This window comes from Parabacteroides sp. PH5-46 (genome assembly GCF_029892785.1).
In the GTDB taxonomy this organism is placed as follows: domain Bacteria; phylum Bacteroidota; class Bacteroidia; order Bacteroidales; family Tannerellaceae; genus DFXE01.
On the sequence record NZ_JARXXA010000011.1, the window covers coordinates 57,672 to 148,157 of the forward strand.

A 90,486-nucleotide genomic window follows, 5' to 3' on the forward strand; every position below is an offset into this window, starting at 1 on the left:
ATAGCTATCTAACCATTTAAGCGTACCGTAAAGAATAGCGCACGATACAACAATGGCTAGCAATATCATCATTACAAACGGATTCTTTATCATTTTTATCAAAAAGTCCTTCATCTTCCGTTATGTGTTATAGGTGCTTCAAAAGTAGAAAAAAAACCTCAAATAGCAGCTATGCATGTACATATAAAGCTATAAAACAAAGAAAGTAAAGGCTTTTTATGAAACCTTTACTTTCTTCATTAAAACAATAGCTAATCTATTATCCGTTGTATTCGTCGGAAACAGTTAGTTTTGCTCTTCCTTTAGAACGACGTGATGCCAATACTCTGCGGCCGTTTGCTGTAGCCATTCTGGAACGGAAGCCATGCTTGTTTTTTCTTTTCCTGTTAGAAGGTTGAAATGTTCTCTTCATTTTATTATATTGTTATATTATTTATTTTTGTGCTTCGGGCTGCAAAGTTAAATCCTTTTTTTTAATAAACAAACAGATAGAAAGAAATTTAAAACAACAAAAGCAAGATGAAGAAGTTAATACATTCTGATCCTGAGATCATCGAGTCTGTAATCCGCGCATGTAGTGTTTGTTTTGTAGGCATGGCCGACACTGATGGAACGCCTTATGTTTTACCCATGAGTTTTGGATACCGGGATGGAGTAGTCTATCTGCATTCCTCCCAAGAGGGGCGAAGCATCTCTATTCTGGAGCGTAACCCACGGGTATGTATCACTTTTTGCACGGATCCGCAACTTACATTTCAACACCCCGAAGTAGCTTGCAGCTACAGTGTGCGTTCCAGAAGTGTAATAGGCTGGGGTATCGTTACCTATGAGGAGGATCCCGAAAAGAAGAGAGACGCTTTAAAAGTCTTAATGCGCCAGTACGCCGACCAAAACTTTCATTACAATGATCCAGCCGTCCGCAACGTAAAAATATGGGTGGTTCCCCTAACTGAAATGACTTGTAAGGAATTTGGCGTGCAATCGGGACGTTGATTTATTTGCCTGCCAGTGAAGATGCCTGAACGCAAAAGTTTTAACCTGCTTTCAGCTTATTTCTTTCTTTCAAGCATCTTTTCTACTTTTTGTAGCCTACATTCTAAATCATAATACAGATCTGAAGAATACAGACTTTTCTGATGCGTTTTACGTGTTTTTAATATTTTGTTTATAAATGCTATTTCTTTATTCAGTTGATTATCTTTTCGATAAAGGATAACTATACGCAGAATACTTTTCTCATAATCACCTGACATCAAAACCTCTTTATGTTCTTGCCCAAATTGGATACAAGCTTCATGTGCTTTAATAGCTTCCGGAATCTTTCCTTCTTCTTTCTCCAGAATCATGGCCTTTTTGAACATAGGAGTGAGTGTTTTAAGAGCTTCCTGGCGTTTTTCTTCTTCTACACGACGTCTTTCGGCTGGGAACTTCTGATAAGCAATCATATGTTTTATCATTTCTGATTTCAACATATCTTCACTCATCTCATTTGGATTTGATGTATAACCTTTTTCTTTCCTTAATACTTCTATTTCTTTGGATAGCCTAAGGTTCTTCATTTCTAAATCTTTGCACTTGGCGTTTGCTTCTTTTAAAAGCTTCTTCAGAGTTTTTACTTCTTCTTCCATAATTTTCATATTGTTAGGTTGATTAACCCAAAGATACGATATTATTTTCAATAAATAGCGGGAAAATTACAATTTTTGGCTCAGAAAATAAGGCAAACAAAAAAGCAGTCACTTTGATGTAACTGCTTGATAGCAAGAGAGCCGAAAGCCGGACTCGAACCGGCGACCTATTCATTACGAATGAATTGCTCTACCAACTGAGCTATTTCGGCATATCTGATAGTAGGTCTTTCAGGAAATCATCCAGTTCGGCGTCCAGGTCTTTTAAGAGGGGATCGTCCAAGCGGAAGGTGTCGTCGTCAATAAAAAGGAGTTCTTCTATTACGGAGAAATCATCGTCGACAAGGCTGACTGAAAAAGGCTTCAGAAAGCGTGAATGTTCAAACATGTTCTTTGTTGTAAGGATGGTTAGTACCGCCTTTACAACAGAGGCTGTCTTTTTATTGAATACTTCCGGCTTGTCGTTGTTGTTTACCCAGTCAAAGATAACGACCTTGCCCAGCATGTTTTCTTCTTCGTCAAAGATTTGCAGCTCACCATTCTCGGCATCCACCTGAACGAATAAATCGCTGATAAGACCAGCCGACTCGTTTTTCGTCAGTTCTTTGATGACTGAAGTAAACGTGTTTTCAATTACGGACTGAACTTTTGAGTTATTTGCACTCATAATCGTTTATCTCCTTATAAAAGTCTGGCAAAAGTAATAATAATTTATAAATAAACGGAAGATTATTCTCCAAATTGCAATGTTAGCTTTTTATCCAGACGTATGCGTTCTATCAAAGCAGCTTTGTAGACTCCCTGGTATTGGGTGTATTTATCTTCACTTCCGGCATTCTTATCGTATAGATCGTAAGCCTGAGTGGCCCATTCCAAGGCCTTTCTCAGATCATTGTTCATTTCATAGGCCAATGCTAGATTGGATGCGGACTTGGCTTTGCTTTTCCAGCCTGATGCCTTTTCGTTGATCGCCATCCATCTTTCGATAGCTTCATCCCATTTGCTGCTGGCCATTCGCGTGGCGGCTTCTTTCCACTTGGAGCTTACACCTGTATAGTACCATCGGTTTTCTCGGTTCCAGTGTGGGACGAACATGCGATAGAGCTTTTCGCCGACATGGATAGCTGCTGTGCGCAACGCTTCGTCGGGTGAGGGTAGGTATAGGTGATCCAAGATTTTCAGCTGATCGGCTTCTTCAGCCCAGAAAATACTGTCGGACACCAGTACACTAGCCAATGGGTTTTCCCTTGAAGGAAGATAACTCCGGACAATACCATTCATTTTAACATCTATTACGCCCAGGTAAAAGCCTCCTCCAACGTTTGATATGACTTTTTTCATGTCAAACAATAATCTGTCGAAGGAGATGATGGCGTCGGCTCCGGTTTCTTCGCAAAGGTCAATCACTTCCTTTTGAGAAAGTTTCTGATCTTCCAGGAAACTGTTGTCTGTGCGGGTGTTTTCGTTAAAGAGGCGCACGTCATAAAAGAAGTCTGTTTCTGCTATTTGTTTACCCAAAGCTTTACAGGCATCAAACAAGGCACTGTCGGCATACGCCTTACAGGTGTCTTGTAATACGCCCATTAATCTGTATTCATAACCGCTTTCGGGTGGTTGTGGTACTGCGTTGTTGACAATCAAAATCGTTCTGGCATCACTTGGATAGGTGATTTCAGACGGATTAAACGTTTCAATGCCAATGAAACGCATCTGACTGCAAGCTGTGAACAAACATAGTATGAACAGGCAAACAATACTTCTCATGCTGTTTATTTTACTTCTTCAAAGTAGCAATCGCTTCTTCCAGGCTTTTGATTTTGCTTTCGGCATCCGCTTGTTTCTTTTGTTCCATTTCTATTACCTTGGCGGGTGCTTTACTTACAAAACTTTCGTTGCCCAGCTTCTTCATTACGGCTGCAAGGAAGCCTTTCTGGTAGTTTAGTTCTTCGCTCAACTTTTTCAGTTCTTCTTCCACATTTATTTTGTTTCCGAGCGGAACAGCGTATTCTGTTGTGCGAACCAGAAACGAAACAGCTCCCGAAGCCTTTTCTTCTACATTGCTTACGTTTGCTAAGTTACACATTTTTATGATAACCGGATTAAACAAATCGTTATGTGTACCTAATATTTGCAAATCCAGCGAATCTTTGTTTGGGATGTTCTTTTGCAGGCGGATGGTACGGATACCTCCGATGATTTCTTTTACCATTTCAAAAGCGTTGAGGTATTCATTGTCTACCGGCTGAGATTGAGGCATTAATGAAACCATGATGCTTTCTCCTTCCTTCCGGTTATCCAGCGCTTGCCAGAGCTCTTCGGTGATGAAAGGCATAAAGGGATGCAACAATCTCAGCAGAGCATCAAAGAATCCCAAGGTGGTTTGGTAGGTCGCTTTGTCTATCGGTTGGCCGAAAGCCGGCTTGATCAGTTCCAGATACCAGGACGAAAATTCATCCCAGAAGAGCTTGTATACCAGCATTAAGGCTTCGTTCAGACGATACTTGTTGTACAGGTCGTCCATCTCGGCAACTGTTTTGTCAAGTTGCAAGCGGAACCATTTCACGGCAATAGCCGATGCTTCTGGTTGAGGGATGTTATCTGCTACTTCCCAGCCTTTTACCAAGCGGAAGGCATTCCATATCTTATTGTTGAAGTTTCTTCCCTGTTCGCATAAGGATTCGTCAAACGGCAGGTCGTTACCGGCAGGAGAGGTGAGTAGCATACCCATACGTACTCCGTCGGCTCCGTATTTGTTCATCAGCTCGATAGGGTCGGGTGAGTTGCCCAATGACTTAGACATCTTGCGGCCCAGCTTGTCGCGCACAATACCTGTGAAGTAGACATTGCGGAAGCATTCTTCCTGGCGGTATTCATATCCCGACATGATCATACGGGCTACCCAGAAGAAGATAATCTCGGGAGCTGTTACCAGGTCGTTGGTTGGGTAGTAGTAGTTAATCTCCTCATTGTCGGGATGGTTGATGCCATCAAATACGGAGATAGGCCATAACCAGGATGAGAACCAGGTGTCGAGGCAGTCCTCGTCTTGGCGCAAATCACTGAATTGCAGATTGGGGTTGCCTGTCTTTTCGCGGGCAAGCTGCAAAGCCTCTTCTTCTGTTTCGCCTACCACGAAGCCACCTTCCGGCAGATAGTAAGCCGGAATCTGATGTCCCCACCATAGTTGGCGACTGATGTTCCAGTCTTTGATATTCTCCATCCAGTGGCGATACATATTCTTGAATTTGGCCGGATGGAATTTGATGGTATCATTCTCTACTGCATCCAGAGCGGGCTTTGCCAGATTTTCCATCTTCAGGAACCATTGCATGGATAGCTTCGGTTCAATAGGTACGTCTGTTCGTTCGGAGTATCCTACGCTATTGGTGTAGGCTTCTGTCTTTTCCATTAACCCCAGCTCTTCCAGATCTTTTTCTATCTGTTTGCGAACAACAAAACGATCCATTCCTTCGTATTGAAGCCCATACTGGTTCAATGTGCCGTTGTCGTTGAAGATGTCAATCGCTTCCAGATTGTGCTTCTCGCCCAGCATATAGTCGTTTACGTCATGAGCAGGAGTCACTTTCAGGAATCCTGTACCGAATTCCGTATCTACATATTCGTCTTCGATAACAGGAACTACCCGGTTGGCTATCGGTACAATCAGCTTTTTCCCTTTAAAGGCTGCTGTTTTGGGGTCGTTGGGGTGGATACAAACGGCTACGTCTCCGAAGATTGTCTCCGGACGGGTCGTAGCTATTACGGCATATCCGTTTTCGCCCTCTACCTTATATTTTACATAATATAGCTTGCCATGCTCTTCCTTGTGCATTACTTCCTCGTCGGATATAGCGGTTTTTGCTGCCGGATCCCAGTTTACCATGCGGATTCCGCGATAGATAAGTCCCTTTTTATAAAGGTCGCAGAATACTTTTATCACACTTTTTGAACGAGCCTCGTCCATGGTAAAGCAAGTACGGTCCCAGTCGCATGAAGCTCCCAGCTTTTTTAGTTGCTCAAGGATGATACCTCCATGTTTGTGAGTCCATTCCCAGGCATGCTCCAGGAACTGTTCACGGGTAAGATCCTTCTTGCCAATTCCTTCTGCAGCCAGCTTGGCTACTACCTTTGCTTCCGTAGCGATGGAGGCATGGTCGGTTCCCGGCACCCAGCAAGCATTCTTTCCCTGCATACGGGCGCGGCGCACCAAGATATCCTGAATGGTATTGTTAAGCATGTGTCCCATGTGCAGTACGCCGGTGACGTTTGGCGGAGGAATGACGATTGTATACGGTTCACGGTCGTCAGGAACTGAACTGAAAAAACCATTTGCCAACCAATACTGGTACCATTTTTCCTCTACTTCTGCAGGGTTGTACTTACTTGCAATTTCCATAATTTCTTAAGCTTATCGTATCACTATATTATTTAATCCCACAAACAAGGCCAAGTTGTCAGCCTCATATTATGGAGTGACAAAAGTAAGAAAAAACTGCGGATTAGTATTGAAATGGTTGATAATCGTTTATAATTCCCATACACCCAATCTCTAGTCTTGTTTTTTCTTTTCTCTTGAAAATGTCATTTTGATGTTAAAATACCTTATATTTGTGTTGTTTTTGAGAAAATCGCTACTTCTAGCTAACACGTAGATTGAGAAAAAACCTTGAAATTGCAGAATTTCAAACAAAAATTAACCAAAACGAATTTGAATTTAACCAATATTTGGTTAAATCGGTTCCTTTTCCTCATTTTATCCAAGTGATTTTACTAAATGATCCAAGTGATTTAGCCAATTCATCCAAGTAAAATTGCCAAACCACCTTAATGATTTCTTTGTATATTTCGGCCAGGTCAAAAATATCTGTCCGAAAGATATAAATCGAAGCTTTTATTAACTAAAAACACGACTAAAACACCTATGTTTTTCAAAATATCAAAAAGTTTGTGATAAAAGTGGTAATGTGTGGTAATGAATGAGAAATCCGTGTAAATATGTTCGGTTTTATCCTTTTGTTCTCCATTTGCTTTTAAAATGTCAAAGACAAAGTGTCAATTTGAGGGCTTATTTGCCGGCGTTCCAGTCTTAGAGCCGAAATAAGACGAGTATTGAGGGGATGAATTAACAAAATGACAATTTATGGAAAAATGGTATTTTGTTTCCATATCGGAGCATTCTCCCAATCACTAGGAAATCCCATGGCTTGCGTGTCGATTGTCGGATATTTAGTGATCAACTCTTTGATCTTATCAGTGAAAGAATTCTGTGGAGAAACGGTGAAGAGTAGATATTTAATCATGCAAATACGGATATATACTCTATTAATATCTGTCTTGGACGGGTCTATCCATGGGTGGTGGAGAGTAGTTGGAAGCGAGGGCTTTACCGCGAAATTCTTATTCCATACACGCGCATGGTGGCAACATAGATTTCTAAGGAGTGCCAAGTTTTGTGTCCAAGATTCAAAAACATTGATTGGTAAACCAAAATGTGCTGAGACTTTTTTTTAAAGAATAATTATGCAGGTTTTTGTATATTGTACTGAGACTACCTAATGGCACTATTTCTGCAACCATCCATGAGGGAGGATAAGCGTTTGAGTAGGTTTTCTGAAAATGAATAATGAAGTCCTCTTTGGTTCGTCTTATTTCGGTGTTAATAATATTTAGACTGTTGTTCAAGGCTTGTTTATTATGAAAATAGTTGATGTTCGTTATCCAAAATGCGTCATTGGTGTTGCTGTTGACAATGTTAACTAAAGCACTTCGAATAGCTACTTCTATCTTTTCAATCTCGTTGAATAAGAGTAAGCGTAGTTTGCGATCAAACCTATACATATTTAAGGCCTTTTCAAAAGTGGCATCATCCTTAAATACATGATTAACCTTAGGCTCTTTATATAGCGGTCGTAGATAAGCACTAAAACGAAAATAACCGATACTCCATAGGTAACTTTCGGCCTTAGGCTCATTGATTATACTTAATCCCCGTTTCTTTAATAGGCTTATAAGGTTTTGGGGAAGAGCACATTGTTTAGTATAGTTGTTTGGCATATATACAAAAAAAACGGCCCACCTATTTGAGCATTATAAAGAGGCTTGGCGGGCACTGTTGCTGCAAAGATAGGGATAATTCCTTTGTCTTTACTTGTTTTTGGGGAGTTTTTACATATAAACGAGAATTCTTGGCCAGTATACTTATTGTCTATCAGACTGGTATGAATCAATACCTGCCCATTTTATATGCTTGCTATTACTACTTACTTTCTCATTTTAGCAAGAAAAGAAACAAGGGGAAATAATCTTTCAGTTTTACGCGAAGGATTTTTAGTGATTGAGTGATTCGGTACTCTACTGTTTTGACTGATACATTGAGATGGTTGGCTATTTCGCTATTTGGCATCTCGTCGAAACGGCTCATTTTAAACGTTTCGCGATAGCTTTCGGGGAGTTCTTCTATGGCTTTTGCGATGCTCGTGGTTATTTCGTCGATCATATAGTAGTCGGGATCTTCGAACTGATCTTTCAATTTGTCATATAAATATGAATGTATGTTTATTCTTGATTGTTTATTGCGGGAAACATTATAGCATCTGTTTTTGACGGAGACAAAAAGATATGATTTCAGGGATTTTTCGACAACAAGGTGTTTTCGGTTTTCCCAAACATATACCATTAAATCTTGCACTAACTCCTCGGCGTCAGCATCGGATATATATTGCGAAGCATATTCACACAGTGGAGAGTAGAACAGTCCAAACATTTGATTGTATGCGTCCGTATCCCCTTGCTGTATCCTGTTTAAAAGAGCTTTGTCATTCAACATACCAGGTAGTGCATTGGTAGATATATTACAAAAATAATAAAAATAATGATATTCTCTTTAGGGGTGGGAGGAAATTGCGTGTCGTATAAGTAGAACCTCGAAAAGAATGACATTAAACAAACAAATAGACACTAAGCTGCTGTTGAAATATATTAATAAGACGGCAGATGCGAAAGAAATAGAGCAAGTAAATGCTTGGCTCGAAGAAGATAAGCTGAATGAGAATACGATTCTCCAAATGGCGAAAATATATCATCAGCAATGTACGTTAGAGCGTATCAAGCAGCGCAACTCGGATAAGGCATTACGTGTTGTTCAACAGCGTATCAGAAATAAATCCCGACGGATCTTTATACAGCGAACAACGGTTGCCGCCTCATTGCTTATTGGCCTGTTGGGAATCGGCTCATTCCTATTACAATACAGGCAGGAGGAGTCGCCAATGATTACCGTGAGCACCAATGCCGGCATGCGTTCGCAACTGACGCTTCCTGACAATACGATCGTTTACCTTAATGCAGCAAGTACGATTACATACCCTTCACGATATACCAGTAACAAACGTGAAGTGCAATTGTCGGGTGAGGCTTATTTTAAGGTTGTACATGATCCTGCCCGGCCCTTTATTGTGCATACTTCCGACGAGAGAGTAAATGTACGGGTGTTGGGTACCGAATTCACTTTGCAAGCCTATGAAAAAGATAAGCTGATACAGGCAACATTGGTGGAAGGTAGTGTGCAAGTAGGTGTTCGCGGAAAAAAGGGTTCTGTTCTAATGTTCCCTGACGATAAGGTAACTTATGATATCGAAAACGATAAGATATACCGTAGAAAGGTTAATACAACACAGGAAACAGCATGGATGAGAGGGTGTTTGATATTCAAGGATACGCCTATGCCCGAGGTCTTGAGACAACTGGCTAATTTTTATAGTGTAGAGTTTAATGTTGTAGATGAAGTTATTCATAATTACACCTTTACCGGGGCTTTTGAGAATAAACCTCTATTTCAGATTCTGGACTACATGAAAATTTCGTCGAAGATTAATTATGTGATGTCTTATCCTGAGGATCAGGATGAGCGGAAACCGACAATTAAATTAATGAAAATAAAATAAGATGCCTATGAAAAAACACTGATCAGCCAAGGAAAAACACACGCGGAATAACGCTATCCATCTTTTCGCGTAAAACACGTGAATTTATATTCTAAACTTAAATTTGATAAAATTATGGCAAAAAATAACCAACATCAACATGCTTGGGAACGTTTTTCGATTCCCAACTTGTTGAACAAAATTTCGCTATTCCTAACGTTATGCTTTCTCTCTGTAAATGTCCTATTTGCATCTGTTTCATATGCGCAAACAACAGTCCTGTCGCTTCATATTACCAATAAGCCGGTAGCTGAAGTGTTGGATGAGATAGAGCAACAATCCGAATTCCGTTTTTATTATAATGGCAAGTTAATCGATATGCAACGTAAGGTATCCGTCAACGCCAAAGATGCAGATGTGTTCAACGTTTTGAACCAGATTTTTGCAGCATCGGATATCGAGTACAAGATCGTAAATAAGGATATTATTCTTTCCGGAAAAGACGTAAAGTCAACCGTGACAAGAGTCGGACAACAGCAAATGACAATCTCAGGTGTTGTGACAGACAATACCGGCTTTACGGTTCCGGGGGTGAATGTAGTGATCAAAGACACCAGGCGAGGTGTGGTCACCGATGAGAATGGAAGATATTCCATCGACGTCCCAGACAAGGATGTAACATTGGTCTTTTCGTTTATAGGGTATGCCACAAAAGAAGTAGTTGTTGGCAATCAAACGATTATTAATGTTGTTCTCGGCGAAGATAGCCGGGAGATCGAAGAGGTAGTGGTAGTAGGCTACGGTACCATGACTCGTAAAGAGATTACCGGTTCTGTTACGAATGTAACTGCCAAGGATTTCAATCAGGGACTTCAGAAAAGTGCAGCCGATATGTTACAAGGAAAGGTTGCTGGTTTACAGATAAACAATGGCTCGGGCGATGTAACCTCAAATGCGACTATTCGTCTCCGTGGTGTTACCACTCTGCTTAATGATCAAGGACCTTTCTTTGTAATTGATAATATTCCGGGAGCCGATTTATCGACAGTTTCTCCGCAGGATATCGAATCTATTTCTGTATTGAAGGATGCTTCGGCTGCAGCTATCTATGGTTCTCGTGCCGCAGGTGGGGTTATTTTGGTAACGACTAAAAAAGGTGTTGCTTCCAAGCCTACTGTTAATTATACCGGTGCTGTAGGTATTTCCACTTTGGCTAACAAACCCGATTTATTTACAGCCAACGAATGGCGCCATTATGTGACAGAAAAAGGATATGATTCCTCATTATACGATCATGGAGGAAATACCGACTGGTTCGATGAAATCACGCGTACAGGTATTCAGCAGGATCATAGCCTTTCGGTTGCAGGAGGTGGTACCAATAATAACTACCGGGGTTCTATATCTTATATGAAACGTGACGGATTGGCACGTGACAACTGGCTGGATCGTTACAATATCAGACTTCAGTTCTCGCAATTTGCCTTGAATAATCGTCTGAAAATAGACCTTACTGCCGTTTCAACTATGAGCAATACACAACCTACATATGGCCGTAATTTTTTGCTTGCATACAATATGTCACCGGTACGTCCGGTAAAGAATGCAGACGGTACATGGCACGAATCCTATGATTATGATCAGGGAAACCCGGTTCGTAACCAAAAGGAAAACTCACGCGAATATGAAACCTTAAATGCCTATGTAACTGCTGCTGCTACTTTAACCATAATCGATGGTCTTGATACGAAACTTTTTGTTGCGAAAAGCCGTAATTCCAGCGATTATAGTGAGTATAATGGCAAAAATTCAGAAGCTGGTATCAGTAACGGAGGTTTTGCAAAACGTTCATCAGACGTCAGAAATAAAGAGCTCCTAGAGTGGACAAATACATACAACAAGCAATTCGGAAACCACAAGCTGAATGTTTTGGCAGGCTATTCGTGGGAAGAAGAAAGTGTTTCTTCACATTTTGCTCAGAATCGTACATTTATTTCCAATTATCTTGGTGCCAATGATCTCGCTTCGGGCGAAGGGTATCGTAAGGGCGATATAGGTTCGGCAAAAGAAGAAAGTCGCCTGATCTCTTTCTACGGACGTGTTAATTACAGTTATATGGGTAAGTATAATCTTACAGCTACATTACGTGAAGACGGTTCGTCAAAGTTTGGAGACAATCACAAATGGGGAACATTCCCTTCTGTATCAGCTGCATGGAATATCTCTGAAGAAGGTTTTCTTTCAGATGCTTCTTTCCTTAGTGACTTGAAATTAAGCGCCGGTTGGGGGATTATGGGTAATCAAACAGGTCTGTCTCCTTATAACTCACTCGGACTTTACGGATACGGAGGTACTTATTATGATAATGGCACATGGCATACCGGATATTCTATCAGTCAAAATCCTAACCCAGACCTTCGTTGGGAACAGACCTCTATGTTGAATATTGGTGTCGATTTCGGCGTGTTCAATAATCGTCTCAGCGGGCGTTTCGAGTGGTATAACAAAAAAACCTCGGATATGCTTTACGAATATTCCGTGCCTACCCCTCCTTACATGTATGGTACTATGATGGCAAATGTGGGTGACATGAAGAATACGGGTATTGAGCTTACGCTTAACGCTACGCCTATAATTACTTCCGATTTCTCCTGGAATATTTCACTGAATCTTGCTCACAACAAAAATGAAGTAACGAAACTCTCAAACGACATCTATACCACCGAACGTCAATTGGTCGGTAGTATTTGGTGGAGAGGCGGCGGTACCACAACGCATATCCTTGAAGTAGGAAAGCCTGTCGGACAGTTCTATGGCCTTCAATGTGCCGGCCTGGAAAACGGAGATTATAAGATTATAGATCAAGACGGCGAAGAAGGTATTTCCGAACCTGCGGATTATACGTATATCGGCAATGCACAACCATCGCTCACTTATGGTATCAATAATTCGTTTCAATACAAGAATTTCGATTTTTCATTTTTCCTGCGTGGCGTGTATGGCAACGACGTGTTGAACTTACCTCGTCTGGTATATGCACAAGGTGGATTCATGCCGGGAGCCAATGCTCTGAACGATCCCCTTACATGGGAGCTGAAGGTAACCCCCAAATATTCTGATTACTATCTGGAGAAAGGTTCCTATTTACGTCTTGATAATATGACACTTGGCTATACGTTTCCCAAACTGCTGAATGGAGTAAGGATATATGCTACTGGGCAAAACCTTTTCGTGATCACCGGTTATTCCGGCCTTGATCCCGAGTTACCTATCAGCACTGGTGAAGGATTGGCTCCGGGTGTAGAGCCACTTGATTTCTACCCTAAAGCACGAAGTTTTTCTTTTGGGCTAAGTGTTAACTTTTAATCTTTAAACTATAACGCAAATGAAAAAGTTATTATTTTATACAGCATTAGTACAGATAGCGCTTGCTTCATGTACCGATTTGGGTGAAAAGGTGTATGATAAATTACCGTACGATGAATTTGGTTCAACAGCTGAAGAGATAACATCCATCATCGGACCGTCATATAAAACATTGAAATACGTGGCATCCTACGACCAATTGTGGGGATGGGACAACCTTACGGCCGATGCACTTATCGCTCCTACGCGAATAGGTGGCGACTGGTGGGACGGTGGTGTATATATGGAACAAACCATGCATACATGGACTCCCGAAAACTGGGTAATACCTGGCTTATGGAATCCTTGCATGAAGGGTATTACGACCATAAATTCCATCATAGACCTGGTAGAGCCTAACGAACTGATGACGCCTGAATTAAAGGCGCAAACCCTTGGTGAACTCCGTGGGCTCAGGGCTTATTGGTATTACGTCTTAGTAGATTGGTTCGGTAATGTCCCCATTGTTACCGATTTTAAGGATACCAGTCTGCCGACCACTAAATCAAGAAAGGAAGTGTATGACTTTGTTGTTTCGGAGCTACTTGAAATCATTCCGGATCTTCGTAGCGATGTGTCTGATGCCAGTTATGGTAAATTTACGAAAGGAGCAGGGTATACGTTGCTTGCAAAAATGTATCTAAATGCAGAGGTCTGGACGGGTACTCCCAACTGGCAAGGTGTTGTAGATGCGTGTAACGAAGTGATGGCATTAAACTACGTCATTGAACCCGACTGGAGGACAAACTTTATTGTAAGGAACGAGGTTTCGCGTGAAGCTATTTTGTCCGTTTGTTTCAGTGATCAGGATGATTGGGATAATGGGTATAATGCCATTCATTATTACACTCTTCACTATCTTGATCCCATCGCACTTGGTTTTGCAGGAGATATGTGGAACGGTGTTAGTGCTCAGACCGCATTTGTAAATGCATTTGACGATGCCGACAGACGGAAGGAAGCTACCTTCCTTACAGGCCCCATGCTTGATCCGGCAACCGGCGAAGTATTGCAAACAGGTACTGCCGGACACCCCCTTATCCATCATGTTGAATATACGATTGTTCCCGGAACAGAGGGAGGTGGATCGTATCCGGCTGGCTGGGGTGAAGTGTTCCAGGAAGACGGAGCCCGTATTCAAAAGTGGGAATTCCAAAAAGGAATGCAGAATACATTCATGGAGAATGACATGCATATCTTCCGTTTGGCAGATGTATATTTAATGAAGGCGGAAGCGCTTGTTCGTATGGGTGGCAATATAGCTGAAGCTACCAGTCTGGTAAACATTATACGCGAACGTGCTTTTGCTGATTCTGATCATAACTTCAGTTCCGTTACACTTGCCGATATTGAAAACGAACGTCGCTTTGAACTGGCCTTCGAATTCGGTGCTCGCCAGGATATGATTCGGTTCGGAACCTTTACTCGTCCTAACCAATGGAAACCTCATGTAACGGAAGAATACCGTAAGTTGTTACCCATTCCTCTTGATGCATGGAGGGATAATAATAATTTGAAACAAAATCCGGGATATCCTCCGTTTTAATAATATTAATTAGTCATCAGAAATATGGAAAACAAAGATCATCTGTCTCCGCTTATTTCAAGGAGATCGTTTATTGGAAAGGCTGCAACTGGTGCGGCAGCCTTAACTATTCTCCCAAGCTTCACCATCTCGGGATTGGGACACGTAGCACCCAGTGATAAATTATACATAGCAAAAATAGGCTGTGGAGGTATGGGAGCTCCCGACCTCGATTCGCTCATGAGAAACCCTAAGAAAAATGCGGTAGCAGCCTTCTTGTGCGATGTAGACGACAGACAGTCTGCTGATGCCCGAAAGAAATACCCTAAAGCACCGTATTATCATGATTGGCGTGAAATGTACGACAAAGAAAGCAAAAATTTCGATGCTGTTTGTATTTCTACTCCCGATCATAACCATGCTATCCAGGCCTTTAATGCAATGCGCATGGGCAAGCATGTGTATCTGCAAAAGCCATTGTCGCACGATATCTACGAAGCGCGTATTTTAACGCAAGCCGCGAAGAAGTATAAAGTAGTGACTCAAATGGGTGATCAGGGTAATTCGTGTAATGGGATGAAAACCATGAAAGAATGGTTTGAAGCGGATTTGATCGGTGATATCACCAAAGTATACTGCTGGACTAACCGTCCGGTATGGCCGCAAGGAATCCCCTGGCCGAAGGAAAAAGCCTCTGTACCCAAGGAACTTAATTGGGATTTGTGGCTGGGAACTGCAGAACATGTAGATTATATCGAGAACTTGGTTCCTTTCAACTGGCGCGGTTGGTGGCAATTCGGAACGGGTGCTCTGGGTGATATGGGATGTCATATCATCGGGCCGCCGTTTAAGTTGTTGGAACTAGGTTATCCGACGGAAATCTCTTGCAGTGTAAGCACCGTATACGACGGTATATTTAAAGAAGCATATTATCCCGAGAGTGGGCCGGTAGCCTGTTCCATTCGATACAAATTCCCGCAGAAAAACGGAAAAGTATTGGATTTGGTATGGATGGATGGTGGCATCATGCCCGAACGTTTTGACGAAGTAGATCCGAACCTAGATCTGACTCACGCTATGGGCGACCTTGATCCGTTGGATATTGAAGGTGCTACCGTATTTGTGGGAACCAAAGGAAAAGTATCCTGTGGATGGGGTGGTTCTGACCCGCGTCTGTGGGTGAACGATGGAAGTAAAAAGCCTCTTTTTGCAAAAGATGTAAACATCCCTGAAAAGTACAAAAGAATACCGGGAGAGCATGACGGACATTATTGGTCGTGGATTGATTCGTGTATCGCCGGTTACGATAAAGCAGAAGTGGAGTCGCCTTTCGAAGGCTATGCCGGTCCGTTAACCGAAGCTGTGCTTATGGGTAACCTGATATTGAGAGGCTATAATATCCGTGAAAAAATTTCCAGAACGGATGTCGTATATGGCGAAATGGAGAATGCATATACTTATCCGGGACGAAATATTACCTATCTATGGGATGGTGAAAATATGCGGATTACCAATTTCGAAGCGGCCAACCAATTCGTAAAACGTACCTACCGTAAAGGTTGGGAAGATCTCAAATTGTAAATTATGTATCATTTTTAATTTTAAAAAATATATCGAAATGAAAAGAATAGTATGTAGTACAGTTTCTGTCTTGATATCGTTAATTATGCTGTCGTGCTCAGGTGGTACTTCATCTCAGCAGGCTACTTCAACTACTCCTTGCCCGGACAACGGAATACCCGAAGGTGGAGAATGGATTACTATGTTTGACGGTAAAACCCTCAATGGATGGCGGGGATACGGAAAGAAGGAAGTCCCTGGTGGCTGGAAAGTAGAAGACGGTATCATTACATTCAGTGCAATAAGCGCTACAAGCATGGAAGGTGCAGACCTGATTTACGACCGGAAATTCAAGAACTTTGTATTCGAAATCGAATGGAGAGTTGGCAAAGCAGGCAATAGTGGTATATTCTATACGGCGCAGGAAATAGAAGGTAAGCCTATTTATTATTCAAGCCCTGAATATCAGTTGCTAGACAATGTGAATATGCCGGACGCATGGGAAGGTGTTGGTGGAAATCGCCAGGCTGGTGCTGTGTACGACATGATTCCGCCCATTCCGCAATCTTGTAATCCTTACGATACCTGGAATAAAACAAGAATCGTAGTGTACAATATGCGCGTTATCCATTACCTGAATGATGTGCAAATTCTGGAATATCAATTGGGAACACCTGTATGGAAAGCGTTGGTAGACAAGAGTAAATTCGGTATAGCCAGTAACGATCCCGAAAAAGAACCTGCTGCTTACGAATTAATGCTCAATGCCGGAAAAGAACCGGGTTATATCGGTCTGCAAGATCATGGATACGGACTCGCATTCCGGAATATTCGTATCAAAGAATTATAAGACTAACATATTATTGATAATTAGAGCGAATATCGTCCCACAATTGTAGAACACATGTTCAACATATGTAGAACATGAATTCAACAGTTGTTGAACATAAGTTCTACAGTTGTGGGATTTAAATTTATCAACATGAAAAAGAATAATTTTATACTTCTGTTAATCTTAAGCATTTGGTTTGTTATATCCTTTGTTACCAATATCATCGGGCCCATGCTGCCTATGGTCATCTCTGATTTTCAGTTAAGCCTTACCTTAGCTTCGTTTCTTCCCTTTTCTTTCTTTCTCGCATACGGTGTTATGTCTATTCCTGCCGGGATAATTATTGAGCGGTACGGCGGAAAAGTTTCATTGTTGATAGCCTTTGGCTTTGCTTTTTGTGGAGCTTTGTTTTTTGTGTTATTTCCGACATACGGGATTGTACTTTCTTCGTTATTTATCATCGGTTTAGGGATGGCCATGTTACAGGTAGTTATACTTCCGTTGATGCGTGAAGCAGGAGGTGAAAGGAATTATGCATTTAATGCCGTTCTCGCACAAATTGTGTTCGGAGGAGCTTCTTTTGTCAGCCCTTTTGTTTTGACGGGATTATTACACCGAAATTATCCATGGAGTTCGATGTATCTGATATTCACTGTCGTATTTGCTTTAATGCTTATCATTATAGGCAGTGTAAAGTTTCCGAAAGTCGTATTAAAAGAAAATGAAAAGGCAGGTACGCTTCAAAACTACAAGGATTTGCTTAAAAACAAATATGTGATTCTCTACTTCCTGGGAATTATCTCATACGTAGGTACAGAACAGGGGATTGCTAACTGGATGAGTCAATTCCTGAATATTTATCACGGTATAAGCCCCGAAGGTATGGGTGCTACCGTTGTAGCCTGGTTTTGGGGACTTATGACTGTAGGATGCCTGTTGGGTTTGATAATCGTAAAGTTGATCGATTCGAAAATCATGTTACGCATCTTTGCCATTATAGCTATCATCAATCTTTGTGCTGCATTGTTTGCTCCTGCATCAGTGGCTGTTATAGCCTTTCCCTGTTGCGGATTTTCCATTTCTATCATGTTTTCCATTATTTTTTCACTGGCGCTTAATTCCGTTGAAAAATATCATGGGGCTTTTTCCGGAATCCTTTGTACAGGTATTTTCGGAGGTGCGCTGATGCCTTTTTTAATAGGTTGGATAGGTGATATGGTAGGCTTGCGTTTTTCCATGCTCATCCTTCTTATTACACTGGCTTATATCCTCAGCATTTCTTTTTGGGCCAAACCGCTTGTTAAAAACAAAACGATTTTATAAGTCTACTTTCCTGACAGGGAGAGGAGATATTCGTAGATGGCAACTTGTGAGCGGGTCTTTATGGGGTTGTTGTCGTGTTTGAAGTTGTTGTTGAGGTGTTCGTCGATGAAGCAGGCTTTTACGTTGTCTTTTAGTTGTATTTCGAGGATGTTGATGATTTCCTTTTTGGTTTCCGGTACTAATATCGGGAATGCGGTTTCTATGCGGCGGTTCAGGTTGCGTCTCATCCAGTCGGCAGAGGTGAGGTAGAGGTCTTCCTCTCCGTTATTGTAAAAATACCAGATACGTGCATGTTCGAGGAACATGTCTACAATGCGGGTGATACGTATGTTTTTGCTGTATGGCTGATTGGGTACGAGGCAACAGATTCCACGTACGATCAGGTCTATTTCTACGCCGTTTTCGCTGGCATGGTATAGCTCGTTGATCATGTCGCGGTCTTGCAGACCGTTCATCTTTAAAACGATACGCCCTCTGCGACCGGCCTTTGCATGTTCTATTTCGCGCCGGATCATCCGCTTTAGTTCGGGAACCATATTGAACTGAGCGACCAACAAATGGCGGAAGGTAGGAGAGGCAAACTTTCCTTCAAGGACGGCAAATACCTTGCTTATATCGGCGATGAACTCAGGGTTGGAGGTCAATAAAGCCATGTCTGAGTATGCTTTTGCTGTCTTTTCATTGAAGTTGCCGGTGCTCAGGTAGGCAAAGTCGCGGCGTTTTGTTCCATCTTCCGCATCTTTGCGCAGGATCATGGCTACTTTGGCATGTACTTTCAAGCCGGGAATGCTGTGTATGATCTGTATTCCGGCTTGCTCCATTCGTTCGGCGGTACGTAAGTTGTTTTCTTCGTCGAAGCGGGCTTTCAGTTCAACAAAAACTGTCACTTTTTTACCGTTTTGAGCAGCGCTTATCAGGGTGTTGATTACAGCTGAGTTTTCAGCTACCCGGTATTGAGTGATTTTTATTTCATTTACTTTGGGATCAAAGGCAGCTTCCATCAATAGACGTATCGGATAATCGAATGACTGGTAGGGGAAGTGTAGCATAATGTCCTTCTTTTTTACGGCCCGGAATACCGAGCCCATCTCGTCTAAGAACGGAACGCGCATCGGAACAGGTGTTTTCTGCTCCAGTTCTTTCCCTCCGGGGTTGGGTAGTTTGCTCAGATCCTGCAAGTTCAGGTAGCGGCCACCAATGACTAGGTCTTCCGTTCCTATGCCGAAGGCTTCACATACGAATGCCAGAAAGTCGTCGGGCATATCCTTGTCATACATAAAGCGGCTCAGGTCGCCAATCTTGCGCTTGTTTACTTTCTTGCGAATATTTTCAGCTATATCCGAACCTTTTACATCTTCAAGGTAGATATCGGCATCCCTTGATATCTTGATGCTGTAGCAGCTGTCTATAATGTAGCCAGGGAAGACGGTTGACAGATTGGCTCTGATTATGTCGTCGATAAACATGATGTAGTATTTTCCGTCCTGTTCCGGTAGCTCTATGAAGCGGGGAACTTTGGCAAACGGAATCTTCATCAGCGCATAATGATAGGTAGGCGTATAATCCGGGTCGTTTACGCGTTTGCTCTTTTTCATCATACGGATAATCAGGTAGAGCCTCCGGTCTCTGATAAAAGTCTTAATTTCTCCGGTCTGAATCATGACAGGAGAGAGAAAGGGGAATACTTCTTCGTTGAAAAAGTCTCTGACAAACTCTTCGTGGAAGGGTAGTGGCTGGCTGTCTTGATACAAGTGAATATTCCGGCGCTTCAGCTCCGGCAATATCATCTCTGAGAAGATACGATAATATTCCCTTTGCTGGCGGTTTACTTCATTGGTAATTTCCGATAGTATCCCTTCGGCATTCGTGTCTGTTTCTTCGGCGAATTTCTTTTTCATGATGATCCCCCGGTGCTCGGCTACGCGGATCTCATAAAATTCTTCCAGGTTGGACGAATATATAGCCAAGAAGCGTATCCTTTCATAAATAGGGAGACTTTCGTCCTCAGCTTCCAGCAACACGCGATAGTTGAATGATAGCCAACTGATATCGCGTTCAAAGTATCTGTACAAGTAGTCTGTCATCTCTTTTTTAGCTGGGTAAATATAGGTACTTTTGCACAATAAAAGAAATCTTATGATAAAAGTCGGTCTTCTTTCGGATACGCATGGATATTGGGATGACAAGTATAATGAATACTTTGGCGCATGTGATGAAATATGGCATGCCGGGGATATAGGATCCGACATTTTAGCGGCTAAGCTGGAATTGTTAAAGCCGCTACGGGCTGTCTATGGGAATATAGACGGGCAAACACTTCGCCGCCAATACACTAAAATTGCACATTTTACTGTTGAAGGCGTATCTGTAATGATGACACATATAGGCGGATACCCTGGGCGCTATGAACCGTCTATACGGAAAGAACTTTATGATACCCGCCCTAAACTGTTCATAGCCGGACATTCACACATACTAAAAGTGCAATATGATAAGAATCTGGAATGCTTGTATATGAATCCCGGAGCAGCCGGAAAGAGCGGTTTTCACCAGGTGCGCACCTTGTTACGTTTTGCACTGGATAGTGGAAGTATTAAAGACCTGGAAGTAATAGAGCTAGGCTTTCGATAAAGGGCTTGACGTATTATTTAACTTCTCCATTATTGTTGCATACGCTTTCTGCTAACAGAATCGTATTTTGCAGATAAGGAAATTCCTTTTCAAAGTATTCACTGAAAACTCCTGCGCTTATATTGTCTTGTATTTGCTTAGGAGTCCAAAGTTTTCCGTCTGCAAATTGGCGGAGTTGTTCTTCGCTCTGAAGCCGGATCGTATACAGAGAGACTAAATGTTTTGCATTATCATTCTCGAAGGTGTAGCGGATCATCAAGCGAGGGGTGATAGACGAGTCTTTGCTTAGCTCTCCCAATGTCTCTTGTAGCGTGCTCTCTATGTTATGATGGAATAATACGTATTTGTAAAGCGGATAATCCAGTAACTCAGGAGATACATATTCGCTTTTATCTCGTCTTGTAAGGTATAGCATACCATTGTATATAACGGCTACGCGCACAATAGGATGATAGTATTTTTTTGAAGAAGAGCGACTGACAGAGCGTGCCATACTGCCAATAACCTGTCCTTTTTCACCCAGTACGGGTAGCCATACTTCTTTCTTTAGATTCCTGTTCATCATATGAGTACGTATCTGACCGTAAATGATCACCAATGCAAGGATAATCACCCCAAGATAGGTATACAGAAGTGCATCGGCCTGAGGGGATGATTCCGGAAGATGAATATACATCAAAATGACAAAAAGGTGTAATGTATATAGATTCTGTATGACTTGTGCTATAAAGTACGCTTCGTTTAATGTATGGCGCGTTTGATTGCGCGTATGCATTGGCAGAGACGATTTCTTAACTCCGGTGATTAGTCCTCGCTTGGAAAAACCAATGAATGCCAATAGTACTACCAGTAATATCTCGGCTACCAAAGGGGAATAGTCGTTTAAAAAGGATTTCAGATCAAAAAAGAAAAAGAAAGAATAGAGGATCAACGTCAGAGTCGTTGGTATAAGCAGAAACAGGTTATAATGCTCTTTTCGTAAAAGGAAAAGAGTTAAAAAGCCTATAAAACAAAGGGATATGCCTGCTGTGAAAGCTATTTTGTAAGAATAGAAAATATCCAAGAACATAGCTACCAACAGGGGAAATAACCCTAAGGCCTGATTGTTTAATATTTTCTGCATTTTATCCATATACTGTTTGCTATCTTTCTCCATATGTTAAGCGTTCCTTTAATACAACAAATTACATTGTCGAAAGTTTTATTTTTAAGCGTGTTTTTCTGCATGGTATGACGAACGCACCAAAGGGGCGCTTTCTACCATCCTGAATCCTTTTTGTAAAGCGGTTTCTTTATATTGTTCGAACTGCTGTGGTGTTATGTAAGCTGATACCGGTATATTCTTTCTCGATGGTTGCAGGTACTGGCCGATGGTTAATACCGAAACTCCGGCTGCCAGTACATCGTCCATCAGTTCGTGTACTTCCTCTTCTGTTTCTCCCAAGCCCACCATTATACCGCTCTTGGCGGTTGTTCCGCTTTGGGCAATGTGCTTCAATACAGACAGGCTTACGTCATACTTGGCTGCACTGCGGATGCCGGGAGAAATGCGCCGGACAGTTTCCATATTATGGGAGATGATTTCCGGAGAGGCCTGGATAACCAAGTCTACCAAGTCTAAGCGGCCTTGAAAATCAGGGATCAGTACTTCAATGGTTGTGTTGGGGTTTGTTTCTTTAATTGCCTGGATGGTATGAGCCCAATGGGTGGCACCCATGTCCGCTAAGTCGTCACGGTCTACGGAGGTTACTACTGCATGTTTCAATCCCATTAGCCGGATGCTTTCGGCTACTCTGGAGGGCTCCTCTGCGTCCAGTGGGAGAGGTTTGCCTGTCAGGGTATTGCAAAACCGGCACGAGCGGGTGCAGATCTCTCCGCCAATCATAAAGGTGGCTGTACCTCTGCTCCAGCATTCTCCCATATTCGGGCATTTGCCACTGGTGCATATGGTGTGGAGACAATGTGATTCTACAATACTTTTAGTTTGCGTAAAACGGTCGTTTCCGCCCAGCCGGATCTTTAACCATTCCGGCTTTCTGATATGTTCTGCCATTTATAAGTTTTTGAATAAGAAATCGGCCATCCGGGTATACAGGTGATAGCGTGTATTCCCCCCGGAAATGCTATGATTACGATCCTTGTATAGGTGCATTTCAAATTGCTTGTTAGCCTGTACCAATGCTTCGGCATATTCCATGCTTTGGGCAAAATGCACATTGTCGTCGGCTGTTCCATGTACAAGCAGTAGCTTGCCTTGCAGGTTTTTAGCCAGACGAATGGGCGACGTAGCTGCATATCCTTCGAAGTTTTCTTTCGGCGTACGCATGAAACGTTCGGTATATACGGTATCGTAATATTTCCAATCGGTAGGAGGGGCTACGGCAATACCGGCTTTGAATGCTCCGTTGCCGGTGCTCATCGCCATCAACGTAGTATAACCTCCAAAGCTCCATCCCCATATGGCGATACGGTCTTTGTCTATATAGGGTAGCTTACCTAATTCCCTTGCAGCTTCGGCCTGGTCTTTAGCTTCCAATACTCCCATCTTCAGATAAGTGCATTTGCGGAAGGCCTCTCCTCTGGCTCCGGTACCTCGCCCGTCTACGCTTACTACGATAAAGCCGTTGCTTGCCAGGTATTGCTCCCAATCCAGCGCGTAGCGGTCTACTACCTGTTGCGAATTAGGGCCGCTGTATTGAATCATCAATACCGGGTATTTCTTGTTCGGGTCGAAATTAACGGGTTTAACCATCCAGGCATTCAGTTCATAATCAGATGCCGTATGTATTTTAATAAACTCTTTAGGAGAGAAGGCGTAAGCGTTCAACTGTTCCTTCAGACGTGCATTGTCCAGTAAAGTACGTAATACCTTCCCCGATTTAGTTTCATTAACGCTAATAACCGCCGGTGTAGAAGCATTAGAGAATGTATTTACATAATAGGCAAAATTATCGCTGAAAACGGCACTGTTCGTACCCTCTGCTGCTGATAGCTTTGTCTTTTTCCCTTTGGCATCTACCATATAAACGGCACGACGCAAAGGACTTTCTTCTGCCGATTCATAAAAGGCGGTCTGTGTGGCTTGATTGTAGCCATACAGTTTTGTTACATCCCAGTTGCCGCTGGTTATCTGTCGCAGCATGACTCCTGTAGGCGAATACAGATACACATGCGCATACCCATCCTGTTCACTTACATAGGTGAAACCATCTTTACAGAAATGAATAGAGTATAACCAGTCAGAGTCAATATATGCCTGATTATTTTCTTTCAGAATCAGGCGCGAAACACCACTTTTGGGATTCACATAATACATATTGAAACCGTTCTGATGGCGATTCAGTGTCATAACAGCCAGTTGATCCGGATTCTCCGTGAAAAGGATGCGTGGTATATAGCTGTCACTTTCTACCGGTACTTTCAGTTCTTTAATATCTTTTGTCGCTACACTGTACGAATGAAGTGTCACTTTTGAGTTTGGCTCACCGGCCTTCGGATATTTAAAATTGTAATAGCTTGGATAGAGCCCATCACCATAGATTTGCATAGACATTTCGGGCACATTACTTTCGTCGAAGCGTACATAAGCCAGTACTTCGCTGTCGGGCGACCAGGCCATCAGGTTTGTAGCTCTGAATTCTTCTTCGTATACCCAATCAGTGATACCATTCAGTATTTTGTTTATCTCGCCGTCTTTTGTGACCTGTACCTCCGTGTCAAAATCAAACTTCTTGATCCAGATGTTATTATCCCTTACAAAAGCACACATTCGTCCGTCGGGAGAGAATGTAGGGATCATCAGCTTTCCTTTTTCATCCGACAACGGCTTTACGTAATTGCGGCGTACATCATAGTGAAATACATCGGCCCTGAAGGAATGACGATAGATGCGTTCCGTATCCCGCCAAACGATAATCTGGTGTCCGGTATTACATATTGCGTATCCGTCGAAATCGTCAAACGTACATTCGCGAGCTTTCTTCGTGTAGAATAATGTATCTACCGGATTACCCGTACGATATGCGTATTTGATAATCATAGTACGTTCTTTATTCATCGCCGTATAATGCTCTCCATCCGGCAGAGAACGCATCTCTCCAATCGCCGTAGTCTGGCGAAATTTACCATCTGTTATATCTTTCAGTTCAATCCGTTTACTCCCGTTCTGTGCGAAAGAACTCCCCACTACGACAAGAGAAAACAGCAAGCTAATGACCGTTTGTTTCATAAATGCAAAATTAATTGTCTTTGAAACGCAAAGTTAATATTAATCCTTTATCAGACAAGAGAGCAACCCCTGGTTCATAACCGCAAATCCAAACGATATGAATAATCCCACTTATTGTATTTATTTCCATAGAAGTGCACTCTAAATAATGCAAATACGTATATGGTTGATTATTAATCTATTAATGTGATATAAAAAACGCATGCATGCGATTTGTAAAAAGCACCCATGCGTTTTGCGAATCGCACGTATGCGTTTTCAAAAACACACGTATGCATTTTATTACCATTATTCCTTATATGTGTTTTTTGTTTGGAGATGAAAGAAAATAAGATATCTTTACGCAGATTAAAGACGAAATATCAATTACACATTAATCCATCGATTATGAAAAAAAATATTTACTTTCTTATTGTCGGAATCTTTGTTTCTCTCTTTTTTGCTGAAAATGCATATGCACAAGAAGTGCCCAAATACAGAAGATTAGATGGTGGACAATACGGACAGGTAACAGAATATTTTGGTGATGCAACGAATTCACCTTTATGGTTGAAGATGGAAATCTTTGATGGTGCAGGTTATCGTTATTTATTTGAAAATAGTCCTTATTACTCAAAAGATAATAATTACAGAGATAGTCTTAATAATAAAAATATCAGTTTTGTTGGTGTGGAAAATTCTTCCTCATATTCAGAATCTAATGATTTCTCATATACTTTTTTTATAGATACTGCTTATGTGCGTAATGGAACGGAAATGCCCCAGTATATGATTGCTGTAAGACCGGATATTATAAAGATAGGAAATACTCAATTAGTTCGAGCGATGTGGATGTTTAATTCGCAAGATTCGATAGATGCAGGAAATAAAGATTATGAAACAAAGCTCTCTTACTTTTCTGAAAAACAAACTCGTATGGCTTTCGTTGACGGTGTTCACTTGGGAGACACGTTTTATGTGATTAGGTCCAATAGTCCGGTATATGCTTTAGCTGCAAAAGATATTATTCCTGAATTACTATATGAATCTATAAATGAAGACGACAAACACTATTTAGGTGAGAATATTCGTTATGGATCAAAGCAAAAAGATAATTCGATAAGTAGAAAAAGTATGGTTTTTCAATTTCGATTGTATGCGAAAGATTATAATAGAGTCTTTATGATAGAATCTACATTTGATGATGAAAAAGACGAACCGGAAATTGCTTTAAGAAAAGGTCATTTTTTAGCTCAAAAGAATCATCTGCCTATTATGACAGATAAAATAGATATGGAAACGGCGAAAATGTCTGCTGAATTGTTTGATTTTGAGCAAGGCACAGAATATAATGCTGTCGATGCAGAGAAACCTTCTGTGAGAAAAAATACCAATATATATACTCAAAATGGCGGAATTATAATTAAGAATGCAGAAGGAAAAAGAGTAATAATAAGTAATATATTAGGCCAACAAATAACAAACAGGCAAATTCTTTCAGACAACTACTTTATTCCACTTTCCCCAGGTATTGCAATCGTGTTTGTAGAAGGTGAAAGTGCAACAAAGGTTGCTGTGAAACCTTAAGAAACTCTCAGAATCCTTTTTTGGAGGAGACGGAACCAGATGTAGGAGGTGAGGCCTTTGAGCATGCTGCTGATGCTGATGGCCCACCATACGCCGGCTACACCTAATCCGGCTGCCGAGAGGAGGATGGCCAGGGGGATGCGCAGTGTGTTGAAGGTGATGCTGATGATGGCTGGTGGGACTGTGCGTCCTGAGCCGTAAAACAGTCCTTGAGTGGTGATCTCTAACATCATGAGAGGCATGGAGTAGCCGTCTATCCGGAGGAATATGCCACCGGCTCTGTAGGCTTCAGGTTCGGGGACGATCAGGGAAAATATTTCGCTACCCCAAAAGATGAATAATAAAGCGCATAATATACCCACAATAGAGGTCATAACCAATGTGGTACGGAATGCTCCGGTGATTCGTTCGTGCTTGCGGGCTGCGTAGTTCTGAGCTGTGAAAGCGCTGAGGGCTGTGCTGAAGCCTTGGGATGTATTCCAGGCGATGGCTTCTATTTGTCCGCCGGTGGTTAGTGTCATCAGTCCGAGGTGTCCTCCGTATGTAGAGGCTGTTCGTCCCATTACCAGATTGATAAAGGCAAAGATGGTGTTTAACAGGGCAGCGGGAAGTCCCAGTTGGACAATTCTTTTGGCATACCTCTTTTGTATCCTGGTGAAGAATGCAAAACCGCCCAATAGCTTATTCCTGTATTTTAATTGATAGACAAAACACCCGAATACAACCCCTTGTGATATCCAGGTAGCGCAGGCTGCTCCGTCTGTTCCCCAGCCGAATCCGAAGATGAATAAGGGATCCAGTAGCATGTTGAAGATCAAACCTAAGCCGTTGATGTAAAAAGGTATTTTGCTTAATCCGGCGGCATTGTGTATACCGGTAAAGGAGTAAGACATAAAAACAAAAGGAAAAGCCATGCAAATGATACGCAGGTACGACACAGCGTCATGCGTAATAGCAGGATCCAGCTTATACAGTTTGATAATAGGGTAGGCTAGTGTGAAAAGGATAGTACCCCAGCAAAGGGCTATGAGTAGTCCGATGGTCAGATTATGTGATGAGAAATTCCGGGCGTCTTCGTCGTTCCGGGCTCCAATGCTTTGTGCTACGCTTACTTCCGAGCCTACTTTAGTCAGTAGGGCGATAGAACTTGTCATCCAGGTAAGAATACCTACGGCTCCGATGGCAGCAACCGACTCACTGCCCAAACGACCTACCCAGGCCATGTCGGTCAGGCTATACGCCATCTGAACAAAAGAAGTTCCCATGATCGGCATGGCCAGATTAAATAGCTGTTTCCTGATCGGTCCGTTTGTTAAATCCTTTGTACCCTGCATGCTCCTTTGTTTCTAAGTCGCTGCAAAAATAGGAATATTTTTTCTAACTTTGCGGAATGATGAAGAAAGTAGAAATCCTTACCTCCCTGTTTTTTGTTGCGTTTTTAAGCTTGCTGATAGCTTGTGGTGATGATCCGTCTATAGAACCTCCTTATTCGCATATTTATTTTGAATCTACAGGCGAATCCAAACAATATACAAGTAAAGAATTAATAGCTGATGTGCTGGATTTTGCTCCCGGAGAAAGTATTCCGGTCAATTTCCCGGATGTAGATGTGACGGTAGAAGTAATCAAATATCATACGGTAGACCCGCAAGGCAAGTCTGTTATAGCATCCGGCATTATATCATATCCTTCTTCCCGTACCCCCAAAGGTGTTGTTCTGGCAGAGCATTTTACTATTTCAGCCGCAAATGAGGCACCTTCCAGACAGATGTGTATTGTTGAGACGGCTCTCTCGTTGTATGATTACCTGGTTATTGCGCCAGACTATATTGGCTTTGGCTCAACAGAATCTTTGAGGCATCCGTACCTGCATATTGAAAGTACGGCTCAGGTATCTTTGGATATGCTATTCGCTGTTCACGAGTATATGGAGATGAAGGAACAGTCGCTGCCTGGAAATCTGTATATTGCCGGCTACTCTCAAGGTGGAGCCGCAGCTTTAGCTGTGCAGAAGATGGCAGAAGAAAAGTATCCTTCTGATGTAAAGATACACTCGGTAATAGCCGGAGGAGGTGCGTATGACCTGGCTGCTATATTCGATGGTTTTGCAAAGGAAGAAACGGTTGCTTACCCTTGCTCGCTTCCTTTAACAATCATAGGAATGGATTACGGAGACGGACTGAATCTGGACTATTCCAAAGTGTTTATAGAACCTTTGCTTTCCAATTATGATGAATGGGTAAACAGCAAGAAATACAATACTGATGAGATAAATCAAAAGCTTTCGCATACGGTTCGTACATTTATTCATCCGGACTTATACAAGGAAGGTATGAATAGCGAATTCAAGAAAATATATACATCTCTGGATAAAAACAGCCTAATCAACTGGGCACCGAAAGCACCTATCTTGTTAGTGCATGGGAAGAATGATGATGTAGTACCCTACTTCTGTGCCCAAAACGCCTATGATTCCTTCCAGGCAAAAGGTAGTAAGGTGGAACTTATTTCAACCAATTCGGGCCATAAAGAAACAGCTATCACGTATTATCTCTACTTGCTGACGAGACTGATGTAGGCTTGTTAAATACTCATTATGTCGGATTCTATATAGTCACTGACAGGGGATGTCTCTTCTTCCGCGAAGGAAAGTTCCTTTGTCGAGTAATTGATTTTATAACATTTGATCAGATACTTCTTCCTGTCGTCAGATAGTGTATATGTCTTTCTGTAAAGTGGCGTATTCCATTCGCTGTATTCGGTATATTCAACCGGCTTTCCATCTTCCCAGATATATGTAAAGACTGTGTCATAAAACACTCCCTTATAAATGTGTTTCTGCCCTTCGGTTTTTAGGGTGATACTTTTCTCGGCTTTCCCTTCGTAATTGTATAATGTATTGCTTACAACGAGACCTTTCTTGTATATGCTGCGTTGGTAGATATCGTAAAAATGGTAAACGAACAGTTCGTAATCGTCAGACCTTTCCGTATTCGGGACAAGCTTGAATTCTAATAGATATTTTCCTCCGTCTATGTCGCTTACCCAAAAGCTTTGGCAGGGAACAATCTCGCATTGAATATGAAAATTATCGGGTGCATCGATGCAACGGTCGCTTTTCGGGTCGTACACACGGATGATTCGTCCTTGTTCGTCTTTTTTAAAGACATAGTGTATGTATTCGTCCTTTCTTTTTTCTGTACGGAAGACAAAAGCTACAGCTTCGTCGAAGTCATTCTCTTTATAGTCAAGTTCATCATTATTCTCTTTATCGAAGTTACGGGATAATTGGCGTGTCGTAAATCCTGTTAAGTCGCCGGAAGAATCATATTCATATCGGATAACAGAAAAACCAATACATTCGGAACACCTGGCAGCAACACCCAACGGATGGCCATCGGCAGCATGTATTTCTACCGACTCGTTCTGAGGACCGTAACCTGTTTCTCGAACGATTCGTGAACCATTAGGCCCTTCTATTGTATAGGAACGTTCATTATCCGATGCTTCCAGCTCAGCATAATCAATAGGCTCTTCGAAGTCTATTGCTGCTTCCGTTTCTTTCGAATCGGTTTGCACCGTTTGCTTGTTCTGACAAAGAGTGAAGAGGGATAAAAGCAAAAATGCAAATATCCAGAGATTCATTTTTCTCATGCGACTAAGTTTGTTATTCGGCTAAGGCTTATCGGATGAATAGCAGCTCCCGGTATTTGGGGAGTGGCCACATCTGGTTGTCCACCATTAGTTCCAGATCGTCGATGTGTTCACGGATACTATCCAGATAGGGTGCTACCGTATCATGATATGCAATGGCTCTTGTGCGCGTGTCGGTTATTCTGTTTGCTTTTTTGCGTGCTTCTACCATTTCGTCTACCATTCGTGTAACAGCGCAGATATGTCCGGCTATCTTTCGTGTCAGTCTTCGCGGTTCGGCTGAAAGTTCTTCGTATTCTGCATCTTCAAATGTTGCTTTTAGTTTGCTGATTGTTTCCAGTAAGACCGATTGGTAGCGGATTACAACGGGGATGATGTGATTAAGCGACAGGTCGCCTAGTACCCGGGCTTCAATCTGTACTTTCTTGATGTAAATTTCCCACTTTACTTCATTACGTGCTTCCAGCTCTTTTTCGCTTAATACTTTCATTTTGCCAAACATATCGATCACTTCTGGTTTCAGGTATGCGTCGTATTGCAAAGGTACACTGTTCTCGCAATCCAAGCCTCTGTGTAAGGCTTCTTCTTTCCATTCTTCGCTATAGCCGTTGCCGTCAAAGCGGATGGGCTTTGATTCTTTGATGTAGGCTTTTAATGTTTCAAAAATAGCCACTTCTTCACTTTTACCATTTGTCTTTAAGGCTTCCACATCGTGTTTGAATTGCTTGAGTTGGAAGGCTACGGCAGAGTTTAATGCCAACATAGCTGAACCGCAATTAGCCGATGAACCTAAGGCGCGAAACTCAAAGCGATTTCCGGTAAAGGCGAAAGGGGATGTGCGATTACGATCCGTATTGTCCAGTAATAGTTCCGGTATTTGTCCGAAACCGAGGGTTAGTCGCTTCTTGTCGTCTACCTCGATGGCATCGTCAATAGAGCTGTTTTCAAAACGATCCAACACTTCGGTTATTTGTTTTCCCAGAAAAGAAGATATGATAGCGGGAGGTGCTTCGTTGGCTCCTAAACGGTATGCATTAGAAGCTGAGGCAATACTTGCTTTCAGTAATGAGTTGAATTTATAAACCGCCATTAGCGTATTAACGATAAACGTAATGAAGCGCAAGTTGTCTTCTTTGTCTTTTCCGGGCGAAAAGAGGTTGATTCCTGTATCTGTACCCAGAGACCAGTTACAATGTTTACCTGATCCGTTTACTCCCATAAAGGGCTTTTCATGTAACAGGATACGGAAGTTGTGTCGGCGGGAAACCCGTCTCATGACTGACATTAGCAGCTGGTTATGATCGTTTGCCAGATTACATTCTTCGTAGATAGGCGCAAGTTCAAACTGATTGGGAGCCACTTCGTTATGACGTGTCTTTACGGGGATGCCCAGGCGGTAGCATTCGGTTTCCAGGTCTTTCATGAACTCCTGAACCCGTGAAGGGATTGCTCCGAAGTAATGATCGTCCAACTGTTGATTCTTGGCGCTTTCGTGCCCCAGAAGAGTTCGCTCTGTCAGCGATAAGTCAGGACGAGCGGAATATAAGTCTTCGTCAACCAAAAAGTACTCTTGTTCCCATCCCAGGTATGTAATTACCTTGTTTACTTCATCGCTGAAATAGCTACATACGTCTTTAGCCGCTTCATCCAGGGCTTCGATTGAGCGGATGAGTGGTGTTTTGTAGTCCAGGGCTTCGCCGGTATATGCAATAAATACAGTTGGGATACACAATGTGTCGTCCACAATAAAGGCCGGGGACGAGGGATCCCATGCCGAGTATCCTCTTGCCTCGAAGGTGTTACGCAGGCCTCCGCTTGGGAAGCTGGAAGCATCCGGCTCTTGCTGTACCAATAACTTTCCGCTGAATTCTTCAATCATGCCGCCATTGTTGTCGAGTTCAACAAAGGCATCATGCTTCTCGGCTGTTCCGTCTGTCAAAGGCTGGAACCAGTGTGTGTAATGGGTTACTCCTTTTTCCAATGCCCACATTTTCATGCCTGCAGCGATATGATTTGCAATTTCCCTGTCGATCGGAGTGCCGGAGTCAATAGCTTGTGTCAGCACTTTAAATGTCTCTTTGGAAAGATATTTCTTCATAGCTTTCCGGTTAAATACATTTTCTCCAAAATACTCTGAAACTTTCTGACTGGGGATGATGGCCTCTACGGCCTTGCGGTTAGAGGCCTTCTCTACTGCATTGAAGCGAAAAGTTGACATATGGCAGATTCTTATTAATTATCTTGCCACAAAGATAGATATTTTATGTTAGAAAATACTCCATGCAACGGTAAAGCCTGCCATTACAATAGCAACCATACTCATCAGTTTGATAAGAATATTGAGGCTGGGGCCGGATGTGTCTTTGAAGGGATCTCCTACCGTGTCACCTACAACTGTTGCTTTGTGTACTTCGCTGCCTTTTCCTCCCAGATTACCTTCTTCTACGTATTTTTTCGCATTATCCCAGGCTCCACCTGAGTTGGCCATGAAGATTGCCAATACAAATCCGGTACTTAAACCACCGATTAATAACCCAACAACGCCTGTAACGCCAAAGATGATACCCGTCAGGATAGGAGCGATTATCGCTAATAAAGAAGGAAGGATCATTTCCCTTTGAGCTCCTTTTGTGGAGATTTCTACGCAACGGGCATAATCAGGTTCGGCCTCTCCGGTCAATATTCCTTTGATTTCGCGGAACTGACGGCGAACTTCTTCTACCATACTTCCGGCAGCACGTCCTACGGCATTCATTGTCAGCCCACAGAACAGAAACGCCATCATGGAACCGATGAATATACCAACCAGCACTTTGGGGTTCATAAGTGTTACGTCGTAATAATACATAAAGTCTACAAAAGAGGCTTTGGATATCTCTATCGAGCGCCCGTCGGCAAACTCCAAAAGGGTATGTCCTAAGCGAATCAGCCCTATTTTTATTTCTTCTATGTAGGATGCCAATAACGCTAAACCAGTCAGGGCAGCTGACCCGATGGCAAAGCCTTTTCCCGTTGCAGCAGTTGTGTTGCCCAAAGAGTCCAGAGCATCGGTACGTTTACGCACTTCCGGTCCAAGTCCAGCCATTTCGGCATTACCTCCCGCATTGTCGGCAATGGGTCCGTAAGCGTCTGTTGCTAAGGTGATACCAAGGGTGGATAACATTCCTACGGCAGCGATACCTATGCCATAAAGTCCCATACCTACATTATTAAAGTCGAATCCGGAAGCAAACAAGAATGCGCAGATAATACCTACTACAACTGCCAGCACGGGTACACAAGTTGAAAGCATGCCCAGGCCAAGCCCTGAGATAATAACAGTTGCAGGCCCGGTCTTCCCGGCTTCAGAAACGCGCTGGGTAGGTTTATAGGATTGGGATGTATAGTATTCGGTAGATTGGCCGATGACGATACCTACTAATAGCCCTATGATAACGGCTCCCCCTATCCAGGCCCAGTTCTCTATGCCCAGCAGGTAAAGGATGCCAAAAGCAGAAATAGCTATCAGTATGGAGCTCAGATTTGTGCCGAAAGATAAAGCTTTTAACAGCTGTTTGATACCCGCATCTTCTTTGGTTCTTACCGTAAAGATGCCAAGGATGGACAGTAGAATACCGATTGCAGCAATCAGCATAGGTGCGACAACGGCCTTGTATTGTAGCTCTACACTTCCACTAGAGACAAAGGCTGCGGCTCCCAGAGCTGCAGTTGCCAGGATGGATCCGCAATAAGATTCGTACAGGTCGGCTCCCATACCGGCTACGTCGCCCACATTGTCGCCTACATTATCGGCAATGGTGGCCGGGTTGCGCGGATCGTCTTCCGGAATACCTGCTTCTACTTTCCCTACCAGGTCGGCTCCTACGTCGGCTGCTTTTGTGTAAATACCTCCGCCTACACGGGCAAATAGAGCCTGTGTAGAGGCTCCCATGCCGAAGGTAAGCATAGTAGTAGTTATGATTGTCAGTTTATGAGTCGGATCCATGGCTTCTACCGGGATAACAGCATTTAATATGATATACCAGAACGAGATATCCAATAGTCCCAGGCCTACTACTACCAAGCCCATAACCGCACCACTCCGGAATGCCACTTGTAGGCCTTTATTTAGTGACTTGCTGGCGGCATGTGCCGTACGGGCAGAGGCATATGTAGCTGTCTTCATGCCAAGGAATCCCGCTAGCCCGGAAAAGAAACCACCGGTTAAAAAAGCAATCGGTACCCATTCATTCTGAACATGAAACACAAAGGCCATCAGGGCAAAGAGGATAACCAATGCTAAAAATACAAGAGCAACAACCTTGTACTGCTGCTTGAGATACGACATTGCTCCGGTTCTTACGTGTTGGGCTATTTTAGCCATGAGGGGTGTTCCTTCGCTTTCTTTCATCATTTGGCGGAAGAAATAAAAGGCAAATGCTAGTGCCAGAATAGATGCTATTGGGATAAGCCAAAAGATATTTGTGATCATAGCAGTAAGATTTAATGTTAGCTTGTAAATATAATAAATATGTGATAAAAATGAAAGAAAAGGCAAACATTTTCTAAAAGAATTATGTTTTTCGCATAAAAAAATGCATCTTTGAAACGATAAATCCATCATGAGTATGAAGGTTAAGGGAAATCAGAAAAAGTATAAATTAGGATTGGCTCTTAGTGGTGGGGGTGCGAAGGGTTTTACCTATCTGGGAGTCTTTAAGTTTCTGGAAGAGTGCGAACTGATACCTGATATTATTTCCGGGACAAGTGCCGGAGCTTTGGCTGGCGTATTGTTTGCCGATGGCTATTCGTCAGACGAGATAAAAAAGATCTTTACCGGAAGGGAGTTCTCCGAATTTGCCAGTATACAGATCCCTAAGGCAGGCTTGTTCGATCATAAACGCTTCTTTAATTTCCTGGAGCAACACCTGAGAGCCAGAACATTTGAAGAACTGAAAATCCCTTTGGTCGTGGTAGCAACGGATCTGGATAGAGGCGAAAGCCGTGAGTTCCGAACAGGTTCATTGATAGAGCCGGTGGTTGCCTCCTGCAGCATTCCTATTATCTTTAATCCCGTACAGATCAATGATACATACTATGTAGACGGAGGATTGTTCCGAAACTTTCCGGTCTCCAATATCAGGGGAGAATGCGAACGGATCATTGGTGTAAACGCCAGTCCGCTGATAGCCCAGAAGTATAAACAAACGATCTGGGGGATTGCCGAGCGTTCCTATCATTATATGTTTCGTGCCAATACGTTGGAGGATAGGACTATGTGCGACATTCTGATTGAAATGAAAGATGCCGGACATTATAAAACCTTTGATCTTGAAAATGTAGATCAGATAGCCAGGATCGGATATGATGCGGCTGTTCATTCTTTTGATGCCTTCCTGCAGGAGCAAAACATGGTTAGCTTAGTTAATGCCGTTATGGCCAGGAAGGAACGTATGAAAGATAAATCAGAAAATAAAATACTTAAAAATAGTTGACATGGATAAGATGATTATTTACCAAACCTTTCCCCGGTTGTTTGGCAACACAAATGAGGTATTGGTGCGCAATGGCAATAAGGAAGAGAATGGGGTAGGGAAGTTCTCGGCTTATACCCCTCAGGTACTTGAAAAAATCAAAGAATTAGGTATAACTCATATCTGGTATACCGGTGTTATTGAACATGCAACGCAAACGGACTATTCCTCTTACGGTATCAGGACGGATCATTCGGTGATCGTAAAAGGGAAAGCCGGGTCGCCTTATGCGATTAAAGACTATTACGATATAGATCCGGATCTGGCCGATGATGTTCCTTTCCGCATGGCTGAGTTTGAAAGCCTGGTGGAGCGTACGCATCAGGCCGGCATGAAGGTAATTATCGACTTTGTGCCGAATCATGTGGCCCGGCAGTATCATTCCGACGTTAAGCCGCCCTTTGTGGAGGATCTGGGGCAGCATGATAACACCAATCATGCCTTTGATGTGAACAACAACTTTTACTACATACCAGGGCAGACCTTGGATATCTACTTCGGAGCTCAGCATGAGGACTTTGTATATGCGGAGTTCCCGGCTAAAGCAACGGGAAACAATCGTTTTGATGCACATCCCAATGCTGACGACTGGTACGAGACCGTCAAGTTGAATTATGGAGTCGACTTTCGGAACGGAGGAAGTACTCATTTTGATCCTATTCCGAATACATGGAAAAAGATGTTGGATATCCTGAAATTCTGGGCTGCTAAAGGCATTGATGGCTTCCGCTGCGATATGGCAGAGATGGTTCCTGTTGAATTTTGGAATTGGGCGATTCCTGAAGTTAAAAAGGAGTATAAGGTGTTGTTTATCGCTGAGATATATAATCCTTCAGCCTACAGAAACTTCCTTAGCAGAGGACAGTTTGATTATTTGTACGACAAAGTAGGTTTATATGATACGCTACGTGCTGTTATTCAAAAACAGGCGCCGGCCTCGAATATTACAAGAACCTGGCAGGCGGTTGAGGGTATTCAGGATCACATGCTGAACTTCCTTGAAAATCATGACGAACAGCGTATTGCGTCTGATTTCTTTGCAGGTAACCCCTTTGCCGGTTATCCCGGAATGATTGTTGCTGCTACCATTAGTACGTGTCCGGTTATGATTTATAACGGACAGGAACTGGGCGAAGCTGGAATGGATGACGAAGGTTTTAGCGGACGTGACGGACGGACTACTATCTTTGACTATTGGAGTATGACGAATGTGCGTAACTGGGTCAATCATCATAGCACTTTTAAGCAATACCAACCAACAGAAGAGCAAAAGAGGTTACGCAAACAATATGCCCGTTTGCTTTGTATGGCTCAAAAAGAAGCGGTCTTTACCCAAGGGCAGTTCTATGATCTGATGTATGTAAATATGGATAACTCCCGCTTTAATCCGGACCGACAGTTTGCTTATATGCGGAAATACAAAAATGAAGTGGCGCTTATTGTTGTGAATTTCGACGATACGGAACAAAACGTATGTGTCAATATACCACAAGCTGCCTTTGATTATCTGGAAATAGAGGACAATAAAGCTGCGAAAGTAATAAATTTGCTTATCGGTGAAGAAGCAATTAGTACATTAACTACAGCTGTTCCATACCAAATAAACCTTCCTCCCTACGGGGGGCAAATACTGAAATTTTCGTATTGAAAATTTCATGTAGCATGTAGTAAGGGGTATGTAGTTAGGAACTTACCCCTTGCTACATACCCCTTACCAGTAAACAGCTTTTCTATTATTTTATAGCATAAAGTGAGCTGATGGATTCGTCGTTACATACGCGACGGATCGCTTCGGCAAACATGTCGGCTACTGATAGTATCTTTACTTTAGCACATTTTTTAGAATAGGGGATAGAGTCGGTAAATATCATTTCGGTAAGTGCCGACTGTTCAACGCTTGTAGAGGCTGGGTCTGACATTACAGCGTGGCTGGCTATGGCGCGAACGGATTTGGCTCCGTTGGCCAACATCAGGTCGGCTGCTTTGGTGATGGTACCTGCAGTATCTACAATATCGTCAAGCAACAATACATCCAATCCTTCTACATCTCCGATGATGCGCATTTCGGCTACCTCATTGGCACGCAGGCGTGATTTATGACAGATAACCATCGGTACGCCCAGGTATTTGGAGTAGCTGCTTGCCCGCTTGGTTCCGCCTACATCGGGTGTTGCAATTATTAAGTTGTTGAGAGGCAATTCGTTTTTTATGTATTCTAGGAATACGGAAGAGGCATACAAGTGGTCAACCGGTACATCGAAGAAACCTTGTATCTGGTCGGCATGTAAATCCATAGTTATCAGCCGGTCTATACCCGCTGTGCTGAGCATGTCGGCTATAAGTTTGGCTCCGATGGAAACACGCGGCTTGTCTTTTCTGTCTTGACGAGCCCATCCGTAGTATGGAATAACAGCAATGATGGAATGCGCCGAAGCTCTTTTGGCAGCATCGATCATCAGTAATAACTCCATCAGGTTGTCGGAATTGGGAAACGTAGACTGGACAAGGAACACATCCCTTCCCCGAATAGATTCTTCGTACGACACGGAAAATTCACCGTCTGCATACTTCTGGATGTTCATTTGTCCTAATGTACAACCCAGGCTGCTGCATATTTTTTCGGCCAGATAACGGGAATTCGTCCCTGAGAATAATAGGAAAGGAGTTTGTGCGCTCATAGTTGAGAATGAATTAAACGTAAAAATTGATAAATTTGAGTGCAAAATTACAAAACTTATTTACAATAAGAAATTCCTTACCCTATATTCTTCATTCTACATTCATTATTCTTTATTCTCCTGGATGATCATTCCGCTTCCGATGCAGAGATGATGATCTTTGTCGTATACAACGCCAAACTGGCCGGGGGCTATTCCTTGTATTTTTGCGTCCGACTCGATACGGTACAAGTCTCCGATCCGGCGGATGATGCCGGGGGTGAAGTCGGGGGTATGGCGAATCTTGAATGTAATTTCTTTTTCGTCGCTGAAATCGCCCCAGATGTCTTCTGTTATGAAGTTGAACCCTTGTAGGTTGATTGTCTTTCCGTATTGTGTTTGCGGGTCGTATCCGTTGCTCACGTATACGATGTTGCGCCGGATGTCTTTTTGTATTACGAACCAGGGACCTCCGCTCAGTCCTAGGCCTTTTCGCTGGCCGATGGTGTGGAACCAATAGCCATTATGTTTCCCCAGTATTTTACCGGTTTCCAGCTCAATAATCTTTCCGGGCCGTTTCCCCAGATAGCGTTCGATGAAGTCGTTATAGTTGATCTTCCCCAGAAAGCATATTCCCTGGCTGTCTTTCCGCTGAGCACTGGGTAGTTTCTGTTCGCTAGCGATAGCCCGTACTTCGTTTTTCATCAAATGGCCGATCGGAAACATCAGTTTTTGTATCTGCAGGTTTGTGATCTGCCCCAGGAAGTCGGTCTGGTCTTTCAGTGGGTCTTTTGCCGTAGAGAGCCATGTCTTGCCGTCTATCTCCGTAGTTGTGGCATAATGACCGGTGGCTATTTTGTCGAAATCCTTTCCCCAGCGATCTTCAAAGCATCCGAATTTGATGTATTTGTTGCACATCATGTCGGGATTGGGCGTCAGGCCTCTTTTTACTGAGTCGATGGTGTAACTCACCACCTTTTCCCAGTATTCGTCGTGCAGGGATACCACTTCAAAGCGGCAGCCGTATCTTTTTGCAATATAAGAGGTGATCTCAATATCCTCTTCCGACGGGCAGTCTATATACCCGTCTTTGTCTTCCATTCCTATCTTTATATAATAGATGACAGGTTCGTATCCGGCTTCCTTCAATAAATGAACGACTACCGAACTATCCACTCCGCCTGAGACCAATGCTGCAATTTCCATTCCTTTTGTTTTGAGTTACAAAGATAATAAGTTTTGATGAGAACTCGGAAATAGCTGAATTCTTCCGTTAAAACCATCCGATAAGAGAAAAATTTCATTGGGATGAGAATCTTTTCTCACCCGCATGAGAAAAAATTCTCATCCACGTGAGAAAAAATTCTCATGCAGGTGAAACTTTTTTATGCGAGCGCAAATTTTTATTTTTTTGTTGAGGATTTTGTCGATTAATAAAGGGATGGGGAGTGAGTCGTTTATCAGTAGTATATAAAAAAGAAAAGGTTATCCATCACGGACAACCAATCTTCATTGCTAACCTTAAATCTAATACCATGAAAAACACAGTGCAAATATAAGTGAAATATGTTTTGCAACATAGCTTTTCGACATAAAAATGCGAAGCCTTAACGATGTTTAACAAAAGTATGTTATAGAACATATTTTTGTTAAAGTTTTCCGGCGGCTTTTCGGTAGCTTGTTTTGCAGATCTGAAGGGAGGCTTGAGCGTTTATTAGCTCTGTTTTAGCCTTTTGCCAGACGGTTTGTGCTTCCAGATGGTCGGCCAGAGTTTCCATGCCGCTTTCGTACATATTCTTGCTTACTTTCATGTTCTCTTCCGCTTGCTCAAGCGAATGAGCTGTTAGCGCTGTTTCTAAGTAGGCCTCGTCTAAGGCATTCATGGCTTGCGCTACCTCCAACGACATCTTCTCTTCGGCATCCATCTTCCGGAGCTTGGCGATATTTTCTTCTACCCGCGCGGCCTTTACCTTGTTATATCCTTTTCCCCACTCAAACAGGGGGATGCTGACAGATATAAGAGCCGAGAAGCCGCCTTTTTCCAATAGCTTATCTCCATTGAATTTCAGGCCGTCGTAGTAATTGTAAGAGCCCCTTACGCCTACGCTGGGGAGGAAGTCACTACGGGTTAGTTTGATCTCCTGTTGTTTGAGGTCTATCTGCTTGGACAGTAGCTCAAATTCCGGACGTAGACTGATATCGGCCGTAGGCTCACTGTTTATACTTGTCGGTTCGGGGAATGATTCGGAAACGATAACCGGACTATTCAACGGCAATCCGATGGTGTGGCATAAGTTCATGCGTGCCAGCCGGATGGCATTCTCTGCACGGCGGAGTTGCAGCTCGGCTTCATTCAGCTTTACCTGTACTTTCAATACGTCGTTCCGCTGCTTCAGGCCTACTGCCCGGGCGTTTTCTACGTTCCGTAGCAACTCCTCTACCACCTCTTTGTACTTGAGGGCCGAGAGGTGTAGTTCGCGTACTTTGATACAAGTCCAGTAGGCTTCATCGGTTTGCATAATCACTTCCGTACGAGTGAGTTCCCGGTTTGATTCAGACATTTCTTTTCCGATGGTAGACATACGGTAGGCCGCCCGTATCTTCCCTCCCATATAGAGCGGTTGTTCGGCGCTTACACCTGCTATAAAGGTGTTGTTCAGCCCTAACTCAATCGGGATATCCGGGATAAAGGATAACTCAGCCGGGAAGGTGATATCCTTCTTAAACTTGGAAGAAGAGAACAGGTAAGTGCCATTGGCAGAGAACATAGGAAGGAAATTAGCCCGATATGCCTTTACATCGTAGCCTGCCTTTTCCTGTGTTTGTTGCGCGATGGCTGATTCCTTGTTGTTCGCCAATGCCATTTCGCGGCATTGTTCCAGCGAGAGCAACTGCTGTGCCCCCAGCAGGAAGGGGAACAGGCAGCATATCAGGACTATATAGATACGTTTTGTTGACATGACTTATTCTTTATCTGATTTGACATGGATACCAAAAAATACGGCATAAAGCACGGGAATGAATAGTAGCGTAATGATTGTTCCTATCAGCAATCCACCCATGATGGTTACAGCCAGCGAGCCGAACATATCGTCTGATATCAGCGGAATCATCCCCAAAATAGTAGTGAGGGATGCCATCATAACCGGACGGAAGCGGCTGGAAGAACTGTCGAGCAAGGCCTTAACAGGCTCTACCCCCGATGATATCTGCAAGGTAATCTCGTCCATCAATACAATGCCGTTTTTAATCATCATACCTATCAAGCCCAATACCCCTACAATCGCCACAAAGCCAAAGGACTTGCCGGAGAGTAACATACCTGCCACTACACCTACGCAGATCAAAGGGATACAGCAGAAGATGATAGCCGGCTTCCGATAGTCTTTAAAGAGCATAATCAGGATGGCAATCATCAGGATAATAGCCAGTGGGAAATTCTTGAAGAGGTAGGTCGTTGCTTGGCTGCTGGCCTTGTATTCGCCCTCCCATTGCAGCGAATAACCTGCCGGAAGCGGGATGGCTTCAATCTCTTCTTTGATGCTCTGGCGCACTTTTTCAGCTCCGTTTCCAAAGGCCGTATTGCATTGTGCGCGCATGGCTCGTTGGCCGTTATACCGCACGACTACAGGGTCTTCCCATTTTAGCTTGATGCCGTTGCTGGCCTGGCTGAGGGGGACAGTACGTAGCATACTTGCCAGCAGGTCTTCTTCCGAAATACTTCCGGTGATAAGGCCTTCCAAGGTTTGTTTATCAATCTGTTGCAGCGGCGGAATCATGCTGAATATCGGTGTGTTATCTAATGATTCCACGGGATTGCCTTCTGCGTCAACCGATTTCAGGTAGATGGTTTGCCGGTGTTTTCCCTCAAAGAAAGTACCTGTCGGGATCCCTCCGGTGGCCGAAAGGACAGATAAGCCTACGTCTGAGCGGCTTAGCCCGATATTCCGGGCGATGGGCTGGTTGTAGTCTATCATCAGGACAGGCGTTTCCGGCTCCCAGTCGTTCCGTACCAGCATAGCAAGCGGACTTTCGTTCATAATGGCTTCTGCCTGAGCTGTCAACTGCTTCAATACAGCTGGGTCTGGACCACTGAACTGTACCTCTATCGGATATTTTTTGTACATCAGGTTGTAGCGCTTCAAACGCACATAAGCATCCGGATACTGCCTGCTCAGGTAGGTTTGTATCTCTTCCATCGTAGATACCAAGGCCTTAGGAGAGGTGTAGTCTACAATCAACTCGCCATACGAGAGGGAGGGATCGGCTATGCTGCGCACCAGGTTGTAACGGCTGGGCGTGCCTCCGATTGAGGTAGTTACATGCTTGATGTCGTCTCTGTTTAAGAGGTACTTTTCAATGCTAATCAGATCTTCTTTTACCTGAGTGCTGTTTACCCCTTCCGATAATTTGTATTCGATATACAACTGGTCGTAGTTCATGTCGGGGAAGAACTCCTGCGGAAGGAAGCGGTAACAGAATCCACTTATGCCTACCAGAATGACAGCCAGTATAATGGTTACGGTTTTATGCCCCAATGTCCACGACAAAACACTCCGTAAAGCTCTGTAATATTTATTATCGAAGGGGTCTTTGCCGTCTTCCGATGGCTTGGTTTTCAATAGCCTGTCCGCATCAATCGGAACCTGCGTGAGCGCCAGTATCCAACTGAGTAGTAGAGATACAGCCAGTACAATAAATAAATCACGAACATAAACCCCAGCCGTATCCGGAGACAGGAAGATCGGGAAGAAGGCCAGGATAGCGATAAACGTTGCTCCCAACAAAGGAATAGCTGTTTTTCGTCCAATAGCGGTTAGGGCTTCCCTCCTGTCTTTTCCCCGCTTTAAATCAACTAATATCCCGTCTGTAATCACGATGGCATTATCAACCAACATCCCCATCGCCAGAATAAAAGCAGCCAGGGATACGCGCTGCAAGGTACCATCGAATATATTCAGCACAAAAAACGAACCGAATACAATGATAACCAAGCTGAAGCCCAATATAAGCCCGCTTTTGAAGCCCATCGTGAAGATCAATACCAAAACAACAATAAAGACAGACTCTACTAGGTTGATTAAGAATGTATTCAAGGCCGAATTTACCCGCTCCGGCTGATAGAATACTTTATGAAACTCAATCCCTGCCGGGATGCGTGTCTCCTTTAATGTCTCCAGTTTGGCATCCACTAATTTGCCCAGTTTGGTGACATCTGTTCCGCTTTGAGCGGCAATGGAAATACCGAAGGCCTGTTGCCCGTCGTAGCGCATCTCGTTCCGTACCGGCTCTTCATACCCTAAGGAGACCCGGGCAATGTCTTTCAGGCGTAACTGATCTTCTTCATGCCCCTGTAGAAGCAGGTTTTCAATGTCTTCTACGTTTCTGTATTTGTCATTTACGGATACACGGATACGCTTCAAGCCACTCTCGTAATAGCCGGAATAGATGGTTTGGTTTTGCCCGTTCAGGGTAGAAAGCACCTCTGCCGGATGCACCCCTAAGTTAGCCAGGCGGTCTTGTAGCAGTTCGATGTTGATGCAATCGCTCTTTTTTCCGTAAATATCAACTTGCGATATGCCTTTAATATCTTGTATTTCACGTTTTACCATCTCGGCATAATCCCCCAGTTCTTTATCGGAAAAGCCGTCTGTCGTTATGGCATAGAACATCCCGTACACATCCCCGAAGTTGTCTATTACCTGTGAGGTACCTGCTCCGTCGGGCAGGCTGCTCTGTACGTCGTTTACTTTTCGCCGGAGCATGTCCCAGTTTTGCTCTACTTCCCCGTCAGGAACAGTAGTCACGAGCTCTACGGTAATCATCGAAACATCGTTCATGGAGCGGCTTTGGATGTTGTCCACATTGGACATGGAGCGGATATTCTTCTCCAATAAATCAGTTACTTCCAGCTCTACCTGGTGTGCCGAAGCACCCGGATAGGTGGTAACTACCATGGCCTGCTTTACCTTTATCTCCGGGTCTTCTAGCTTGCTCATATCGCCGAAAGCCAGCATCCCGCCTATCAGCATGACGGTAATGAGGAAATAAATCAACTTTTTGTTATTCAGCGCCCAACTGCTTATATCCATCATAATAAGCCTCCTATATTGGTAGATGAAACAGCCGGAAGAAGTTCTACACTTTGTCCCTCTTTCAGTGAGTTAGCCCCTGCTGTAACGATAATCTCTCCTGCATTTAAGCCTTCGGAGATCACGACTGTTCCGTTTGTTTTTACCTCCAATGGCTTAACAATCCGGGCAGATACGCTTTGTTTCTCTTTATTGTACACCCAAACAGCCGAGTGCTCATTATCGCCAAATAAAGCAGATAAAGGAATGACTGTCAGCATCGATTCCTTCTCTTTGTAGTTGAGCGTTACGGTAGCTGTCATACCCGCCGTGGGGAAGGATTGCCCCGAAATCTCTTTTAGTCGCAGACGCATGGTGTAGAGCTGGTTCATGTTGGCTTTCTGCGTAATACCAATCAGCTCCAGCGGGAAAGAAACCTCCGGGAAAATGTCTACAGCGCAGGTATATTCATTAAACTCCTGTCTACGCATATATTCGGAAGAAGGAATGTTTATTTCAACTTCCGGAGAGCCTGTATTAATCATGGATATAACCGGGTATCCGGCGCTGATTGTCTCTTCGGCATCAAAGAGGCGCTTCTGTATATAGCCGTTGAAGGGAGCATACAGGCGGGTGTCCTGTAGCGCATTCTTATGCGCATTGTACTTAGCCGTGATCTGCTGTAGCCCGTAGACTGCCTTTTCATAGTCATTAGGCGCTATGCTTTGTTTCTGATAAAGGTCTATGATCCGTTCGGCTTCGCCTTTTATCTGTTTATACTCCGCTTCAGTAGCCGATAGTTGTATCTCATAATCCCTAGGATCTATCTCCGCCAGTAATTGTCCCTTTCTGACGTATGTACCCGCCTCTACTGGTACACGCAAAAGCGTTCCGCTCACCCGGAAAGCCAGGTTTACATCGGCTGCAGCCTTTATTTTGCCGGGGAAGGAAACCGATAGTTCCTGCCCGTATACTCTTACTGTGTCGGTTTTTACTGTAACGATTGTTTCCGGTTGTGTTTTTCCGGATGAACAAGCAGTGTAAAGGAGGGGAAGTATGCCCAATAACCCTATTAAAATCTTTTTCATATTCATAATTGCATGTTATGGATTCAAATTGAAGACTTTGCAAAAATAAAGAGAAAAGGTAGGCCTTAGCTGTTCGTTTTGTTGTCAAAAATGTTCTAAACAGGAAAAAGCCTTTTGAATCGGTATATTTTTTCAGGAAATAATGTTTAATTTTGGAAAAATAGCATGAGAAAAGATGTTACTTGAAAAGAAAAATACAGCCGGTATTGACTCTATTTCTATCGTAGATACACGTGATACGGCTTTTGACAGCTTCACGATAGAAGGCTGGGAAATAGATGTATTGGGGATGGAAACCGTTCCCAAACTGGTAGATGCGGCAGGTTTATGTGTCTGCTTGCAGGGAGATGCTGAAATCGCCTTGGATGGCAGGAGCTATCATTTTAAAAAGGGTGACCTATGTGTGCTGTTGCCTCATACAATCCTGCAAATCAGTCGAAAAAGTAAAGATTTTAAGGGTTATACATTGGCCGGTACTTCAGAGTTTGTTCACAATATAAACATCCCTTCTTCTACGGCTATTTATCTGTATATTAAAGAAAATCCCTGTATCTCGCTAAGCCGTGACGAACAGCAGATGCTCCTTTCGCTTTGCGACATGATAAAAGAGAAAGACATGAGAAAGGGGCATTTGTTCCGGTATGAAATTACAGAAATGCTACTACTCACATTATGTTATGAGATTGTAGCGATCTATCAGAAGGGGAAGCCATTGGAACGACAGTCTTACTCAAGGAAAAGTACATTGTTTATCCGTTTTCAACACCTGATCGCTTCGCACTACCATACGCATCGCAATGTAGAGTTCTATGCTGAGCAGCTATTCATCACGCCACGCTACCTGTCTGCTATAACAAAAGACATATCAGGCATGACAGCCGCAGAGTGCATCATCCGGGTGGTAATCATCAATGCCCGCCTGCTATTGAGCACAACGAAGCTAACCATCCAGCAGATCTCCGACCAACTAAACTTCCCCAACCCCTCCTTCTTCAGCCAATATTTCAAAAAAAATACCGGAATGACTCCAAAGGAGTTCCGGGATCAGTATTGATCAGCTTTTTCTTTCATCCGTTTGGCGCGTTTTTCGCTGTCGGGGTGAGAGGAAAACATTTTTTGTACGGTTGAGGCTTTTTCGCCGCTGCTTAAGCTCACCAGTTTGCTTAAGGCATTAGCCATGCCGTAAGGGTCGAAATTATTATTCACACAGAATTGGAGTGCATAATCATCGGCAGCATATTCTTGTTTTTGTGAGAATTGTGCATCACCGAACGCATCGGCCAACTCGCCTAATTGAGACTCGGTTAGTGATTGGGCTACACTGCCGGTTGCGGCAACTACATTCTTAGCCGCTGAACGTAAATAGGCATTTTTCATGGCGTCTTTCACGTCTGTACTGGCGATATGTCCGATCTCATGTCCTATAACGGCCATCACTTCAGAGTCATCCATTAATTCCATCAGGCCTCCACACACGCGGATACTTCCGTCTCCACTGGCAAAGGCATTTACATCTGTCACATAATACACTTTGAAGTTCAGATTCAGTCCGTCTATGCCTTTCAGGTTGGAAGTGAGGCGTTCCAGGCGGGCGCCCATTTCCGTATCAGGACCGGCTACCGGATTGTTGGCATCCATCCATTCGATGTATTCGCTACAAAGCGCTGCAATGTCAGCATCGCTAAGGGTTACTGCTTTAGCTACATCTTCAGCAGCATTGACAATCTTTTTTGTGTCGATTTTTCTTCCGCCGATTTTAATCTGTGCATCCATTCCGGAACATACGCCCATAATAAGGGCAAGAGATAATAAAATTGTTCTCATACAAGTAAAATTTGATTAAATAAATAGTTACTTAAGCTTAATGCTCTCTCAAATAATTTTCTAATTGTTCAAACGAGGTATCTTTTAATATTACTTTTTTCTCTTTATCCAGCAAGTAAATCGTAGGAATGGCTTTTAAATCATAGATTTCTCCATTTTGCAATAACGTACCTTTGTCATACGAATTGATCCATTCGGCGGGAACCTGGTTCAGATAGTTTTTCCATTCCTGTAAGTCTTCGTCCGGATAAACAGCCAATATGGTTAGTCTTTTTTCGCTTATCAGATAACTGGTCGTGAGCGATGACATCAGCATTTCTGTAATTTCCTTGCAATTATGGCAGCCGGGGTTATAAAAGAAGACCAAAGTGTAGTCTGATTTGATTTTATAAAGCGTTCCGCTTTGCCCGTTTGCAAGGGTATAGGTGAAGTCCGTAGCCTTCTCGCCCACACGATTTCTTTTGGCTACTTTCAGCAGATGGGTTGGGCGTATTTTTTCCGTTACCAGTGGCGAAGCGATCATATATTCCAATACCGGTATATATAGCTCGTCACTGCGAAAAGGAGAGTTCGGGTCGTACAGATATTTCTCGTACAACTCAATGAAATGAGTAAACATTCGGGGAGTAGCCTCTGCCTTTTGCAGCGTACCATTAATGGATGCTACGGCCGTTTTATAAGATACAAGAGGCAATATGTCAAGGTAATCCACAAAAGCCTGCTCAGTTACCTCAGGCAAATGGATGTAAGTCGTATCTGTAAAATCGAAATGATCCCAATAATGCTTTACCAGGAAATCGGCTCTGTCTTCCGGACTTGTGAGGATACTGGGAACTGTAGCCATCTGAAAGGTGGGTTGAGGAGTATCCTCAACAGGAGTGGTCGTATTTTTACTTTGCTGTCCGTTACAATTTACAAACAGCATGGATAATAGGATAATCGTATATTTCTTTATCATATTTTGTTCAATATTAACAGTAAACGGCATTACTGATTGTTTAAGATTACAAATATAATGCAAAAAAACGAACTCTCATGTCTATTCTATTGCTGTAATTATTCATGAGCTTTGAGTATGTTCCGGAGAGTTATATATTTGGCTATATAGATTTATTTACGATATTTGTCGCATATAAAGTAACATCTACTTAATTTAAACCCAGTGACGAAAGAACCCGAACATATCTTGCTGCAATTCAGCCTGCTTTATGAGAAATATGTTCCAGGTCTGTTGTTTTACGCCCGAAAGTTCGTTTCTTATCCCATAGCCGAAGATATTGTTCATGACCTCTTTCTTAAAATATGGAAAGAGAAAACTTTTTTTATCATTGATGAAACGATATCAAGTTATCTTTACCGGGCAGTGCAAAATGCCTGTCTGAACTATTTGAAGCATCAATCCGTACGTCAGGAATATGTGGATAAAGCAATTATGGAATTAAAGATAGAGGAATTAACCACAACTTCTCCTGATCACCAACTCATGGATCGGGAGCAAATAGACAATCTTCATCGTGCGATCGACCAATTACCTGATAAATGTAAAGAAGTATTTCATTTGTCTTATTTTGAAGAAAAGAAAAATTTGGAAATAGCTGATTCTTTGGGTATTTCCGTACGTACTGTCGAATCACATTTATATAAAGCGCTTCAACTTTTGAGGAAATCCTTTACTCCTTTTATTTTTCTTTTGTGAAAAAAATATAAAATTACAAAGTGTCACTAAGTAATATTGACAATCTAATTGTATCATGTGTATATGGAAGAACATAGCAACATAGAAGCCATTATTCTGCACTATCTTCAGCATACTATATCTGAGGATGAGATGAGGGTCTTAATGGCATGGGTGAAAGAAAGTGAGGAGAATAAAAAACTGTTTTTCCAACTAAAAAACACATATGACTTGCAGAGAGGTTTATACCCTAGTCCGGAAGAAATAAAAGACAGTAAAGAACGTCTATTGGCTAAGTTGCATAAAATAGAAGAGTCCGAACGTCAAAAACAAATAAAGCAGGCTAAAGGCAGGCGTTTGATGTCACTTTACAAATACACGGCTGTTGCCGTGTTATGCATAGGTTTGACTTTGGGTATGCAACATTTGTTTAATTCAGGAAAAGCGACTCAATATGTAGAATTAGACCTTGAAGCAGGCCCCCGGATGAGCCACATGACATTGTCTGACGGAACAAAAGTAGTATTGAATGCCTCCTCAAAACTCAAGTTTCCGGAGAAGTTTAATAAGAATGTTAGGGAAGTGTTTCTGGATGGTGAAGCCTATTTTGATGTCGTGAAAAATGAAAAAATTCCCTTTGTTGTACGAACAGATAAGCAAGTAATTACTGTATTAGGAACCCAATTTAATGTAATGAATTATTCGGCAGACGACTACGCGATTACTACTTTAGTGAGTGGTAGTATTCAATTGCAATCCATTGGAGAATCAAATGAAGAAGTTGTCCTAAAGCCTAATCAGCAAGCATTTTTCAACAAAAACACAAATCAGCTTGCTCTTTCATCTGTGAAGATTGACTTGGACAGGACTTGGGTAAACAAACTCTATCATTTCAGGAAAGAACCTCTGCATTTAATTGCGGCACGCTTAGAAAAGATTTATGGTGTGAATATACAAATAAAGAATGATTCGATCAGAAATATAGAGTGTACAGGAACGTTCGGACTGGATCAGAAAATAGAAGAAGTGTTGAGGTTGATTAATTTTGAAAAGTTGTTCACATATAAAATAAAAGGAGACGATATTATAATTGAATAAGAATTTACATAAACATGTTTAACCCTTAAATGAAAATGCCTATGATGCCTATATCCTGAAAGAAAAACCGGACAATGTTTGCGGCATCGCCCGGTCAAGTAAAATTCATTTTAACTCATTAAACACCCTTTCCTGTTGTGTCAAATTATCGGGGAAGGTATGTCTCACTCATTAAAAAAACAAAGTTATGCGATTATCCTTAAATCGAAAGCACAAGACGTGTCAAAAAATCGTTAAAATTATGAGAAACGCTATGATTTGCATGTTTTTGGGCATAGTAAGTGTTACTGCATCTGTTCATGCCCAAAAGAACAGTCTCTCCATTGATGTCCGGAACGGTACAATTTATGATGTTGTATCGGAAATAGAAAAACAAACAGATTATATGTTTTTCTATAAAAATGGTGACATTAATAATGAACAAAAAGTTAGTGTATATGCTAATAACAAACTAGTATCTGAGGTTTTAGATATTGTAGTTGGTCAAACGGATCTGGGATATATTATAGACAATCGTCATATCCTGCTCACCAAAAAAACAAGTAATGCTCTTCAGCAAGTCACCATTAGCGGAGTTGTAAAAGATGAAGCAGGCGAGCCGTTGTATGGAGTAAATGTTTTATTAAAAGGAACATCAACAGGTGTTGTTACTGATATAGATGGAAAATACATTTTATCTGTTCCCGGCGAAAATGCTGTTCTTGTCTTTTCTTATATCGGTTATGATAATCAAGAGGTTGTAGTAGGAAACCGTCGAACGATAAATATAACGATGCGTGAGTCTTCATTGATGATTGACGAGTTGGTGGTAACTGCTTTAGGTATGAAACGTTCGGAAAAAGCCTTGGGGTATGCTACCCAACAGATTGGTGGAGACCAGTTTGAGAAGGTAAAAGGTGCCAATCTGGCAACCAGCCTTACGGGACGTATTTCCGGTCTGACGGTTTTTAACTCTACGGAGTTTATGGAAAGTCCTCAACTCAAACTTCGTGGCGAAAACCCAATTCTTATTCTGGATGGTGTGCCAACAGCCTTGACATTAGGTGATCTTAACTCAGACGATATCCTGAGTATTGATGTATTGAAGGGAGCTACTGCATCTGCCCTGTACGGATCACGTGGAGGTAGCGGTGCAATCATGGTTACAACAAAAAAAGGGGGTAAGCAGGGATTCTCAGTAACGGTTAATACCAGTAATATGTTTAATGCCGGAACCTTGGCTTTGCCGAAGGTTCAAAGCTCATATAGTGCCGGCTATAACGGAAAGTATAATACAGACGATGAAGTATGGGGGGACAAGCTCGATATCGGACGCGTTTATTCCCAGTGGGATCCAATCGCAAAAGAAATGCGTGACATGGAGCTGACATCAAGAGGGAAAAATAACTTCGACAATTTCCGTGAGTTCAGCATGATTAGTAATACTACAGTTAGCGTTTCCCAGCAAGGAGAAAACGGTAGCTTCCGTTCTTCTTTGTCTTACGTGTACAACAAAGGGCAATATCCGAATTCTAAAGGCCAACAATTCCGTTATACCTTAGGTGGAGAGATGAAACTTACCGACAAACTGTCTATTGAAGGAACAATGGGGTATAGTAAACAAATTGCTCCTAATACATCGGGAACGGGCTATGGTGATCAGGGGTACATTTATAACTTGTTGATCTGGACAGGTCCTGAATATGATGTTCGTGATTACCGTGACTACTGGATTACCCCGGATGTGGAACAGAACTGGCATTATGCAGGTTGGTACGATAACCCCTATCTGATGGCTTACGAGAAAAGAAACACAATTGATTATAACAAGCTGAACAGTATGTTCTCCGTAAATTATCAGATATTTTCCTGGATGAAGGCTTTGGCTCGTGTTGGTATGGATTTATATGCTAATCAGACACAGCGCAGGGCTCCGATCGGTGTTAATTCTACGCGTGATTGGGGAGGAACCAATAAAGGATATTATCAGGAACGGAACGACTATTCTTATACAATAAATAGCGACTTTATCTTGATGGCGGAGAAGCGTTTCGGACAGTTTACGATTGATGGAATGCTTGGAGGATCAATCTACTTGAGCCGTTTGAATGAACAATGGGTACAAACACGTAATGGTTTATCTATCCCCGGATTCTATTCATTGAAAGCATCTGTTGAGAGCCCGGAAGTATATCGCACAAAACTGGAACGCAAACAAGTAAACAGTTTATTCGGTAAGCTGTCATTGGGGTATATGAATGCCTTCTATGTGGATATTACCGGACGTAATGACTGGTCTTCTACTTTACCGACAGACGATAATTCCTATTTCTATCCGTCCGTAGGGGGAAGTGTTATTATGTCTGAGTTGATCGGTTTGCCGGAGTGGATGAATTTCTGGAAGCTGAGAGGTTCATGGACGCTGTCAAAGAGTGACCTGGCTATTTATGATATTAACCAGGCTTATCAGGTGAAAAATTCCGTGTGGAACGGGATGAACTCAGCCTTGTATCCGAAGTATCAACGAGGAAATGTGAAACCAATTACCAATAGAACTTATGAAGTAGGAACCTCCCTCCATTTCTTAAACAACAGGCTAAAATTAGATGTAAGTTATTATAATAAACTAACCTATAATAATACAACGAGAGTGAAAATCTCTCCTTTGTCCGGTTATGAAGAATTATTGATCAATACGGATGAAGAAATCGTACGCCGGGGAGTAGAACTTTTTGTAGATGCAGTACCGATGCAGACAAAGGATTTCACTTGGAATACAGTGTTTAACTGGTCTTCTTCAAGAAGGTATTATGCCCAATTAGATGAACAATACAGCCCGGATAAACCGTGGGTTTCCAAGGGCGCGCGTTATGATGCATTTGAAGCCCGCCAATTCGATTATGATCCGAATGGGAATCTGATCCTTTATAATGGATATCCTAAGTTGAGTGACTATCAGTCTCGTATTGGGTATAAAGATCCGGATTGGGTATGGGGATGGACTAACTCTTTCAAATATAAACAATTTGTATTGACTGTTGGCTTTGACGGACGTGTAGGAGGTATGTCGAATTCGGAAACAAATCGTCGTATGTGGCAAACCGGAGCTCACCCTGATTCTGATACGCAATGGCGTTACGAAGAAGTTGTAAACGGAAATAAAACCTATATGGGTAACGGTGTCAAGATCGTATCCGGATCAGTAACTTATGATTCGTATGGTAATATCCTATCCGACAATCGTGTATTTGCACCGAACGATCAAGTGGTTTCTTATGAAACATACATAAAAGACTATTGGAGAACAGGTCCGCAACTTAATTTGAGTGAAACATTCTTCAAACTTCGCGAATTGTCATTGAGTTATGATGTCCCCAAAACAATAGCCGGCAAATTGGGTATGAATTCGGCTTCGGTAGCTCTTGTCGGACAGAATCTGTTGTTATGGACGAAGAAGTATAAGTATGCCGACCCGGATAAAGGAGGTGCTACACCAACGACAAAGGATAGTGACGGACGCCATGAAGACTTGGCTTCGCCTTCTATCCGGTATATGGGGATCAATATTAAAGTGGAATTCTAACTATAAACAATTAATGATATGAAAAATAAGATATATATATTCATTGTTGGTTTATTGCTTTCGGGTTTATTCCTGAATAGTTGTGATAATTTTGAAGACTACAATACCAATCCGAATGAATCGACAAAAGTTACTTCCAGTATGTTGGCAACTAATCTGATACTGGAAGTCATGAAGGAACATGGGACTACGAAAACGTTTATGCGTGACGATATGCTCAGTAAATATATTGCATGGACCGAAGGGAATGATATTGACTATGCATTTAATAAGTTGGGCAGGACGGATGACTTTTGGGAATACAGTTTTAGGGCAATGGCGCTTCTGAACAATGTAAACCGGATGATTGAGTTTGCAACAAGTGACAAAGTAAAGGATTCATACACCGCTTTGGGACACTTTATCCGGGTAAGCAAATATTTTGATCTTACCATGCGTGCAGGTGATATTCCATATAGTGAAAGTATGGGAGGCGATGAAGGTGTTTATTATCCGGCCTATGATGAACAAAAGGCTGTATTTCTGGGATTGTTGAACGAGTTGGATAAAGCGGATCAGTTATTTCAGACAGGAGACAACTTTGATGGTGATCCTGTATATGGAGGTGATGTTTCATTATGGAGAAAGGCTGCGAATGTTTACCAGTTGAAACTGCTTATTAATTTATATAAGAAGTCGGGAGATGCTGATTTGAAAGTAAAAGAACGTTTCCAGACAATAGTAAGCAGTCGTCCGATATTCACTTCCAATGCAGATAATTTCCAATTGGTTCATAGCGATAGGGCAGGAGAAAAGTATCCGTTTTATAAGGAAGGTAACAACTTTATTGTTTTCAATCAAATATCTTCCATTATTGTCGATACGTTGAAGTTGCTGCAAGATCGTCGTTTATTCTATTATGCCAAACCAACTCCACAGGCTAATGAGAACGCTCTTTCTCCATCTGACTGGGAGGCATATAACGGAGTAAATCCTACGCTGACTTTTGCAGAAATACAATCGGCTGTAGAAGGCAAAAATGTATCTCAGATAAATAACCGTTACAGCCAGCTACCCGAAGGTGAACCTACTTTCTTGCTAAGTTATGCGGAAATGAATTTTATCCTGGCGGAAGCAGTTGTTCGTGGGTTATTAAGCGGAGACGCAAAGGCCTATTATGAAAAAGGTGTAAAAGCGGCTATGACATTTACAGCCTCTAATACTCCCGACGAATCTGATTATCATCATAATATGAAGATAACTGACGATTATATCGATACTTACCTAAAGGGAGAACATGTTGCTTTTGCGTCGACTGCTGATAAGCAAATCCGTCAGATCATTATGCAGAAATATATTACGACCTTTCTTCAGACTCCGTTTAACGGTTATTTCGAGTACAGACGGACGGGAGTACCTGCACTTCCTATCAATCCTTTGTCTAATAGGAATGTGCCGGCTGATAAGATGCCCATACGTTGGATGTATCCTCAGGTAGAATATAATTATAATACGGAAAATGTAAATGCTGCAGTAGCCCGTCAGTTCAATGGTACCGACACGGAGAACGAAGTGATGTGGTTATTAAAAGATTAAATTGCTTTTTAATATGAATTTGATGAAAGTATATAAGCTATTCTTTTACTGTTTCCTATTACTTATATTCTCTTTTCAGACGGAGGCTTCTGGCCTTAAATTCAAAGAAGATGGGAAATTTAAGATTATTCAGGTTACCGACACCCATATTGTAGCTGATTCGGTTGCTAATTCAATGGAGTCAGTATCCATGCTCCGTCAGGTCTTGGATGCCGAAAAACCGGACTTAGTTATATTTACGGGTGATATAGTGACAGGGAAACCGTATAAGAAAGGCTTCGAAATGCTTATAGAGCCTGTTCTTTCACGTCGAATACCTTTCGCCACTTTGCTGGGAAATCATGACCACGAACAGGATCTTTCCCGCGAAGAAGTAGGGCAATATCTGATGACCTTTCCCGAAAATCTTGGCCAGATGGAAAAAGTGAATGGAGTTACTGGTATTGGAAATTATGTTCTGGAAATCAAAGATAAGAAAGGACGTTATAATAAAGCTATTCTGTATTGCATGGATTCGAATGCTTACAGTACCATACCCGGCGTGCGTGGGTATGGATGGTTTACTCCCGATCAGGTAGCATGGTATCGCTCTCAAAGTGATACTTATAAGGCAGATAACCGAGGGGTTCCGCTTCCCGCTTTAGCTTTTTTCCATATCCCGTTGTTAGAATACAGGCTGGGATATATGGATACGACACATGTTATGATCGGAACACAGATGGAAAAAGTCTGTTCTCCGGAAATCAATACCGGTATGTTTGCCGCTATGTTGATGCAGGGGGATGTGATGGGTACTTTTGTGGGGCATGATCATGTAAACGATTATATCTTTAATCATTTTGGCATAGCCCTGGCATACGGTCGTTTTTCAGGAAGCAAAAACACATATACCGAGCTGAAAAATGGGGTACGTGTGATCGAATTGACAGAAGACGAATCCGGTTTTGACACCTGGATACGCCTGGATGATAAACAGGTGATACACAGGGTGAAATTCCCGGAAGGCTTGCGGTGAAAAATCGCATGTATGCAATTGAAAAAACGCATGCATGCGATTTAAAAAAAGAAGCCATGCGTTTTAAAAATCGCATGGCTTCTTTTTTTGAACATACTATTACAGTAAAAAATTAGTGAACCGTGCCGGGCTCGAACCGGCGACCTCTGCCCTGTCAAGGCAGCGCTCTAAACCAACTGAGCTAACAGTTCGATACAAATATAATATATTTTTGTTTTGCGCCTAATGGTACTATCATGTCTTGTATTTTATCATTACTTTTGTATGTTTAAACGGAGGTTGCCTAATGATAGATCAATTTACAATAGACCGGATACTGGAGGCTGCAAAGATAGAAGATGTAGTGTCTGAGTTTGTTACCTTGCGTAAGCGAGGGGTTAATCTTGTGGGATTATGTCCGTTCCATGCAGATAAAACACCTTCGTTTTACGTTTCCAAGGCCAAGAATATCTGTAAATGCTTTGCCTGTGGAGAAGGAGGTACGCCTGTTCACTTTATCATGAAGCATGAGCAGGTGAGTTATTTTGATGCTTTACGCTATCTGGCAAAAAAATATGGTATAGAGATACAGGAACGTGAACTGACGGATGAAGAAAAGCAGGTTCGCAGTGATCGGGAAAGTATGCTGATAGTCAATAGTTGGGCACAGAAGTATTTTAGTACTCAACTCTTTGAACATGTTGAAGGATCATCCATCGGACTTCGTTATTTTAAGGAACGGGGTTTTCGGGATGACATTGTCAAGAAATTCCAACTGGGCTATAGTCTGGACGAACGGGATGCAATCAGTAAAGCCGCTGCCCAGGCAGGTTATAAACAGGAGTTTTTAGAAAAAACCGGATTAATCATTGCTTACGAAAACGGAGGAGTGAGCGACCGTTTCAGAGGACGGGTGATGTTTCCGGTTCATAGCGTAAGCGGTAAGGTAGTTGCCTTTGGCGGGCGTATCCTGAAGAAGGATGAGAAAACGGCCAAATATGTCAATTCTCCCGAAAGTGAGATTTACCATAAGAGTAATGAGCTGTATGGTATCTTTTTTGCCAAACAAAGTATTGTAAAGAGAGGCAAATGCTTCCTGGTAGAAGGGTATACAGATGTTATATCCATGCATCAGGCGGGGATTGAGAATGTAGTGGCTTCGTCCGGTACGGCTCTGACATTTCCCCAGATCAGACTGATTCATCGTTTTACAGACAATATCACTGTTTTGTATGACGGCGATGCCGCAGGTATTAAAGCGGCTCTTCGTGGGATAGACCTGTTGCTGGAAGAAGGTATGAACGTAAAAGTAGTGTTACTGCCGGAGGGTGAAGATCCTGATTCGTATGCTCGCAAACATAATTCTACAGAGTTTCATGAGTTCATAGAGAAAAGCGAAACAGACTTTATCCGCTTTAAAACAAAATTGTTGTTAGATGAAGCGGCAGGCGACCCTATGAAGCGTTCGGCCTTGATTACAGATATTATCAAAACGGTAGCTATTGTTCCGGACGAAATTGCCCGTACATTCTATATTCGTGAATGCAGCACGATGATGGAGATTGATGAGCGCCTGCTGCTGAACGAGATAAATAAGATACGGCTGAAGCAGGCGGAAAGGCAACCTACTCCTGTATTACCTCCACAAGGAGAGAATCTAGTTGATCCATTGTCTACCCCACAGCAGGAGGGAACAGCGTTGCTTTCCGGTAAAGATATGCAACAGCGTTCTCCGTTTGAAGCGAAAGAAAAGGTGTTACTGCGTTATGTTGTACGTTTTGGCGAGAAGGTGTTGTTTGATTATGAAGATACGGAAACGCATGAACGGAAGATTATTCGTGTTGCAGAGTATATCTATTCTGAGTTGGAACAGGATAATATGCCTTTTCAACATGCGCTTTATAAGGAAATGTTGCAAGATGCCGTAACCCGTTGTAAAGAAGAAGGGTTTGTAGCTTCACGTTACTTTTTAAGTCATCCGGATCCGGATATCAGCCGTTTAGCCGTTAATCTGGTAAGTGATAAATATCAACTCAGTAAGTATCATACTAAATTTCAGGAGATAAAACAGGAAGAAGATTCGTTGGTACAGACTGTTTTATACGATATATTGGGTTTCAAGGATGCCTATATCCGTCAACAGATAAACGAAATAGGAATAAAGATAAAAGAATTGCAATCTACTGCCACGACTGAAGAAGTGATTGCCCTGATGAAAGAACAAGACGAACTGAATAAAATAAAGAAAGCCCTTAATAAACAAATAGGCGAACGTATTGTATTAAAAATGTAAACGTAATTTTATGTATTTTGTTGAAACAGAAGATGTGGTCAAACAATTCTCCGGCCACCTGGCACTGAATAAGGTGAGCATACAGGTGCCCAAAGGAAGAATATTCGGCCTACTTGGCCCTAATGGGGCTGGAAAAACCACGCTCATAAGGATTATAAACCGGATTACAGCTCCTGATAGTGGGAAGGTATGGATTAATGGTAACGAATCTCAGCCTGAAGATGTATACCGGATCGGTTATATGCCCGAAGAAAGAGGCTTGTACAAGAAAATGAAAGTAGGAGAACAGGCTATTTACCTGGCTCAGTTAAAAGGTCTTTCGTATGCCGAAGCAAAGAAACGCCTGAAGATATGGTTTGAAAAGTTTGAGATCATGTCATGGTGGAACCGGAAACTGGAAGAGCTTTCCAAGGGGATGCAACAGAAAGTACAGTTTATTATTACAGTTATCCATGACCCGGAATTGCTTATCTTTGATGAGCCCTTCAGTGGCTTTGACCCGGTGAATGCCGACCGCCTGAAGCAGGAAATACTGGAATTAAAATACCTGGGAAAGACAATTATTTTCTCAACCCATAATATGGCTTCGGTAGAGGAGATATGTGATGAGATCGCTTTGATAGATCGTTCGCAAGTTGTACTTTCCGGCGAAGTGAATGAGATACGTAATCGCTATAAGTCGAATACCTTTAATGTTGTCCTTCGTTCGCTGGGTAACGGATTCAACTTTACATCCGCTAACTATTCGGTACTGAATACCAAAGCTCATGCCGACGTAATGGATATCCGGATACATAAAGAGATGGAAATAACAAACTCTTCCTTGCTGACAGAGCTGGCCGCATCGTATGAAATCCTTTCTTTCAGCGAAGAATTGCCTTCCATGAACGATATATTTATTAACACCGTTTCGGGTACAAACGCTACGCAGATATGAGTAAACTGGGAATAATCATAAAAAGAGAATATTTGAGGAGGGTAACGAAAAAGTCGTTCCTGGTTGTAACGATCCTGATGCCCTTTTTAATGGCTGCCTTGGTATTTGTACCGCTTTGGCTAGCTACCATTAAAAGCGATGAAGTAAAGACTGTAGCAGTAATAGATGCTACCGGAAAATATAGTTCGTTGTTTGAGGATACGGAAAGTTTTCGCTTTATCAATAGCGATAAGTCATTGGAAGGCTACAGAAATGGGGATAATAAAGAGGTTTATGCCTTTCTGAATATTACAGATGATCTGTTATTAAACCCCAAAGCTGCGACTTTGTATTCGGAGAAGCAGATACCGGGCGAACTGAGCCGTTTGGTAAACCAAACCATCGGAAGAAAGCTGGAAGATGAGAAGCTGGCGTCTTTTAATATCCCAAACCTGAAAGAGATTATAGCCGATAGTAAGATCAGCTTTAATGTGCAAACGATCAAGTGGAGTGCAGATGGGAAGGAGGGAGCTTCCTCTGCCGCCCTGGCATCTATTATCGGAATGATTTTTACACTGATAGTCTATATGTTTATCATGGCATATGGCTCTATGGTGATGCAAGGGGTAATGGAAGAGAAAACGAATCGTATTGTAGAAGTGATGATCTCTTCGGTACGTCCCTTTGAACTGATGATGGGTAAGATTATAGGAATTGCTTTTGTAGGACTGACGCAGATTTTCCTTTGGGGAATCATGACTTCGGCATTACTGACGGTAGGAGGATTGATGTTTGGTGGCGGAATGGATATGTCTGCTATGCAACAACCGAATATGGCAGCTATGCAACCGGGCATGAATATGGCTGGTATGGAGAAGATGGGTGAATTGATGGGTATTATCAACAGTATCAACTTTATGGAATTGGGGATTTTCTTTATTCTGTATTTTATAGGAGGCTATCTATTGTATGCTTCTGTTTTTGCAGCTATCGGATCATCTGTTGACCAACAGGAAGATACCAACCAGTTTATGGCTCCCATTATGATATTCATGATCTTTGCACTGTATGCCGGTATCTATAGTATGGACAACCCCGACGGCCCGTTAGCTTTCTGGTGTTCCATGATCCCCTTTACTTCGCCGGTTGTAATGATGATACGTTTGCCTTTTGATGTTCCGATGTGGGAGTTGCTGTTGTCTGTAGGCCTCTTGTTTGCTACAGCTTTGAGTATAACCTGGCTTTCTGCCAAGATATACCGTGTAGGTATCCTCATGTACGGCAAAAAGCCAAGCATCAAAGAAATGATCAAGTGGTTGAAATACTAAATACTACGATTAATTTCTTCTATATAGGAAAGGATTTCGTCCTTTCCTTCTTTCTTTTCAGATGAGGAAGTGAAGATAGGGGGGAGCGCTTCCCAGCTTTCAAGTAGTTTATCTTCGTATGTTTTCAAGTTGTCGCTCAAGCGGCTTTTGCCCAGCTTGTCTGTTTTTGTGAAGATAATAGAGAAAGGGATGCCGTTTTCTCCCAGCCACTCCATGAACTCAAGGTCTATTTTTTGTGGTTCATGGCGACAATCCAGTAAGACGAAGAGATTTGTAAGTTGCTCTCGTTCCAGTATATAATCTTCAATGATCCGGCGAATCTTTTCTCGTCCTTCTTTTCCCCGCTGCGCATAACCGTATCCGGGAAGGTCTACTAAGTACCAGTCATCGTTGATGATGAAATGGTTGATGAGCTGAGTCTTACCGGGCTTTTGGGAGGTCATAGCCAAGCCTTTCCGGTTTGTCAGCATATTGATTAAAGAGGACTTTCCTACATTACTCCGGCCGATAAAAGCGTATTCCGGCCTGTTCCCTTCCGGGCATTTTTGTACGTCGGTGTTACTGATAACAAATTCTGCGCTTTTAATTTCCATATTTATTTCTTTTTTGATGCAAACCATAATCCGGCAAAAGTAATCGCTCCGTTTATCATCAGCATTTCATAACTGAAAACATAAGTGGTATATTGCTTTACCAGATAATCAATTGTAAAACATATCAGTGGCGATGCAATACATATATAAGGTACGTATTTGTCTCGCGTTTGTTTTTTTGTGAAAAGCCCGAACAGGAATAAGCCCAGTAACGGACCGTATGTATAAGAGGCGATCATATAGATGGCATCGATAACGCTCCGGCTATTGACAGCTTTAAATATCAGGATGATAACAGCAAACAATACCGATATCATCAGGTGTACTTTCAGACGGGTACGCTTCGCCTTTTCAGCTTCTTCTCTTTCTACTCCCAGGATATCTATACAAAAAGAGGTGGTAAGAGCTGTCAGCGCAGAGTCTGCACTACTGAAAGCCGCAGCTATAATCCCAATCGTAAAGAATATAAGGATAGAATTTCCTAAGATGCCGGATGTACAGAACATAGGTAAGATATCATCATTCAGTGCCGGCAGGGCAATCCCTTGTTGGGCAGCCAAAGTAAGAAGTAAAACGCCCAATGACAGGAATAAAAAGTTGACAGGTGTAAAGGCAAAGCCATAGGTGTACATATTCTTTTGGGCATCTTTCAGGCTTTTGCAAGAGAGGTTTTTTTGCATCATATCCTGATCTAATCCTGTCATAACAATCGTGATGAATATCCCACTGAAAAACTGTTTGGCAAAATGCTGTGTGCTATGCCAATCTCTGAATTCGAAGATACGGAAATGTGGGCTTTCTGTCAGAGTTTGTACCATTCCTCCCATGCTTAAATCCATCGTGTCTTTTACTTGCCAGATAATCACTATCAGCATGGCGATCAGACAGAGTGCCTGAAGGGTATCAGTCCATACAATCGTTTTTATACCACTTCTGTATGTATAGAGCCAGACCAGTGCTATACTAAGAACAGTAGTCAGCCAAAAAGGTATATTCCAGGCGCTGAAAACATAGGTTTGCAGAATAAGGACCACCAGATAAAGCCGTGCAGCTGCTCCCACAATTTTGGAAAGCAGAAAGAACGAAGCGCCGGTTTTATAACTTCGCTTACCAATACGACCGTCTAAGTAGGAATAAATGGAGGTTAATTGCAATTTATAATAGAGGGGAAGTAATACTTTGGCAATAAGGATATACCCGAAAAAAAAGCCAAATACGGTTTGCATATAGGTCATATCAATACTTCGCACCATACCGGGGACAGATACAAACGTAACTCCCGATAAAGAAGTGCCTATCATGCCAATAGATACAATAATCCAGGGAGACTGACGATTCCCTAAAAAGAAAGCATCATTGCTACTGTTTTTCTTACCCGTAAAGTAAGAAATCAGAAGCAGTACTCCGAAGTAAACTGCTATGATTACAAGAATTATAGAACTATTCATCTTTTGCTAAACACATGAATAGGCAAAGGTAGCAAAAAATGCCCAGTAAACCGTTCTGCGTTCTACGTGTTCCGTTTGTGTTAATATCTTTTCTCTATCGCTGTTCCGGGATAATAATGAGCTAGTATTTCTTTGTAGTCATAACCTTTTGCCCCCATGACGGCGGCACCGATCTGGCAAAGCCCGACTCCATGTCCCCAACCTGCTCCGGTAAGGATGAAGCGTCCGGGAGTATTGTCGGAGATATCTTCTTTATCTATCACAAAAGCTGAGCTATATAAATGGCTTTCAGATAGGGTGCGCCTGATCTCCAATTCCTTTCCAATGATAAATGTCAGACGGCTACCTACTATCTTTAGCTTTTCGATGCGACCGGAACTTCCTCTTTTCAAAGGGATCAAGTCCATGATGGCGCCGAAATCCATGCCGCTTTTCCGGTTTATCAGTTCCGACAGTTCTGCTTGGGTATAAATCACTTTCCAACGATAAAAATCATTGGTTTCCTGGTCGTAGTTGTTTAACACCTGAGTCAGTATTTTTGTATCTGAAGTATTGCAAAATGCATCCGGAGAGGTGCGTATCCATTGTTCGGCTTCGGCCTCGACTGTTAAATCAGGAATCTTTTTATCCTTACTGTCACGTACGGATGTAAGGTAAGGGTGGGAGACAGGCTCCCATACGTTTTCAAACTTTTCGGTAACTCCTCCGCAGCATTTGTAGAAGCGGGCATCACAGATGTTTTCTCCATCTGTTAACACTTCTCCGCGTGTTTCATGAATAACTTCTGTTACCAATGGGGTAGAGGCACGCGTAATACCCTGGTATCGCTGACAGTGATCATCGGCACATACATCAAACATTTCATGGTCTTCTCTGTCATACCAGCGGATTAATTCTTGCTCTGTTTGAACACTGCTTTGATAAGTGGCTCCTGTATCATGATTGCTTAAAAAGCGGTTTTTATTCATTTGAGCCAATAGCCAACTGCGTGAGACAACAGCATGGGCTTTCAGAAATTCAACAGAGGCTGTTGCACTCATCTCTGAGGAGATTACACTAGTCAGGTATTCTTCCACATCCACTTGGTTGATTACAAGTATGGTGTCTCCGTTTACAACCAGGTTTAGCGCTCCGTGAAACCGCTGGTCTTCCTGACGTTGCCAGTGAAAATCAACTCCAATGGTGACAGCTTTCAAGTCGAAAGAGGCTGCTGTAGACGTTGGCTCAAAGAATAGCTCATCGTATAACTTTCCGTTGAATACAATGTTTCCGTTCACAATCAGAGCTCTTTGCTCACCTGTCAGAAAATCACCTGTCTCCGTATGTACGTATTCTTCATTGAATACAAAGGAGATAGCCCTTTCCGACATGATACCAACATTAACTACCGGTGCGTCCATTGGTCAAAGTGTTTTTAGTTTATTAATAGCGTTTTATGTAGAATCTTATTCTTTTTTAGCTTTCAAAGATGATACAGCCAGATAGGCAATCAGTCCGATATACATTACAAGAGCCAGTACTTCAGAGAGGCTATTGTTTAGCCATTCTTCATTCACCAGATTAATGCCTCCAAAACGTAGTGCTGCACTTACAACACCCATCAATGCGCCCCCGGCAATGAACCCAGATGCAAATAAGGTGCCTTTTTCTACCCGGGCTGTATTCAATGCCTGGTCTTTACTGCGGCTTCCAACATACCAACTGACAGCGCCACCGATCAATAGAGGCGTATTTAATTCCAGAGGGATAAACATACCCAAAGCGAAGGCTAATGCCGGAACTTTGAAGAAGTTTAATATAATAGCCAATACAGCACCTATCCCGTAGAGAATCCAGGGAGCTCCTGAACCGCTCATCAACGGCTCAATCACGGCTGCCATGGCGTTGGCTTGTGGAGCGGCTAATTGCCCGCTGGTAAAGCCATATGTCTTGTTCAATATCAGAATAACACCTCCAACAGTAGCCGCAGCTACTAAAGCTCCCAGAAACTTCCATGTTTGCTGTTTGGCAGGAGTACTTCCCAGCCAATAACCGATCTTTAAATCGGTAATAAAACCTCCGGCCATTGACAGGGCTGTACAAACTACTCCTCCGATTATCAGGGCAGAAACCATACCGGCTGCTCCTTTCAGTCCAACTGATACAAGGATGATAGAAGCCAAAATCAATGTCATCAATGTCATACCTGATACCGGATTGGTACCTACAATTGCGATTGCATTAGCCGCTACCGTAGTGAACAGGAAGGCAATAATACCAACTACCAACAAACCAACTAAGGCCTGATACCAGTTTTCCAATACGCCGAAATAGAAGAATAGGTAGGTAATAATTAATGTGATGAGAATTCCGATAGCGATAATCTTCATTGAGAGGTCTTTCTGTGTGCGAAGTGTTTCTTTTTCGGTTTGTGCCCCGCCTTTACCTTTCAACTCTTTGGCCGCTAAGCCGACTGCTCCGCGTATGATATCCCATGATTTAACAATTCCTATCACCCCGGCTGTTGCAATACCTCCGATACCGATGTGCCGGGCATAGGTGGTAAATATTTGTTCGGGAGTCATACTGCCTACAGTGGCAGTTATGGCGTTGTTCCCCAAGGTTAATACTTCTGAACCCCAGAAGGCAGATAATAAAGGAATGATAACCAGCCATACCAAGAATGATCCGGCACATATAATAAGTGAATATTTCAAACCGATAATATAACCTAAACCTAATACGGCAGCACCTGAATTAACCTTGAAGACAAGTTTAGCTTTATCTGCCAACACTTCACCTATTCCTACCATGCGGGTAGTAATCACTTCATTCCACCAACCGAATGTGGCGATAATAAAATCATACACTCCGCCAATCAAACCTGCAAATATCAATGGCTTGGCCTGGTTCCCTCCTTTTTCTCCGGAAACAAGCACTTGTGTAGTGGCCGTTGCTTCAGGGAAAGGATATTTCCCATGCATGTCGGATACAAAGTATTTGCGGAAAGGTATTAACAGGAGAATGCCAAGAATTCCTCCCAGCAGCGAACTCATGAAAACTTCAAAGAAATTGACAGTGATTTCCGGATATTTGTCTTGCAGAATATAAATAGCCGGCAAAGTGAATATAGCACCCGCCACAATAACACCGCTACTAGCTCCGATAGACTGGATGATCACATTCTCACCCAAAGCATTCTTACGCTTAAAAGTACTTGATAATCCGACGGCTATGATAGCAATAGGTATTGCAGCCTCAAATACCTGTCCGACTTTCAGTCCCAGGTAGGCTGCTGCTGCACTGAATACAACAGCCATCACCAAGCCCCAGAATACAGACCAAGGAGTAACCTCACGATATACTTTATGGGGAGACATGATAGGCTTATATTCTTCGCCTTCTTTTAACTCGCGGTAAGCATTTTCGGGTAATCCACTTACTTTTTCTTCATTTTTCATCCTTACTATACGCTAATATTAGATTTATTTCTGACAATTTGCTATCTCATCACAAATCTAAACTATTTTCCGAAAGAAAAAAAACGCTACGCTAAAAAAATGCGAAGCTTTTTTCTGCAGTACGCAGCACGGAACACGGAACACGGATTGGATCAGAACTTTTCTCTTCTGGCTTTTATAAAGTTATTGATCATGGATGACAAGTGCTTTGCTTTGTCTAATAGCACGATAAAATTGTCTTGTTGTATATACGCTAACTCTTTTGCTAAGTATAATTGAGTTCTTAATTCTCCGCATGAGCCTTTAGCAATATACAGGAATTGAATAAATTCTTTGTTCGTTTGACGTTCGTATCCTTCAGAGATATTGGAAGGTATAGAAACTGCAGCTCGTTGTATCTGATCTTTTAATCCGTAATCCTTACAGTCGCGAAATAAGTAGTATATGCTTACACTAAGTCGCATACCTTCTTTCCAGATATTCAAATCCTCAAAACATTTAATCTCTCTCATAGTCAAAATATTTGGTGTTAATTAATGCAAGTTGTTCGTCTGGGTAATCCCCCGTTCTGCGTGTTTCGTGCTTGCGTACTGCCTTTTATTTTCTGGAAAGCTTTTCCAGGAAATAAACGATGGCGAAACCGAGGATCATCAGACCGAAGCCTTCCCAGATTAGTTGGTTGGGCAGGATGTTGCTGATGGCGTCTTCGGCTTTCCAAGGCCATACTTTGTTGAGGGAGCCGAGCATGAAACCGGCCAGGATGGCGATTGTGGTATCGTGGAATTTGTGAAGAAGATAGGATAATAGACGGGAAAAAGAGGTGATGCCAATAACGGCTCCACAAATGAATACAAGCATTGTGACGATATCAAGACTCTTGACAGCTTCCATAATGTAATAATACTTACCCAGAAGGACGAGTATAAAACTGCCGGATATACCCGGTAAAATCATGGCACAGATAGCAATAGCTCCGCAAAGAAAAATAAACCATAAACCGTTAGGTGTTTCTGCCGGGGTAGCAACAGTAATGTAAAATGCAATTACGGCACCGATGATAAAACAGAGGATCGTTTTCCAATCCCATTTCTTTATATCTTTAGATACAAAGAGGGTGGAAGCAAGTACCAGTCCGAAAAAGAAAGCCCAAACCAATATAGGGTGGTTTTCCAATAAATAAGTGATCACTTTTGCCAATGAAAAAATACTGATGGCTATTCCGGTGACCAATGAAAGTAGAAAATTCCCGTTAACAGCTTTCCAGAAAGCGGCCAATTGCCCGGTAAACAGTAATTTTAAAGAACTAGCATTTATACTTTTGATGGATTCGATAAGCTCTTCGTATATGCCGACTATGAATGCGATTGTACCACCTGAAACTCCGGGAACAACGTCTGCAGCGCCCATACCTATTCCTTTAAGCATAATTAGGGCATAGTCTTTTATTTGTCTGTTCATAAGTGATTAGTTGCTGTTTTTTTTATTGTTGAGATATTCTTTTATGAGGTCTTCCGGCGGAATATGTTTGCCTTCATCTGTATATCCTTTCTTCATCTGATCCAATTGTCTGAAAATCTTATTGGTAATGGATAGGGCAAGATCCTCTTTGTCGTTTTCGATGTGAGAAAGAGCCAGTAGCGATAAGATACGAACATTGTCGGGGAAGAGTTTTGCCGCTTTTGCAAGCGACTGAGATGCTTCTTCTTTACGGTCTGTTTCTATGCAACAATGGAAAAAGTTAATATAAGTTGTAACCTCAATTTTGCTATTTGAATCATCCATTAGCTTTTTCAATAGCTGATAGCCTTCTTCATATTCATCCAGCTTGATGTAGCAGTCGGCCATTAACTGTTTAACACGATCTACCTGTTCCATGCTATCCATTAGCTCTTTATATACGTCCAGCGCCTTTTTGTAATTCTCATTCATGAACAGGCAATAAGCTTTCAGGGTCAGTAACTCCATATCCGGAACATCGCAGGTTATTGCAAAATCAAAGGCATCTATTGCTTTGTCAAATTCATTGGTTAGGGAATAAAGGCGCCCCAGTGTAAACCAGGAGTCGTACGAATAGGGCTTTTTGTCTATCATTTCATTGCATAAACGGATGGCTTCGGCATGATTTCCGTTTATTTCGTATAGATAACAGAGCTCTTCCTTTAATATGTAATTATCGGGATAGGCCTTTAATCCACGATGGATAATTTCGTCTCCTTCTTTTAGCATTCCCAGGTCGATCAGTACCTGGGCGAGAAATTCAAAGATGTTTTCAATATAGTCGCAAGACGTATCAGCTAGTAGTTTGTCCAGAAAATCCAGTGCTTTTTTATACTGATCCAGCGTGCAATAACATTCCAGGCGAATCATATCCAGCTCCATATTGTTGGTTTCAGATATGTTGTCCACCAATGCCAAAGCCTCATTAAATTCCTCATTGTATAAATGAAATTTACATTTTCGGATTTTAAGGTCTATGCTCATCGGGTGAAGCTTTAACCCCAACGTCAGCACTCCTTCATAGTGTGTAAAGTCTTCCTTTTCTTCAAAACTATCCAACATATAATCTATCTCGTCGGCATCGAAGTAGGGCTCTTTGCCCTCTTCTCGTGCTTTCAGATAGCGTTCCAGTAATATTGAATAGTTTTCTTTTTTCATTTTTAAAGGGATTGTTTGACTTTACTCCAGACGTCTTTCAAGGATACGGTACGGTTGAATACCAATTTGCCATCCTGACTGTCCGGGTCTACATTGAAATAACCAATGCGTTGGAACTGGAAGTTGTCGTATGGCTTTGCGTTCTGCAATTCGGCTTCTACCCTGCAATGAGTTAAAACAGTAAGTGAATCCGGATTCAGCAATTCCTGAAAATCTTTGTCTTTCTCTTCCGAAGGATTCTCAACCATAAATAAGCGGTCATACAATCTTACTTCGGCTGGCAAACTATGCTCTGCCGAAACCCAGTGTATCGTACCTTTTACTTTACGGCTACTGTCTGTCATGCCGCTTTTTGTCATTGGGTCGTATTCTGCATATATCTCTTCTATTTCTCCGGCTGCATTTTTCTTTGAGCCTGTACATTTAATTATGTAGGCACTTTTCAAACGCACTTCCTGACCTGGAGTCAGGCGGTAATATTTTTTTGGAGCATCCTCCATAAAATCGTCTCGCTCAATATATAGCTCACGACTAAAGGCGATTTCATGTGTTCCGGCTGATGGATCTTCCGGGTTGTTAATTGTATCCATCATTTCTACCTGTCCTTCCGGATAGTTGGTGATGATCAATTTAACCGGATCCAGTACGGCTGAAACCCGGGTAACCTTTGCATTCAGGTCTTCACGTATGGCATGTTCCAGCAGTGCTACATCTACAATGCCGTCATATTTGGTATATCCTATTTTGTCAATAAAGTTGCGGATAGCCTGCGGTGTGTATCCCCTGCGGCGGTATCCGCAGATAGTTGGCATGCGCGGGTCGTCCCATCCGTTCACCAGACCTTCTTTTACAAGTTGTAATAACTTACGTTTACTCATGACGGTATACGTAAGGTTGAGGCGGTTGAATTCTAACTGGCGGGGACGGTAGTCATCTTTCTGCAATAAATCAAGATAATAGTCATACAGCGGACGATGCACTTCAAACTCAAGTGTACACAATGAATGGGTAACCCCTTCAAAGTAATCGCTTTGTCCGTGGGCAAAGTCGTACATTGGATATACGTTCCACTGTGTGCCTGTACGATGATGCGGATGTGCTTTGATAATGCGGTACATAATCGGATCGCGGAAGTGCATATTGGGCGATGCCATATCTATCTTGGCACGTAGAATCATTCGCCCGTCTTCAAACTCGCCGGCTTGCATACGCATAAACAAATCCAGGTTTTCTTCTATCGGACGGTTCCGATAGGGGCTTTCAGTCCCGGCTTGCGTAGGAGTTCCTTTTTGCTTGGCAATTTCTTCGGCGCTCTGTTCGTCGATATACGCTTTTCCTTCTTTAATGAGCTGAACGGCAAAATCAAATAACTGCTGAAAGTAGTCGGACGCATAATAAATTTCATTCCACTGGAAGCCTAACCATTTAATATCTTCCATGATAGAATCTACATACTCTACATCTTCCTTTACCGGATTGGTGTCATCAAACCGAAGGTTACAGATCCCTTTATATCGTTCGGCAATGCCAAAGTCCATGCAAATCGCTTTTGCATGCCCGATATGGAGATAGCCGTTAGGCTCCGGCGGGAAGCGCGTCTGCACTCTTTTCCCATTCTTTCCTTCTGCCAGATCCTTCTCTACAATAACCTCAATAAAATTCAAGCTCTTTTTGCCCTCTTCATTCATATTCGTACCGCGTATAAATTCAAAATCAATAATCAACAATAATCACTCCACAAAGGTACACATAATAAGAGAAAATACATGGGATTAGGTGGAAAATTAGTATGTATGGCTGTTCAATAAAGGCAAATGTGTATTTTTGTAAGCATATTAAGATACTATATAATTATGAAACAGTTAATAATTGGATGTATGTCAATACTAATGATGGCCTGTACCGGTCATAAGAATACGGATGCTACGGGACAAAAAGGAACCTTTAGTTATGAAGTAGATCAGTTTGCCGATTTGCAGATCCTGCGTTATCAGGTGCCGGGTTTTGAGTCTTTGTCTTTAAAGCAAAAACAGTTGCTTTATCATTTGTCGGAAGCGGGTTTGATGGGGCGTGATATATTGTTCGATCAGAATAATCGTTACAATCTGGTAATACGTCGCTTGCTGGAAACGGTTTATGCAGAGTATAAGTGGGATCATGGCGATGTGCAGTTTAAGGCTTTAAAGGTATATCTGAAGCGGGTTTGGTTCTCCAATGGTATTCATCATCATTACGGAGAAGACAAGTTTGTCCCAGGTTTTACGCCCGAATTTCTGACCGACTGCATAAAGAGTATTGATGCTTCTCATTTGCCATTACGTCCGGGACAGAACGTTGACCAGTTTATGGAGGAAATATATCCGGTTATATTTAATCCCGAAATTATGTCGAAAAAGACAGTTCAGAGTGGAGAGCAGGATCTCATTCTGGCGTCAGCCAATAACTATTATGCCGGAGGAATTACGCAGAAAGAAGTTGAGAAATTTTATGACGAAATGCGTAACCCGAATGATTCAACACCCATTTCCTATGGTTTGAATAGCCGTCTGGTGAAAGAAGCGGATGGTCGGATTGTAGAGAAGGTGTGGAAAGTCGGAGGTTTATATACCGAGGCTATAGAGAAGATCGTTTCGGAACTGGAGAAAGCCGTTGCTTTTGCTGAGAATGATACGCAAAAAGCAGTGATAGAAAAGTTGATAGCTTATTATAAGAACGGTGATTTAAGAACCTTTGATGAGTATGCCATCCTGTGGGTGAACGATACACAGTCGGATGTTGACTTTATCAATGGTTTTACGGAGACGTACGGCGATCCGCTGGGGATGAAAGCAAGCTGGGAGTCAACCGTTAATTTTATCAACAAAGAAGCTACCGAGCGTACAAAGGTAATCAGTAATAATGCTCAATGGTTTGAAGATCACTCGCCGATGGACGACCGTTTCAAGAAAAAAGAGGTGAAAGGCGTAACTGCCAAGGTAATTACTGTGGCGATGCTGGGAGGAGACTGTTATCCGGCTACTCCGATTGGTATTAACCTGCCGAATGCCGATTGGATCCGTCATATACACGGCTCTAAGTCGGTAACGATAGAGAACATTACGGAGGCTTACGATAAGGCTTCGCAAGGTGGTGGTTTCAATGAAGAGTTTGTATGGAGTGATGCCGAACGGGAATTGATTAAGAAGTATGGTTTTATTACCGATAACCTGCATACCGACTTGCATGAATGCCTGGGGCATGGGTCAGGTATAATCCTTCCGGGTGTAGATCCTAATGCCTTGAAATCGTATAGCTCTACCCTGGAAGAAGCCAGAGCCGATCTGTTCGGACTATACTATATGGGCGATGCCAAATTGTTGGAACTGGGACTTGTTCCTGATAAAGACGCATATAAATCCGAATATTACAAATTTATGATGAATGGGCTGATGACTCAGCTGGTACGCATCGATTTGGGTAAAAACATGGAAGAGGCTCACATGCGTAATCGGCAGTTAATCGCCCGTTGGGTGTATGAAAAAGGACAGGCGGATAAGGTTGTAGAACTGAAAAAGAAAGACAATAAAACCTATGTTGTAATCAACGATTATATTAAGTTGCGTAACCTTTTCGGACAACTGCTGGCTGAGGCACAACGTATAAAGAGCGAGGGAGATTATGCCGCCGGTCAGCGTTTGGTGGAGGATTATGCCGTGAAAGTAGACCCTGTCTTACATGCAGAGGTGCTGGAGCGTTATGCTCGCCTGAATCTCTCGCCTTACAGAGGTTTTGTGAATCCGGTAATGAAAGAAGTCAAAAATGCGAAAGGAGAAGTTACGGATATTGTTCTTGACTATACGGAAGGATATACGGAGCAGATGCTTCGTTACAGCAAAGATTATTCTTTTTTGCCGAGCTATAACTGATATGAAGGATACAATCAGAGATATCCGAAGCCGCCTTCGTTTGTCTATGAACGGGGTGGTTTCCACTAGTATGCGCGAGCAGGGGCTTGACTATAAACTGAACTTTGGAGTATCATTGCCGAAGATTAAAGAGATAGCCGCTTCTTATCCGCCGGATGCCGCCTTGGCTGAGCTATTGTGGAAGGAAGATGTGCGTGAACTGAAAATATTGGCAACCCTATTGCAACCGGTTAGCTCCTTTAAACAGGAGCAAGCCGAACGCTGGACCGGAGAAGTCCGGCATCAGGAAATAGCGGAGCAGTATGCCATGAATCTGTTGCAGCATCTTCCCTTTGCCGAAGAATTGGCCGCTGCCTGGATTATGCGAAAAGAAGAATATGTGCCGGTGGTCGGCTTTCTTCTGTATGCTCGTTTATGTGTTGCCGGGGCATCTTTGGAGAGACTTCATGCAGAAGCGCTTATTCGGGAAGCCCGCAAGGCAATGGATGGGGGAGTGTCGCGTTTGCAGCGAGCTGCTCTTCTGGCGCTGAAAAGATATGGGCGGCAGTCTGCCGGACAGGCAAAAGCAGTGCTGGAATCCATCGCTGATTACGCCTCGTCGGATTTTCCCGAACGACAGGAATTTCTTAATGATCTTAAATTTGAGTTTGAATATTATCATTAAACTTTTGATTTCGCAAGAAATACCTTAACTTTGTTCACCGCACGGAGCCTATATTTTCATGGACAGCAAGATACAAAAAGAGATACGGGATAGTTTCACCGCGTATCTTACCGAAAAGAAACTGCGTAAAACAAAGGAGAGATATGCAATTCTGGAAGAGATTTGTAATTTCTCCGAGCATTTTGATATCATAACGTTACATCAACGCCTGCTGACTGCCAATTTTCATGTAAGTAAAGCAACTCTCTATAATACCGTGGATGTGCTGACGGATGCGGGGATTATTGTGCGGCATCAGGTAACTACTCAATTAGTGCAATATGAATTGCGACGGCTAGCAGACTCTCACCTACATCTTATTTGTATGAAATGTAGCTCTGTACGCGAGTTGAAGAATGCCCATCTGAAGGGTCTTATTCATACGTTGAAAACACCCAGGTTTACGCCTGTTTTTCATTCGCTATACATATATGGTCTTTGCGCCAGGTGCAAGAATAAGCAACAAAAGGAATTAAATAAACGAAATAAATAAACAGTTTACAGACAACAATGAAAGTAGATGTATTATTAGGTTTGCAATGGGGCGACGAAGGCAAGGGAAAAATTGTCGATGTGCTTACGCCTGAATATGATGTGATCGCACGTTTTCAGGGAGGTCCCAATGCAGGACACACATTAGAGTTTAATGGGCAGAAGTATATCCTGCGTTCTATTCCATCCGGTATTTTTCAGGGAGGGAAAACAAATATAATAGGGAATGGCGTCGTGTTGGATCCCCTGTTGTTTAAACAGGAGGCCGAGGCTTTGGCAGCCAGCGGACATGATCTGACGAAGTGTTTGTCTATCTCTAAGAAGGCGCACCTTATCCTGCCGACTCACCGCTTGTTGGACGCAGCTTACGAATCTGTTAAAGGAGAAGGGAAAATTGGCACTACCGGTAAGGGGATTGGTCCTACGTATACCGACAAGATAAGTCGTAATGGTTTGCGTGTAGGTGATTTGCTGCACAATTTCCAAGCCAAGTATGCCGCAGCTAAAGCCCGGCATGAAGCTACACTTCAGTCTTTGAATTATACTTATGACATCAAAGAGCTGGAAGCAGAATGGCTGGATGCTGTAGAGTACCTGAAGAAATTCAGGCTGATAGATAGCGAGCATGTTATTAATCAGGCGCTGAAAGAACAGAAATCCATCCTGGCAGAAGGTGCTCAGGGAACGATGCTGGATATAGACTTTGGCTCGTATCCTTTTGTTACTTCCTCCAATACCATATCTGCCGGATGTTGTACCGGGCTTGGGGTAGCTCCCCGTAATATAGGCGAGGTGTATGGTATCTTTAAAGCCTATTGTACCCGTGTGGGTAGCGGTCCTTTTCCTACCGAACTTTTTGACGAAACAGGAGAGGCTATCTGCCAGATAGGACATGAGTTCGGATCGGTAACCGGACGCAAACGCCGTTGCGGTTGGATTGATCTGGTAGCGCTTAAGTATGCAATTATGATTAATGGCGTAACTCAGCTGATCATGATGAAGAGCGATGTGTTAGACAGCTTCGATACGATAAAGGCATGTGTGGCGTACCGTATGAACGGAGAAGATGTAACCGAGTTCCCTTATGAGGTAGACGACACCCTGGAACCAATATACGTTGAGCTGCCGGGATGGAAGACCGACATGACAAAAATGCAAAGCGAAGACGAATTTCCCGAAGAGTTCAATGCGTACCTCAACTTCTTGGAAGAGGAACTGGAAGTGCCTATAAAGATTGTATCTGTGGGTCCTGACAGGGAGCAAACCATCATACGATATACAGAAGAATAAACAGGTGAAAATGGCAGATATCTGCCATTTTTGCTTTTGGCAAAGTTTTTGTACATTTATCCGAAAACAAAAGAGATTGGAGTTTTGTTGTTTTAAACTAAATAAGTACGATTATGGCTTACTGGATTATCTTTATTGGAATTGCTATTTTAAGCTGGCTGGTTTCTTATCGTTTGCAAAGCAAGTTTAAAAAGTATTCGCAGATCCCTGTTCCGAACGGAATGACGGGAAGAGACGTTGCAGAGAAGATGTTGCGCGATAATGGCATTTATGACGTGCAAGTCATTTCAACCCCTGGGCATTTAACCGACCATTATAACCCTACGAACCATACGGTGAACCTGAGCGAGTCTGTTTACAATAGCAACAGCATTGCTGCTGCGGCTGTAGCGGCTCATGAATGTGGACATGCCGTTCAGCATGCCACTGCTTATGCACCCTTGAAGATGCGTTCGGCCTTGGTTCCTATTGTTAGTTTTTCATCCAACATTATGACGTGGGTATTGCTGGGTGGTATGTTGCTTATCAATACATTCCCTCAACTGCTGTTGTTTGGGATCATCTTGTTTGCAACCACTACCTTGTTTAGTTTTATAACATTACCGGTTGAGATAAATGCCAGCCAACGGGCTGTAGCCTGGTTGAGCAATGCCGGAATTACCAATGCCAATACCTATGATAAAGCAGTAGACGCTTTACGTTCGGCTGCTTACACCTATGTAGTGGCTGCTTTAGGTTCGTTGGCTACCCTGTTATACTACATTTGGATATTCCTAGGTAGGAGAGATTAAGAATTTGTGTGTTAGAAATAAGTATATCGTAAAAACGACAGAGTGAAAGATCAACTCTGTCGTTTTTTTTGTTATGATTCTTTGTGCATCAGTCTTCGTGCCAGTCGGATGGCTTCGCCTATCCATAATACAACCGATGTGGTGGCTGTAATGATGCCCCAGTCTTTCCAGCTTAGCGGTACTACGTTGAACATTTCTCCTCCGAAGGTTACAATCAGATATTGGCCAACCAATATGAGTAATGCTACAAGCAAGAAGGTTTTGCTGCCTTTCAGGTCGGAGAAGGCCGATTTGGTGTCGCCGTAAGCCTTGGCATTAAACATATTCCAGAATTGCAACATAACAAAGATTGTAAAGAACATCGAAAGTTCGTAGGGAGTCAGCAGACCTTCTGTCTTGTTGAAATAAACCAGGATGCCCAGCAGTAATGCTACGAACAGTGTGCCTACGATGAATATATTGTAAGCCATTGGGCGTGATATGATAAAGTCGCCACCCACTCCGCTTTTACGCGGCTTTCTGTTCATCACCTTTTCATTCGGAGGCAAAGAGGCAAGTGCTGCTGCTGCAAATGTGTCCATAATCAGGTTTACCCACAACATTTGTGTTACGGTAAGGGGCGATTCGGTACCCATCAGTGAACCGAGCAATACAATCAGACAGGCTGCCACATTGATGGTTAGCTGGAATAACAGGAAGCGTTGGATGTTGCGATACAGCGAACGTCCCCACATAACGGCCCGGGTAATACTGCTGAATGAGTTGTCCAATATCGTGATATCACTGGCTTCTTTAGCTACTGATGTGCCGTCCCCCATGGATAAACCTACCTGTGCGGCTTTCAGGGCAGGCGCATCATTTGTCCCGTCTCCGGTTACGGCTACAACCGCATTCTTCTTCTGCAAAAGCTTTACCAGTCTTTGTTTGTCTGTCGGGCGGGCGCGGCACATAATCCGCAGATCCATCACACGTTGCAAGGCTTCTTCGTCGCTGAGCATTTCAAAAGACTGTCCGGTAATAATGTTGTACTCCGTGTCTTCTTTGTGCCAGATGCCGATCTGACGGCCTATTTCACGAGCCGTTCCGGGTGTGTCGCCGGTTACTATTTTTACGTCAATACCTGCATGCAGGCAGCTCTCTACGGCTTCGGGAACATCTTTTCTTACCGGGTCGGAAATAGCAACAATGCCTATATACGTGAGGTCTGTTTGATGCAGACGCCCTTCGGCAAAGAAATTCGTATCTTCCCCTTCTTCTACAATCTGATAGGCAAAGCCCAGGGTACGCATGGCCTGGTTCTGATAGCCCAGTAATTGCTCTTCAATGCCTTCCCTGCTGGCTTCTACAGCTTTGTATGTGCCGTCTATCGCTACCCGTTTACACTGAGCCAGTACAATTTCCGGCGCTCCTTTTACATACAGTACCTTTTTCTTTAATAAGGGCGAATGAACCAGGGTTGCCATATACTTACGCTCGGTAGAAAAGGTGAGTTGTTCTAGTACCTCGGCATCCTCTCGCAGCGACAGGTAGTTTTCTCCTTTGCTGTTCAGCCATAATAGCAGTGCGGCTTCTGTCGGATTACCGAGTGTTTTTACTTTTTCTTCCGAGAAGTCAAGGTAGGCCGTTGAGTTAGCCGAGATTCCTTCTTTGATCAGCTTACTCAATTCATCCTCTCCCAGCTGCTGGTCTTTCAGGTTGTAAAAGTTAGTTTGATATACCTGCATCTGATTTTGTGTCAGGGTGCCGGTTTTGTCTGTGCAGATAACGGTTGTCGCTCCCATTGTTTCGCAGGCATGCATTTTTCGCACCAGATTGTTGGTTTTCAGCATGCGGTTCATGCTAAGCGCCAGGCTGAGTGTTACGCTCATCGGGAGGCCTTCGGGCACAGATACGACAATCAATGTAACGGCTACCATGAAGATATTTAGTATGTCGCTCACCAGATCCATGATAGGTACACCGGAAGAGGAAATCAATAGTTTGGTAACCAATGCCACAAATGTCAGCCCGGCGATTGTGTAGCCTGCTTTGCTGATAACTCCCGCCAAGCCTTTTAGCTGTATCTGCAAAGGAGTATCTATGTCATTATCTATCTGTGAGCCTTCATATACTTTGCCGTAGCCGGTAGCATCGCCTACCTTTTCTACTTCAAATACGCCATGTCCGTCTACAACTGTCGTTCCGCGCATAACAACGTTTGAAGGGTAGGTTGCATCTTTGTTGAAGTGCGCTTCATCTGTTGTCTTGCTGATTACCGGCTCGCCGGTTAGAGTCGATTCGTTGATTTGCAAGGAGATGGCCTCCAATAAATGCCCGTCGGCAGGGATCTCTTCTCCGGCTTCCAGGAGTACGATGTCGCCTACTACCACTTCTTTTTTAGAGATCTGGCTGATATTTCCGTCACGGATCACTTTTACAAGCGTGTCGTCATTCACCGTGTTTAATACGTCAAATGCTTTGTTGGCTTTTACTTCAAAGCCAAAGCCTACACCGGTTGCCAATAAAATGGCGAAAAATATTCCGATAGGCTCAAGAAAGGCAGTGAATCCCTTTGCTTCCGGCCCCCAGCAGTGTACGCCGGCAATAATCATGGATAGAAACCAGGCCAATAGCAGGATGCGGATGATCGGATCATCAAATTTTTCGATAAACAATTTCCATAGCGGGGTTTTGGGAGGAGGGGTTAATACATTTTCGCCATGCAGGCGACGACTTTCTTCTACTTCTTGCTTGGTTAGCCCTTTCCAGGTTTGCTTTTTTTCCATGTATTGTTAGTTTTAACAGATATACTCTCTAATCTGAAAACAAATATCGTATAAAATAGTTTGCAAACAGAATCTCTTATTTTAAAATATATTAACGGGGAGACTTGGCCAATTGATGAATACACTTTATTTCAGCGTTTTCCGACCTTCGACTTCTGCCAAAACCCGCATTTGCTGAATTGCAATCTGGTTCAATTTTATCAGCCGTTCTCGTTGTGGAAGCCCCTCATTGATAAATACAGCATTTAGATTCTCCATATTAGACAGGCAGATTAACTCATTTATGGTTGCATAATCGCGAATATTGCCTTTAAGGTCTGGATTGGACTCCCGCCAATCTTTTGCCGTTACTCCGAATAGTGCCACATTCAGCACATCGGCTTCACTGGCGTAAATAATAGAGGTTTGTTTTGCTGTGAGTTCGTCAGGGATCAAATTGTGTTTAATTGCATCTGTATGAATATGGTAGTTGATCTTTGCCAGTTCTCGTTTTGCAGACCAACCGAGCGTTTTTTGTTCCTCGATTTTCAGTCGCTTGAACTCCGTAACAAGGTATAGTTCAAATTCTGCCGAAATCCACGCTGCAAATTTAAAAGCAATATCTGAATGGGCGTATGTTCCTCCGCCATAGCGTCCGGATTTTGAGGTCATCCCAATGGCATTTGTTTCGTTGATCCACTTTTGTGGTGACATCCAGAAATGAGGTTTTGCCGATTCGTTTTTAAACCCCTCATAAATGTGGGGGTTAAAATTGGGATTGTTTAGCATTTCCCATAGACCGATATACTCAATAGTGCTGTAGGTTCTTAACCATAAGCTGATTATCTGCGAAGGATTCTCTGTATCTCGAATTTTAGCAATGTCGGTCAGGGATATGTAATCCTCCTGATCTTTTTTGTGAAAGACTATTTCTGTGTTTTTTACCGTTATTTTAGCCATACTATAGGTGCTATTTTGACAAAGGTACTCACTATACTGTATTTAATTCGCTTTCTGTTTAGAAGTTTATTTTAAAATATATTAACGGGGAGATTTAAACTTTTTTCTGTATTTATTGTCTTATTTATATAGAGATTATTATAAAGAGATAGTGTGTTAGTTTTTGAGATAGATTCAAGGTAAATGAAAAGATTTAGGTTAAGGTTATTTTTAGTAATGGGAATTGCCCTCTTTTTTGGAGGGCAATCTCTTTTAGCACAAGAGGCTAAGAGCAAGAAAGAAAAGAAAGCGCAACTGGTGAAGGAGCTGGTTAATGGCGGCAGATATACCGTTGAAGTAACACGTGCGCTACCAATGGGTGGGCGTTCGGTTAATCTAACCTCTTTATACTCGCTGGAATTAAGAGGTGATTCGGTTCTTTCCTATCTCCCTTATTTCGGCAGGGCGTATAGTGTTCCTTACGGAGGAGGAGAGAGGATGCGTTTTACGTCTACTATGACGGAGCACACCCTGTCTTATGACAAGAAAGGAACAGCCCGGATCATATTCAAGACCCGTACGGACGAAGACAGCTATACATTTAATATACAGATATTCAAAAACGGTTCGTCAACGATACAGGTAACACCTGTCAACCGACAGGCAATTACGTATCAGGGCGATTTGCTTACTGAGAAGAAGGAGTAAACAGCCGTCCCTGCCATGTTTGGCGTTCGGTCATGCGTTTGCAGACTTTTGCAGTAAATACATAATTTTTTAATCCCCAGTCGGGAGCGATCAACAGCTCTTTGGGGGATTGAGATACAAACCTCTCTACCACCATAGAGGGGTTTAATTTTTCTATAAAGTCTATAACCAGTTCTATATATTCGTCCGCAGTGTACAGGTGAAAGTCCTCCGGCTGTTCGGCAAACTCTTTAGCCATTCGTGTCTGACGTATGAGTTGTAGCTGATGTAGCTTCAGTGTAGTGATTGGCAAGTCCGATACGATATCTGCGTGATGCAATATTTCTTCTCTGTTTTCGCCCGGTAAGCCCAGTATCAGATGAGCGCCGGTATAAATACCTCTTTCTGCCGTCCGGCGAATAGCCTCTTCCGATTCCGCATACGTATGTCCACGGTTAATGCGTATCAGCGTTCGATCCAACGTGCTTTCCACCCCGTATTCGATCATTACGAATTTATTTTCCGACAAAGCCGTAAAATAATCCAACAACACATCCGGCATGCAGTCCGGGCGTGTGCCGATAATTAAACCCGCCACTTCAGGGAAGGCCAACGCTTCCTCATATTTGCGGATTAAAGAGTCGGGCGCATCATACGTGTTTGTATATGACTGGAAATAGGCCAGGTATTTCATCTCCGGGTATTTGTGGGAGAAAAAGCGGATGCCTTCCTCCAGTTGCTCGGTCACGGATTTGTTAGGTTGGCAATATTCCGGGCTGAATGTCTGGTTATTGCAATATGTACACCCTCCCCAGCCCTTTGTCCCATCTCGGTTCGGACAGGTAAAACCGGCATTCACCGATATCTTCTGTACCTTGAAAGGGAATACCTTTCTTAAGAAATCCCCGAAGTCATAATATGGCTTTATCTCTTTATTCACCATGCAAAATTACAGATTACTTCCCAAATATGATGCAGAAAACCGATAGGCTTTTTTATCCCCCAATGTAACTGTCTTTTTGTTGTTAAAAAACATTATACACTTACATATTTCGTCAAAAGATAAATTTTCACTAACGCTTCTTTTATTCAAAAGCGACAAAAAATAAAAACTGGAAAGATTTTTTAATGTATTTTCGTCGATATTTAACATATATTTGCTAAAAATGCCGACTTTTCCCCATTTTATCTTCATGATTTCAGTAAATCATCCAATTAAATTCCCCCATTGATCCAAATGATTCCGGAGATTCATCCAAATGATTTTTTGACTATTCCGGCCAAGCTTAAAATCAAGTGGCGAGAATGTGTAAAACGAAGCACTTTTTAACGCAAAAGCCACCCAAAAACGCTATTCTTTTTAAGATAACAAAAAGACAGGTTTGGGTTAAAGAATATAGAATAATAGACGAAAAATGTTTAAAAGAGCGTTCTGCGTGTTCCGTTCTGCGTGCTGCAGCTTGCAAAACAACAAAGCTTAAGTGCCAAATAAACGCCTTCTTTGCAAGCAAACCCTGCTTCAGTCCCAAATACGGCCTGCAAGCAAGGGGTAAATTAACAATTTGACACTTTGCAATTCTCTGTGTTTTTTATACTTTAGCAGACGTATTCAATGACTAATCCTTTTGGACTTGGCGTTTTTTTAACCTTAAAAAGAAAGATAAGATGATTTCCGTAAAGTTTATGTTGCGGGCCTCCAGTGTGGAAGGCCGTGCTTCTCGCCTTTTTGTACGTATTATCAGCAATCGTACTGCGTACAATGTGTCAACCCGTATCCAACTGTATCCCTGTGAGTGGAATTTAGACAGGCAGATGATTATCTCCCAGGCTGCCGGAGGGGATCGATCCGCCCACCTGGCGTGGGCAAAAGCGGAGCTGGAAAGTGACCGCTACTTTGTTGAATCCACCGCCTTACGGCTTGAAAGGGAAGGCACACCCGATGCTGCCAAAGTAGCTGCTGCCTATAGGCTGCATAAAGAAAAGATCTGCATGGCGGATTACACCGACAAATTAGTCGAAAGACTGTTGAAAAGGGGGCAGATACGTACAGCCAGGGCCTACCAGACCGTACTGGCCAGGTTTGTCAACTTCAACAAAAAACCCCGGATAACCTTTGACACCATTACCCCCTTGTTAATGAAAAACTTTGAGTTTCAGCTTACCGAAGAAGGGCTAGCACGCAATAGTATTTCATTTTACATGCGTAACCTACGGGCTATCTACAACAAGGCAGCAGAGGAAGGTCTCTTCCAGGCACACAGTATATCACCCTTCCGCGATGTATTCACCGGAAATGATACCACTAAAAAGCGTACCCTGAGCAAAAAAGAAATGAACCTGCTTGATAAGGTGGAAGCTAAGCTACAGCCTTCAGGGTCCACCGGACTTCCTTTCCACCTGCAACAGGCGCTACTGATGTTCCTTTTCAGCTTTCATGCCCGAGGTATGTCTTATGTGGATATGGCCTTCCTGAAAAAAGAAGACCTCAAGAATCATGTCATATCCTACAAGCGGATGAAGACCGGACAGCGGATCGAACTGAAGGTGACCCAGAAACTTAAGGATATACTAGAGATTTTCCGTCCACTTACCGAAGAAAGCCCCTACCTTCTCCCCATCATCACCCGGAAAGATGTATCTCCCCGGCTACAGTATGAGAGCGGTTTGCGGAAGCAAAACCAGAAACTGGGAGAAATTTCACAGTTTCTGGGGCTGAAGAACAAGCTCACTACGCATGTAGCCCGCCATACCTGGGCCTCTATCGCCAAGGAGGCAAACCTGCCGCTGGCGGTTATCAGCGAAGCCCTCGGGCACACCTCTGAGGCCACTACCCGCATCTACCTGGCCTCTTTCGACAGAAGTGTGCTCGATGAGGCCAATGAGACGGTAGCTAAAGCTATAACTCATGCCATATAAAGAATAGAATATTTAAGTTAATTTATATTTCCGGAAAAATAATGAGGAGAAACGACAGGTTTTATCTATATTTGCGGTATCTATTTGTTTATCAACAAATCTGTCACTTACTAAGTGACAGAAAAAGAAGAAAAACCAATAAGTTTCTGCAAATATCTACCATTTAAATTCGTTGAAAATACTTAATTCTTCTCAATATATTCACAATTATCACTCGCTGATTTTGTAGATATACATATAAAATAGGCTGGAAAATATATGTCGGGAACCGGGCAGACAAACAGAAATTGTCCGGGAGGGTAGCTTGTATCCTTATTTGTCATAAAGGCTGTTGAGTTGAAATGAATCATTTCGTAGTATTTAATCATAGTTGTCACTATTTTGGTTTAGGATGCAAAGGTAGTAAATGCCAGAAGAAATAAATAAGCATTCACAAACTTTAGTCAGAAAAAACTCTTTTTAGTTTGTTAAGGAAAGGTATTACTCTTCCCTCTCCGAAACAAATGCATCTTTTCTTCCACCAAAGGGATTGATAGTAGCTGAAAAAAGATTTAAAACGCAGTATATTAACCTGTTTGCAAAATGTTTGCAAATTCTACTCTTTCAGTCTTCATTCAGTCAGATTCCCAAACGGGCTTTTTTATTACAATTTGAGACGGATTTTAGAGCGTTTTTCAGTGTTCCCTGTTTATAAAAAAGTTTTACCTTTTTATAAAACTGCACGGACGATTTTTGCAATTATTGCAAATATAGGCACTTACATTTTCATAAAGTAAGATCACTGTCACTTAGTAAGTGATAGGGAGTGTAAAAATAAAGAGGAGGAAGCCTAAAAATAGAAGACTAACATTGATGAAAACAGAGAATTGTATAACCGTTGGATGGATAAAAAAGACTGTAGTGGCACTAGCCATGCTGGCGTTTTTCTCGCCCTTTATTAAATCACAGGATGTAGCCCTTAAGTCGAACCTATTGTATGACGCGACAACAACGCTGAACCTCGGTCTCGAAATAGGCTTGGCTCCCAAATGGACGCTGGAATTACCTGTAAACTACAACCCCTGGGAGTTCTCCAAGAACCGCAAGCTCAAGCATTGGGCCATACAGCCCGAGGCTCGTTACTGGTTTTGCCAACGCTTTATGGGTCACTTCATGGGCTTGCATGCACATGTGGCAGGCTACAATGTCGGAGGATTGAAGATGTTCGGCCTCAATGAACACCGCTACGAGGGCTATCTCTACGGTGCAGGTATCTCCTATGGCTATCAATGGATCCTCAATAAACGCTGGAGCATAGAAGCAACTGTAGGGGTTGGATACGCCTACCTCGATCATGCCAAGTATCCTTGTGAGAAATGTGCTGAGAAAATCGGTGATTTTACCAAAAACTATTTCGGTCCTACAAAAGCTGGAATATCCTTAATCTACATCATCAAATAACTGAAAATGAAAAAGATACTATATACAATAGCAGGACTTTATATAACATTACTGACTACGACTGCTTACGGTCAGTTGCCCTCTGAGACGGTGAAGCTGCATTCGCTCCGACAGGTGGAGGATTCTGTGCAATTAATCATAGATATTGACCTGACAGCCCTGCGCCTTAATACGGAGCGTTCCCTGGAGTTGACGCCTGTACTCAGCAATGGGAAAGGACGGGAAGTGAAAATGAAGAGTGTGCTTGTCAACGGACGCCACCGCCAGAAGGCCTTTGAAAGGGAGGTAGAGCTCAATGGATGGGAAAAGCAGGTTGCTTCGGCACACTATGCCGTTATTCCACTCAAGGCTGAGAACCGCAAGGTCGTTCGTTACCGCCAGGCTGTACCTTATGAAAACTGGATGCGTGAAGCACAACTGGATGTACAGACCGACCTCTGCGGATGTGGAGGTGAACCGGCAGAATGGGATAGTCGTAAACTGGCCAACCGTATCATACTCGAAGGGGTGAAAGAATATAACCCCACGATCCATGTAGCCTATATCCGCCCCGAAGCGGAACAGGTAAAGGCTAGAAGCGAACAGAGCGATGTTTTCCTGGATTTCCCGGTAGCACGTACAGAGATCAATCCAAGTTTCGGCAACAACCCGCGCGAACTGGCCAAGATCGAACAGATCATTGGTGGCATACGTTCGGACAAGAATCTGACAGTAACCAGTGTACTCATTACCGGCTATGCCTCCCCCGAAGGAAATGTAAATACAAATAACCAACTGGCAAGAGGTCGCGCGGAAGCTCTGCGCAATTACCTGTCTATGCGTGCCGGTATCCCTTCACACCTCTACCAGATCGGTTACGGGGGTGAAGACTGGGAAGGCTTAGCCAGGCTTGTACAGCAATCTTACATAGAACCCAAAGGCACGATACTGTCGATCATCAACTACTACAACCCGGAAGAGCGTAAGAATCGCCTCAAGGCACTCAACGGTGGAGGACCTTACCAGCAGATGCTGCATCAGTTGTATCCACAACTGCGCCGTGTAGTAGCAAGGATAGACTATAATGCCAAGAACTTCAATGTGGAAGAAGCCAAACAGGTGATCAAAACACAGCCTCGCCAGCTCAGTCTCAATGAAATGTTCCTCGTGGCTAACACTTACCCGGAAGGCAGTCAGCAGTTTATAGAAGTATTCGAAACAGCTGTAAAGCTCTATCCCGAAAATCCGGTAGCCAACCTGAATGCAGCCGCTTCGGCACTCAAAGCAGGCGATCAGGTGCGCGCAGAGCGCTACTTGCAGAACGCGGTACGCAACACGCAGAACGGAAATGTAGTTAGGGGTACGGCAGAATATTATAATAACCTGGGGGTGCTCGAAATGCTCCGTGGCAATGCTGCCAAAGCAAAGAGTCTCTTCAAACGTGCATCAGAGAAAAATCTTGATGCATCCCTGAAGAACCTCGACGAAATAAAGAGAAAAGAAGAAGCAGAGAAATTGCTTCGCAATTAATAATTCACAATTGATAATTCACAATTAAATAGACTTTTTTTATTAATTAAATTCAAGTAAAAATGAAAAAGACGTTTAAGTTTTTTATGATGGCTGCCATCGTTGCAGCTGGTTTTACGGCTTGTTCGAGCGAGGAGGTTACTCCAGACCCGAAGAACCCGATAGACAACACGGAAGAGGTGGAAGGTAAGGAAACCTATGCTACTTTCGCTCTATCCTCTCTCGATTCACGTGCGTATACAATGCAACAATCACCAGCTGTCGACACAGACGACAGTAAAATTGATCCGAGTAATGTAGTTCTTCTTATCTACAAGTCAACAGGTGTACTTGAAAAGAAAGTGTTCATGAATGACACCAAGGCAACAGTACTACTTACTGCCGGTAAGAAGAAAATCTATGCTATTGCTAACTACAAGGGTATGACAACAGCTCCTAATGACATCGTTAGTGTAATAGGAACGGATGACAATACCGGTTATAAAGTAGGTGAGAGCATGATGAGTGATTTGATGTCTCTTACTTTCGATGCTAACCAGGCCAACCAGGCTAGCTTCGGGTTTGCCAAATTACATGAGCGTTCTGGCAGTTTTGGCTTACCTGCCAGTAATGACAATAGTTTGGAATACAATCTTGTTGCTGATGTAGCATCAGATACGGCAGCTGGTGGTACACCTTCAAATACCAATGAGTCGACCACCAATACATTCAATATCCAGTTATACTTTATGTTGGCTAAGGCTAACCTTTACCTGGGTAATTCAGTGTTACATGCTGGTGATGTTGACAACCCCGGTATTTCCAATATCCAATACACCATCCGTAATATGGCACGCTACACGAACATCATCCGCAAAGGTTCAGGTCAAGCCGTACAATCGTATTACTACAACCGCGTATGGTCAAGTGGAACTCCACAACAGAGCGACTTCGATAGCGATATCGATTATTCGACAGCTATAGACAAGACAGCTGCAACTACCGTTCCAACACAGTATTTCTATCTGCCTGAGAATAATCACAACTATCTACTCGAAGGTCAGTCCTCTTTCTTTGCAATTAAAGCGGTTTTCAAACCCAACAATGTGATCAAGGATGTGACTTATAACGTAGCCAGTGCTAGCCTGAAAACAGAAGTTGATCAGTTAGCAAATATTGGCCAGACTTCATGGGGAGAAAACGCATTGGATTATATATACACAATCAAGGAATTGAAATTAACTTATGGAACGATTCAGGCCGGTACATATTTCAAACACATAAAACTGCTTCAAAAAGCGGCATGGATACTTGAAAATATGAAAGAGTGGAATGATACATACTGGACTGAGGCTGAAGCTATCGCTGGTGTAACAGCTTCTGACATGAATAAATCTTATTATCAATTCGCTGATGCTACCAGCTACTACCGTTTGGATATTGGTGATGATGCAACTGGTAACAGCCTTGAACCGGGTGTGTTGCGTGGTAATAAATATCAGGTTATGATCAGCAAGATCTCTGGACCTGGTAAACCATTGGAATCTAATCTTAAGGATACTCCTTGGGTGCCTGTTGTTGCCAATACACACCTGCACGCTGTAATTATTCCAGCTGAATGGACAACTGTTATCCAGCAAGGTAATCTTGAATAATAAACATTTAGTAAGTAAAAAAGGGAGGGCGGGTTTCGGCCCGCTTCCCTTCCTTTTTATTGCCAAAGAACATTGAACATTAAACTTTAAAACAAATGAAACCGATAAAAGAAATAAGTGTCCGGATTGCTGCCTTCTGTACCGTATGGGTATTCTTACTCTCCTCATGGGGATGCGTACAGGACGATTTGTCGGAATGTGGAATAGGCGTGCAATTCCGGTATATCAAGAATGTAGCAGGTGTAGATAAGTTTGCAACTGACGTTGAACGCATCTCGCTTTTCGTCTTTTCGGAAGACGGGCGGTTCATCAGCGAGTTCAGCGACCAAGGATCAGTCCTTCAGGACAATTACATCATGACCGTACCCCTGAAAGCGGGTAACTACAAACTCGTAGCCTGGGGGAACCTCGACGAGTGCTATGATATCACAGACTGCATACCGGGACAGACAACTATTGAAGAATTTATGCTTAAACTCAACCGCCTTGACGACACAGTAACCGAACATCCTACCCACCTGTTCTATGGAGGTGTACAGGAAGTCGGAATAGAAGCAGCAGAAGGAAGGAGGATCATATTGATGGATCTGACAAAAGATACCAATACGATTCATGTAACAGCCCGTGGCTTACCCGTTACAGACAACAATACCCGTACCGGCAGTAACAGCCGCTTCCAATGCACCATCACCTCGCGCAACGGGGATTATAACTTTGACAATTCGATAACCGGAAACCGGTTAACCTATATACCCAAGGATAGTATTGAAGAAAAATCGCTCAAGTCTGAGTTTGTCGTTATGCGCGAGCTGAACGACCATTCGACCGAATCGCGACTGCTTATCACACATCAGGGAGAATCAGAGGATGAAGAAGTACTGCTTGATACCAGCCTGTCTGAACTCCTGATACCCCTATCCATCACCGGAGACCTGGACATAGACGACGAATTCCACCTCGACGTATTTTTTGAACATACAAACGGACACTTCACCATCACCATCAACGACTGGATCGTGATAGACGGCGGAGGCGGAACGGTTGTGGGATAATCTTTTCTGAAAAATGAAATTTAGAACAAAATATATGAGACCGAAAAAACAACAGATCATCTTCCTTCTTTCCTGCCTGTCTTTGTGCTGGTTATTTTCCTGCACATCGGGAGAAATGGAAGTGGAGCAGCCGGAGAAGGAAATGACCACCCTTCAGCTGAGCCTCACCCGGGCGGGGGATGAAGACCCGGAGACAGCGGTTGGGAAAGTACGCCTGGTCGTATTGAACCGCTCAGGACGATGCCTACTCAACACTACTACGCCGCAAGCTGATGGCGTAACCTTTGAAGAGATAGTACCCGCCGGATACCTTCAGATATTACTCTTTGCCAACGAAGTTAACAGCTGGAATTTGGACAGCTGGCAGGAGGGACAGACTGTATCCGAGAGCGATATAAAAGCAAAACAGTTGAATTTCACAGGATACCCCACTGTGGATGAAGACAACCCGATACCCATGTTCGGACGCTATGAGGTAATAGCAGAAGCCAACAAGCTGACGGAAATAAGCGGAACAACCCACCCCCTGGGAACTGTAGAACGCCTTTATGCCAAAGTAACGCTGAACATCAAGTGCGATTATAGTGCTTCTTCGTTGGCCGGCACCAAGGTATTGCTCAATAAGGTAACGGTCTGCCACATGCCGGGAATATCCTACCTGATGGCTAGCCCTTACGAAGGAAGTGGATTTATCACCGAAGGCGCAGCTATTGTACCTAACAATACATCGCATGGCTATGATCCTGACAATAGTGGCTTTGAAGCCCAGGGGATCACCTTCTACATTCCCGAACACATCCTTAACAGCCGGGATAAATACACCTACCTCACCGTATACGCCTACCAGGCAGACAATACTTCCAACAAGCGGCAGTACACCCTGGTGATAGGTAACGGTATGGCGGGGAAGACCGTTGAATGGATGAAAGGCGATGGACCTACCCTGGCCGACCTGGCTGTAACACGCAATACACACTATCAGTTCAATGCAAGCATTACAGGTTTTACTCAAAATCAGTCGTTGACCGTCAATGCCAAGGTAGTAACTTGGGAAACGATAGACATACCTGCTGAATACCCCACCTACTTCCTGAGCGTATCCCGCAGTAGTTTAAACCTGGCGGTAGGAGAGACCGGCAGCGTGTATGTTAATACCGACTATCCCGGAGGATGGACAGCCGAAATAGAAACGGGTAGTGACATTACAATCACCAACGGTTCGGCAAGCGGCCCGGGATATCTCACCTTTACCGTAAACGGGGCTATAACGACCGCCAATGTGATTAAGGTAACGGCCGGGAATATGACAAAAAAGATCATAGTAGAAAATTAATTGTTAATGATTAATTATTAATGATTAACAGAAAGATAACACATATG

The 90,486-nt window shown here is 42.8% G+C and carries 68 protein-coding genes and 2 tRNA genes (1 of these 70 cut by a window edge); 33 read left to right on the forward strand and 37 right to left on the reverse strand.

The annotated features are described in order from the left end of the window. On the reverse strand, positions 1-114 hold the beginning of the coding sequence (locus tag M2470_RS12290; RefSeq protein WP_280745301.1) for a PASTA domain-containing protein. It extends 543 nt beyond the left edge of the window; only the first 114 of its 657 coding nucleotides appear in the window; its start codon is at positions 112-114; the stop codon falls past the left edge of the window. Between the two features lie 145 nt (positions 115-259). Then, the gene (gene rpmH / locus M2470_RS12295) at positions 260-412 is read right to left on the reverse strand and encodes a 50S ribosomal protein L34 (protein ID WP_099464553.1); all 153 of its coding nucleotides are present in this window, start codon (positions 410-412) and stop codon (positions 260-262) included. Between the two features lie 107 nt (positions 413-519). On the opposite strand from rpmH, the gene M2470_RS12300 reads away from it, so the two are divergent. After that, positions 520-993, forward strand: a complete 474-nt coding sequence (locus tag M2470_RS12300) for a pyridoxamine 5'-phosphate oxidase family protein (protein WP_280745300.1) — start codon at positions 520-522, stop codon at positions 991-993. A gap of 56 nt (positions 994-1,049) precedes the next feature. On the opposite strand, the gene M2470_RS12305 is transcribed toward M2470_RS12300, so the two are convergent. The 8 genes from M2470_RS12305 to M2470_RS12340 form a co-directional block, all read right to left on the reverse strand. Next, positions 1,050-1,628 (reverse strand): hypothetical protein, encoded by a 579-nt coding sequence (locus tag M2470_RS12305; RefSeq protein WP_280745299.1) that lies wholly within the window; start codon positions 1,626-1,628, stop codon positions 1,050-1,052. Between the two features lie 139 nt (positions 1,629-1,767). Further along, positions 1,768-1,840: transfer RNA gene (locus tag M2470_RS12310), tRNA-Thr, on the reverse strand. Continuing rightward, positions 1,831-2,295 carry a hypothetical protein gene (locus tag M2470_RS12315; protein ID WP_280745298.1) on the reverse strand — a complete coding sequence of 155 codons (465 nt, stop codon included), beginning with the start codon at positions 2,293-2,295 and terminating at the stop codon, positions 1,831-1,833. Before M2470_RS12315 ends, M2470_RS12310 begins: the two co-directional genes overlap by 10 nt. A 62-nt stretch (positions 2,296-2,357) precedes the next feature. Continuing rightward, the gene (locus M2470_RS12320; protein ID WP_280745297.1) at positions 2,358-3,392 is read right to left on the reverse strand and encodes a DUF6340 family protein; all 1,035 of its coding nucleotides are present in this window, start codon (positions 3,390-3,392) and stop codon (positions 2,358-2,360) included. A gap of 10 nt (positions 3,393-3,402) precedes the next feature. Then, positions 3,403-6,024, reverse strand: a complete 2,622-nt coding sequence (locus M2470_RS12325) for a valine--tRNA ligase (protein ID WP_280745296.1) — start codon at positions 6,022-6,024, stop codon at positions 3,403-3,405. 742 nt (positions 6,025-6,766) lie between these two features. Next, positions 6,767-6,928 carry a hypothetical protein gene (locus tag M2470_RS12330; RefSeq protein WP_280745358.1) on the reverse strand — a complete coding sequence of 54 codons (162 nt, stop codon included), beginning with the start codon at positions 6,926-6,928 and terminating at the stop codon, positions 6,767-6,769. A gap of 163 nt (positions 6,929-7,091) precedes the next feature. Further along, the gene (locus M2470_RS12335) at positions 7,092-7,682 is read right to left on the reverse strand and encodes an Abi family protein (RefSeq protein ID WP_280746479.1); all 591 of its coding nucleotides are present in this window, start codon (positions 7,680-7,682) and stop codon (positions 7,092-7,094) included. Positions 7,683-7,896: 214 nt separating this feature from the next. Further along, positions 7,897-8,451, reverse strand: coding sequence for an RNA polymerase sigma-70 factor (locus M2470_RS12340; RefSeq protein ID WP_280745355.1), 555 nt, complete (start codon positions 8,449-8,451; stop codon positions 7,897-7,899). A gap of 109 nt (positions 8,452-8,560) precedes the next feature. On the opposite strand from M2470_RS12340, the gene M2470_RS12345 reads away from it, so the two are divergent. From M2470_RS12345 to M2470_RS12370, 6 genes are all read left to right on the forward strand, one after another. Then, complete coding sequence (locus tag M2470_RS12345; protein ID WP_280745295.1) at positions 8,561-9,571, forward strand: FecR family protein; 1,011 nt, start codon at positions 8,561-8,563, stop codon at positions 9,569-9,571. A 114-nt stretch (positions 9,572-9,685) separates the two neighbouring features. Beyond that, entirely contained in the window at positions 9,686-12,916 is a 3,231-nt protein-coding gene (locus tag M2470_RS12350; protein ID WP_280745294.1) for a TonB-dependent receptor, read from the forward strand. 19 nt (positions 12,917-12,935) lie between these two features. Beyond that, on the forward strand, positions 12,936-14,501 hold the full coding sequence (locus tag M2470_RS12355; protein WP_280745293.1) for a RagB/SusD family nutrient uptake outer membrane protein: 1,566 nt from the start codon (positions 12,936-12,938) through the stop codon (positions 14,499-14,501). A gap of 24 nt (positions 14,502-14,525) precedes the next feature. Further along, positions 14,526-16,061 (forward strand): Gfo/Idh/MocA family oxidoreductase, encoded by a 1,536-nt coding sequence (locus tag M2470_RS12360; RefSeq protein ID WP_280745292.1) that lies wholly within the window; start codon positions 14,526-14,528, stop codon positions 16,059-16,061. Positions 16,062-16,098: 37 nt separating this feature from the next. Further along, entirely contained in the window at positions 16,099-16,890 is a 792-nt protein-coding gene (locus M2470_RS12365; protein WP_280745291.1) for a DUF1080 domain-containing protein, read from the forward strand. A 132-nt stretch (positions 16,891-17,022) separates the two neighbouring features. Further along, positions 17,023-18,195: an MFS transporter gene (locus M2470_RS12370; RefSeq protein ID WP_280745290.1), complete on the forward strand. Its 1,173-nt coding sequence runs from the start codon at positions 17,023-17,025 to the stop codon at positions 18,193-18,195. Between the two features lie 2 nt (positions 18,196-18,197). Here the strand turns inward: M2470_RS12370 and M2470_RS12375 are convergent, their stop codons facing one another. After that, on the reverse strand, positions 18,198-20,279 hold the full coding sequence (locus M2470_RS12375; protein ID WP_280745289.1) for an RNA degradosome polyphosphate kinase: 2,082 nt from the start codon (positions 20,277-20,279) through the stop codon (positions 18,198-18,200). Positions 20,280-20,331: 52 nt separating this feature from the next. On the opposite strand from M2470_RS12375, the gene M2470_RS12380 reads away from it, so the two are divergent. Next, positions 20,332-20,826: a metallophosphoesterase family protein gene (locus M2470_RS12380; protein WP_280745288.1), complete on the forward strand. Its 495-nt coding sequence runs from the start codon at positions 20,332-20,334 to the stop codon at positions 20,824-20,826. A 13-nt stretch (positions 20,827-20,839) separates the two neighbouring features. Here the strand turns inward: M2470_RS12380 and M2470_RS12385 are convergent, their stop codons facing one another. Genes M2470_RS12385 through M2470_RS12395 form a run of 3 tightly spaced genes read right to left on the reverse strand, consistent with a single transcriptional unit; the run spans position 20,840 to position 25,054 of the window. Next, positions 20,840-21,982 carry a hypothetical protein gene (locus M2470_RS12385; protein WP_280745287.1) on the reverse strand — a complete coding sequence of 381 codons (1,143 nt, stop codon included), beginning with the start codon at positions 21,980-21,982 and terminating at the stop codon, positions 20,840-20,842. 51 nt (positions 21,983-22,033) lie between these two features. After that, positions 22,034-22,879 (reverse strand): lipoyl synthase, encoded by an 846-nt coding sequence (gene lipA / locus M2470_RS12390; protein ID WP_280745286.1) that lies wholly within the window; start codon positions 22,877-22,879, stop codon positions 22,034-22,036. Further along, positions 22,880-25,054, reverse strand: coding sequence for a S9 family peptidase (locus M2470_RS12395; RefSeq protein WP_280745285.1), 2,175 nt, complete (start codon positions 25,052-25,054; stop codon positions 22,880-22,882). 387 nt (positions 25,055-25,441) lie between these two features. Between M2470_RS12395 and M2470_RS12400 the strand changes: the two genes are divergently transcribed. Continuing rightward, positions 25,442-26,620, forward strand: coding sequence for a DUF6383 domain-containing protein (locus M2470_RS12400; protein WP_280745284.1), 1,179 nt, complete (start codon positions 25,442-25,444; stop codon positions 26,618-26,620). Here the strand turns inward: M2470_RS12400 and M2470_RS12405 are convergent. After that, positions 26,617-27,954: an MATE family efflux transporter gene (locus M2470_RS12405; protein ID WP_280745283.1), complete on the reverse strand. Its 1,338-nt coding sequence runs from the start codon at positions 27,952-27,954 to the stop codon at positions 26,617-26,619. The two genes, M2470_RS12400 and M2470_RS12405, sit on opposite strands and share 4 nt — an antisense overlap. A 56-nt stretch (positions 27,955-28,010) precedes the next feature. Between M2470_RS12405 and M2470_RS12410 the strand changes: the two genes are divergently transcribed. Further along, on the forward strand, positions 28,011-29,198 hold the full coding sequence (locus M2470_RS12410; RefSeq protein WP_280745282.1) for a lipase family protein: 1,188 nt from the start codon (positions 28,011-28,013) through the stop codon (positions 29,196-29,198). Between the two features lie 5 nt (positions 29,199-29,203). Here the strand turns inward: M2470_RS12410 and M2470_RS12415 are convergent, their stop codons facing one another. The 3 genes from M2470_RS12415 to M2470_RS12425 are packed head-to-tail and all read right to left on the reverse strand — an operon-like array spanning position 29,204 to position 34,745. After that, positions 29,204-30,274 (reverse strand): hypothetical protein, encoded by a 1,071-nt coding sequence (locus tag M2470_RS12415; RefSeq protein WP_280745281.1) that lies wholly within the window; start codon positions 30,272-30,274, stop codon positions 29,204-29,206. Positions 30,275-30,302: 28 nt separating this feature from the next. After that, positions 30,303-32,492, reverse strand: coding sequence for a glutamine synthetase III (locus M2470_RS12420; protein WP_280745280.1), 2,190 nt, complete (start codon positions 32,490-32,492; stop codon positions 30,303-30,305). A 48-nt stretch (positions 32,493-32,540) separates the two neighbouring features. Further along, positions 32,541-34,745 (reverse strand): sodium-translocating pyrophosphatase, encoded by a 2,205-nt coding sequence (locus M2470_RS12425; RefSeq protein ID WP_280745279.1) that lies wholly within the window; start codon positions 34,743-34,745, stop codon positions 32,541-32,543. A gap of 136 nt (positions 34,746-34,881) precedes the next feature. Between M2470_RS12425 and M2470_RS12430 the strand changes: the two genes are divergently transcribed. Then, entirely contained in the window at positions 34,882-35,748 is an 867-nt protein-coding gene (locus M2470_RS12430) for a patatin-like phospholipase family protein (RefSeq protein ID WP_280745278.1), read from the forward strand. Position 35,749: 1 nt separating this feature from the next. Next, entirely contained in the window at positions 35,750-37,435 is a 1,686-nt protein-coding gene (locus M2470_RS12435; protein WP_280745277.1) for an alpha-amylase family glycosyl hydrolase, read from the forward strand. 85 nt (positions 37,436-37,520) lie between these two features. Here the strand turns inward: M2470_RS12435 and M2470_RS12440 are convergent, their stop codons facing one another. From M2470_RS12440 to M2470_RS12460, 5 genes are all read right to left on the reverse strand, one after another. Continuing rightward, positions 37,521-38,465, reverse strand: coding sequence for a ribose-phosphate pyrophosphokinase (locus tag M2470_RS12440; RefSeq protein WP_280745276.1), 945 nt, complete (start codon positions 38,463-38,465; stop codon positions 37,521-37,523). Positions 38,466-38,570: 105 nt separating this feature from the next. Beyond that, positions 38,571-39,650, reverse strand: coding sequence for a tRNA 2-thiouridine(34) synthase MnmA (gene mnmA / locus M2470_RS12445; protein ID WP_280745275.1), 1,080 nt, complete (start codon positions 39,648-39,650; stop codon positions 38,571-38,573). Between the two features lie 443 nt (positions 39,651-40,093). Next, on the reverse strand, positions 40,094-41,404 hold the full coding sequence (locus tag M2470_RS12450) for a TolC family protein (protein WP_280745274.1): 1,311 nt from the start codon (positions 41,402-41,404) through the stop codon (positions 40,094-40,096). A gap of 3 nt (positions 41,405-41,407) precedes the next feature. Continuing rightward, positions 41,408-44,536: an efflux RND transporter permease subunit gene (locus M2470_RS12455; RefSeq protein WP_280745354.1), complete on the reverse strand. Its 3,129-nt coding sequence runs from the start codon at positions 44,534-44,536 to the stop codon at positions 41,408-41,410. Continuing rightward, the gene (locus M2470_RS12460) at positions 44,536-45,603 is read right to left on the reverse strand and encodes an efflux RND transporter periplasmic adaptor subunit (RefSeq protein WP_280745273.1); all 1,068 of its coding nucleotides are present in this window, start codon (positions 45,601-45,603) and stop codon (positions 44,536-44,538) included. The genes M2470_RS12455 and M2470_RS12460 overlap by 1 nt, the downstream gene beginning before the upstream one ends. Before the next feature lie 175 nt (positions 45,604-45,778). Here M2470_RS12460 and M2470_RS12465 point away from each other — a divergent pair, with 175 nt between their 5' ends. Beyond that, positions 45,779-46,657, forward strand: coding sequence for a helix-turn-helix domain-containing protein (locus tag M2470_RS12465; RefSeq protein ID WP_280745272.1), 879 nt, complete (start codon positions 45,779-45,781; stop codon positions 46,655-46,657). Here the strand turns inward: M2470_RS12465 and M2470_RS12470 are convergent. Both M2470_RS12470 and M2470_RS12475 read right to left on the reverse strand, forming a co-directional pair. Then, entirely contained in the window at positions 46,648-47,427 is a 780-nt protein-coding gene (locus tag M2470_RS12470) for a M48 family metallopeptidase (protein WP_280745271.1), read from the reverse strand. The genes M2470_RS12465 and M2470_RS12470 overlap by 10 nt on opposite strands. Before the next feature lie 37 nt (positions 47,428-47,464). Further along, positions 47,465-48,385 (reverse strand): DUF5106 domain-containing protein, encoded by a 921-nt coding sequence (locus M2470_RS12475; RefSeq protein ID WP_280745270.1) that lies wholly within the window; start codon positions 48,383-48,385, stop codon positions 47,465-47,467. 204 nt (positions 48,386-48,589) lie between these two features. Between M2470_RS12475 and M2470_RS12480 the strand changes: the two genes are divergently transcribed. The 5 genes from M2470_RS12480 to M2470_RS12500 all read left to right on the forward strand — a co-directional run bounded on the left by M2470_RS12480 (position 48,590) and on the right by M2470_RS12500 (position 56,352). Next, complete coding sequence (locus M2470_RS12480) at positions 48,590-49,123, forward strand: RNA polymerase sigma-70 factor (RefSeq protein WP_280745269.1); 534 nt, start codon at positions 48,590-48,592, stop codon at positions 49,121-49,123. Between the two features lie 63 nt (positions 49,124-49,186). Beyond that, positions 49,187-50,200, forward strand: a complete 1,014-nt coding sequence (locus tag M2470_RS12485; RefSeq protein WP_280745268.1) for a FecR domain-containing protein — start codon at positions 49,187-49,189, stop codon at positions 50,198-50,200. A 241-nt stretch (positions 50,201-50,441) separates the two neighbouring features. Continuing rightward, complete coding sequence (locus M2470_RS12490) at positions 50,442-53,762, forward strand: SusC/RagA family TonB-linked outer membrane protein (protein WP_280745267.1); 3,321 nt, start codon at positions 50,442-50,444, stop codon at positions 53,760-53,762. A gap of 18 nt (positions 53,763-53,780) precedes the next feature. Continuing rightward, entirely contained in the window at positions 53,781-55,337 is a 1,557-nt protein-coding gene (locus M2470_RS12495; RefSeq protein ID WP_280745266.1) for a SusD/RagB family nutrient-binding outer membrane lipoprotein, read from the forward strand. Between the two features lie 22 nt (positions 55,338-55,359). Then, positions 55,360-56,352 carry a metallophosphoesterase family protein gene (locus M2470_RS12500; protein ID WP_280745265.1) on the forward strand — a complete coding sequence of 331 codons (993 nt, stop codon included), beginning with the start codon at positions 55,360-55,362 and terminating at the stop codon, positions 56,350-56,352. Positions 56,353-56,468: 116 nt separating this feature from the next. On the opposite strand, the gene M2470_RS12505 is transcribed toward M2470_RS12500, so the two are convergent. Continuing rightward, positions 56,469-56,543, reverse strand: a tRNA-Val gene (locus tag M2470_RS12505). 95 nt (positions 56,544-56,638) lie between these two features. Here M2470_RS12505 and dnaG point away from each other — a divergent pair. From dnaG to M2470_RS12520, 3 genes are read left to right on the forward strand one after another with little or no spacing between them, the layout of a single operon-like run. Then, the gene (gene dnaG / locus M2470_RS12510) at positions 56,639-58,624 is read left to right on the forward strand and encodes a DNA primase (protein WP_280745264.1); all 1,986 of its coding nucleotides are present in this window, start codon (positions 56,639-56,641) and stop codon (positions 58,622-58,624) included. 10 nt (positions 58,625-58,634) lie between these two features. Then, a complete protein-coding gene (locus M2470_RS12515; protein ID WP_280745263.1) occupies positions 58,635-59,561 on the forward strand; it encodes an ABC transporter ATP-binding protein in 927 nt (308 codons plus the stop codon). Continuing rightward, on the forward strand, positions 59,558-60,868 hold the full coding sequence (locus M2470_RS12520) for an ABC transporter permease (RefSeq protein ID WP_280745262.1): 1,311 nt from the start codon (positions 59,558-59,560) through the stop codon (positions 60,866-60,868). Before M2470_RS12515 ends, M2470_RS12520 begins: the two co-directional genes overlap by 4 nt. On the opposite strand, the gene yihA is transcribed toward M2470_RS12520, so the two are convergent. From yihA to M2470_RS12560, 8 genes are all read right to left on the reverse strand, one after another. Beyond that, the gene (gene yihA, locus M2470_RS12525) at positions 60,865-61,461 is read right to left on the reverse strand and encodes a ribosome biogenesis GTP-binding protein YihA/YsxC (protein ID WP_280745261.1); all 597 of its coding nucleotides are present in this window, start codon (positions 61,459-61,461) and stop codon (positions 60,865-60,867) included. The two genes, M2470_RS12520 and yihA, sit on opposite strands and share 4 nt — an antisense overlap. A gap of 2 nt (positions 61,462-61,463) precedes the next feature. Next, positions 61,464-62,909 carry a sodium:solute symporter gene (locus M2470_RS12530; RefSeq protein WP_280745260.1) on the reverse strand — a complete coding sequence of 482 codons (1,446 nt, stop codon included), beginning with the start codon at positions 62,907-62,909 and terminating at the stop codon, positions 61,464-61,466. A gap of 80 nt (positions 62,910-62,989) precedes the next feature. Beyond that, the gene (locus M2470_RS12535) at positions 62,990-64,309 is read right to left on the reverse strand and encodes a SpoIID/LytB domain-containing protein (RefSeq protein ID WP_280745259.1); all 1,320 of its coding nucleotides are present in this window, start codon (positions 64,307-64,309) and stop codon (positions 62,990-62,992) included. Between the two features lie 45 nt (positions 64,310-64,354). Further along, the gene (locus M2470_RS12540; protein ID WP_280745258.1) at positions 64,355-66,349 is read right to left on the reverse strand and encodes an oligopeptide transporter, OPT family; all 1,995 of its coding nucleotides are present in this window, start codon (positions 66,347-66,349) and stop codon (positions 64,355-64,357) included. Between the two features lie 152 nt (positions 66,350-66,501). Beyond that, the gene (locus M2470_RS12545; protein ID WP_280745257.1) at positions 66,502-66,861 is read right to left on the reverse strand and encodes a four helix bundle protein; all 360 of its coding nucleotides are present in this window, start codon (positions 66,859-66,861) and stop codon (positions 66,502-66,504) included. A gap of 85 nt (positions 66,862-66,946) precedes the next feature. Continuing rightward, on the reverse strand, positions 66,947-67,807 hold the full coding sequence (locus M2470_RS12550; RefSeq protein ID WP_280745256.1) for a DUF368 domain-containing protein: 861 nt from the start codon (positions 67,805-67,807) through the stop codon (positions 66,947-66,949). 6 nt (positions 67,808-67,813) lie between these two features. After that, entirely contained in the window at positions 67,814-69,004 is a 1,191-nt protein-coding gene (locus M2470_RS12555; RefSeq protein ID WP_280745255.1) for a tetratricopeptide repeat protein, read from the reverse strand. A 2-nt stretch (positions 69,005-69,006) separates the two neighbouring features. After that, positions 69,007-70,692 (reverse strand): glutamine--tRNA ligase/YqeY domain fusion protein, encoded by a 1,686-nt coding sequence (locus M2470_RS12560; RefSeq protein WP_280745254.1) that lies wholly within the window; start codon positions 70,690-70,692, stop codon positions 69,007-69,009. Between the two features lie 165 nt (positions 70,693-70,857). Between M2470_RS12560 and M2470_RS12565 the strand changes: the two genes are divergently transcribed. The 5 genes from M2470_RS12565 to M2470_RS12585 all read left to right on the forward strand — a co-directional run bounded on the left by M2470_RS12565 (position 70,858) and on the right by M2470_RS12585 (position 76,185). Further along, on the forward strand, positions 70,858-72,909 hold the full coding sequence (locus M2470_RS12565) for a dihydrofolate reductase (protein ID WP_280745253.1): 2,052 nt from the start codon (positions 70,858-70,860) through the stop codon (positions 72,907-72,909). Between the two features lies 1 nt (position 72,910). Beyond that, a complete protein-coding gene (locus M2470_RS12570) occupies positions 72,911-73,573 on the forward strand; it encodes a DNA alkylation repair protein (RefSeq protein WP_280745252.1) in 663 nt (220 codons plus the stop codon). Positions 73,574-73,631: 58 nt separating this feature from the next. Next, positions 73,632-74,105: a Fur family transcriptional regulator gene (locus M2470_RS12575; RefSeq protein WP_280745251.1), complete on the forward strand. Its 474-nt coding sequence runs from the start codon at positions 73,632-73,634 to the stop codon at positions 74,103-74,105. 17 nt (positions 74,106-74,122) lie between these two features. After that, positions 74,123-75,394: an adenylosuccinate synthase gene (locus M2470_RS12580; protein WP_280745250.1), complete on the forward strand. Its 1,272-nt coding sequence runs from the start codon at positions 74,123-74,125 to the stop codon at positions 75,392-75,394. 110 nt (positions 75,395-75,504) lie between these two features. Further along, on the forward strand, positions 75,505-76,185 hold the full coding sequence (locus M2470_RS12585) for a zinc metallopeptidase (RefSeq protein ID WP_280745353.1): 681 nt from the start codon (positions 75,505-75,507) through the stop codon (positions 76,183-76,185). 71 nt (positions 76,186-76,256) lie between these two features. Here M2470_RS12585 and M2470_RS12590 read toward each other — a convergent pair whose 3' ends face one another. Beyond that, positions 76,257-78,950, reverse strand: a complete 2,694-nt coding sequence (locus tag M2470_RS12590) for a calcium-translocating P-type ATPase, PMCA-type (RefSeq protein ID WP_280745249.1) — start codon at positions 78,948-78,950, stop codon at positions 76,257-76,259. A gap of 126 nt (positions 78,951-79,076) precedes the next feature. After that, positions 79,077-79,889 (reverse strand): KilA-N domain-containing protein, encoded by an 813-nt coding sequence (locus M2470_RS12595; protein WP_280745248.1) that lies wholly within the window; start codon positions 79,887-79,889, stop codon positions 79,077-79,079. A 183-nt stretch (positions 79,890-80,072) separates the two neighbouring features. Here M2470_RS12595 and M2470_RS12600 point away from each other — a divergent pair, with 183 nt between their 5' ends. Then, entirely contained in the window at positions 80,073-80,576 is a 504-nt protein-coding gene (locus tag M2470_RS12600; RefSeq protein WP_280745247.1) for a DUF4251 domain-containing protein, read from the forward strand. On the opposite strand, the gene M2470_RS12605 is transcribed toward M2470_RS12600, so the two are convergent. Beyond that, positions 80,557-81,498 (reverse strand): TIGR01212 family radical SAM protein, encoded by a 942-nt coding sequence (locus M2470_RS12605; protein ID WP_280745246.1) that lies wholly within the window; start codon positions 81,496-81,498, stop codon positions 80,557-80,559. The two genes, M2470_RS12600 and M2470_RS12605, sit on opposite strands and share 20 nt — an antisense overlap. A 722-nt stretch (positions 81,499-82,220) precedes the next feature. Between M2470_RS12605 and M2470_RS12610 the strand changes: the two genes are divergently transcribed. The 6 genes from M2470_RS12610 (at position 82,221) to M2470_RS12635 (ending at position 90,439) form a co-directional block, all read left to right on the forward strand. After that, on the forward strand, positions 82,221-83,471 hold the full coding sequence (locus M2470_RS12610; RefSeq protein WP_280745245.1) for a site-specific integrase: 1,251 nt from the start codon (positions 82,221-82,223) through the stop codon (positions 83,469-83,471). A 912-nt stretch (positions 83,472-84,383) separates the two neighbouring features. Then, positions 84,384-84,911 (forward strand): DUF3575 domain-containing protein, encoded by a 528-nt coding sequence (locus M2470_RS12615; protein ID WP_280745352.1) that lies wholly within the window; start codon positions 84,384-84,386, stop codon positions 84,909-84,911. Between the two features lie 6 nt (positions 84,912-84,917). Continuing rightward, positions 84,918-86,420 carry a DUF3868 domain-containing protein gene (locus tag M2470_RS12620; RefSeq protein WP_280745244.1) on the forward strand — a complete coding sequence of 501 codons (1,503 nt, stop codon included), beginning with the start codon at positions 84,918-84,920 and terminating at the stop codon, positions 86,418-86,420. Between the two features lie 62 nt (positions 86,421-86,482). Then, positions 86,483-88,054, forward strand: a complete 1,572-nt coding sequence (locus M2470_RS12625; RefSeq protein WP_280745243.1) for a hypothetical protein — start codon at positions 86,483-86,485, stop codon at positions 88,052-88,054. A gap of 95 nt (positions 88,055-88,149) precedes the next feature. Next, on the forward strand, positions 88,150-89,106 hold the full coding sequence (locus M2470_RS12630) for a FimB/Mfa2 family fimbrial subunit (protein ID WP_280745242.1): 957 nt from the start codon (positions 88,150-88,152) through the stop codon (positions 89,104-89,106). A 34-nt stretch (positions 89,107-89,140) separates the two neighbouring features. Next, entirely contained in the window at positions 89,141-90,439 is a 1,299-nt protein-coding gene (locus M2470_RS12635; RefSeq protein ID WP_280745241.1) for a hypothetical protein, read from the forward strand. Positions 90,440-90,486: the final 47 nt, after the last annotated feature.

Bases quoted from the DNA above. Each gene is read 5' to 3' on its own strand.
- rpmH (WP_099464553.1), bottom strand. From the start codon at position 412: ATGAAGAGAACATTTCAACCTTCTAACAGGAAAAGAAAAAACAAGCAT.
- M2470_RS12300 (WP_280745300.1), top strand. From the start codon at position 520: ATGAAGAAGTTAATACATTCTGATCCTGAGATCATCGAGTCTGTAATC.
- M2470_RS12305 (WP_280745299.1), bottom strand. From the start codon at position 1,628: ATGGAAGAAGAAGTAAAAACTCTGAAGAAGCTTTTAAAAGAAGCAAAC.
- M2470_RS12315 (WP_280745298.1), bottom strand. From the start codon at position 2,295: ATGAGTGCAAATAACTCAAAAGTTCAGTCCGTAATTGAAAACACGTTT.
- M2470_RS12320 (WP_280745297.1), bottom strand. From the start codon at position 3,392: ATGAGAAGTATTGTTTGCCTGTTCATACTATGTTTGTTCACAGCTTGC.
- M2470_RS12325 (WP_280745296.1), bottom strand. From the start codon at position 6,024: ATGGAAATTGCAAGTAAGTACAACCCTGCAGAAGTAGAGGAAAAATGG.
- M2470_RS12330 (WP_280745358.1), bottom strand. From the start codon at position 6,928: ATGATTAAATATCTACTCTTCACCGTTTCTCCACAGAATTCTTTCACT.
- M2470_RS12335 (WP_280746479.1), bottom strand. From the start codon at position 7,682: ATGCCAAACAACTATACTAAACAATGTGCTCTTCCCCAAAACCTTATA.
- M2470_RS12345 (WP_280745295.1), top strand. From the start codon at position 8,561: ATGACATTAAACAAACAAATAGACACTAAGCTGCTGTTGAAATATATT.
- M2470_RS12350 (WP_280745294.1), top strand. From the start codon at position 9,686: ATGGCAAAAAATAACCAACATCAACATGCTTGGGAACGTTTTTCGATT.
- M2470_RS12355 (WP_280745293.1), top strand. From the start codon at position 12,936: ATGAAAAAGTTATTATTTTATACAGCATTAGTACAGATAGCGCTTGCT.
- M2470_RS12360 (WP_280745292.1), top strand. From the start codon at position 14,526: ATGGAAAACAAAGATCATCTGTCTCCGCTTATTTCAAGGAGATCGTTT.
- M2470_RS12365 (WP_280745291.1), top strand. From the start codon at position 16,099: ATGAAAAGAATAGTATGTAGTACAGTTTCTGTCTTGATATCGTTAATT.
- M2470_RS12370 (WP_280745290.1), top strand. From the start codon at position 17,023: ATGAAAAAGAATAATTTTATACTTCTGTTAATCTTAAGCATTTGGTTT.
- M2470_RS12375 (WP_280745289.1), bottom strand. From the start codon at position 20,279: ATGACAGACTACTTGTACAGATACTTTGAACGCGATATCAGTTGGCTA.
- M2470_RS12380 (WP_280745288.1), top strand. From the start codon at position 20,332: ATGATAAAAGTCGGTCTTCTTTCGGATACGCATGGATATTGGGATGAC.
- M2470_RS12385 (WP_280745287.1), bottom strand. From the start codon at position 21,982: ATGGAGAAAGATAGCAAACAGTATATGGATAAAATGCAGAAAATATTA.
- lipA (WP_280745286.1), bottom strand. From the start codon at position 22,879: ATGGCAGAACATATCAGAAAGCCGGAATGGTTAAAGATCCGGCTGGGC.
- M2470_RS12395 (WP_280745285.1), bottom strand. From the start codon at position 25,054: ATGAAACAAACGGTCATTAGCTTGCTGTTTTCTCTTGTCGTAGTGGGG.
- M2470_RS12400 (WP_280745284.1), top strand. From the start codon at position 25,442: ATGAAAAAAAATATTTACTTTCTTATTGTCGGAATCTTTGTTTCTCTC.
- M2470_RS12405 (WP_280745283.1), bottom strand. From the start codon at position 27,954: ATGCAGGGTACAAAGGATTTAACAAACGGACCGATCAGGAAACAGCTA.
- M2470_RS12410 (WP_280745282.1), top strand. From the start codon at position 28,011: ATGATGAAGAAAGTAGAAATCCTTACCTCCCTGTTTTTTGTTGCGTTT.
- M2470_RS12415 (WP_280745281.1), bottom strand. From the start codon at position 30,274: ATGAGAAAAATGAATCTCTGGATATTTGCATTTTTGCTTTTATCCCTC.
- M2470_RS12420 (WP_280745280.1), bottom strand. From the start codon at position 32,492: ATGTCAACTTTTCGCTTCAATGCAGTAGAGAAGGCCTCTAACCGCAAG.
- M2470_RS12425 (WP_280745279.1), bottom strand. From the start codon at position 34,745: ATGATCACAAATATCTTTTGGCTTATCCCAATAGCATCTATTCTGGCA.
- M2470_RS12430 (WP_280745278.1), top strand. From the start codon at position 34,882: ATGAAGGTTAAGGGAAATCAGAAAAAGTATAAATTAGGATTGGCTCTT.
- M2470_RS12435 (WP_280745277.1), top strand. From the start codon at position 35,750: ATGGATAAGATGATTATTTACCAAACCTTTCCCCGGTTGTTTGGCAAC.
- M2470_RS12440 (WP_280745276.1), bottom strand. From the start codon at position 38,465: ATGAGCGCACAAACTCCTTTCCTATTATTCTCAGGGACGAATTCCCGT.
- mnmA (WP_280745275.1), bottom strand. From the start codon at position 39,650: ATGGAAATTGCAGCATTGGTCTCAGGCGGAGTGGATAGTTCGGTAGTC.
- M2470_RS12450 (WP_280745274.1), bottom strand. From the start codon at position 41,404: ATGTCAACAAAACGTATCTATATAGTCCTGATATGCTGCCTGTTCCCC.
- M2470_RS12455 (WP_280745354.1), bottom strand. From the start codon at position 44,536: ATGGATATAAGCAGTTGGGCGCTGAATAACAAAAAGTTGATTTATTTC.
- M2470_RS12460 (WP_280745273.1), bottom strand. From the start codon at position 45,603: ATGAAAAAGATTTTAATAGGGTTATTGGGCATACTTCCCCTCCTTTAC.
- M2470_RS12465 (WP_280745272.1), top strand. From the start codon at position 45,779: ATGTTACTTGAAAAGAAAAATACAGCCGGTATTGACTCTATTTCTATC.
- M2470_RS12470 (WP_280745271.1), bottom strand. From the start codon at position 47,427: ATGAGAACAATTTTATTATCTCTTGCCCTTATTATGGGCGTATGTTCC.
- M2470_RS12475 (WP_280745270.1), bottom strand. From the start codon at position 48,385: ATGATAAAGAAATATACGATTATCCTATTATCCATGCTGTTTGTAAAT.
- M2470_RS12485 (WP_280745268.1), top strand. From the start codon at position 49,187: ATGGAAGAACATAGCAACATAGAAGCCATTATTCTGCACTATCTTCAG.
- M2470_RS12490 (WP_280745267.1), top strand. From the start codon at position 50,442: ATGAGAAACGCTATGATTTGCATGTTTTTGGGCATAGTAAGTGTTACT.
- M2470_RS12495 (WP_280745266.1), top strand. From the start codon at position 53,781: ATGAAAAATAAGATATATATATTCATTGTTGGTTTATTGCTTTCGGGT.
- M2470_RS12500 (WP_280745265.1), top strand. From the start codon at position 55,360: ATGAAAGTATATAAGCTATTCTTTTACTGTTTCCTATTACTTATATTC.
- dnaG (WP_280745264.1), top strand. From the start codon at position 56,639: ATGATAGATCAATTTACAATAGACCGGATACTGGAGGCTGCAAAGATA.
- M2470_RS12515 (WP_280745263.1), top strand. From the start codon at position 58,635: ATGTATTTTGTTGAAACAGAAGATGTGGTCAAACAATTCTCCGGCCAC.
- M2470_RS12520 (WP_280745262.1), top strand. From the start codon at position 59,558: ATGAGTAAACTGGGAATAATCATAAAAAGAGAATATTTGAGGAGGGTA.
- yihA (WP_280745261.1), bottom strand. From the start codon at position 61,461: ATGGAAATTAAAAGCGCAGAATTTGTTATCAGTAACACCGACGTACAA.
- M2470_RS12530 (WP_280745260.1), bottom strand. From the start codon at position 62,909: ATGAATAGTTCTATAATTCTTGTAATCATAGCAGTTTACTTCGGAGTA.
- M2470_RS12535 (WP_280745259.1), bottom strand. From the start codon at position 64,309: ATGGACGCACCGGTAGTTAATGTTGGTATCATGTCGGAAAGGGCTATC.
- M2470_RS12540 (WP_280745258.1), bottom strand. From the start codon at position 66,349: ATGAAAAATGAAGAAAAAGTAAGTGGATTACCCGAAAATGCTTACCGC.
- M2470_RS12545 (WP_280745257.1), bottom strand. From the start codon at position 66,861: ATGAGAGAGATTAAATGTTTTGAGGATTTGAATATCTGGAAAGAAGGT.
- M2470_RS12550 (WP_280745256.1), bottom strand. From the start codon at position 67,807: ATGAACAGACAAATAAAAGACTATGCCCTAATTATGCTTAAAGGAATA.
- M2470_RS12555 (WP_280745255.1), bottom strand. From the start codon at position 69,004: ATGAAAAAAGAAAACTATTCAATATTACTGGAACGCTATCTGAAAGCA.
- M2470_RS12560 (WP_280745254.1), bottom strand. From the start codon at position 70,692: ATGAATGAAGAGGGCAAAAAGAGCTTGAATTTTATTGAGGTTATTGTA.
- M2470_RS12565 (WP_280745253.1), top strand. From the start codon at position 70,858: ATGAAACAGTTAATAATTGGATGTATGTCAATACTAATGATGGCCTGT.
- M2470_RS12570 (WP_280745252.1), top strand. From the start codon at position 72,911: ATGAAGGATACAATCAGAGATATCCGAAGCCGCCTTCGTTTGTCTATG.
- M2470_RS12575 (WP_280745251.1), top strand. From the start codon at position 73,632: ATGGACAGCAAGATACAAAAAGAGATACGGGATAGTTTCACCGCGTAT.
- M2470_RS12580 (WP_280745250.1), top strand. From the start codon at position 74,123: ATGAAAGTAGATGTATTATTAGGTTTGCAATGGGGCGACGAAGGCAAG.
- M2470_RS12590 (WP_280745249.1), bottom strand. From the start codon at position 78,950: ATGGAAAAAAAGCAAACCTGGAAAGGGCTAACCAAGCAAGAAGTAGAA.
- M2470_RS12595 (WP_280745248.1), bottom strand. From the start codon at position 79,889: ATGGCTAAAATAACGGTAAAAAACACAGAAATAGTCTTTCACAAAAAA.
- M2470_RS12600 (WP_280745247.1), top strand. From the start codon at position 80,073: ATGAAAAGATTTAGGTTAAGGTTATTTTTAGTAATGGGAATTGCCCTC.
- M2470_RS12605 (WP_280745246.1), bottom strand. From the start codon at position 81,498: ATGGTGAATAAAGAGATAAAGCCATATTATGACTTCGGGGATTTCTTA.
- M2470_RS12610 (WP_280745245.1), top strand. From the start codon at position 82,221: ATGATTTCCGTAAAGTTTATGTTGCGGGCCTCCAGTGTGGAAGGCCGT.
- M2470_RS12615 (WP_280745352.1), top strand. From the start codon at position 84,384: ATGCTGGCGTTTTTCTCGCCCTTTATTAAATCACAGGATGTAGCCCTT.
- M2470_RS12620 (WP_280745244.1), top strand. From the start codon at position 84,918: ATGAAAAAGATACTATATACAATAGCAGGACTTTATATAACATTACTG.
- M2470_RS12625 (WP_280745243.1), top strand. From the start codon at position 86,483: ATGAAAAAGACGTTTAAGTTTTTTATGATGGCTGCCATCGTTGCAGCT.
- M2470_RS12630 (WP_280745242.1), top strand. From the start codon at position 88,150: ATGAAACCGATAAAAGAAATAAGTGTCCGGATTGCTGCCTTCTGTACC.
- M2470_RS12635 (WP_280745241.1), top strand. From the start codon at position 89,141: ATGAGACCGAAAAAACAACAGATCATCTTCCTTCTTTCCTGCCTGTCT.